Raw genomic sequence first — 101,634 nt, forward strand, 5'->3', positions numbered from 1 at the left:
GCCTCGATCGACACGCTCCCCGTGCCGGCGCCGACATCCCACACGGTGTCGGTCGCGGTAAGGCGCAGCTTCGCGAGCGCGACGGCGCGCACCTCCTGCTTGGTCATGGGAACGTCGCCGCGGATGAAGAGCTCGTCGGGAATGCCCGAGGAAGCGTACGGCCAGCGGGAGCTCGCGGCGCGGGATGCGCCCGCAGAGTCCGCCGCGAAAGAAGCCGCCGCGGGCGCAGACGCGCCGGCCGGCGCCTCGGAGGCTGCGCTAGAGCCCGCAGGCGACCCGGCGCAGCCTGCGAACTCGATAAGCATCACGTTCAAGTCGTCGAACGTCTGACCTGCGATTTCACTTGCGGTCGCGCAGGTGATGCGCTCGTCGGGGTACGACAGGCGCTCGGCCACCGTCACGCGCGCGTCCGCGAAGCCCGCCTGCACAAGCTCGCCCGAAAGCCGCGAGGGGTCTTCCCCGCCCGACGTGGCGAGGAAGAGCTCACCTGCGCGCTCGGCCTCGGCCACGATGTCGCACGCCACGCCGTGAGCGCTCGCGAAGCGCCAATCCTGCCATGGACGCGCGAGGCGCGCGGCGAGATACGACGCTGAGCTTATGCCGGGAATGACGCGCACGTCCACCCGCGCGTCGCCGGAGAGCGCCTCCACCAGGCGGCGCGCGCCGCTGAACAGCCCCACATCGCCCGTCATCACGACCACGGCGCGCTGCCACGACGCCGCATCAGTGAGCGCGGCGACGATGTCCGCCGTCTTCACGAGCTCGCATCTCACCACGTCGGGCGGCACGTCGATGCCGACAAGCGCGCGATGAGCGCCGATGACCACGTCGGCGATGTCGATCGCGTCGAGCGCCGCACGCGAGAGCAAGTCGGGGTTTCCGGGCCCCGCCCCGATGATCGTTACCTTTCGCATGGAATCTCCCGATACCCGCGCGGCGTGACCATACGGCCGCCTACGCGCTTCGTGTCCGCGTTGCCGACGAACACGGTGGTGAACATGTCGGCGTCGAACTCCCCCAGCTCGGAGAGCCTGCACATGCCCGACCGCTGCCCCTCGCGCCCGATGTTGCGTACCCAGCCGCAGAGCGTGTCGGGGGCCTTCCATTCGAGCATAATCTTCGCCGCGCGCGAGAGCCTGTCGGCGCGCTTTCTGCTGCGCGGGTTGTACAAACAGATGCAGAAGTCGGCGCTCGCCACGGCAGCGAGCCTGCGCTCGATGACCTCCCACGGCGTGAGCAGGTCGGAGAGCGACACGACCGCGAAGTCGTGGGCAAGCGGGGCGCCGAGCACCGCCGACCCGCTCTGAGCCGCGGTGGCCCCGGCGATAACTTCCACGTCTACATCGGGGTAGTCCTCCGCAAGCTCCAGCACGGGGCTCGCCATGCCGTACACGCCCGCGTCACCGCTGCACACGAGCGCCACGGCTTCTCCGCTCTGCGCGCGCGAAAGCGCCAGGCGGCACCGTTCGACCTCGTGCATCATCGGCGTCGCGAGATGCGCCGCGTCGGGCACGGCGGCGAGCGCGAGCTCCACGTATTTCGTGTACCCCACAACGATGTCGGCCGCCTCGAGCGCGCGCCGAGCCGCAATCGTCATGCCGTCGGGGCCGCCCGGGCCAATCCCCACCACGAAGAGCTTTCCCATCACCGCTCCTTAAACGAAAGTTCGATAGTTACCTTGGAAAACGCGACGGTCACGCCGCCGTGAGCGAGCTTCGGGAAGAAAAGTTTGCCCCCGCCCGCGAGCGCCGCGCGCTCGCACACGTTGTCGACCCCCACCGTCGCGCGCACGAAATCAGATGGCGAAACGCTGCCTTCGACCTGCGACAACTCCTCTGCGGAATACGTCGCGAGCGGGATACTGCGCGCGTGGCAGAAGGCGAGCAGACCCTCCTCGCGCGCCTTAACGTCGATCGTCGCCGCCTCGCGCACGGCCGAAGGCGAGATGCCCGCCTGCCCGCACGCGAGAAGAAACGCCTCCCCGATCGCTTCGGTGCACGCACCGCGACGGCACCCTATGCCCGCAACGATGCAGGGTAAGACAAGGTGAAGCGGCTCGGGCGCAGGCGCCTGCGCCCGCACGCCCGCCGGCTTCCCCGTCACACCGGCGGGCACGACCTCGCCCGTTGTCTCCGCCGCGCGAACGGACGCACCTGCATTCGCGCCAGCGAACGGCGACACGACGATATCGGCCCGAGCGCGGTCGGACGCAATGTCAACCCCCTCAGGCGGCTGTCCCGAAATCGGCATGTCGGAATAGAGCGCCACGCGCCCGCCCGAAAGCAGCCGCGCCGACACTCGCTTGATAGCCTCGGGATTCGAAACGGCGAGCCCAGCACAGCGCGCCCACGTATCCACCGCCCACACGCCGCGGACGTCGGTCGCCGTGGTGATGACGGGGATGGCCCCTGCCGCGCGTGCCACAGTTTGCGCAAGCTCGTTCGCACCGCCCAAATGCCCCGACAAAAGCGAGACGGCAAAGCGCCCCGCCTCGTCGATCACCACAACCGCGGAATCGTTTGCCTTCGAGGCGACATGCGGCGCGATCGCCCGCACGGCGATGCCCGCCGCGCCCACGAACAGAAGCGCGTCCGACGCTTCCCACGCGAGCGCCGTCCATGCGCGCAGGTCGGCCTTCCCCTCGCCGAACCCGCGCGAAACGGAAACGTTCCAGCCAGAGTCATCTTCACCTGTCTGCGCGCAATCGGAAAGCGCGCGTGCGGTGCGCTCCGCCAACGCATACCCCCTCTCAGTGAACGCTATGCAGGAAACCCTCATCTAGCGCACCACCATCGTCGAGAAGTAGCTGCCCCGATCGGGCACATCGTCGAGCGAGCGGTACACGCGCTCGCCCGGAAGCCCACAGTCCTCTACGAGCTCGGCACCGTCGAAGGCACCCTCCTCGCGAAGGATGCGCTTCGTGTCCGCAAGCGAGCGGCGCGCCTTCATGACCACCTTCGTCCCCGGCCAGCCGATTGCGCGGCGAACGTCATCGTAGCCGCCGGGCACGATGTGCAGAGGCGACGACATCTCGGGCGTGAGGTCGCGCTCGAGCGCCGCGGCGACCGCGCAGAAGCTCGGCACGCCGGGAATGGCGCGCGCCTCGAACCCGCGGGCGCGCACGTCGGGCGCTATGCGCTGGAAGGTGGCGTAGATGCTTGGGTCCCCCAGGTTCAGCAGCGCGACGTCGCGGGCCGCATCCAGGTGCGCGACAAGCTCGCGAACAAGCGAGGCATGCTCGGCCGCGCGGCGCTCGGCGTCGCGCGTCATCGAGAATCGCACGGGGATCACCGTCTTGCCTGTAAGGTCGACGGCGCCGCGCACAATGTCAAGCGCGACCATGACCCCGTCCGCCGTTTGCGGTGCGGCGATGACCGGACACGATTCGATTGTGCGGACGGCCTTGATCGTGAGCAGCTCGGGGTCGCCAGGCCCCGTGCCCACCCCGTACAGCACGCCTTTACTCATACGTCGCCCCCAATTCCCCGATAACAGCATCGGCGCCCGACGTGCGGAAAAGCTCGCGGCGCCCGGCGTCGAACACGACCGCGGCGATGTCGCATGCGCCCGCCGCGCGGCGGCGCAACCTGTCCTCGATTGCCGCAGCGAGCGAGGCGCGCACAGCATCCCCCACGCCGGCGGCCTCGATTACCTCAAGCGCCGTCGTGGTCGTGACCGACGACATGATCTCGTGCACGGTCTTCGCGCCCGCGCCGGCCAAGGCCGCGTGGGCGGCCAGAATCTCCGCGCGGCAGTCGGCGGTACGCGAATGGGTGTCCATGATGCCGCCCGCGACCTTCACTAGCTTGCCGATGTGTCCCACAAGAAGGACATTGGTAAATCCCTCGCGAACGCAGCAATCAATCGCATCGCCCACAAAGTTGGAGATGAAGACCACCGGCGCACCGTTTAGGTGGAAATGCCCCGAGATGAACTGCCCGCCGTAGTTGCCGGGCGTGAGCACGACTCCGCGCCGCCCCATAGCCGCATGCTGCCGGATCTCGAGCTCGATGCTGTCGCGCAAGGCAGCGAGGCTGCGCGGCTCGACGATGCCCGTCGTACCCAGGATGGAGATGCCGTCCTCTATCCCCAGGTGCGGGTTGAAGGTCTTTTCGGCAAGGGCAACACCCTCGGGTACCGAAATCGTCACAGCAATATTTCCAGAAAAGCCGTGCGCGGCGCACACCTCGCGCACCGCCGAAGTGATCATCGCGCGCGGCGTCGCGTTGATGGCGGCCGCCCCCACCGGCTGCTCAAGCCCGGGCAACGTCACGCGCCCCACGCCCACGCCGCCATCGACGGAAACTTCCGATTCGCGCGCGGGCACGCCCTTGCTGCCCGCAGCGCCCGTGCCCGGCCCCGCATGTTCCACGAGCGCGTACACGAGCACGCCGTCGGTCACATCGGCATCGTCGCCTGCGTCCTTTCGCACGGCGCACTGGGCGCACCCCTCGCCGATGCATACGTCGACCACGTCCGTCTCGACGGGCAGCCCGCCGGGGGTGACGATCGACACGCGGCCCACGGTCTTTCGTGACAAGAGCATCTCGCAGGCCGCCTTCGCCGCGAGAGCGGCGCAGCTCCCCGTGGTGTAGCCGCAGCGCAGGCGGGTCGTCCCGGTATATATGTAGTGCTCGAAGGCCACGCTAGCTGCTCGCCTTCCGATACCCCGTGGCAAACGAAGGGTCGTAAAGCTTGCTGCGCTCGTACGACTCCGCTTGCGCGCCGTCGTGCGCAAGCCCGCCGCGAGCTCCGAGCACGCGGCCCACCACCACGAGCGCCGTGCGGTCGATGCCCTCTCGCGCGCCCGCATCGGCGAGCGTGCCCACTGTGCATCGCACCACGCGCTCCTCAGGCCAGGTCGCCTTATACACGAGCGCCGCCGGCTCGTCGGAGCTGCGGCCCGCGGCCAAAAGCTCGGCGGAAAGCTCGGCGAGCATACCCGAGCTCAGGAAGATGACCATAGTCGAGCCGCTTTCCGCCATGGTGCGCATGCCCTCGCCCGCAGGCATGGGGGTGCGCCCGGAAAGCCGCGTGATCACGACCGACTGGCTGATTCCCGGCAGCGTGTATTCCTGGCGAAGCGCCGCCGCGGCACCGCAAAAGCTCGACACGCCGGGCACCACCTCGTAGTCCACGCCGCGCGCGTCGAGCGCGTCCATCTGCTCCTGGATGGCGCCGTACAGGCACGGGTCGCCCGTGTGCAGGCGCACCACTTCCTCGCCCCGCGCATCTGCCGCGCACATCACGTCGAGCACTTCCTCCAAGGTCATGTGCGCGCTGTCGTAGACGATGCAGGATTCCTTGCACTCAGCGAGCAGCTCGGGGTTCACAAGGCTCCCCGCCCAAACGACCACGTCGGCCGCGTGCAGAAGGCGCGCCCCGCGCAGCGTGATAAGGTCGGCGGCGCCAGAGCCTGCGCCAACGATATGAATCATCCGAGCCTTCCCTTCCCGTTTCTCATCGCAACCGTTTACGCCGCCATTCGCGCAGCGGGCAAAACACGGCGCCTGCGGCAGCAATCGGCGCAAATACGCAGGCAGGAGGCGCAATGCCGCCCGCGCTGGCTTTGACACGTTCACAAGTGCCCACTATCATAGTAAAAGTTTCGGCAACGAGCATATGACAATCGGATAAAAGGAAATGACCGGCGCGGCGCCTGCACAGCCCGCGCTGGCTTGCGGAGGGAACCAGGTGGGAATCCTGGGCAAGGGACATTACTGTATAGGACGCGCGGGCGAACCGCCTCGCGCCCCAAGCCAGACTGCTTCGCCTTTTCCTCACGGCATCGCCGTGGCGTTAGCTCCTTGTGAACCCCGAGGGGTGCGCTTTTCTTTCGCTTGTGCCGACAAGCAACTGTCGCCGGGGGACCGGCAAACCGAGGAAAGGAAAAACCATGTCCGACCAGATGTCACGCCGCGGCTTCATGGGCGCCGCAGCAACCGGAGCCGTCGCGCTCGCCGGAGTCGCGCTCGCGGGCTGCTCCAACACCTCCGCGAGTTCCGAGAAATCTAGTGAAAAGGAGAAGGCCGCGAAGCCGGTCATCCTCGTCACGAGCTTCGGCACGAGCTACAACGACTCGCGCCACATCACCATCGGCGCCATCGAAGACGCTATCCGCGAGAAGTACTGGCAGGACTACGACATCCGCCGCGCCTTCACCGCGCAGATCATCATCGACAAGCTGAAGAAGCGCGACGGCATCACGATCGACAACATGACCGAGGCGCTTGACCGCTGCGTGGAAGACGGCGTGAAGGAAATCGTCGTGCAGCCGACGCATCTCATGGCTGGCCTGGAATACGCCGACGTGAAAGACGAGCTCGACAAGTACGCCGACAAGTTCGACAAGATCTCGCTCGGCGACCCGCTGCTCACCTCCGACGACGACTACAAAAAGGTGGCCGCAGCCATTAAGGAGAACATGGCGTCCTTCGACGACGGCGAGACGGCGCTGTGCCTCATGGGCCACGGCACCGAAGCCGATTCCAACGCCGACTATGCCAAGATGCAGGAAGTGTTCAAGAACGAGGGTTTGACGCAGTTCTTCGTCGGCACCGTCGAGGCTGAACCGACCTGCGAGGATGTTATCGCCGCCGCGAGCGCCGCAGGCTACAAGAAGGCCGTGCTCGCGCCGTTCATGGTGGTCGCGGGCGACCACGCGAACAACGACATGGCAGACGAGACCGACCCCGACAGCTGGGCTGCGAAGTTCGTGGCCGCCGGCTTCGAAGTGACGTGCCTGCTCCAGGGTCTGGGACAGAACGTCGCGGTCGACGACATCTACGTCTCGCACGTGGACGACGCCATCGCCAAGCTGTAAACTCGCCGCGCACGGGGGCGCCGGTCGCGTCCCCGTGCAACGGGCATGCGCCTTTCCCCGACTGACGACGCATGCCCGTTGCATTCGCATCCCGACCGCCCACCGCACGGCGCGGACGGTCGAAGCGATTGAAAGGAACCCCCTCCATGTTGAAGAAAACCCTCGTCTTCGCCCTGTCGGCGGCGCTTTGCGCGTTCTCGCTCGCCGGCTGCGCCGGAAATTCAATCGACAGCGCAAAGGCAAGCGATGCCGATTCCCAGGAAAAGACCGAACAGGCGGCCGATGCGCCCGCGGGCGCAAGCGCTGCCCCCATCACCGCCGACAAGGTGGCCGACGGCACCTATCCAATCACCGTAGATTCCAGCTCGAACATGTTCAGGATCGTGGACGCCCAGCTCATCGTGGAAAACGGCTCCATGCACTGCGTGATGACGCTTTCCGGCACGGGCTACGGCAAGCTCTTCATGGGCACGGGCGACGAGGCTGCCGCCGCGAGCGAGGCCGACTTCATCCCCTATGTGGAAAACGCGGAAGGCAAGTACACCTACGACGTGCCCGTTGATGCGCTCGACGAGGACACCGCCTGTGCCGCGTGGAGTATTAGAAAAGAGCAGTGGTACGACCGCACACTTGTGTTCGAATCCGCCGGCGTCGATCTGCGCGCCGACGCACTGAAGTAACGCCATGCGGTCGATTCTTCCCAAGGGGGAAAACAGGAAGCTCCACAGCATCGCGGCGCGCGCGATCGCCTGCGTTCTCGTCGCCCTGCTCGCGCTTCCCTTCGCGGGGTGCAGTGCGAGCCCGAACGCGACCGGTGGCACGGCGGGCTCTCAGGAATACACGGTGAGCGTCTCGCTTTCCGGCGGGTCAGGGCGCGCAAGCATCGCCTCACCCACCACAATTGTGAAGGATGGCGACACCTACACCGCGACCATCACCTGGTCGAGTTCGAACTACGACAAGATGACCGTCGACGGCGTGGACTACGCGCCCGTAAACGACGGCGGCAACTCCACGTTCGAGATACCCGTCACGCTCGACGAGGACATCGCCGTGTCGGCCGAGACCGTCGCCATGTCGACGCCGCACACCATCGACTACACGCTCCACTTCGACTCATCCACCATGAAGGAGAAATCGGGCGACGATGCAAGCGGCGGCTCCCCTGCGGGAACGGCTTCAAGCGCCGCGGCCGACTTCCACAACGCCGATTTGGGCTGCGGCTGGGAGCCGACGGGAGCGCTTCAGCTTGAATACGCCGAGCACTTCACTGTCGACGAGTTCGAAGGCGGCCTGCGGCTTATCTGCATTTCGAACGGGGAGCGCTTCCTCGTGGTGCCGCAAGATGCGAAGGTACCTGATGGGTTAAGCTCCGACATCGCGGTCATAAGGCGCCCCGCCGACAAGGTGTACCTCGTGTCGTCGGCGACGATGTGCCTGGTCGACGCGCTCGATGCGAACGACAATATCTTAATGTCGGGCACGAAAGCCGACGATTGCTCGGTCGCGGGCTTCAAAAGCGCGCTCGGAAGTGGGGCGATCGCCTACGGCGGCAAGTACAGCGCGCCCGACTACGAGCGAATATCGGCCTCGGGCTGCACGCTCGCCATCGAGAACACCATGATCAACCACACGCCCGATGTGAAGGAAAAGCTGCAGAAGCTCGGGCTCGTCGTGCTCACCGAACAGTCGTCGAGCGAGCCCAAAGCACTCGGGCGCGTCGAGTGGATTAAGCTTTTCGGCGTCCTGTTCGACAAGGAAGACGAGGCCACGCACCTGTTCAACGAGCAGAAGGCCCGCGTCGAGCAAACGTCGGGGCTCGCGTCGTCAGGTAAAACCGTGGCGTATTTCTACATTAACTCGAACGGGGCCGCCGTCACGCGGCGGGCGGGCGACTACGTGGCGCAGATGATCGAGCTTGCAGGCGGCAGCTACGCGCTCGATGACGCGCAGACGGCGTCGACGTCAGGTTCGTCAGTAACGCTCGAAATGGAGCGCTTCTACGCGACAGCGAAGGATGCCGACATCATCGTCTACAACGGCACCATCGACGAATCGGTTGCCACCTTGAACGACTTCGTAGGCAAAAACGCGCTATTGTCGCAGTTCAAAGCCGTGAAGAACGGCAACGTCTGGGTCACAAGCGCCGACATGTACCAGCAGATGACTTCTACCGCCGACATTATCGACGAGCTGCACGGGGCGTTCACCGGCGATGACGCGAGCGACTTCCATTATCTGAGGAAGCTCGGTTAGCGCCATGAGAAGCCGGCTTTCCATGGCATACGACGAATCGGGGCGCGCCGCGCGGTGTCACGTCGTGACGGCGCTGCTCGCTGTTGCCCTCATCGTGCTCGTCGGGGCCAACCTGTGCATCGGGAGCGTGCTCGTGCCCGCAGACCACATCCCCGGCATCCTTTCGGGCGGCGCGGCCAATTCCATGGAAAGCCAGGTCATCTGGGAGATTCGCCTGCCGCGCGTGCTTTCAGCCGTGCTTCTCGGCGGGGCACTTTCGCTTTCCGGGTTCCTGCTGCAGACGTTTTTCAACAACCCCATCGCCGACCCGTTCATCTTGGGCGTCTCCTCGGGCGCAAAGTTCGTCGTCGCGCTTACGATGATCGTACTTCTAGGCGCGAACCAGGCCATGTCCTCGCCGGCCATGGTGGCCGCAGCGTTTCTGGGCTCGCTTATCACCATCGGCTTCGTGCTCCTCATCGCACGGCGCATAAGTTCCATGGCCATGCTCATCGTGGCGGGCGTCATGGTGGGATACATCTGCTCGGCGGCGACGAACTTCCTCATCGCCTTCGCCGACGACCAGTCCATCGTGAACCTGCACAACTGGTCTTTGGGTAGCTTCTCGGGTTCGAGCTGGGACGACATCGCGGTCATCGCGGTCGTGGTGATCACCGTGAGCGCATGCGTATTCGCGATATCGAAGCCCCTTTCCGCCTTCCAGCTGGGAGAAGCCTACGCGAAAAGCGTCGGCGTGAACGTCGAACGCTTCCGCGTGGTGCTCGTCCTTCTAGCGAGCATGCTCTCCGCCTGCGTGACCGCGTTCGCTGGTCCGGTGTCGTTCGTAGGCATCGCGGTTCCGCATCTCGTGAAGTCGGCGCTAAAGTCGTCGAAGCCCATCCGCGTGATTCCTGCGTGCTTCTTGGGAGGCGCCATCTTCTGCGCGGGCTGCGATTTGATCGCGCGCACGCTGTTCTCTCCCGTCGAGCTTTCCATCAGCGCCGTCACCGCCATCTTCGGCGCTCCGGTGGTTATCGCGCTCATGTTGAAGAAGCGGGTGAGGTAGATGCGGGAATTCGTGCCGCGGCCCAAAACGCTCGGAGGGGACATTCCATGCTTAGACAGTCCTGAGCTCGCACGAAAGCGCCAGAAGGCACTTTCGGCTCGTGCGGAACTGCGCGCGGAACGCCTCTTCCGAGCGGAGCCGAACCTCGAAACTACGGTCGAAACGCAGGCTGACGGAGCGCCGCTTTTCCACATAAGCGACCTGTCGGCGGGCTACGACAAGAAGGTCGTAGTCGGAGGCGTCGATCTGGAGGTTCGCGCGGGCGACGTCGTGGCGCTCATCGGGCCGAACGGCTCGGGCAAGTCGACCATCTTAAAAACCATCACACGCCATCTGGCACCGCTTGCCGGCGCGGTCGAGCTCGACGGGCGGGAGATTTCCCGATGGAAGACGGCGGAGTTTGCAAAGAACCTTGCCGTTATGCTGACAGATCGCCCCCGGACCGAGCTCCTCACCTGCCGCGATGTCGTAGAGGCGGGAAGGCACCCCTACACCGGGCGAATGGGCACACTCTCGCCCGACGACCATAGTCGGGTCGACGAGGCCATGAAAACCGCACGTGTGGAAGAGCTCGCCGAGCGCGACTTCATGCAGATAAGCGACGGGCAACGCCAGCGCGTCATACTCGCACGCGCCATCGCGCAGGATCCGCGTGTGCTCGTGCTCGACGAGCCCACGTCGTATCTCGATATCCGCTACCAGATCGACCTGCTGCGAATACTTCGCCACCTTGCGAAATCGCGGAATGTGGCTGTCATCATGTCCATCCACGAACTCGAGCTCGCGCAGAAAAGCGCCGACAAGGTGATTTGCGTGAAGGACGGCCGGGTCTTCCGCGCCGGCGTACCCGAGGACATATTCACGCGCGAGACGATTGGCGAGCTCTACGGCCTTCAACATGGCACCTTCAACGAGCGCTTCGGCAGCGTGGAAATTGGACGCCCGCACGGCGATGCGCACACGTTCGTCATCGCCGGCGCAGGTACGGGGTCGGCTGTGTTTCGCCAGCTCATCCGGCAGGGCAAGGCGTTCTACACGGGCGTTCTGCACGAAGGGGACATCGACTGCGAGCTAGCGCGCGACCTGGCGGCGGAATGCGTGGCCGAGCGCGCCTTCGAGCCGATCGGGGATAAAACCATAGCCCGCGCCAAAGAGCTCCTCGTCCACTGCGCGCGCCTTATCGTGTGCCCCGCCGCCTTCGGCACCATTAACGCCCGCAACGCAGAGCTCGTCGAGTTCGCACGCTCGCACGGTATCGAGGTCATGCGAGCGTGCGAAGGCGCATCGGAGGATTCCCAATTGGGGTGGAAAGGATAAACTGGACTTTCTTTTAAGGATCCTCAGGCTACAGCTCCTACGCCGGCGAGGTCTACAAGGCGCCGGAGAACCTCGTAAACAGGAATTTCCACGCCGACGAGCCCAACCTGCTGTGGCTCACCGACATCACCGAGTTCAGGCTCCCGGGCGGCGAGAAGGTCTACCTGAGCCCGGTCATCGACTGCTTCGGCGGGATGCTCGTCGCCTGGTCGATCGGGCTGCACCCCGACAAGCGCCTCGCGAACTCGAGCCTGCGCCTAATCCAAGCGAGATTCCAGACTCGACAGGCCATTGAGAGTCAGGTCGTTGGCGACCTCCGAGACGCGCTCGATAGGAACCGAGCCGTCAGACAGCGCCCATGTGCGATAGATTCCGATAATACCCGACAGCAAAAACGCCAGATAGTAGTCGAACATCTCGTCCTTGAGACCGTGGGGCAGCAGATCGCGCTCGGCAATCTCGTGCTCGAGCGGCGCACGAAGACGAGCCATAAAATCATCGAGCGGAATGTTCTCGATCAGCTGACGATTGAGCACCAGGTTGTTGCACAGCGCCTCGTTAACGGTTTTAAAGAAGGTCGCCGCCGCGCCCAGGGCGCGCTCGTTGGTGTCACCGTCCATGGAAGCAAGCGTTTTCTCGACCGAGTCGACAATCATCTCCACCACATCGACGGCAATGGCATCGAGCAAGCCATCAACCGTACCAAAGTGCACGTAGAAGGTTTTACGGTCGACATTGGCCTCGCGCGCGATGGCACTCACCGTAATGTCTGCCAGCGGCTTTTCCATGAGCAAGCGCTCAAAAGCGGAAAGGATGGCATTGCGGCTGCGAACGATACGGCGATCAATACGCGGTTTACTGGTGGCCATGGGTGTGTCCCTTCGATATGCGAGCATTCATCAACAGATGAGAGATAATCTACGTAAGAGGATTATCCCCCATACAGCTCAAATATGCCCCGCATCATGAAGAACGCACGACTGCCCTACCGCGACTTAGGGTGCTTCTTCTTATTGAGCGCCGACGGAGATACGCGGATACCGTCGCCCGTCTGGCGCACATAGGCTTTATGAGCCGGCTTAGCGGTCCCAGAAGCCTTCTGAGCGTGCTTCCTGGGATCAACGGTAACAGCATTCGTGGGGTGCGGCTTAGTGGGCGCAGAGGGCGTCTGAGGCTCGCGGCCGATTTTGCGCATCACGCGATCCCAGCGCGCATGGATGCTCTCGTTGTGGGCGCTCTTAAGTCCCAGCAGGGGCGCAGCCAAAATGGTCGGCGCAATAAACGTAATGAGGCGCCACAGCAGATAGCCGGCGGTCGAAGCCGACCCAAAGAAATGACCCAAGAACAAAGCAAAGCCGCCCTCAGCGCCACCAGTTCCACCGGGCAAGGGAACCGCAGAGCTCAGCAGCTGGACAAAGGCGCTCGCGGCCATGACCGAGAAAAAGTCGACCTCGTGATGGCCAAAGGCAAGCATCAGGAAATACGGAACCAGATAGAAAAACGCGAGCTGCAGCATGGTGATAAACACGGTGAGCAGCATGGACGAAAAATGTCCGGCCGAAAGCTTGAACTTCTCGGAGAAGGAGTAGATCTCGCCGTCGACAAACGTGCGCCATCCCTCGATCTTAGTGGCCGAGACACCTATGCGCTCGAGCCAATTGATGATGCAATGGGCAACGCGCGTGACGGTCTTAGGCATGAGCGCGACGGCGAAGATGCCCAGCAAGATGCAGCAATGCCCACCAAAGCTAAAGACGCACAGCAGCGTCATGTCGCCATAGCGCTCGGCAAAAAACGGCATGCGAGCAAGCAGTAGGATAGCCCCCCAGGCAACGAGGCCAAACTGGTACACGATAAAGCGCGTGAACTGCGTGGCTCCGGCCTCGCCGACATTTTGGCCCGCCTTGGTCAGGCGGTAGATCTGGGCGGGAGTCGAGCCCATCATCATAGGCGTGAGGTTGCCAAAGAAGATGCCACTCGCCTCGACCGAGATCAGGTCGCGAATGCCGACGGGTGAATTGGGGTCAAGCCATACGGCGATCGCATAGGCCACAATGCCAAAGAACAGATACATGAACATGCAAAGACACGCGACAAAGAGCCATGACGCCTGCACGCTCGACATAGCGGCCCAGAACTGCCCCATCTGCCCGGTTACCACCAGATAGACGATATAACCCACCAGCACGACGCCGATAAAGATGGCGCCGCGGCGTGCGCTCTTATTGTCATCTCCGCCCGAGGCCTCAACCTCGACCTGGGGCTTAGACGTATGCTGAGAGGACTCCGTCATGAGACTCCTTCTAACAGTCAAAATATCTTGGTTATTGTACCCGTAAGGGCCATAGGAAGAACGCAAAGCTCTGGTTCAAACGGGAATTGCAGACGGTTGTTTGGAAATAAAAAACCCGGGCTTCCATGGGAAGACCGGGTATCAGATGCGTGGTAGCCCGTACCAGATTCGAACTGGTGATCTCCGCCTTGAGAGGGCGGCGTCCTAAACCGCTAGACGAACGGGCCATAGACCTCAGCAGAAAAGAAGTGGTAGCCCGTACCAGATTCGAACTGGTGATCTCCGCCTTGAGAGGGCGGCGTCCTAAACCGCTAGACGAACGGGCCACATGACATCTGCACTGCCGTGCTGCGAGGAAATATATTACGGGACAAAAAACGTCAGCGCAAGAAGAAATTCCAAATTGCCGAAAAATTGTCGGCAGGTTATGGAACACGCAGGTAAACTGGGTAGCTAATTCAAGTTGAGATGGACCAAAAGAGCTTCGCGCTCGTTGGAAATGTTGTCTTCGATCACGGCGTCGAGGGCGGAGTTGAGTAGCTGGCCTAGCTCGGGCCCCGGCTTCACACCGGCGCGGATCAGGTCGCCGCCGTTAATGGCGAGCATCTTGAGCGTATAGGGTTCCCCCGCCTTCAGCAGCTCGTGCGCCATTGCGCGCATCTCCTCAATCGTCTCGACGTAATAGAAGCACGACGGGGCCTTGCCCAGCGTGTCGGCACGCTTGAGGTCCATAAGCTCGTCGATTAAGCGCGCTGTATCGACGCCCTCGCCCGAAAGCGCGCGCATCATATTGAGCAGGCAGGAGCGCTCGGGGCGCAGCGGCTTATCGTGATATTTGATGAGCAGGCACACGTCGCGCACCAGGTCGTGCGAGAGCGCCAGGCGATCCATAATGACGCGCGCTTTCTTGGCGCCGAGCTCGGGATGACCGTAGAAGTGTCCGCTGCCGGCGTGATCGACCGAAAAGCACTCGGGCTTGGACACATCGTGCAAAAACGCCGCCCACATAAGGCTCGACGAGGGCGCGACGCCGTCGCACAGCGCCAGCTCCCCTGCCACCGTCAGCACGCGGGCGATATGCTCGTAGACGTTAAACGCATGATAGACACTGCTTTGATCAAACCCGCGAGCGGGCGCAAGCTCGGGCACGGCGGCACAGATGAGCTCGGGATAGCGAAGCATCGCGTCTCCCCCATGACCGGTCGAAAGAATGCCCTCGAGCTCAATACCCACACGCTCGCGCGCCACGGCATCGAGCAGCGGTGCGCACTCGGCAAGCGCGCGCTTGGTCTCGGGCTCAATCATAAAGTCAAGGCGGCAGGCAAAGCGTACCGCACGCAGCATGCGCAGGGCGTCCTCGTTAAAGCGGCGCTTGGGATCGCCGACAGCGCGAATCAGCTTGCGCTCCAGATCACCCTGGCCGTCATAGCGGTCGACAAGCCCGCGCTCGGGATGCCAGGCCATGGCGTTGACGGTAAAGTCGCGGCGCGCCAGATCGTCCTCGAGCGAGGCGGCACGCTCCACACTCTGGGGATGGCGACCATCGGTGTAAAAGCCATCCAGACGGTACGTGGTGACCTCGATACGCTCGCCATCGGAAATAGCCGTGATTCCGCCAAATTTAATGCCGGACTCCACAACCGCGATGCCGGCGGCCTCGAGCGCCGCTTTGGACTCCTGCCACAGGCCGCTACAGCACATATCAACATCGTGGCTGGGGCACCCCATCAGGGCGTCGCGCACCCAACCGCCCACGTACCAAGCCTCAAGACCAGCCGCCTCAAGCGCGCGCAGGACGCACAGGGACGCATCGGACGGTTGAGTACCGTTGAGCGAAACATTGCACATGCCTATGGCCTCCTGCACTTGTGAGCATAAATCGATGGTTCTCAAGAAGTCTAACAAGAAACGAGAAAACACGCACACGCAATCGCGTCGTCGATTAGATAAATCGAGACAGCAGACGCCACATACGTTCAGCGCGCAAAAAACACCCGCCTTGGTAATCCAAAGCGGGTGTTCGGCAACGACGCATCGATGCTGCTAGCAGACCTGGCGAATCTCAATGTGCTTCTTGTATTCGTCCACCTTGGCAAAATCGCCCAGACCCGGGCACTCGACCACGTTGGCGCCGGTAGCCATCGAAAGGCGCAGGGCGTCCTCGACTCGCTCGGGAGCGTCGTGCCATACGGACAGGAAGGCAGCGAGCGAGGAATCGCCGGCGCACACCGTCGACAGCAGCTTGACGTCGAAGGTGCGATTGGCAAACCAGATGTGCTCGCCGTTGGAGAAGTACGCACCGGCGCCACCGAGGGTCAGCAGCACGTTCTTAGCGCCCTTGGCGTGCAGCTCGGCCATGGCGCCCTTGACGGACTCGTCGTCGCCACCGCTCACCTTAATGCCAAAGATGTCGAGCAGCTCGTCGTCGTTAGGCTTAATGAGCAACGGCTCCATAGCAATGAGGTCGGCCAGCTGATGGCTCGAGATGTCAAGGACGAACTCGGCCCCCTTGGCCTTGACGCGGTGCAGGACCTCTGCCAGGAAGCTCTCGGAGGTGTTGGGGGGCAGCGAGCCGCTGATAACCAGGCAGGTCATGTCATCGAGCGAATCGATAAGCTCAAACATCTCCTGCTCGTTGGCTTCGTTGATGGCGGCACCGGCGTTGACCATGTTGTACTCGGTGTCGGGACCGGCGTTGAGGAACACGTTAACACGCGTGATGCCGTCAGTCCACACGGGCTTGACGGGCACGCCCAGGGCCTCGGCGCCCTTAACGATATACTCACCCGAGAAGCCGGCGAAGAAGCCCAGGATCGTGGTGTCGACGCCGTAGTGGTCGAGCGTAAACGAAACGTTGAGACCCTTGCCGTTGGGGGTGTAGACAGCGTTACGGGTGCGGGTAACGGTGTTGGCGGACAAGCCATCGCAGGAGATGTTGTAGTCAATAGCGGGATTTGCAGTAAGCGTGTAAATCATGAATGTTCCTTTCACGAAGCAACGAGTTAATGAAAGTATATTCCACGCTTCGGCAAAAGGCTACAACAACTCGGTGAACGGTGTGGAACGCGTGAAGCGCGGCTCCGAGGTTCGAGTGGGACAAAAAACGGCGCCCCGGTCGAAACCGGGACGCCGTATGCGCACGAGTTTGTCGTGTTTCGCTTACTTGCGATCGAGCTTGCGAACGGCAACGCGCTTGCTGTACTCGTCGACGTGACCAAAGTCGCCGATGCCGACGGACTCAGCAACGTTGGCGCCGGTGGCCATAGCGAGCTTCATGGCCTCCTCGACGTTGTCGCGATCCCTGTACCACTTGTGCAGGAACGCAGCGAGGGTGCAGTCGCCGGCGCAGACGGAAGAGACAAGCTTGATGTTGAACTCACGCTTGGCATACCAGATGTCCTCGCCGTTGGAGAAGTAAGCGTCACCGCGGCTACCACGGGTGAGCAGCACGTTCTGGACGCCGGCCTCGTGAGCCAGCTTCATGGCAACGCGGACCTCGTCGTCGGTGTCGACCGGCACGCCGAAGATAGCCTTCATCTCGTGATGGTTCGGCTTAATGAGCAGCGGCTTCTTGTGAGCGAGCTCCTTGAGCTTGTCGGAGGACAGGTCCAGGACGACGTCGGCGCCACGGGCCTGAGCGTGCTCCATGACCTGAGCCAGGAAGTCGGGCGTAGCTTTGGGAGGCACGGAGCCGGAGACGATCAGGCACTCAAGGTCGCCCGCGGTGTCCAGGATGTTGTAGAGCTCCTCCTGATGCTGCGGCGTGATCGGAGCACCGGGGTTCAGGATGCCGTACTCGTGCTGGCCATCGTTGACGTAGGTGTTGATGCGCGTGATACCGTCGGTCCAGACCGGGCGGCAGAGGCAACCCAGGTTCATGACCTCCTCGACGATGAACTTGCCCGTGAAGCCGGCGAAGAAACCGAGCGCGACGGTGTCGACGCCCATCTTCTTAAAGGCGAAGGACACGTCGAGGCCCTTGCCGTTAGCCGTGTAGCTGGCCGAGCCGGTGCGGACGTTCTCGTCGGGCTCGAGCGGAGAGCTCGAAACCGTCATGTCGACAGCCGGGTTAGCGGTTAGCGTGTAGAACATTTACAGTACCCCCTGTATATGTGAGGGCCGCGTGGCCGGCCCATTCCAACCACGCGGTTACCTCTGATACCAAATTAGCGAGCTGCGGACTCGAGCAGTGCCTTGACCTCGGCAGCGGTGTTGCAGGCGAGCGCCTTCTCGGCGAGCTCGTCGCACTCGGCCTTGGTCCACTGGCTGATGGTCTTGCGGGCGCGCAGGATGGACGGAGCGCTCATCGAGAACTCCTCCAGGCCCCAGCTGATCAGCAGCGGCTCGAGCAACGGATCGGCAGCGGCCTCGCCGCACATACCGACCATGATGCCGGCCTTCACGCCGCTCTCGATGATGTTCTTGAGCGAGCGGAGCACGGCGGGATAGTAAACCTGGTACAGGTTGGAGATGGTGTCGTTGCCACGGTCGGCGCACATGGTGTAGCCGATCAGGTCGTTGGTGCCGATGGAGAAGAAGTCGGCGACCTCGGCCAGGCGGTCAGTGAGCAGCGAGGCGGCAGGCGTCTCGACCATGATGCCAACCTCGATGTTCTCGTTGAACTTGCGACCCTCTTCGGTCAGCTCGGCCTTGCACTGCTCGACGAGCTCCTTGACAGCCAAGACTTCCTCGACGCAGGTGACGAGCGGGATCATGATCTTGACGTCACCGAAGGCGCTGGCGCGCAGCAGGGCGCGGAGCTGGACCTTGTACTGGTCGGGGTTGGCCAGGCAGTAACGCACGGCGCGGAAGCCCATGAAGGGGTTCTCTTCCTTGACCATGTGCAGGTACGGAATCTCCTTGTCGCCACCCACATCGAGCGTGCGGATGATGACCGGAGCACCCTTGAGCGCGCTGGCGACCTTACGGTAGGCGTTGAACTGCTCCTCCTCGGAAGGAAGCTCAGCAGAGTCCATGAACAGGAACTCGGAACGGAACAGGCCGATAGCCTCGGCGTCGTGATCGAGCGCGTTGGGCACGTCATCGGGGTTGCCGATGTTGCAGGCAATGATCTTCTTGATGCCGTCGGCAGTCACGGACGGCTTGCCGCGGAAGGCCTCGAGAGCCGCCTTCTCGGCAGCGAAAGCCTCGGCCTTGGCAGTGTAAGCGGCGAGCGTCTCCTCATCGGGATCGGCCTCGACGATACCCTTGCCACCGTCGACGACAACGGTCATGCCGTTGCGCAGTGCGGTGCAGCTGTTGGAAACCGAAAGGACAGCCGGGATCTCGAGGGCGCGCGCAATGATTGCGGAGTGCGACGTGCGGCCACCAGTCTCGGTGACGATACCGGCAACGTGCGCCTTATCGATCGTGGCGGTCATGGACGGCGTGAGGTCGTGCACGACAACGACGGTGTTCTCGGGCAGGACGGAGAGGTCGACGACCTCCTTACCCAGCAACTCGGCCAGAATGCCGGTACGGATGTCGGCGATGTCGGCCGCGCGCAGACGGAACATCTCGTCGTCCATGGACAGGAACATGTTCTCGAACATGGTCGAGGTGTCCATGAGCGCCTGCTCGGCGCAGGTGCCGCCGTCAATGGCGGCGTTGATGGCGTCGGTCATGCCCGGATCCTGAGCCAGGACAATGTGTCCGCTCATGATCTCGGCCTCGGCCTCGCCCACCGTCTCCTTCATGTGGTCGGCCTGAGCCTGAGTCTTCTCGCAGAAGACCGAAAGAGCGGTCTGATAGCGTTCCTTCTCTGCTGCCGAATCAGCAACCTCGTGCGGCTCAAACGTCAAGTCGGGATCGACGGCGACCATAACGGTGCCGATACCGATGCCCTCGGAAGCGTTGACTCCCTGATACATTCCCATTCCTCTCTCCGTGTCATGTGATAAAGCGTTTTGCCATATCCATGACAAAAGAGCGCAGCTACCTTACAACAGGTCACTGCGCCCCCAAATATGAACTTAGTTGTTCAACATGCGACCCGTTTGAGTTCTACTCGCCAAGACCGCTCTTGATGAGCTCGATGGCAGCAGCCAGAGCCTCGGCCTCGTCGGCGCCGTCGCACTTGACCTCGACCTCGGTACCGCAGGGGATACCAGCAGCCATGAGGGCCATCGGGGACTTGCCGTTGACCTCCTTCTCGGGGGTGACGACCGTCACGTCACAGGCATACTTGCCCATGGTGGAGGCGAACAGACCAGCCGGACGCATGTGCAGACCCTGAGGATTAACGAGGGTAGCCTTCTCAGAAACCATAATTGTCTCCTTTTTGTGTTTAACCCCTGTCATGCATGTGGCAGGAGTCAGATTCACGACGTTGTTTATATTAACTCACATCAAACGGTTTTTCATTGTGTTTCGCACGAATTGTTGGACAGATGTCGTTCCTGTACGTTCGTCTGCCGGGCGGGGCGGTTAAGTTTGCTGCTCTACAGTCCTGCGCAAGACGGAAAGCACATTAAGTGCTTTCCTTTGCGTGCGGAACTCGCGACAAACTGAACCGCCCCGCCCGGCAGGCAAGCTGCGGAAACTCGGTCGGTCCAGAGCAATATCGTGCAAACAGAATTCTGGCTAATTTTTTGTTCGCCTGGTTGATCTAGTTGATGGAGCCTATCTATACCCTCTTGTGGACTGAGGACTGTCCCAAACTGCCGGCAGAAAAGGAACGTCCCTAAGTGCCGAGTAGGGATGAAAAAGGCGGAGGCCCTGGTGAGGGTCTCCGCCTTTTTACAGGGGGCGATATTAATCGCTGACTGCTGGATTAGACCAGGCGGGCGTTGATCGTCTTGGCGATCTCGGCGGCGTCGGTGGAACCCTTGACGGTGCCACGGAAGTCCTCGTCCATGAGCGCCTCGGCGACCTTGGACAGGATCCTGAGGTGCGTGGTGCCAGCCTGTGCACCGGGGATGAGCAGGGCGATAGCCACGTTGACGGGAGCGCCGTCCATGGTGTCCCAACCGGTCACGCCGGATTCGTCCTTAACGACGATGACGGCGGCCTCGGTAATGGCGTCGGACTTGGCATGCGGGATGGCGAAGCCCTCCATCATGCCCGTGGTGCCCTCGGCCTCGCGGGCCAGGAAGGCGTTCATCACGGCGTCGGCGTCGCTTGCGATACCGGCCTTGACGGCCTGGTTGGAAACGAAGCTCAGAGCCTCGTCACGAGAAGCGAAGTCCTCGGCGACAAAGACATTCTCGACCTTCACGAAGTCGGCAGCCTCGGCCTTGGGGGCCTCGACGGCAGCGGCCTTGGGGGCCTCAACGGGCTTGGCTGCAGGAGCGGCCTTCTGGTTCTTCTCAAAGTCGTACTTCTTGAAGGCCACGAACAGGATGCCACCGACCACAGCGCCGATGAGGATAGCGAGGACCCAAAGCGGACCGTTCTCGACAACGGGCAGGACCAGGAAGCCACCGTGAGGCGCCGGATCGTGAACGTTGAACATAATGGTCAGGATCGAAGCGATAGAGGAACCGAGCATCATGATGGGCATGACGGGCCAGATGTTCTTGGTCATGAACGGAATGGCGCCCTCGGTGATGTGGGTGCAACCAAGGATGAGGTTGACGACACCGGCGTCGTGATCCTCCTGGCTGAAGTACTTCTTGCCGACAACGACGGCGAAGGTAGTGATCAGCGGCGGAACGATGCAGGCGGCGGAGACGGCAGCCATGAAGTTAGTGCCGAAGTTGTAGGTATCGGTGCCAACGCCGGCAGCCAGTGCCTCGGTGAGCATAGCAGTACCAGTGACGTAAGCAGCCTTGTTGACCGGGCCACCCATGTCAAAGGCGCACATGCAGCCGATGGCAAGACCCAGGACAACGGCGCCAGAGGCGGACAGGCCCTTGAGGAAGTCCATCATGGCGGTGTTGATGGCAGCCATGGGGCCGGAAATGCCGAGCATGACCAGGCCGACGATAGCCGTCGAGAACAGCGGGTACAGGAAGATGGCCTTGAGGCCGTCCAGGTTCTTGGGCAGACCGGCAAAGACCTTCTCGAGCAGCAGGATGACATAGCCAGCGAGGAAGCCGCCGACGATGCCGCCCAGGAAGCCGAAGCCCACGCCGGCGCCACCGGCGTCGATCATGCCGGTCTCGGCGTTAACAGGCAGGCCCTGAATGGCGATCATACCGGCAACAAAACCAGGGACGAGCGCCGGGCGCTTACCGATGGACTCGGCGATGTAGGCGGAAAGCACCGGAACCATGAGGTTCATGGCGATGCCGCCGATGATCTTGAGCATCGCAGCAAAGCTGTTGTAGTCAGACGCCGTCGAATCGAAGGACGTAATGCCCCACAGGAACGAGACGGCGGTCAGGACACCACCGGCAACGACGAAGACCAGCATATGGCTGACGCCGTTCATAAGGTGCTTGTAGATGACGTGACCGATGGACTCCTTCTCCTCGGCCTCGTCCTCGACATCGGCAGCGGCTGCAACCGTGTTGTCGCCCTTGGCGGCGAGCGCGCGGTCAATCAGCTTACCGGCGGCCTCAACGGACAGGGCCTTGGAAACACCAACGGAAACCATGGGCTTGCCGGCGAAACGCTCAGCCTGGACATCCTTATCGGCTGCGACGACGACGGCCTTGGCACCAGCGATCTCACTCTTGGTGAGCTCGTTCTCGACACCGACCTGGCCATGAGTCTCGACCTTAATGGTCAGACCGCGCTCGGCAGCTGCCTTCTCCAGCGCCTCCTTCGCCATGAAGGTGTGCGCGATGCCGGTCGGGCAACCGGTGGCGGCGATGATGTCAAACTTAGCCATGTGTCCCTCCTTTTTAAGTTTTGCGCCCGCAGGCGCTCCCCTACACGCGCGTCCTTGCGCGCTTTTCCACAACTGAAAGATACCAACCTACCGTCCGCGTGAGAAGAGACACGGCGCAATTCTCCGGTGAAAGGTTCTTTCATAACCGTAAACGGTAGGTGAAAGTTTACCATCAACACTTGAAACGGCAAGGTGTATCTTGTAATTGAAAATCCCCCTATACTATGACATTACAAAACGAGTCCGATTATCATGCCAACCAGGAGCCATCCATGACCGATAGTAGCAAGAGCGCACTTTCCCTCATTAGTACCCATCAGGGATACAGCGAGTCAGAGCAGCGCATTGTCGACTATATATTGGAGCACCAGTCCGAGGCGCCACGCCTCACGGCAGCTCAGCTCTCGCGCGCCGCCGCCACGTCCGAGGCGACCGTTTCGCGCTTCTGCCGCAAGCTTGGCTTTGGCAGCTTCCGCAGCTTTCAGTTTTCCCTGGCGAGGGATTTGGAAAGCCAGCGCAACGAGGGCCTGACTGACGAAGTCTCACTCGACAACATGGAGCAGAGCCTTAAGAACATCCTGGCTGCCAAGGTGAGCGAGCTTAATGCGACCATCGACGGGATCGACCACGATACGCTGGCGGCTGTTGTACATGCCCTTAAGCATGCAGGGGTTATTGAGTTTGCGGCTGTGGGCAATACGAACGCGGTCGCGCTCGATGCGACATTTAAGTTTTCGCAGCTGGGCCTTCGCTGCATGGCGAGCACCATCAGCGAGACCTCGATCGGGTTTGCGCTCACACTACGCCCCGGCGACGTCATCGTGCTAATCTCAAACTCCGGCAAATCGCGCCGACTGAATCGCATGGCAAAAGCGGCTCGCGACTGCGGCGCAACCGTAGTCGTCATCAGCAGCGACAGCAAATCCCCGCTCGCGCGCCTGGCAGACTACACTTTTAATACCGTCAACCACGAAGCGCTGCTGACGACGGGCGACTTTGCGTTCTCTAAGATAAGCGCCACAATGATCATAGAGGTCATCTACAACTTCCTGCTGCCCGAAATCGAGGACGCCCGAGAGCACATCAGCTACTACGAGGAGCTCATCCAGCCGGATAAGGTCGTTGAGTAGGTAAATTGGGGAGCCGATAGACGCCTCTCGTCACGAAACACGCCCATCTACTACGTTTTAACCGCAACCGCCAACCATACACCCAAAATAGAGAAAACCGCAGGCGTTCTACCTGCGGTTTTCTTTTTGCAATTCTTGGCGTGGTTGCCGATGCCCTACCAAACGTAGTAGATGGACCCATTTCGTGGCGGCCGGGTTGGACATGCATGTGGCGGCTCGGCCTAGGCACGCGCCTCCGCAAGCATCTGCCTGGCGTGCGCCAGGCTTGCCTCGGACTGATCGCCGCTGAGCATGCGGGCGATCTCGGCGGTACGCGCTTCGCCAGTTACCTCGTCCAAATGCGTCTGGGGAACATCGCCCGGTTCCTTGCTGACGACATAATGCTTGTCAGCCATGACGGCGACTTGCGCCAAGTGGGTTACGACAATCACCTGATGCGTTGCGGCGAGATCTGCCAGCACGCCCGCGAGTGCACGCGCCGTGGAGCCACCGACACCAGCATCGACCTCGTCAAATACCAGAGTGTCGACACCATCAGCATTACCCAAGACCACCTTGCTCGCCAACATGACGCGGCTAAGCTCGCCGCCCGACGCAATTCGGCGCAGGGGACGCGGCGTCAAGCCGGCACCGCTGCGATACAAAAGCTCATAGCTCGAAGGACCCGCCGGCGTCCACTCGGCGCGCGGAAGATCACGCGACTCCCAAACGAGCTCGGCGCCGCCCATCTCCAAGCGTGCCATCTGACGACCAACCTCGTGGCAGAAGCGCGGGGCCGCCGTATTGCGAGCGCGCTTAAGCGCCTTGGCAGCGGCAAACAACTCGCGCTCAGCAGCACCAAGTGATTCGCGCGCCTTTTTGATCTGTTCATCGCCATCATCGACCAGGGACAGCAGCTCTTGCGAGCGATCGCGCATGGCAAAAACATCGTACATGGTGGGACCCCACTGACGCAACAGGCCCTTGAGGTCGGAATACCGCTCACGCATGCGAGCGAGCTCGCGCGGGTCGAAGGCGACGCCATCGCGATAAGCACGCAGCTCGTTGGCGCAATCCTCGAGTAAGATGCAGGCATTCGAAAGTGCGTCGGCGATGTCACCCAGTTTGCGATCGACGGTAGCCATTCGAGAAAGCTCTGCCACGGCACTGTTCACGGCATCGAGCGCTCCCCCTTCGGCGGCAAGCGATGCATGGGCATCGTTAGCCGTCGCCACCAAGACCTCGGCGTGCTCCGAGCGCGGCAGCAGCTCCTCGAGCTCCTCATACTCGCCCGGCTTGGGGTCGACCTCGCCGATGCGCTCCAGGGCAAAGCGCGCCTCCTCGACGCGGCTCCCCTGCGCACGTGAGGCCTCTTCGACGCGTCGAACCTCCTTGGCGGCAGCGCGCGATGCCTTAAAGCAGGCGCGATACGCATCCAGCGCCTCGAGCGCAGAGCGCCCTGCCCACGCATCGACCATCGCAACGTGATGCGCCGGGTCGAGCAAGCGCTGGTGCTCGTGCTGGCCGCACAGATCCATCATCACGCCGACGCGCTCCGAAAGCTCGCGCACACTGGCGATGCGGCCGTCAATCTTCACGCGGCTGCGGCCCTCGGCAGAAAGGCTGCGCTGGACCGTGAAGCCTTCCGTGTCGTGCGGGCCGTCGAACAAGCGCGCCTCGACACTCGCCAGCGCCTCGCCCTCGCGCACCGTCGACGAATCCGCGCGCTCACCCAAAATAAGCTTGAGGGCCGAGAGCAGCGCGGTCTTGCCGGCACCGGTCTCGCCGGTCAGGACAGTCAGGCCGGTACTCGGCACCAGCGTCGCCTCGCGAATGAGTGCAATGTTAGAAACCTGCAGCTCATCGATCATGACGCACTCCGTAGAACACGCGGCTCACGGAGTTATAAAAGCTCTCGGGACCGTAATCGAGAAGCAGCACATCTCCGGGACCGCGACGCACGGCCACGCTCTCGACCGTGCCATCGCAGGTAATAAACTGTCCGTCGATGGCAATCGCCGGCACGCTCGGGCGATCGTCGGACATAAAGATCTCGACTACATCGCTCGGCGAGGTCAAAAAGGCGCGAGCCTGAATGGTATGCGGGGCGATGGGCACACAGACCATACCCGTGTAATCGGGGCTGACAATGGGACCGCCGGCGGAAAGCGCATAGCCGGTGGAGCCGGTCGCCGTCGAAACGACGACACCGTCGCCGCGCAGGCGATCGATATGATGGCCGGACACCGTGATGTCAAACTCAACCATATCGGACAGGGGGCCGCGCGTAAGTGCCATATCGTTGAGGGCAAACGTGCGCACGACATCCTTCGTGCCATCGTCGCGCACGGACACGATATCCGCGGCGATGGTGGCGCGGCGGCTCACGTGCAGCTCACCGGACAGAGCATCGCTCACGACCTGCAGAATGTCGCGCTCCTCGGGGCTCGCAGCAGTTAAAAAGCCCAGGTGACCATAGGAAAGACCAAGGATAGGAATCTCGCGATGGTTGAGGATGCGGGCAGCGCGCAGCAACGTACCGTCGCCGCCGAGCGTAATGACCAGATCTGAGCCATCAATATCAGGCGTGCTTTGAATCTTCGATCGCTGGTCGGCAGCCCATGCGACCTCGTAGCCCTGGCGCGAAAGCCAAAGCTCGAGCATCAGACCGCTCTCGACGGCCTCTTGCTTGTAGTAATTGGGAACCAGAAAGACCTTCATAGCGTTGCAGCTTTCTCGCTCAAAACCGATACCTGGGATTGCAGCTCATCGTCGGTACGTCCGCCGGGGGCAAACCTCATGCCGTACAGGAAAAACTCAACGTTTCCCTTGGCACCATGAATGGGCGACACGCACACATCGACCGGGAACAGCCCCTTGGCAGCAAAGAGTTCAACTGCCGCAACGAGTGTATCGCGGCGCACGGCGGGGTCGGTCACAATTCCGCCCTCGCCCACCAGCGCCGCCGGAGCCTCAAACTGCGGCTTTACGAGCGTGCAGAATGCACCCGTAGGCGCCAGGCACGCCAGCACCGCATCGATAATGTTCGCGATGCTGGTAAACGAGACGTCACACACAGCCAGGTCGATAGCGCCGGCATAGCCAAGCTCGGGCAGCTGCGTCACGTTTGTGCGCTCATGCAGCGTCACGCGATCGTCCTGACGCAACGACCAATCGAACTGGGCGCGACCCACGTCCACCGAGACAACTGTCGCAGCTCCGCGCTTAAGCAGGCAATCGGTAAAGCCGCCGGTAGAGCAGCCCACATCCAGACAGGCAAGGCCCGTCGGATTGATACCAAACGCATCAAGCGCGCCTTCGAGCTTAAGACCGCCGCGGCCAACATAGGGAATGCGCCCCTTCACGTGCAACGGCAGGCCCGGGGTCACCTTAAGGCCCGGCGAAGTCAAGCGCTCGCCGCCACTCGAGACCAAGCCGGCCATAAGAGTGCGAAGGGCATCCGCGCGATCGGCGCAGATGCCCTGTGAAATCAGTTCGTCATCAAGACGCACGCGTTTCATGAATGCCATCAACCATTCGTATCCAGAGATGCGGCCTAGCTATCCTGGGATTCATTTGCCGCATCCTCATCGTATTCCTGCTCGAGCTTGTCGGCCTCACGCGGCGTCAGCTCAAACTTGTCGACCATATCGACCGCGCGGGAGCCCAGCTCAATCGCTTCGTCAAACAGATCGAGTGAACGCTCCAAGGAGGTATCTTTGGAGCGAACGGTAGCGATGATCTGGTCCAGACGGTCCGAGATCTCGTCAAAGTTGCGTACAGAACCCTCTGGCATGGCTACTCCTCGACGGAGTCGGCCTCGACGGCCTCAGCAGCGTCCACACCCTCGGCCAGCACACCAGCCTCAGCCTGGGCAACCGCAACTTTAGCGGCAGCCTCGGCAGCCTGGGCCTCCTCGCGAGCGCGATCCTCGGCGAGCAGCTCTTGGTACAGGTCCTCGCCCGGCAGCTCCTCGCTGCGAGCGATCTTGCCCAGCACGCCGTTGACGAACGACGCGGACTGGTCGGTGCCGTAGGCCTTGGCAAGCTCGACGGCCTCGTTGATCACGATGGCGTCCGAGACCTCCTCGTCGGTGAGGAAACGCATCTCATAGACGGCGATACGCAGCAGATTGCGGTCGGCGCCGGGCATGCGCATAAGATCCCAGTTCTTGGCAACGGAGCGCAGAGCGCAGTCGATGCGGTCGATATGCTCGTAAGCACCGCGGCACAGCTCCAGCGCATAGGGGTCGAGGGGACCCTTCGAGATCAGGAAATCGCCCTCGAGGACGCGCTCGAGCGGGCTGTCCGTGGCCTCGGCCTGGAACAGCAGCTGCAGCGCCTGACTGCGGGCAAGCGTACGCCCGCGATAAACCTTAAGGCTCAAAGGTTACTCCTTGGGGAAAACGAGGCCGTCGATGCAAACGTCAACGCGCTCGACCTCGACGCCCACCTGGGCATCGATGGCGGTGACCACGGCGGCGCGAACGGCCTCGGCGAGTTTCTTGAACGGATAGCCAAAGAACACCACGACGCGCACGGTGAGTGCAAGCTTGTCGCCGATGACCTCGGCCTCGACCGCCGGCTCGGAAGCCGGGGCCTTAGACGAAAGCATCATGGAGACAAGGTTGGTGGCAAGGTCCTTGACGCCAACGGAGGCGATGCCCTCGACATCGGACACGGCGCGCGAGACGATGGCGGTCAGAACATCGGGCGAAATGCCGATGCCGTCAATCTTGATTTCCTGGGGCATGAGTCCTCCTAGAAGAGTTGGTTGCTAGACGCGGGAGACGAACTTGCCGTCGCGGGTGTCAACCTTGATGACCTCGCCCTCGTTGAGGTACATGGGGACCTGGATGACAGCGCCGGTGTCGATCGTGGCCGGCTTGGTGGAACCCTGGACGGTGTCGCCCTTAAAGCCCGGGTCGGTCTGGACGATGGTGGTCTCGATGAACATCGGCGGAGTCACGCCCATGAGCTCATCGTCGGCGAAGAGCAGCTGGCAGATGTCGTTCTCGCGCAGCCACTTGGAGTTCTCGCCCACCATGTCCTCGGGAACGGGAACCTGCTCATAGGATTCGTTGTCCATGAAGATGTAGTCGGTGCCATCGTTGTAGAGGTACTGGAACTCACGGGTGGTGAGCATGACGCTCTCGAACTTGGTGCCGGCGTTGCAGGTGTTCTCGACGACGCGGCCGCTCTTGATGTCGCGGGTCTTGTAGCGCACAAACGCGCCGCCCTTACCCGGCTTGACATGCTGGAACTCGACGATGGTGTAGACCTTGTCCTTAATGCGGAGACCGAGGCCGTTCTTGAAGTCGGCGGTAGAAATGGTAGGCATAGCGACCTTTCTTGTTATGGGCAGAACGCACAAGCGTCCAAATTACATACGAGCGAAATTATACACTTGCAGACGGCGCCTGCAGCGAGCGCATAAAAAGAGAACGCGGGGCGTCCGAATTGCTCCGGAGGCCCCGCCCCAAACTATCTACCGAAGTAGACTAGCAATCGATGACGTGAAGGTCATGCGGCGTCTTGGTGAAGGGCTCGTAGCCGTTCTCGGTGACCACGCCGTAGTCCTCCAGGCGCACGCCGCCCACGCCGGGCAGGTAGACGCCGGGCTCCATGGTGATAACCGAGCCGACCTCGATGATATTCTTGCTGCGGTTGAAGTTGGGCAGCTCGTGGATGTCAATGCCCACGCCGTGGCCCAGACCATGGTTGTAGTAATCGCCATAGCCGGCATCACCGATGATCTTCTTGGAAAGCTTGAAAATGTCGTTGCCCTCGACGCCCGGATGGATGGCGGCGACGCACTCCTCGTGCGCACGGCGCACGAGCGCGTACAAGTCGAGCTGCTCCTGCGTGGGCTCGCCCATCACGACGGTACGAGTCATGTCGGAGCGGTAGTCGCAATAGCCCGCGCCATAATCCATGAGAACGAAGTCGCCCTTCTCGATCACGCGGTCGCTCGGGACGGCATGCGGGTTGGCGGTGTTGGGGCCGCTCGCCACGATGGAGCCGAAGGCCAGGCTGTCGGCGCCGTTGGCGAACATAAAGTTCTCGAGCTCGTTGCGAACCTGCTTCTCGGTCATACCGGGCTTAATATAGCCGAGCATGTGCTGGAAGGCGGCGTCGGTAATCGACTGCGCATGGCGCATGAGCTCGATCTCCTCGGCGTCCTTGATGGCGCGCATCTTGCGAATGTCGTCATGCATCAGCGGCAGCATGCAGGCGACGGAACGATCCTCAAGGCCACGCTGGATACCCTGGTAGAAGTTGATCTGCATGTCGTCCTCGACAGCGCAGACGCGGCACTTGTTGGCCGCGATCTTGCCGGCGACCCAACCGGAGATGGTGCCCTCGTCCATGTCGTAAACCCAGGGGCTGCCGGCGGGCGTGTTCTCCTCAAAGCTGTTGAGATAGCGCGAGTCGGTATGGAACAGGCACTGGTCGGCCGTAATAAACGCAGCATGCGGGAACTCGAAGGTGTAATCGAAGACGCCCTTGACGCCCGTAAGCCAACGAAGGTTGGCCTCGTCGCGCACCACGATAGCGTCGTAGCCACGCTCAACCATCAGGGCACGGACACGCTCGATACGACCGGTGGGACCGGCAGCAAACTCTGACATGCAGATTCCTTTCTTGTTGTCTCTATAAAGACGGAACGGGTCTCAACCGAACGACGGAATCGCGCGCGATTCGCAACCGATTGGAAACCCGCCCCTCAACATGATACGAAAGACGATGTATGTCAATAAATCCTAGAGAAGTTCTTTGCGAGAAGCCAAGTATGCGCGAGCATGGCGGTCGAGAACCTCGTCCTCAACGCTCGTTAGACGAATAGCGCCGAGCGCCGCGGGCAGCGGCAACATGCTGCGGTTCGAGCGGACAAACTGCTGCCTGCGGAACTCCTCGATATATGAGGCAGGCTCCAGATCGAAGGCAAGCTCCTCGATACCAAAGTCCTCCAAGCAGTCATCGACCTCAAAGACGTAATCGATATCGAAGTCGCAGGCATCATGTGCTAGGCGCGCCTCAAAGCGCATGCCCTCGGACAACAGCTGGTAGGCAGGGACCTGCGAAGCGGCATCGCCCAAGCAGAGGCGCAGGGTACGCTCCCCCGTCTTGCCAAAATCGAGCGCATGGCGTGCGCTCGGGTTCGTGGCCATCAGTACGTCCTTGTGGGCAGTCTGAGACCACTGAACGGCATTGACGAGCGCGACCTCCTCGCCCCCGAGAATCTCGGGGACGGTCTCAGTAAACTGATTCCAGCGGGACTTGCTGCTCGAAAGCATGGTGCCAACGAGTACCGCATAGCCGAGCTTGAGGTCCTCGGGGTCCGCCTCGCGAACAAGGTCGAGGTCACACACGACCAAGCCCGGCTCGGGACGGAACGCGATAGCGGGAAGCGCATGCGCCGGCGAGGCGACGAGTGGCTTCATGGTCGTCGCGACAGTGAGCATGGCATCGAAGGTCGTCGGCAGCAGCGCGCACTCGGTTCGGCCACACCACTGGTTGGCGCACCAGCCAACGACCGAGCAGGTCGCCGTGTCGCCGACGGCGACAACGAGATCGTCACAGGTAATGCCGTTAGCCGACAGTGCCCCAAAGACGGTATCGGCATCGGCCAGCGTAGCGCCGGCAGGCGAAACCTCGAGGACGAGCAGCGACACGGCAAAGCCGGCGTCGACCAGCGCATGCTCAACGACCTCGCCAAAACGCTCGGATGTGGCGTCGTTCCAAACCACCATCGCGCGCTTAGGCTTGCCCACAGCCGAGGCAAACATGCGCGACAGTTCCTCGAACGCGCCCAATCCGACGCGGACATCGACACTGCGGTTTTGGAAATTGATAAGTTGGCGGCGAATCATAGCAGTCCACGCTCCAAAAGCATCTCGGCACAAAGGTAGGAAACGTCCTCGAAGGACTTGTTGCGAATATCAAGGGTAATATCGGCGGCTTGGCGATACAGCGGACGGCGATGCTCAAACAGGCGCGCAGCATGCTCGGGCGAGCGGAAATCGGGCCGGGTATCAGAACGGCGAATCTGGCGCAACGAGTCCTCAAAGTCGCCTTCGAGGTACACGCATGTACCCATCTCGTGCATCAGTTCAATGTTCACCGGCGTCTCGACGATGCCACCCCCGCACGACACCAGCAGGCTGCGCTCGCTTTGAAGCGAACGGAGTGCCGAGGTCTCGAGCTCGCGAAAACGATCCTCGCCCTCGGTCTCAAATATCTCGGTCACCGACTTGCCGCATCGACGCACAACCAAGCGATCGGTATCGATGAATCGACGCTTGAACATAGTGCCCACATTGCGCGCAAGCGTCGACTTGCCCGCGCCCAAAAAGCCGATAAAGAAGATATGGTCGCAGCCGTGTTTGATGTGCTGAGACATGGCGAAACCTATTCCTCGCAGGGAAGGTCGCGCAGGGCCCGGCGCTCAAAGATACGGAAGATCTGCGTGTACCACAGGTCCCGGGTTGCCTGCGGCTTGACCAGAATAGTGTCAACGCCGGCAAAGTTACCGCTCCACACGTCCGTGTACAGCTGATCGCCGACCAGCACCGCCTCGTCTGCCGTGGCGCCGAGGCGCTTAAGACCCGCCTTCAAGGCAAACGGCGCCGGCTTCATGGCGTGGCTGATGGCCTCGAATCCCAGCTCGCGTGCAGAGCTCATGACCTGATCGCGATGCCAGTTGTTGGACACCATGCACAGCTTAAAGCCTTTGGCGCGGGCGGCGTCGAGCCAAGCGGAAACCGCAGCGGGAACCTGCTCGGTGTCGCGCGGCACCAGAGTGTTATCGCGATCGAGCAGAATGGCGCGTTTGCCGTCGGCCCACAGGGTATCAAGGTCGATGCGATCGACCGAGGCAACGTATCGTTTGGGGCTAAAAATCCTCATGCTAATTCCAAGACAGTTGATGCTCTTCGTAGGTTTGCGAGAAGTACTCCTCGTCCTGCGTAATGTAGAAATACAGGTCATCGGAGTCGGTCGGCTCAAGCGTGGCCTTGAGTGCCTCGAGCGACGGAGAGCAGATGGGCGTGGGTGGCAGGCCCTCGTGCTTATAGGTGTTATACGGGCTATCGCTCTGCAGGTCGTCGGCGGTAACCTCGCCACCGGTGACATACATCATGGTCGCATCGCTGTTGAGATAGCGCAGACCGTCGAGCTTGCCGGCAAGGCGGTTGTAGAAAACCGAGGCCACGTGCGCACGTTGATCGGCGTTGAGGCCCTCGCGCTCAACGATAGAGGCCAAGTTGACGATGTCGTAGTCGGACATCTCCACACCGTAGCGCTCCTTGATCTTGGCTTCGCAGCTCGCAAAGTCAAGCGACTTGTACTCGGTCTTAAACTGATCGAGCATGGCGCGAATCACGTCATCGGCCGTCGGCGAATCACCCAACGAATAGGTCTTGGGGAACAAGAAACCCTCGAGCGAGTCGTTGGCGGCGCCCTTAAGGAAGCTATAGTCGTCCACGTAGTTGGAGGCCTTGGCCTGGTTGAGGAAGTCTTCCTTAGAGATGCTGTCGTAGGCCTGGGCCACGCGGTCGGCGACTTGATCGACTGTCAGACCCTCAGGGATAGTCAGCGCATTGGAGCCCGCGTTGGGGCCTTCCATGAGCTGCTGAACAACCTTGGTCGCATCCATGAGTGTGGTGAACGAGTAGGTGCCAGGCTTAAGCGACATATCGGCGTTAAGCTTTTTCACCGCCGCGTAGTAATCCTTGGGATTTTCGACGATATGGTTCTCGGAGAGAATCGAGGCGATCGTATCGCCCGAAGCACCGTCGGGAATGGTCACCGTAACCTGCTGACCAGCCGCGACCTTCGTATCCTCACCGGTAAAGAAGCCCTTGACGGCAGGCACGACAAAGAAAGCGATAGTAGCAAGCGCGATTACGGCCACCACGACGCCGACAATCATGGGCACCGGGGAGCTTTTCTTTTGGGCACCGCGACGAGCATGCGTGTTGTAGCTCGAGCGGGCCGCCGGAGCAACGCCATGCGAACCGCGAGCGTGATGCGAATGCGATTGGGGGGCCTGCGTTCGCTGAGTAGGTGCCTGATGCTTAAAGCGAGCACCGCCTGCAGGCTGAGCCGAACGAGCAGCGGGCTGCTGAGCCGCGTGAGAAGCCGGATACTGAACCGAACGAGCAGAAGGCTGCTGACCCGTCCGTTGAACAGGTTGGGCTGAACGAGAGGAGGACTGCACCGGGCGCGCGGCAGATTGAGCTGCGCGCTGGGTCGGCTGTGCCGGACGCTGGCCAGGCTGGGCAGGGCGCGACGACGGCTGACGTGTACGATTCGGCTGGCGCGGATCGGGAGCGCTAGGCATGCGAAACCTCCTCGTTTTTACGATCAAGCCACGTCTGCAAAAACAGGCTGGCGGCAATCATGTCAATCTTGCCCCTCATCTGCTTTTCGTTGAGGCCCTGCTCGCGCAGGATACGCTTTGCCTCTTGCGAGGACAGGCGCTCGTCCTCAAACTCCAACGGAAGATCGAGCTCGTCGGCAATCTTTTGCGCAACAGCGGCAACGCGCTCGGCCTGGGGACCGGGCTCACCGGCCATGGTCAGGGGACGCCCACTTACCAGGATATCGGGCTCATAGTCCTCAACCAGGTAGCGGAACGTCTTGGCCATACCGGTGACCTCTGCAGCCGGGAGCACCTTGACAGGCATCGCCATCTTGCCATCACGGCTCGAGACGGCGATGCCGATCCTGGTCTCCCCTATGTCCAGCGCAAGCGCGACCACAGCGACTACCTAGATTCTTAGGCGCCGAGCGCGGTCTTAGCGGCCGCGAGGGCATCGGCGATGCCGGCGGCGTTCTTGCCACCGGCCTGGGCCATGTTGGGACGGCCGCCACCGCGACCGTCGACCAGGCCCGCGATCTGCTTGATCACGTTACCGGCGTGGAAACCGGCCTTGACGGCGTCATCGGAGCCGGCGGCGAGCAGGGCCGGGGTGCCCTTCTCGGTCACGCTGGCGACGACGCAGGCGACAGGACCGGCGACCTTCTGGTGCACGGTATCCCAGACGTTGCGCAGGTCGGCAGCCTCAAGGCCCTGGAGCTCAGCGACGACGAGCTTGTAGCCGTCGAGCTCGATGGCGCCCTCGATGGCGCTGGAGATAGCGTCGGAGGAACCACCGGTCAGTGCCTTCTTGAGCTTGTTGGAAGTCTCGCGCAGCTCGGCCTGCAGGTTCTCCACGCGGGCGGGAACCTCATCCACGCGGCACTTGAGCGCAGCAGCGGCGGCGTCGACGAGCGCCAGACGGTCGGCCATGTAGTCGAGAGCACCCTTAGAGGTCACGGCCTCAATACGGCGGACGTTGGAGCCCGTAGAGGACTCGGAAATGATCTTGAACAGGCCGATCTCGGCGGTGTTGGCGGCATGGGTGCCACCGCAGAGCTCACGGGAGAACGGCTGGTCCTCGGCGCCCACGGAGACAACGCGGACGACGTCGCCATACTTCTCGCCAAACAGGGCGACAGCACCGGCGGCCTTGGCCTCGTCGATGCCCATGACGCGGGTCACGACCGGCTTGGAGGCGAAGATCTGCTGGTTAACCAGGTCCTCGACAGCCTTGAGCTGCTCGGAGGACAGGGCCTCGAAGTGCGTGAAGTCAAAGCGCAGGTGCTCGGGCGTCACCAGCGAGCCAGCCTGGGAGACATGCTCGCCCAGGACCTGCTTAAGCGCAGCGTCGAGCAGGTGGGTGGCGGTGTGGTTGCGGCGCAGGAAACCACGGCGCTCGGCGTCGAGCGCGGCGGTCACGGTAGCACCGACGGTCAATGTGCCCTCGGCAACGTGGGCGACGTGAGCATACAGGCCATTGTGGTTCTTGGTATCGGAAACGGTCAGCGCAACGCCCTCGGCGAAAAGCTCGCCGGCATCGCCCTGCTGGCCACCCATCTCGGCGTAGAACGGGGTGCGGTCGAGCACGACCTCGACGTCCTCGCCGGCAGCAGCGGACTCGACGGACTCGACGTTGCGCACGATGGCAACAACCTTGGCGCCTACGATCGCATCGTTGTCATAGCCGTCGAACTCAGTCGCGGCGACCTTGTCGGAAAGTTCGACCCACACGTCGTTGAAGCTGCCCCAGGCGTCGCCCTTGGCATTGGCGCGGGCGCGGGCCTTCTGGTCCTCCATGCAGGCGGTGAAGCCGTCCATGTCGACGTCGTGGCCAGCGGTGCCGGCGATCTCGACGGTCAGGTCGATGGGGAAACCAAAGGTGTCGTGCAGCTTAAAGGCAACATCGCCCGGAAGCACAGCGCCCTCGGCAAGCGCTGCCAGGGCCTCATCCAGGTAGACGCGACCGTTGTCGAGCGTCGTGGAGAAGCGCTCCTCCTCGGAGGCGACGATACCCTTGACGAGCGCGACGTTCTTGAGCAGCTCGGGATAGGCCTCGCCCATCTGAGCGTTGACCTCGTCGATAAACTTGGTCAGGAAGGCGCCCTCGATACCCAGCAGGCGACCGTGGAACACGGCACGGCGGAGCAGGCGTCGAAGGACGTACTCGCGACCCTCGTTACCGGGCAGGATGCCGTCCGAGATCATAAAGTCGACGGCACGAGAGTGATCCGCGATGATACGCAGCGAGCGGCTGGCACCGGAGTAATCGTCGGCGTCATAGGTCTTGCCGCTGATCTCCTCGCCCAGCTTGATGAGGTGCTGCATCAGATCGCCGTCGTAATTGGCGGTCTTGTGCTGCATGATGGCGGCCATGCGCTCTAGGCCCATGCCCGTATCGAGGTTGCGGTGCGGCAGCTCTGGCATGGAGCCGTCCTCCTGGCGGTCGTACTGGGTAAAGACGAGATTCCAGAACTCCAGGAAGCGGTCGCAGTCGCAGCCGGGCTTGCAGTCGGGGCTGCCGCAGCCAACCTCCTCGCCCATGTCAAAGTAAATCTCAGAGCACGGACCGCAGGGGCCGGTGGGGCCAGCGGCCCAGAAGTTGTCGTCCTCGCCCAGGCGGGAGATATGATCCTCGGCAACGCCCAGGGAGCGCCACACATCGTGGGTCTCGTCGTCCTCGGTAAAGACAGTAAAGTACAGGCGGTCGAGAGGCAGCTTGAACTCCTTGGTAATGAGCTCAAAGGCCCAAGCGCAGGCCTGCTGCTTGGAGACGCCACCAAAGGAGAAGTCGCCGAGCATCTCAAAGAAGGACAGGTGACGGCCGTCCTCGCCGATGCAATCGATGTCGTTGGTGCGGACGCACTTCTGGCAGGAGATTGCGCCGATCTCCTTCATGGTCTTCTTGCCCTGGTAATACTCCTTAAACTGGTTCATGCCGGCGTTGGCAAGCAGCAGCGAAGGATCGTCGGGGACGAGGGACGAAGAAGGATAGAGCTTAAGACCGCGCTCCTCAAAGAAGTTGAGGAACTTAGAGCGAATCTCGGCCGTAGTCATTGACGGGTAGTCAGCACTCATAGAGGGAATCTCCTCGGTTTCACATCGAAACAGTTCAAACGTAACGATATTACCATCCCACCGCGCCTGTGCAAAAAAGAGGGCCGCCAAACAGCGACCCTCCAGCGAAAGTGCACGTTATTTAGTACTGTGCGATCCTTTGAAAAAAGACTGCTGTAGAATTACATATAAGAGTCACCCGGAAGGAGCGATCGATGAAAAGCAAACGATTTTTCCTCAATGCACTTCTGTTAGCGGCACTTTTAACGCTATTGGCTTTCTCCTGCTGGTACGCAAACCAACCAGCATTTGGCTACGTGTTGTATGCAGTAATGTCCGGCGATAAGGCTTATTACACTTTACGCGCAATTGACATTCTCTTTTTCTATGTTGCCGGTCCCTTATCAATCGCTTTGCTCGCGTTTCTTGTCATTTACAACTTCAAGAAACGTTAATGGGGCCTATTTAGAATCCGAATCGTCCATGGACCCGTCGATGCCGGTTTTGGTATCGTCATCAGAGTTGGAATCGTCATCCTTGGCGAAGGGATTCTTGAAGAAACCCGTGGCATCGGGCTGAAGACCCGAGAGCTTGATCCAGGGATTATCGAGCTCGGGCTTGGGCATAGCCTTGGCCTCGGGCGCGGTCTCGTTGCCGATGAGCTCGGACTCATAGATGAACGTATCGTCCCCGAGCGCGTCATAGGCGGCGACCGGGTTGCCATCGGCATCGCGGTACGGCGTGCCCTTAAACACGGCGCCGTCATAGGCCACAAGCTGGCGGCCGGTCTCGTTCTCAAAGTAGTAGACGAAAATGCCCTTGAGGGCTGCGCACAGCGGAATGGCAATGATCATGCCAATAGGACCCATGAGTGCCGAGCCAATAACGAGCGCCGTGAGGCTCATGATGGGATGCACCTGCACCGAGCTCTGCATGACCTTAGGCGAAATTACGTTATCGGTGACGTTTTGAGCGACCATCGTCACGATGAGCGTCCATAACGCCAACATGGGGCTGAACATGAAACCGAGCACTGTGGCGATTGCTGCGCTCACCCAGGGACCGACGACAGGAACCAAATGCATGATGCCGGTAAAGATGGCCATGAGCGCCGCATACGGATGGCCGATGATCATAAAACCGATAAAGGCGAGGAAACCACCGCAGATGGACGTCACGACCATACCGCGCATGTAGCCGCCGACAGAGCGAGAAAGGATGGCGACCATAAAGCGGTACGAGGTCTCCTTCTCCTGACCGATGATGGTGCAAATCTCGTGGTGCATGCGAGGGTAGTCGCAGGCCATCCAGTACGCAAGCACCAGACCAAGGAAGATCACGAACAACTGCGAGGCTGTATTGGTGATGAGCGGGAACACACCGCGGCCAAGCTCGGCAGCGATCTGAGACACATACTTCGATGCCACGGCAACCAGCGACGAAAGATTATCGTCCAGATACTCCTTGAGCGGCGTGTTGTTGAGCGTCTTGGCATGCGAGATCATCTCGTTGAGGTCGCCACCCGCAACACGAAGCTGCTCGGGCAGGCGGCTCAGGACTTCCATGATCTGACCAAAGAGAATCGGCGACAAGATGCAAACGACACCGACGAGCACAGCAACGACCACAATAAGCGCGATAAGCGAACCGATGCCGCGATTCACGCCATGGTGCTCGAGCCAGTTGGTGATCGGGGACATCACAAAAGCAATGATGGAGCCGACGGCAAGAAACTCAATAACCGGTGCCAGGATGCCCATAAGGTTAAAGATGACGGCGGCGATGACGATGCAACCGACGACAGCCCAAATGCGAAGCGTCAGAATGCGGGTATCGCGCAGCGTGCGGTCGGTTTGTTGGGGGTGCTCACTCATGAACGAACCATTACTCCGTCAGGGTCAATCTTGTCTTGAATCTTCTTGAGGGTGCGGCGCAGTAGGCGCGAGACCTGCACCTGCGAAATGCCCAGCTTCTTGGCGATCTCGATCTGGGTCATGCCCTTCACAAAGCGTAGCTCGATCACCTCACGCTCGCGCGGCGAGAAATCGCGGATGGCTTCCTCGATTACCAGGCGGTCATCGGTAAAGTCGAGCTCGTTGTCGTCGTCGGCATAGCGATCGAGAATCGAGGGAGCATCGTCGGAGTCGGACGCGCCGGGAGCCTCGATGGGCACCGAGGTGTAGGCCGAGGACGATTCCATGGCTTCGAGCACCTCGTCGACGGTCACGCCAAGGTAATCGGCGATTTCCTCAACCTTGGGCGAGCGCTGCAACTCGTTGGTAAGCTTGTCGGTAGCCTGGTTAACCTTGGCAGAAAGCTCCTGCAGGCGACGAGGCACGCGCACGCTCCAGCCCTTGTCACGGAAGTGACGCTTGATCTCGCCCAAGATGGTGGGCGTGGCAAACGTCGTGAACTCGAGTCCGCGCTCGGGATCAAAGCGATCGATAGCCTTGAGCAAGCCCAAGTACCCGACCTGCAAAAGGTCATCGAGCGGCTCGCCGCGGTTCTTGAATTTGTTGGCAAGAAACCTTACCAGGTTCATATGGGACATGACGAGCTGCTCGCGAGCATCCGGATCACCGGTCTCCTTATAACGACGAAACAGCTCGCGGGTTTTCTCCTTGTCCCAAGCGGTCTTGCCGCTCCGGGAGCGTTCGGTCATATTAGATATCCGCCTTGAGGTCGAGGGAAAGCGTTAGGGGCGCTGTAGTCTTTTCGTAAGAGTCACACACGCTCGCCAAAATGAGCTCGGCATACACGGCAGCCTGGTCATCCTCATCGACAGTCGCCTGGTCGCCAAAGGTAAAGGTCATGCCCACATGCGATTCGTCGACATCGAATTTGATCGAGATATCGTCGGAATCAACAGCCGTGCAGCCAAAGATGAAGGCTTCTTCGGCAGCCATACGAATGTCCTCGATGCGATCAACGGACATAGAGCACAGGGCGCCGACGTTGGCGGCCGTCATGCGCACCAAGCGCGCGAGACGCGGATCACCGGCAACGCTCAGCGTAATGGGGCAGGTTGCTTCGCTACTCATCGCAGGACTCCTCGGAGGTCTCGGCAGGCGTATAAGTGTAATACTGAGCAGGCTTAGCAGCGGGCTTCTGAACATCATCGTCGTCAGCAGCGGCATCGTCATCGCCAATCAGAACGCGCTCAGTAGGCTGCTCGGCCTCGGCGGCGGCAGCGGCGAGCTTGCGATCGGCGTCGGCTGCAGGAGCCTTCACCTTATTGAAGAGCTTCTGCACGGCGCCAGCAGCAGAATCAGTCACGCTCGATACGGCATTGCTGGCCTCGGCCACGCTGCCCGTGACCTCGGAGATGTCGCGAACGACCGCCTCAACCTCAACGAGGTTAGACGTCAGAGCATCAACGGCAGTCTTGCTCGACTTGAGGAGCGGCTCAACCTGTGCCAGCGCGGGGGTGAGCTCATCGACAGCGCCGTCGAGCTTTGCCACCACAGGCTGTGCCTCGGCGAGCGTATTGTTAAGGTCACTCACCGTCTTGTCGAGCGAATCAACGACGGTGCGGGTCTTGCGCAGCGTGAGCGCGAGCTCGACAACAGCCCACACGCCGGCAACGGCGAGCAACAGCAGGGCGATTTGAATGGGACTCATACAAGCCTCCCAAAGGAATCGAAATACAGACGCTGTTCATGGTACCCCAAAGGGGACCGAACATGCCAAGCGTGAGATCCTGGGACAAAATAATCAGCAGTTACTTCGGAGCATTACCGCTACGGTCGCGTTCGCTTTGCTCAACACGCCACTCTTCCCAACCGCGGCCGGCAGGCTGCCAGAACGCGCCGCGCTCCAACCCCTCGGGCAAATAGCGCTGATCGACCCAGCCTTCGGGATAATCGTGCGGATACTTATACACGCCATATTCATCGCTGCCTGGGCGATGACGATCGCGCAGGTAGCTGGGCACCTCGCGAAGACCACTGCTGTGGATATCGGCCAGCGCCGCATCGATCGAGGCCTCGCACGCGTTGGACTTAGGCGCCAGGCACACATAGAGCGCAGCCTGAGCCAGGTTGATGCGACACTCGGGATAGCCAATGACCTCGGCAGATTTAAATGCGGCATGTGCCACCAAAAGCGCCTGCGGGTCGGCGTTGCCAACATCCTCGGAAGCCTGAATCATAATGCGGCGAGCGATAAACTTGGGATCCTCCCCTGCATCGATCATGCGCGCGAGCCAATAGATCGTGGCATCGGGATCGCTGCCGCGCATAGATTTAATAAACGCACTGATAATGTCGTAGTGCATGTCACCGTTTTTGTCATACGAAAACCCACGACGTGGATTGGCGATCTTCACGTCATCCACGGTAATGGGATAGCGTTCCCCCGCCGCCGGCGCTGACGTTCCCTCGGTATCGGGACGCGTGACGGCAATCTCGCTCGCAAGCTCGAGCGTCGTGAGCGCCGAGCGAGCGTCGCCCGCAGCCAGCGTGCAGATGGTCTTAACCGTATCCTCATCGGCGTAGAATTTGCCGTTCAAACCCTGCGGCGCCTCGAGCGCACGCTCAATGAGTGTGGCGATATCCTCGTCTTTAAGATGTTCAAGCTCCACCACGCGACCGCGCGAGAGCAACGCCGAGTTGACCTCGAAGTACGGATTCTCCGTCGTAGCACCAATCATAATGACGGTACGGTTCTCAACTGCATGCAGCAGGGCATCCTGCTGTGACTTGGAGAAGCGGTGAATCTCATCGATGAATAGAATGGTGCGGCGGTCGTAGGTATTCAGGCGCGTCTTGGCCTCGTCAATCACGCGGCGCAAGTCCTTTACGGTGCCCGTCACGGCACTGACCTCGACAAACTCGCTCTTGGTATGGTTGGCGATAATATGGGCCAGCGTCGTTTTGCCCGTACCGGCCGGCCCGTACAGGATCACACTCGACAGCACGTCGTGCTCAATCGCGGCACGCAACCACGAGCCCTTACCGACGGCCTTTTGCTGGCCCACATACTCGTCGAGCGAATTGGGCCGCATGCGCACCGCAAGCGGCGCATTCTGAAAGGAACGCTCGCGCGTCGAAGCAGAAAAAAGGTCGTCCATAGCCATCCCGTGCGTCAATCAAAAACGTTTTCCACGAACAGTATACCGAATATATACGAACTACCGTTCGTTAATATAGGTACGGTGCGGAAACTTCAATCCCGGAAACAACTTGCTCGTAAGCTCGCAGAAATAGCCATCCGTCATGCTTGCAATGTAATCCACGACCGCCTGGTCCTTATCGTCCTGCCAGGCATAGGTGCGATCGTAGTAGGAAAGCTGCTGCTCAATGCGCAAAATGTGGTGTTTAAAGATATACGAAGACTCGTTGCCTTCGTTTATATCCCGCAGGCAACGGTCGTAGAGCTTTTCGAAGGCCTCACGCAGCTCCGATTCGGAGTCGCCCTCGATGCCGCCCTTGCTATAAATCTTCTCGTAGTTCTCGCGCTTGGCTCGGCGGATTTCCTCAAACAGGTCCTCGCTCATCTCGATGCGTGGCTTGCCATAGCTGTGCTCGACGATATCGATGGAGGCATGCGTAAGAATCCAACTGTTGTATGCTCCGCCCAGGTCATCGTCAAAGGCGTCGGTTGACAGCAGACCCGCCGCAATGGCGTCTTGGCGATCGCGCCCCACGTAGGCAAGGATATCCGAGATGCGAACCACACAGCCCTCGAGCGTCATGGGGCGCAGGTGCTCGATTGCGCTATAACCCGTGGCAATGCAATCCTCAACCGTCTGATCGAACTGGTCAAAAGAGCCCATGTCCGAAAGCTCAAACACACGTCGCTCGTACTCGCCGTTGTGACACAGAACGCCGTCGAGCGTCTGGAGCGACACGTTGCGGCCGTACAGCGCGTCGAGCACGCGGACCGACTGCACGTTATGGAAAAAATAACGACCCGTGCGCTTGTGATAGATATCGTTGAGGAATCGCTCACCGGCATGGCCAAAAGGCGTGTGGCCCAAGTCGTGGCCTAAGCCAATCGCCTCGATCAGATCGCAATTGAGCCCCAGGGCGCGACCGATATCGCGCGCAATGCGCGAGACGAGCTGCACGTGCAGACCGCGGCGCGACAGGTCATCATTGCTACGGAAGCTAAAGACCTGCGTTTTGCCTGCATAACGGGAGTATGCGGGCAGATGCAGAATCTTTTCGGTATCGCGCATGAAGGCCGGACGCATGAGCGTGCCCTCGTCTGCAGCCCGATCGACACGTCGGATGACCTGGCCGTCACCGCATCGGTAGGGATTAACGACACCCGAGGCGCGGTCGACGGCGATACGCTCGACCAGCTCGGGCGACAACGCCGCGGGAATGCGATCCATACGAGCCTTGATGGCGGCTGTCTGTTGATTGATTGCCATGGCATGCTCCTTAAAAAGGGCGCGCAAACGGTTACAACGTACTACCAACAACCTCGATTATGGCAAATATCGGCACCAAAAACGGCAGCAATGGCAAGGAGCGCGATTTTGCGATGAGACAGGTGACAGCAAGGGCAAGGAGCGAGGCAGCAAACGCAACGATGCCACCCAGGGGATCGAAGGTACAAAGGGCATAGAGCGCCTTGGCGTCCCCCATGCCAATGCCGGGAGCGTGACGAGCACGACGCGAGAGCGACTCAGTAAGCACAAGGGCAAGGTAGACGATGACCGCAAGACCGGCGTGGTCAAGCGCCGTGTTAATGCCCCTGTCGAGCCAAACGCCTGCAAACGCCGCCACGGCACACGCGCCAGCAAGCTCATTGGGAAAACGCCGCTCACGGGCATCAATCGCCGCGCCGGCAAAGATGCAAATCCAAAACGGGATATAGACCATCGAACACCTCCTTGGGCAGCAGCTCAAACGCAAAAACCACCACAAAGGCGCTGTTCCTTTGTGGTGGTTTAGATCGTGGTTATTTGGCGCCTTGCATGACCTCGTCGAGGGTAACGCTTACGGCGTGCTGCGTCGGCACCCAGTCGACCTTCAGGAACAGAGCAGCCACCGTAATGGGGATATAGCTGAACATAAAGATCGGGAAGGTAAACAGGTTGGTCACCAGACGCCACTTTTGCGCGCAGTGAATATGCTTGTACTCAAAGATGGTCGTGAGTAGCGCCAGGATAAAGAAGGTCTGGTACATCATCGCGAAGGTCATAATGAGCGAGGCGGCACAAGCCTGCATCTCGACCTCGGTGGCCAAGAAGCCGTGCGAAAGCCCGCCCACGATGAGGAAGGTAGCATTGGCGAGCATCGAGATCAGCGATAGCAGCATACCCGGAGCGATCGTCATAAACATGTCGTAGGCGGCAAAGCGATGATAGCGGAAGGTCGATTTGACGAGATGCTTACCGTAGGTAAAGAACACCTGGTAGAAGCCCTTGGTCCAACGCATACGCTGTTTCCAGGACGCCTTAAACGTCACGGGCTGTTCGTCAAAGAACTCCGCCGGCGCATAGCCAATACGAATGCCGTGAATGGCGCAGAACGTGGTGAACTGAATATCCTCGGTCAGCGTGTGGAACTGCCAACCGTGCATGCCCTCGATAACACTGGCGGAAATGAGGTAGCCCGAACCCGAGACGGCGCAAGACGTCTTGCAGATGTTGCGTGCGTTGTTGAGAAAGCGCGCCTCTCGCAGATACCAGGTGGCATTAGCCGCCGAGATCCACGAGCTGCCGAAGTTCTTGGAGTTGCGATAGCTCGTGACCACATGGAAGCCCTGGTCAAAGGCATCGTTCATCTTGGACACGTAATCGCGGGCGATGACGTTATCGGCATCGAAGATAAAGTAACCTTCAAACGTATCGGGATACTCGTTAAGGATGCGGTCGAAACCAAAGTCCATGACCCAGCTCTTACCCTTGCGGGCTAGATCGTTACGCTCATAAACGATGGCGCCCGCCTCGCGCGCGAGCTGCGCCGTGTTGTCGGTGCAGGCGTCGGCGACCACGAAGACCTCGATAAGCTCGGACGGATAGTCCTGATCCTTGATGGAGCGAACGAGGTTAGCGATCACGGCCTCCTCGTTATGCGCTGCAATAAAGAAGGCATACCGGTGGAGTTTTTTGGCCTTAGGAGGCGCGACCTCACCACGAAGAGCGCCAATGACAAAGAAAACCACCTGGTACAGAAAGCAGGCCGTGAGCAGCGTGACGACAATCTGGTTGAAGATCACGATGGGTGTGTTGGTTTGTAAAAAGGCGAGCATGCAGGCTCCCAGCAACGCGTTACGTAAACAACCGTATATCTTACCGCAGGCTTACCGAGTTCAAGAAACCACCTAATACGGGCTAGGCTTCGAGCAGACCGAGCTGCGGGACGATGTCATCGCCAGCGTCAGTGCGACCGAGCGAACGCGGGGCCAGATCATCCAGAACCGCGGAAAGGTCCCACGGCAGCTCGTCACGGCACTCGATGCGCTCCCCCGTCACGGGATGGTCGAATGCCACGCGCCAGGAATGAAGGAACTGCCTGGTCAGACGCTGATCGGCACGCGCATCGCACTTACCGTAGAGCGGATCGCCCACGCAGGCGTGGTTGATATGACGCATGTGCACGCGAATCTGATGCGTGCGGCCGGTAAACAGGTGACACTCGACAAGCGTGTAGCCGTCGTCAAAACGCGTGGAATCAAAGCGCTCGAGCACCTTGAAAGTCGTGATGGCCTGGCGCGCAAAGGGGTCATCAGAAACCGCCATCTTCACGCGGTCGCGCGTCGATCGGGCAATACCGGTGTTGATAGTGCCCTCGTCCATGGCAATGTGCCCGTGAACGAGCGTAATGTAGCGGCGGTCGAGCGTACGCGTACGGATGAGATTTTGAAGCGCGCGCTGGGTGTCGTCGTCTTTTGCCGCGAGCATAAGGCCCGAGGTATCGCGATCCAGGCGATGCACGATGCCGGGGCGGTCCTCACCCTGCACGGTGCCCAGATGGTCGATACCGCAGTGATAGACCAGAGCATTCGCAAGGGTTCCGCTCTCGTGGCCGTGGGCGGGATGGCACACCAAGCCGCGCTGCTTGGAGAGCACGATGAGGTAGTCGTCCTCATAGCGGATATCAAGGGGAATGGCCTCGGGAATCACGTCGGTCGGATCGTGCGGCTCGGGTAAGTCGACCGAGATACGGTCGCCGGAGCGCACAGCATATTTTTTTGATAGGCAGGTCTCGCCGTTGACGGCAACGGCACCGCCCTCGATCAAGTGCGCACAGGCAGAGCGCGTGGGGCAGCCATCGTTGGCGCCCAGATAGGCATCGAGACGCTGACCAGTAGCATCGTCGGCAACAAGAATATGGATGTCGGCCATTAACGCTCATTCCTTTCGCGAATCTTGCGGGCACGCTCCCCACGCTGCTTGGCTTTGCGCTTGGCGCGGGCCTCGTCACGGGCGTTGAGCTCGGCGGTCGCATCGACCTCACGGGCGGCAGGGCTCAAGAACATATAACCGATGAGCGCCAGCACGACGCCGAGCGTAATGCTGATATCGGCCACGTTAAAGACGGGGAAGTCGATGAAGGTGGTGGCAATAAAATCGGTCACGAAGCCAAAAGCCAGACGGTCGATCGCGTTGCCGATGGCGCCGCCCGCAACCATAGACATGCCCACAACCTCAAGACGAGCGAGCTGAGGCGCACGAACCAGGTACACCGCGATGGCAATGATGACGACAAGTGCCAGCACGGCAAACGCAATGCCATGGCCCTCGCCCAAGCTAAAGGCAGCTCCGATATTGCGGACAAACAGAAAGTCAATCACACCGGGGATAACAGTCATATGCAGAGCGTCGCCCACGGCACGAACCGCAAGCTTGGTCAGCTGGTCAACAAACAGCACGACCAACGCCACGCAACCAGCAACACCCAACCGCCAACGCAAAGTCGGCGTCATATCCCCAACACGACCCAAATCAATCCCCTACCCTCAAGAACATCGAATTCCGTTTAACGCAATTAACCATCTTATATTGCCACACGCAGAGCGCACGACATATTCGCTAACGCCAGATAAATAACCAGCATAAAAAGAAAGCGGCATTCCGAAAAACAGAATGCCGCTTTTATTCAGCGGAGCAAATGGGCCGAAGGCGTCCAAATTCTCCCTATAACTAAAATGCCGAGTTACCGTGCCTTAAAGGGCATTCGCGCAGCGCTTGCAGATATGCGCGTGGCCGTTGTACTCGCCGACGGTGGTGCGGTAGTTCCAGCAACGGTCGCAGCACTCGCCCTCGGCTGCCTCGATGGCAACGGAGAGCTCCTCGCCCTGAGTCAGCTCAACATCGGAGACGATGTAGAACTCGGCCAGGTCGACGGCCTTATCACCGGTCAGCAGCGCGTACATCTCGGCGGGAACGACCGCCTTGACGCGGACCTGCTGGCTCTTGGTGAAGGTACCGGCGGAGCGGGCATCCTCAAGTGCCTTGGTCACGACGCTACGGAGCTCGAGAGAAGCCTCGAGCACGCCCTCAAACTCGTTGGCCTCGTCGACCGTGATGGGCGACTTGTACCAATCGAGCAGCGCGGCGTACTTCTGGTGATCGACGCAGCCGGCAGGTGCATAGGCCATGGCCTCATCGACGGTGTAGGACAGGATCGGCTGCAGGTCGCGCATGAGCATCGAGAAGAGCTCGGCCAGCACGGTCTGGGCGCTGCGGCGCTCGAGCGAGCCGGGCTTGTCGCAGTACAGACGGTCCTTCAGGGCGTCGAGGTACACATTGGAGAGCTCGGTAACCACGAAGTCGTAGAGCGCACGGTAAGCACGCGGGAACTCGTAGCTGGCGTAGGCATCATCGACCTCGGCCTGGACCTGGGTCAGGCGGGCAACCATGAGCTTGTCGAGCGGCAGCAGGTCGGCGAAGGCGACGCCGTCGGTCTCGGGCTCAAACTGACCCTCGAGCTCGGAGAGCAGGAAGCGCAGCGTGTTGCGGAAACGACGGTAGGCATCGGACGTACGAGCAAGAATCTCGTGATCGATGGAGACGTCAGAGCTGGTATCGACGGAAGCAACCCACAGGCGAATGATGTCGGCGCCCATCTCGTCACAGACCTTATTGGGGTCGATGACGTTGCCGAGTGACTTGGACATCTTGCGGCCCTGGCCGTCGAGGGTAAAGCCCTGCGAGACGACCGCCTTGTACGGAGCGTGGCCGTTGGCGCCCACCGAGGTGAGCAGCGAGCTCTGGAACCAACCGCGGTGCTGGTCAGAACCCTCGAGGTAGACATCCGCCGGGTACTCCAGCTCGGGGCGGTACTCGCAGACGGCCTTCCAGGAGACGCCGGAATCCCACCACACGTCGAGGATGTCCTTATCGGCCTTGAGGTGATGGCCACCGCACTTGGGGCAGACGCAGGCCTCGTCCAGGTAGCTCTCGGGAGCAACGGTGAACCAGGCGTCGGAGCCCTTCTCGTGGAAGAGCTTGATGACGGCGTCGAGCGTGGCGTCGTTCATGACCTTCTCGCCGCAGTCGGCGCAGGTGTAGCTGGGGATAGGCACGCCCCAGTTGCGCTGGCGGCTGATGCACCAGTCGGGACGCTGCTCGACCATGGCACCGATGCGGTTGGCCGCGTGGGCCGGATACCACTTGACGTTCTCACGGACCTCCTTGCCAGCCTGCTCACGCAGACCCGTCTTGTCCATCGAGACAAACCACTGGTCGGTAGCACGGAAGAGCACCGGGTGCTTACAGCGCCAGCAGTGCGGGTAGCTGTGCGTGATTTTCTTCTCGAGGACCAGGGTGCCGCGCTCGCGCAGGAACTCGATGATGTGCGGGTTGGCCTCGTCGGTATCCATGCCGCTGAAGGGGCCACCGGTGCCAAACTCCTCACCGGTGTAGAACTTGCCGTCGTCATCGACCGGCATGCAGATGTCGGTGATGCCCTCCTTGAGGCAGGCAAAGTAGTCGTCAACGCCGTGGCCGGGCGAGTTGTGGACGATACCGGTACCGTCGTCGACACCGACGTAATCGGCCAGCAGCGCCACGCCCTCGACGCCGTCAAAGATCGGCTGCTTGTAGCGGATGTGGTGGAAGGTCTCGGCGGGAACCACATAGGGCTTGCCGTCGACCATGACCGGGGTGTACTCCCAGCCAAACTCCTCGCAGCACTTGGGAGCCAGGTCCTCGAGCATGACCTCGGCACGACCATCGTGCTCAACGGCGACGTAGGCGGCGCCGGGCTTAAGGGAAACGGCCTGGTCGGAGGGAATGGTCCACGGCGTGGTCGTCCAGATGATAAAGTCGACCGGGCCGTCGAAGTCCTCGAGGCCGGCGGGCTTGGAGGTCATCTCAAAGCGCACGAAGATGGACGGGCTCGTCTCGTCGGAGTACTCGATCTCGGCCTCGGCCAGCGCAGTGTGGCAGTGCTTGCACCAGTGAACCGGCTTGTGGCCGCGATAGATCATGCCCTTATCGAACATCGCCTTGAAAACCTCGATGTCGGCGGCGTCATGCTGGTGATAGAGCGTCAGGTAGGGGTTGTCCCAGTCGCCGAGCACGCCCAAGCGACGGAAACCGGCCTTCTGAAGCTCAATGTTCTCGACAGCGAACTCGTTGCAGAGCTCACGAATCTTGGCCGTGGGGGTCTGGTTGAACTTCTCGGTGCCGAGCTTCTCCTCGACCTTGTGCTCGATCGGCTGGCCGTGGCAGTCCCAACCGGGGACATAAGGGACCTCATAGCCCTGCATCATCCAGTAGCGGTTGATCATGTCCTTGGAGATCTTATTCATGGCGTGGCCGATGTGGATCGGACCGTTGGCGTACGGAGGGCCGTCGTGCAGCACGAACTTCTTGTGACCCTCGTTCTTCTTCAGAACCTGCTCGTAGACCTTGTTGTCCTGCCAGTCCTTGAGTCGCTTGGGCTCGGACTTGGAAAGACCGGCACGCATGGGAAAACCGGTTTTGGGCAGATTCATCGTCTGCTTGTACTCGTTTGCCACGGTACCCCTTTCATGTCGTGGGCGCGCACGCCCGTTGGGCACCAAAAAAGCGCCCGTCCCTGCAAGCTGGGACGAAGCGCCACAAAACGGGCCGTGTGCCCGCAAAAGCTCTTCGCTTAACCACCCAGCTTAGATGCCCTCGCCCGCATTACAGCGCGCTCGCATCCGTTACTCGGCTGGCCTGTATCGACGACCATCTCGGCGATGTCTACTAAGACGAACCTGCGCGGCACGTCCGTTGGGACCGCAGCTCCGGGGTGATTTTCATCGGTCGCATGCACGGGCTCTCAGCGCTCCCCGTTCTCTGTAGCACACGGACGGCCGACTACTCGTCCCCATCAACGCTTATGCGCTGTATGGTAGCACGGTCAACGCCGGCGAAAAACCCTCAACATCGGTTTCATACTTTAGAAATTTCTCACGGTCGCAAGCACTCACTTGGAGCAAAATACCTGAAAGCACTTTATCGAAGGAAAGAAGGTACCTATGCGCACAATTGGAATGAGCGACTATACCGTCGGCGAAGACTGCTTTGACGAGCTACCCGGCGCGCTGGCCGAGTACGGAGCGACCAAGGTCGCGATCATCGGTGGCAAGCGGGCACTGGCCGCAGCACTTCCAGGTATCGAAGCTGCGCTGGCAGGTACCGACGTCGAGATTCTGGAGACGCGCGTCTATGGCACCAACAGTACGCGTGCCAATATCGCCAAGGTCGTGAACTCCCCTGCCTGCCAGGAAGCTGACGTGCTTATCGCATGCGGCGGCGGCAAAGCGCTCGACACCGTCAAGACGGCGGCCATCGAGCTCAAGAAGATCGTCTTTACGGTACCGACGATCTGCTCCAACTGCTCGGCCGCGACCGCCATTGCCGTTGTCTACAACGACGACGGCTCTCTCGAGGGCTATTCGTACCCCAACCGCCCCGCGCACATCTTCATCAACCCCAAGATCATCGCCGAGGCTCCGGCGGAGTACTTCTGGGCGGGCGTGGGCGATGCCCTGTCCAAGCAGCCCGAGGTCGAGTACGCCACGAGCGCCGGCAACCTGGAGCACACCGCAGGTCTTGGCCTGGCGCTCGCACACACCTGCTCCGAGCCGCTGTTTACCTATGGTGTGCAGGGTCTTGAGGACGTTCGCCAGAACCTGTCGACCGAAGCCGTCAAGCAGATCGCGCTCGATATCGTGGTCAACACGGGCTATGTCTCGAACCTGACCAACCAAAACGATTACTACTACAACTCGAGCGTGGCGCATGCGTTCTACAACGCCACCTGCAGCATTCCGCGCGAGGGCACCTACCTGCATGGCGAGGTCGTGAGCCTGGGCGTGCTGGTGCTGTTTGCCTACACGGGCGATACCGAGAACCTTGAGCGCTACGCAGCCTTTAACAAGGAGATGGGGCTGCCCGTGACGCTTGAGCAGGTCGGGCTTTCCGAGTCCGATATCCCCGCCCTGTGCGAGTATGCGCACGCCACCAACGAGTGGAAGCAGGGAAACCCCGAGCCCTTCACCGACGAGAAATTCGCCGCCGCCATCAAGGCCGCCAACGCCTACGGCCACACGCTCTAGGACTGGCCCAAAACCACCACAAAGGGGACAGGCACCTTTCTGGTGGTTTTTTATTGCTCCAGCATTCAGTTCGTACTCGAACCCGATTCTTTACGAGAAAGGGTTCGGGTACGTTTTTTGTTTATCGGAAATTCTGCGGAAGGACTACTCGGAACGGTAAACAGAAACGAACAGAGGCAGGGTATCATCGTGGTGATGGTATCCTGCCTTTTGTTTTGCGGGATCAAGGTCGCTTTATGCGAACTTGATCGCCACTTATATGGCGCATTGATGGCAATTGCTTCGTACGTGCATACCGGGAGCCTGTACACCTCTGACAAGGCGTAACACACTAGACTTTGTTCCAAAGTCCGTGTGCTAAGGGGGCAGGCCCCTTAGAATTCCTGTGGAGTGTGTACGCACGTACGCAGGAAAACGGCAAAATTTCGCTATATCAGGGCGTTCTTTCATTGGAGAGTATGGTATACACGGCTTAGTTCAACAAATAAGAATTTATATATAAAGGAGAATATTGATGAAACTGTTTTTATGTTCTCACTTTTCAAGTGTAGGAAGTCTGATAAAGGAAGAAATTGAAAATAAAAAAGTCGCATTTATTCCAACAGCTTCGCTGCGTGAAGGCTACACCGGTTATGTCGGCTCGGCTCGAAAATTATTCAAAAAGTTGGGAGCAATCGTAACTGAAATTGATATTTCAACGGAGGCTTATTCAACGATACAGTCTCTTTTTGAAGATGCGGATGTGATCTATTTTACCGGCGGAAATTCTTTTTTCCTTATAGACCAGCTCCGTAAAACGGGAACGGATGAGCTGTTGAAGAAAGAATTGGAAAAGGGAAAACTGATGATTGGTGAATCGGCAGGTGCGATTGTATGCGCTCCAAGCATCCAATATATCGAGCAAATGGATGAAAAGCCGGAGGACTACTCACAAGAAGATGATTCAGGGCTTAATTTGATTGTTTTCTATGTTCTTCCGCATTTTCTTACAGCACCATTTAAGAAAGTTACCGAGAAAATAATGACTGAGTTTTCGGATTTGAATCTATGCCCAATTAACAACCGTCAGGGAATTGTAATTGATGGTGAAGGTTCAAAGGTAATTTGCAAAGACTAATTTGAAAATTCCAGTTTGCTGTACTCGTTCCTAGCAGGGCTAGGGGCAGGCACGCCCCAACAAGAAGCTGTCCCAAAGGGGCAAGAATGGGGACTGCGGACGATTTCTTGGACCGTTACGCGGCCCTTCCCAGCGCGGAGCGGAACTCGGCCGGCGTGCGGCCACCGAGCGCATCGCTGCGCCTCTCCGTATTGTATCGACCGATCCAGCCCCCGAGCTCCTCGATGAAGCGGGCGGGGGTCCAGTCCGACCAGTCCCTGCCGTGCCAGAACTCCTTCTTGAGCAGGCCGAAGAAGCCCTCCATCGCCGCGTTGTCCGGGCTTCAGCCCTTGGCGGACTGAATTGGCTACACTGATGTGGACAGTTCCAGGAGGGGCGCAAGAGACGGGAAGGCCGTGTGCGCGTTCCTGCGCGAGGGCCGCGGGGAGGGGCTGCCTGGGTACAGCGCCTGTCAACTCGGTCTACGTCTTTGATGACCGGGTCGTACTCAATATCAACTTCACGGATGATGCCAAAACGGTCACCCGTGAGGAAGTGTTGGGTTCGAGTGCTATGGACAATGTTCCAGCATGCTGGGATCGAATTCGCTTGCCGGGATCACGCGGTAGCCGTGGCGCAGGAGCAGGTCAACGAAGACACCGTTACCCGTTGTGAGCGTGCCGCTGAAGGATCCGTCGTAGATATGGCCCACGCCGCACGACGGACTGCGATCCTGCAAAATGCACGCAGCAATCTCGGACGGGCCGCCCGCCTGTTCGCACATATCGAGCGCACGTTGGGCACCCAGGCGAAACTCGCGATCGACCGAAATGCCCTCGCAGGTACGGACCTCGCCGTTCACAATCTCGGACGGCTTGCGCGGCGTGGGCAGGCCGCCAAAGACCTCAGGGCACACCAAGAGTACCTCGGTCCCCGTGCATTCGCACGCTTCGACCAGCTCGCGATGGTAGTTATCGAGCCCGTTATACTTGCAGCTCTCGCCCATCAAGCAGGCACTTACCACGATTTTCATATTCAACTCTCCCCACGCAAAACACCCCATTTGAGATGGACACTCAAATGGGGCGATAGACACTGCGCAACCAGTATTACTGCTGCTTTGGCATCAGCGGATTCTCGCGCGTGAGGAGATTCATGAACTCCTCGCCCGTGATCGTCTCCTTCTTGTACAGATAACGAGCCAGCTCATGGAGCTTAAACTTGTTCTCCTTGAGGATCTGCAGAGCGCGGTCGTGCGCATCCTCGATCAGCTTGGCGACGATCGCGTCCACGCGTTCGGCCGTACCGGGGGCGCAGGTGAGCGACGTATCCTGGTTGAGGTACGCATTCTGAACGGTACCAAGCGCCATCATGCCAAACTCATCGGACATGCCAAAGCGCGTCACCATGTTGCGGGCGAGCTTGGTGGCCTGCTCGATATCGTTGGCGGCACCGGTCGTCATCTCGCCAAAGATAAGCTCCTCGGCTGCACGGCCACCGCAATAGACAGCGAGCTTGTCCAGGACTTCCTGGCGCGTGGTCAGGAAGCGCTCATCCTCCTCGACCTGCATGGTGTAGCCCAGAGCACCGCTCGTACGCGGCACGATGGTGATCTTGGTAACCGGCGCAGAACCCTTCTGGCGGGCGGCAACGATGGCATGGCCGATCTCGTGATAGGACACGACCTGTTTCTCGTGGTCGGACAGAACCGTGGACTTACGCTGCTGGCCGGCGATGACGACCTCCACCGACTCCTCAAAGTCATCCTGAGTCGCGCGCTTGCGACCCTCGCGGACGGCACGCAGCGCGCCCTCGTTGATGATGTTGGCCAGGTCGGCGCCCGAGGCACCGGGCGTGGCGCGGGCAATCGCGGTCAGGTCGATCGGCGGCTCCGTCTTCACGCTCTTTGCATGCAGCTCGAGGATGTTCTTACGTCCGGTCAGGTCGGGCAGCTCAACGGGGATGCGACGGTCAAAACGACCGGGGCGCAGCAGGGCCGGGTCAAGGCTGTCGGGACGGTTGGTAGCAGCAAGAACGACGATACCCTTGTGGTTATCGAAGCCGTCCATCTCGGTCAACAGCTGGTTGAGCGTCTGTTCGCGCTCGTCGTTGCCACTAAAGCCGCCGCCATCGCGCTTCTTACCGATGGTATCGATCTCGTCGATAAACACGATGCACGGGGCCTTTTCCTTGGCCTGCTTAAACAGATCGCGAACCTTAGCGGCGCCGCGGCCAACGAACATCTCAACAAACTCAGAACCAGAAATACTAAAGAACGGCACGCCCGCCTCGCCGGCCACAGCCTTGGCGAGCAGGGTTTTACCGGTACCCGGAGGGCCGACAAGGAGAGCGCCGCGTGGCAGTTTGGCGCCGATCTCCTCGTAGCGCTGCGGCTTCTCCAGAAAGTCGACGACCTCCTTGAGGGACTCCTTGGCCTCTTCCTGGCCGGCGACATCCTTAAAGGTCACGCCCACGTCCTTGGAGGCGATCACGCGCGCGCCGGACTTGCCCAGTCCACCGCCGCCAAAACCACCGCCGCCAAAGTTCATCGACGGACCGTCATCACCCATGGCCTTCTTCATGCGTCGGTTGAGCCACCAGCCAATCAGGAAGAAAATCGCCATGGGAAGAATGAGGGTGAGCAGGTAGTAGGTCATCAAACCCGAGTTCTTGTCGGGAACGACCGATTCCAGGGACGCACCGGATTCAAGCACGCGATCGGTAAAACCCGCATCATTCGGCAAACCGGTCGTCTTGTAGGCGATGTTCTCGTCCTCGCCCTTCTTGGTGTAATAAATCGTGTAATCGTCCGTGTTGTACTCGACCTTGTTGACGCTCTTCTTATCGAGCGCTTTGACAAACGTCGAGTAATCGGTCTTCGTAATCTGCTGCGTGTGACCGATGTTGGGGAACAGAACGGTCGAGAGCACGAGGTAGACGACGAAGGCGATGAGCACGTAGAGGATCATATTCCGTCTACGTTTGTTGTCATCCATCTCCATCTGCTTGAACTCCATCTACTGGGGTTGATAATGGTTTCTAGAATACCCAACCCGAGCGACGATAAACCGACGCCGGGCACGAAAGGACAGAGATGGCATCACTGGAAGTCGGCAAGGTTCAAATCTATACGGGCGACGGCAAGGGCAAGACGACGGCTGCGCTGGGGCTCGCGCTGCGCGCCACGGGCTATGGACTTAACGTACTCATGCTTCAGTTTGCCAAGAAGCTGCACTGCGCCGAACATGACGCAGCGCCTCGATTGGGGCTACGCATCGTACAAGCCGACCGCGACACGCCCGAGGCTTGCGCCGCGCAGATCATGGAGCTCGCACGCGAGCAGATATCACAGGTCGACGTTCTGATTTTGGACGAACTCGGCGAGGCCATGCGCCGAGGCTTTGTGACGCGCGATGATGTCGAGGCGCTCATTGCGACAAAGCCCGCCACCACAGAGCTCGTACTCACCGGCCGCGATCTTCTCCCGCTCGCCGATCTAGCGGACCTGGTCACCGAAATGCGCCCCGTAAAACACTACTTCGACGAAGGCCTCCTAGCCCGCCAAGGCATCGAATACTAAATGATCCGAAGGGGACGGAGGAAAACGGATCATTTTGCCTTATCGCCAGGTCAATGATCCGTTTTCCTCCGTCCCCTACGGATCATTAGGCGGTGGCGCGGCCGAGCCAGTTGCCGCTGTGGTGGTAGATGGTAAACATCGTGGCCGTGATGAGCCAGGTTACGGGGTAAACCAGCAGCAGATGCTCAAGCGACGGATCGAACGGCATAATCGCAAACACCCAGATCACCCTGAGCACGACGGTGCCAAAAATCGTGAGCATCATAGGCTGGAAGCTCACGCCAGCGCCGCGGATGGAGCCGGACGCGTTTTCGATAATCGAGAAGATCGCGTAGAACGGCGCGATGAAATGAAGAATCGTCGTGGTGTAGGCCGAAATCGAAGCATCGTCGACAAACAGACGCGACAACGGACCCGAGAACACCAGTAGCACGGCAGACAGGCCACCAATGAGCATAAACGACAGCACAAGCGACGTATGGTAGCCCTTGCGCATGCGCTCGTAGTTGCGCGCGCCAAAGTTCTGTGCCGAGAACGTGGTGATCGAAACGCCAAGCGCCTCGGTAACCATCCAGACAATGCCATCCAAACGGCCCGAAAGACCCCACGCCGTGGTGACATCGGCACCAAACGAGTTGACCGACACCTGAATCAAAACGTTGGAAATCGAATACGCAGCAGACTGAAAGCCAAGCGGCAGACCACACGAGATCATGCTCTTACAAATGCCAGGATCAATGCAGAGTTTGGACAGTGAAAGCCGCCACGCACCCGGAGCGTGCATCATACGAATCACGATCATCGTGGCGTTGGAGCAAATGGTCAGCGCCACCGCGATGCCGCAGCCCAGAGCCTCCATATGAAGCACGGCAACGAAGATGACATCCAGCACCGCATTAACAAGGCAGCCGGAAGCAATGATCACAGCAGGACCGCGTGTGTCGCCCACGGCGCGCAGCAGCGCCGTTCCCATATTGAGCAGCAGCGCCGCAACCATGGCGGCAAAATAGCAACGAGCATAGGCCACGCCCTCGGCCAATAGTTCATGCGGCGTGTTCATAAGTACCAGCATGGGCTCAACGAACACTATGCCAAGAATCGAGAAAACGATACCGCCCACCAGCGCGAGCGTCATGGCCGTATGGACCGAACGACTCAATCGCTCATCATCGTGCTGACCAAAATACTGACCGGTAATGACCGCGCAGCCAGCGCCAACGCCAACGCAAAAGCCGATGCAGAGCTCGGTGAGCACCATCGTGGCCTGAATGCCACCCAGCGCGAGCTTGCCGCCAAACTGACCGACGATATAGGTACCGATAAGCGTGTAAGCCTGCTGAAAAAACGAGCTAAAGAAGATAGGGACGCACAGCGAAAGCAGTTGCTGCCAAATGACACCCTGCGTCACATCGATAGCCGTAGATTTCTTAGCCACACGCCCTCCCCAACAGCGTACATCAAACAACAAAACGGCAATTTAAGACCAAAGCCAATACCAGCTTAGCACCGACCGGTATCGGCCGAAACGCCCCGAACCAGAGCCCAGTGCGAAATAATTGCCTAGTGATACAGCCCCGGCTGGTAGTGGTACTCGTTGCTCACATGCGGGCACAGCTGCCAAAAGGCGACAGCACTTGCCGCGGCCACGTTAAGCGAATCGACCCCGTGCGCCATCGGAATACGCACGGCGCGGTCGCAGCCCGCAATGGTCTTGGCGCCCAAGCCAGCACCCTCGGTGCCCATAAAGATTGCCAGGCGGTCAATCTCCTGCAGCGCGGGATCGTCCAGCGACACCGAATCATCCGTCAACGCCATAGCGGCACACGAAAAGCCGGCATCGTGTAGCGCCGCCAGCCCATCATGCGGCCATACGCGCGCTTCGCTGCCAATGCGTGTCCAGGGCACCTGGAACACCGTGCCCATGCTCACGCGGGCAGAACGACGATACAGCGGATCACAACACGTAGGACTGACCAAAATGCCGTCGACGTTGAGCGCGGCCGCCGAGCGGAATATTGCGCCCACATTGGTATGGTCGACAATGCCCTCGAGCACGCACACGCGCACCGGGCGCTCCCCCGCCGCCTCGACGACGCCGCCCAAGAACTCATCAACCGGAATCTGTCGCGGGCGACGAAATGCCGCGAGCGCACCGCGCGTCACGTTAAAACCCGTCAGCCGCTCCATAAGCTCCATCGAGGCAACGAACACGGGAACCGGACCCGCGCCCTCGCGTACCGCCAGGCGCTCAAACAGCGGCATCATCTGGTCGAGCCAGCGCTCGCCCAAAAGAAAGCTCACCGGCTCGTATCCGGCGCGAACCGCACGTTCGATGACCTTGGCACTCTCGGCGATAAAAATGCCCTTCTGCGGCTCCAGCACGCAGCGCAGCTCACGCTCGGTCAGTCGCACGTAGGCATCAAGCCGCTCGTCCTCGAGCGAATCGATTCGCAGCAACTCAACGGCATCAGTCATAGCAGCCAGCCCGCACCTTTCTTTACAGCGCATCTATACCAAACGAGGCGACGCTAAGCGCCGCCCCATGCATTCAAACAATCCGATGATACCGTTCACGCCGGACGATTTACGCCTCAACGCGACGATACGTTACGAACTCATAATCGACACCCTCGTCGTCCTCGCCCGAGGCAATCGTGGCAACACCGCCACGCCGCGCAATCTCCCACGCGGGATCGGCATCCAGATCGGGAAAATACGTATCCACGTCATGCACGCAATGGTTATGCGTAACCTCGGCCTCGGCGCAATACGGCAAAAACTGCCGATACACCTCGCCGCCACCGATCACCCACGCAACGGGCTCATCGGCTACCGCGGCGAGCGCTTCGTCGATGCTATGCACCACGTCGACGCCCATGGGAGCAAAGTCCCCATCGCGCGTGAGCACGATATTGCGTCGATTCTTAAGCGGGCGCCCGCCGGGAAAACTCAGCAGCGTCTTGCGTCCCATAATGACCGGACAGCCTTTGGTGCACGCCACAAAATGGCGCATATCGGAGCGATTGGACACCACCATGTCGCCCTCGCAACCAATGCCCCAGTCGTCACACACGGCGACAATGGCAGAAAGCTTACACGTCATGCGCGTCACCTACACCGCAATGGGGATGTTCTTGACCTGAGGGCCGTGCTCATAGCCCTCGACGATCAGATCATCGGTCGTAAACGCATAGAAGTCATGCACATCGGGGTTGAGCGTTACCTTGGGCGCAGCAAACTGCGGACGCTCAATAAGCTCGCGAACGATATCGACATGACGGTCGTAAATGTGGGCATCGGCAATCACATGCAGCAGCTCGCCGGGAATCATATCGACCGACTGCGCGACCATCATCAGCAAAATGGCGTACTGGCACACATTCCAGTTGTTCGCAGCCAAAATATCCTGGCTGCGCTGGTTGAGAATCATGTTGAGCGTCGGTTTGTCATCCTGCGGGCGCTGCGTGACGTTATAGGTCACGCTGTAGGCGCACGGATACAGGTGCATCTCGGACAGGTCGCTAAACACGTAGGTATTCGTCATAATGCGACGGCTATACGGCGTGTGTTTGAGGTCGTACAGCACGCGGTCCATCTGGTCGAAATCGCCCTCGGCGTAATGGCTCTTCTGACCAATCTGGTACCCGTAGGCCTTGCCGATGGAGCCGGTCTCGTCGGCCCACTCATCCCAAATATGGCTGTTGAGGTCATGCACGTTATTGGACTTCTTTTGATAAATCCACAGGATCTCATCCATGGCAGATTTGAGGGCCGTACGACGCAGGGTGAGCGCCGGGAACTCCTCGCGCAGGTCGTAGCGTGCCGTAACGCCAAAGTTTTTAATCGTATAGGCAGGGGTGCCGTCCTCCCACACCGGGCGGACCTTTTGGCCCTCGGTCGTGGTGCCATGGTACAAGATATCGCGGCACATGGTTACAAACTGTTGATCAGCTTTGCTCATTGACCCTCCTGTCAGTCGCCTATAGGCTATTTTTTATTCTAGCCCAGGCGCGCGAGTGTCGGATTGGACACTTGGGCCGGCACACGCAATGCACGGCAGCACCGCACCGCACCGCCTACGCCAACGAAACACCTTTGCTTTTTCTGACATATGCCAATAGTTCCTTGCTCTGCGGCGCACACGCGTTATTCTATTGTTGACATATGTCAGATATGGAGAGTGTATGGCAGGAAGACGTGAAAAATTGCGCCGCGTCGGGATCATCCCCGAATATCGCGGTTTTACCCCCGATGGCCTTGCCAGCGGAGAGGCCATCGACATGACGGTCGACGAACTCGAGGTCCTGCGGCTATGCGACCTGGAAGGCCTCAATCAGGAGGCCGTCGCAAAGCACATGGGCATCGCGCGCGCCACGGTGGCGGCAATTTGCAGCCGAGCGCATCGCAAGGTGGCAAATGCGCTGGTCAATGGTCGGGCGCTCATCATCGAGGGCGGCAATATCGCGTACTCCCCCATCACCACAACGACGGCCGTATGGCCAGCAAAGGAGATCGGCACCATGAGAGTGGCAACCACGTATGACAACGGCAACATCTTTATGCACTTTGGCCGCAGCGAGCAGTTCAAGATCTACGACATTCAGGACGGCAAGGTGCTCAGCGAGCAGGTCGTGGGCACCGGCGGCACCGGCCACGGTGCCCTTGCGGGCCTGCTCGCCAACGGCGGCGTGGACACGCTCATCTGCGGCGGCATCGGCGGTGGCGCTATCAACGCGCTTGCCCAAGCCGGCATCACGGTATACGCGGGTGCCCAAGGCAGCTGCGACGCTTGCGTCGAGGCCCTTATCGCCGGCACGCTCGCACAGAACGGCGAGGCCACGTGCGGCTGCCACGGCCACGACCACGAGCACACTCACGAGCATGGCGATTCCTGCGGCTGCCACGGCCATCACGAGCACGAGGGCCACGAGGGCTGCGGCTGCCACTAACGGCACGGCACCGCGAGCTCGGGGCGCGACGCCAAACGCAACCCAACAAACAAAGCCAACAGCAAAGGCCACCCGGTAGCTTCCGAGCGGCCTTTGCCATATCAAGATGGAATTACAGCTCTATTTCTTATTGCGCATCTGCGCTTCCATCTGGCGCAGCAGCTCCATATCGGACTTGGGACCGCCCATTCCCAAGCCGCCCATGCCGCCCAGACCCATAGCATCCAGGCCGGGGATATTGGGCATGCGCATCTTCTTGCCCTTCTTACCCTTTTTGCCCTTTTTGCCGCCGGCCTGTGCCTGATTGGCCATCGTGCGCATGCGGCCCATCATCTTATTCATCTCGCCCCACTGCTTCATAAGGCCGTTGACCTCGGTGGGGGTTACGCCGGCTCCCTTAGCAATGCGGGCGCGGCGCTGGCCGTTGATGATGGAGGGGCGCAGGCGTTCCTCCTTGGTCATCGACATAATGATGGCCTCGTTCTTGTCGAAGATGCCCTCGTCCAGGTTGCCGCCCATCTGGTTGAGCGCGCGCTGGCCACCGGGGAGCATGCCGAGAATGCCCTTCATGCCGCCCATCTTCTTAACGGCTTTCATCTGGTCGAGCATGTCGTTCATGGTAAAGCCCTCGCGCAGCATGCGCTCGGCGGCCTCGAGCTGCTCGGCATCGGCGGCCTCCTGGGCCTTCTCGATGATGCCGACGACGTCGCCCATGCCCAAGATTCGCTTGGCCATACGGTCGGGGTAGAACGGCTCCAGCGAATCGGGCTTCTCGCCCATGCTCACGAACTTGATGGGCTTGCCGGTCACCTGGCGCACGGAAAGCGCGCCGCCACCACGGGCATCGCCGTCGAGCTTGGAGATGATCACGCCGTCAAAGTCGGTGCGCTCGGCGAAGGTCGAGACGACGTTGACGATATCCTGGCCGGTCATGGCATCGACGACCATCAGCACCTGATCGGGCTTGACGGCCTTCTTGATGTCCACGGCTTCCTGCATCATCTGCTCGTCGATCTGCAAACGACCGGCGGTATCGACGATGACCACGTCACGCAGGTGATCGACGGCCTCCTGAATAGCGCCCTTGGCGATGTCGACCGGGTGTGCACCGTCGCCACGGAAGACCGGCACGCCGATCTCTCCGCCAAGCGTGGCTAGCTGGTCGGCTGCAGCGGGACGGTAGACGTCGCACGCGGCGAGCAGCGGCGAGCGGCCCTGCTTCTTGAGCAGGTAGGCCAGCTTTACGGCCGCCGTGGTCTTACCGGAGCCCTGCAGGCCCACGAGCATGATGACGTTGGGGATACGGTTGCTAAAGACGAGCTTACTCTCGGTGGAGCCGAGCATCTCGGTGAGCTCGTCGAGCACGATCTTGACGACGTTTTGCGCCGGCGACAGCGACTCCATGACCTCTGCGGTCATGCAGCGCTCCTTGGTCTTGGCGACGAACTCCTTGACAACCTTAAAGTTGACGTCGGCTTCGAGCAGCGCCATGCGAATATCGCGCATGGCCGAGGTGATGTCGGCCTCGGTCAGCTTACCCTTGCCGCGCAGGCGGTCAAATGTGTCGTTGAGGCGATCGCTCAGAGAATCAAACACTAGTCACTCCTTAATTGGACTCGCCCACCAGGGCGCGGCAGAAATCTTTGGCGTTAAACTCCTGCAGGTCATCGACCTGCTCGCCCACGCCGATGCGAAGGATCGGGAGCTTGAGCTTCTCGGCCACGGCCATGGCGATGCCGCCCTTAGCCGTGCCGTCGAGCTTTGTCATGATAATACCGTCCAGGCCAAGCGCCTCATTAAACTCGAGCGCCTGGTTCAGGCCGTTTTGGCCCGTTGCGGCATCGATCACGAGGACGACCGAGACGGGCATGGGGCCGGCGGCCATATTGGTGGCGCGCTTACGCGTCACGTTGACCACCTTGGCAAGCTCGCGCATGAGCTCGGGGCTCGTGTGCAGACGGCCAGCAGTATCGATAAGCACCAGGTCGCTGCCGCGCTTGTCGGCCTCGTCGAGCACGTCGTAGCAAACGCTTGCCGGGTCGGAGCCGCGGTCGCGCTTGATGACGGGGACGCCGGCGCGCTGGCCCCACACATCGAGCTGCTCGATGGCGGCGGCGCGGAAGGTATCGGCCGAGCCGATCATGACATTCTTGCCGCGGGCAGCCATGGCGCTCGCGATCTTGCCGACCGTCGTAGTTTTGCCGGCACCATTAATGCCCACAAACAGCACGCAGCTCGGCGTGTCGGCGAACGGATCGCGCTCGGCGGGCACAAAATGCTGCTCGAGCTGCTCAGCCAGGGCGCGACGGAGCTGCGGGGCGGTCTTGAGGTTCTTCTTGGCTGCGGCATCGCGCAGGTCATCGGAGACCTGAATGGCGACCTCGGCACCCATGTCACCCATAACGAGGGTGTCCTCAAGGTCCTCCCAAAAGTCCTCGTCGACCTCGCCGCCAAAGTAGAAGACCTCGTTGAGGGCCTCGCGGCTGCGCTCAAGTCCGCGCGAGAGAGCGTCAAAGAATCCCATTATGCATTCACGACCTTTCCGGTTTCGCGATCGAGTTTTTGCGAGACGACGCGGCTGACGCCGTCGGCTTGCATCGAGACGCCATAGAGAACGTCAGCGTCCTCCATAGTACGGCGCTGATGCGAAATGACCAAGAGCTGCGTATCGGAACGCAACACGTCGAGCGCGCCGATGAGCTTGGACAGGTTGGCGTCGTCGAGCGCGGCCTCGACCTCGTCCAGCACATAGAACGGCACCGTGCGCGTGCGATACACGGCAAAGAGCAGGGCGAGCGCCGTCAGGCTCTTCTCGCCACCCGACATGAGCATCATCTTGGTGATGCGCTTGCCGCGCGGCTGCGCCACGACCTCGATACCCGTCTCGGCCGGATGCTCGGGATCGGTCATCTCCAGATGAGCCTGGCCACCCGGGAACAGCATAGCGAAGATCTCGCGGAAGTTCGCGTCGACCTTCTCAAACGTCACAAGGAACGCCTTGCGCATCTTGCGATCAATAGCCACCGTGATCTTGGTGAGCGCCTTACGCGCGCTCTCCAGATCGGCCAGCTGCTCCTCGATGTAGTCAGCGCGGCGCTTGAGCTGCTCGTATTCCTCCATGGCAACTTGGTTCACGGGACCAAGGTTGTTGATCTGGCGCACAAGCTGGTTGAGCTCGCGCTCGGCGGCATCGCGGTCCGTGGGCGCAGGAAGCATAAGCGCTTCCTCGAGTACCGTGTTGCCATCGGCGGTAATGGCCTTAATGGCGGCCTCTACCTGCACCTCGAGCTTGCCACGCGCGACCTTAAACTCGTTTTGCGTGGCGGTGGCGGTATCGACCTTCTCCTTAGCGCGGGCAACCTCTGCCTTGGCATCCTCGATGGTCTTCTTGAGCGAAGCGGAGTCCGCCTCCTCCAGAGAGGCCTGGTCACGCAGACGCGCTGCCCAATCCGACGCGCGCTCCAGCAGGGCCGAATAGCGCTCGTGCATGGGATCGACGCGCAGGCGCAGCAGCTCGAGTGAGCGCGAGGCCTGGCGTGTTCCGCGGATACGGCGGTCGATGCCCTCCAGGCGATGCTCCAGATCGGGTACTCGGCCTTTCAGAGAACGAAGGCGCTCGCTCGTCTGGGCCAGGCGGACCTTGGCATCGGCGAGCTTGCCGGCGGCCTCGGAATCGTCACGGCGAACGCGGTCGAGTTCGTCGTTGGCTTCGGCAATCTGAAGGCCAAGATCGCTTGCCTGCGCTCGGGCCTCGTCACGCGAGCGGGTGAGCTCGTCCACGCGCGGGCGCGCAGCGCGAACGGCCTCGGCGGCCTGCTCGCGGCGCTTGGAGATGCGCACGCGCTCGACCTCGGCGTTGTTGGCGCTTTGCTCCAGGCGGCCAATCTCGGAGAGCAGCGAGCGGCGCTCGCCCTCAAGACGGGCGATCTCGCCGGCGGCATCGCCCTCAGCGGCACGCGCCTCTTCGACGGCCGCATTGGCCTCGACGACCTGATCCGACACATGCTCAAACACAGCAGCCAGATCGGGTTCCAGGCCCTCGAGCTCACGGATGCGACGCTTGCGCTCCAAAGCACCCGAAGCCTCGCCGGCGTCGAGCCCCACACGCACCAGGCCGCCGCAGGCGACGCGGGCGCCATCGGGGGTCACGTAAGTCACGCCGTCAACGACAGGCGCGGCCAGCGCAGCCGCCAAGTCGTCGACAACGTAATAGCCGCCGAGAAGGGCCTCGACAACCGGGCCATAGCCGGCGCGTACGGACAGGCGATCGACCAGGCGGGAACCGGCAGCGGCCTTAGCGGCAGCAGAGGCGCTCACACCGCGCGCGACCAGCAGCGCCTCGCCCGAGGCCTTCTTCTGGTCCAGAGCGGCACGACCGGCACGCTCAAGCGCGGACGCATCGTCGAACAGCAGCGCATCGATATCGCCGGCGAGCAATTGCTCAACCAGGCCCTCAAGCTCACGCGGGGCCTCGAGCACGTCGCCCAGACGACCCGAGACATCGTCGCCCAGCGCACCCATCAGACGGCTCACCAGCGGCGAGCTGTCAGCCATGCGGGCATCGAGCTTCTTTTGGCTGGCAAGCTCCGAGCGCACCTCGGACAGTTTGTTGCGCGCCTCGCTCTCGCGGGCACGCAGGTCCTTAAGGGCTGCACGGGCGACCTCGGTAGCCTCGCGAGCATCAATCTGGGCTTGACGGGCCTGATCAAGTGCACTGTCGAGCTCCTCGGCGCGGTCGCGACGGCTCTCGAGTGAGGCCGTGACTTCCTCGAGCTGCTCGTCGATCTGCTCCAGGCGTGAGGCGTACATGTTGTCCTCGACCTCGGCGTTGCTCAGCGAGTCCTTCACCTTGGCGAGTTCGAGCGCCGCGTTATCGGCCACACGCTGCACATCGCGTTGCTCACGCGCAAGCTGCGAAATCTGATTGTCGAGCGCCACGCGCCGCTCGTGGAGCTGAGCGGCGGCAGGACCAGCGGCGTCAACGTCCTCCTGGGCCTGCATGTGCGCGCCGGTCACTTCCTCAAGCTGCGCACGCGCGTCCTCGAGCTCCTCTACCACGCGACGACGCTGATGCTCGGAGCTCGAGATCTGGCCGCGCATGTCGGACAGGCGCGACACCATGTTGTGGCCCTTTTCCTCGAGCAGGCGCATATCGGAGTTAATGCGGCCGACCACGTCTTGCATATGGCGGCGCTGCTCGCCCAGATCGCCCACAAACAGGCCCTTTTCCTCGAGCATGACCTGGAGCTTCTCGAGCTCGCGTTCCTTTTCGCCCAAGCGGTACTGCGCAAGCTCCAGCTCGGCGGCACCTTCCTTGGAGCGGCTCTCCAAGTCGTTCCACTGCGACTGCAGCGAACGCAGCTCGTCGACGGCTAGCATCTGCGTAAGCTCGTTCGCGCGCGAGGACAGCTCTTTGTACTTGCGCGCACGATCGACCTGACGCTCCAGCGGTCGCAGCTGACGGGCGATTTCCTTATTGATGTCGCGGGCACGCGTCAGGTGCTCGTCCATCGACTTAATCTTTTTGAGCGCACGCTCCTTGCGGCGTTTGTGCTTGGAAATGCCGGCGGCCTCCTCGATGAGGGCGCGGCGCTCCTCGGGGCGGCTCTGCAAAATGGCGTCGAGCTTGCCCTGGCTGATGATGGAATGCGTATCCTTGCCCAAGCCCGAATCGTGCAGGATGTCCTGAATGTCCATCAGGCGGCACGGACTCGAGTTGATGAGGTACTCGCTTTCGCCCGAGCGATACATACGACGGGTGATGGCGACCTCGTCAAAGTCGACGGGCAGCATATGGTCCGAGTTATCGAGCACCAGCGTGACCTCGGCGACACCCACCGGCTTGCGCGCTGACGAGCCCGAGAAGATGACATCCTCCATGGCCTGGCCGCGCAGCTGCTTGGCGCTCTGCTCGCCCAGGACCCACAGAATCGAGTCAGAGATGTTCGATTTTCCCGAGCCGTTGGGACCGACGATGACGGTCAGGCCCGGCTCAAACGTCATATGGGCGCGGTCGGCAAACGACTTGAACCCTTTGAGCGTGAGGGACTTGAGATACACGGTTCCTCGCTTAAACAGGCTTCTTGTTGAGAATCACGCCGTTGGTGGTGTAGCCCATGCGGTCAAGTGCCTCGAGTGCAGCGGCTCCCTCGGCTTCCTTCTTTGAGGAGCCGGAGCCGCGACCCTGGCGAATACCATCGATCAACACCACGGCGGTAAAGGTGGGCGCATGCGCAGGGCCCTCGGAGCCGACCAGCTTGTACGCGGGAGGCTCGTGGCCGTCGGCCTGCACGCACTCCTGCAAATACGACTTGGGGTTCGCAGGGTGCTCGGCACGCTCGGATGCCAAATGTGGCTTAAGCGTACGGTGGATAAACTCCGCCGCGGCATCCCAGCCGGCGTCCAGATACAGCGCGCCCACGAGCGACTCGTAGACGTTCTCGAGCGCCGAGTGCAGGCCGCGCGCGCCGGTACCGGTCTCGGAGGCACCAAAGATGATGATGTCATCGATACCCAGCTCGTGCGACACCTCGGACAGCGTGGCGCCCGAGACAAGGGACACCTTCAGGCGCGTGAGCTTGCCCTCGTCAAACTCCGGATAGGACACAAACAGGGAGCGTGCAACAACGGCGCCCAAAATGGAATCACCCAAGAACTCAAGGCGCTCGTAGCTTGCCGAGACTGGCTGGCCTTCGACGGCCGAAGGATGCGTAAGGGCCGCGCGCAGCAGCACCTTGTCATTGAACTCGTGGCCCAGAATCTCCTGGGCGCGCGTAAGTCGTTCGGATAAAGCCAAGACCTAAGCCTCCCTGGCGTTTTCGATCGCGTCGACGGCGTCGGCGACAGAGTTGAGCGAGAGCAGGGTCTCGTCATCGATCTCGAGATTGAACTCGTCCTCGATAGCCGTAACCAGTTGCAGGCGCTCGAGCGAGTTGGCATCGAGGTCGTCAAAGGTGGTCTCATCGCTAATTTCGGCAACATCGACGCCCAGAACGTCAGCAGCGACCTCGGCGATCTTGTCGAAGATTTCGGAGCGGTCCATAGCGCTTCCTCTCATAGTGCATGAATACCAAAAGAATGGTACCGCCCGGGCGGTACCAAGACACGGTTCTGATTCTACCCCACGAAGCAGGCCGCGAGGCACATAACAGCGCTCTAACTCGCTCTTACAAAACGATGCCGTCCATGGAGTTGGCGACGTTCTCGACCAGCCCCGCGCGCACGGCTTCGGCCGCCGCAAGCGTACCGTTTTTAACAGCCTCGACCGAGGTGGCGCCATGGCCGATCAGGACCACGCCACGCAGGCCCAAAAGAATCGCGCCGCCCTTGGCATCACCAGAGAGCTTGGCCTTAATCTCGCGCATCTGCTTTTTGATGAGCAGCGCGGCGATCTTGGTGCCGAGCGAGGCCATAAAGGCGCCCTTGAGCTCCTGCAGCAAAAACTTGGCAGCGCCCTCGGTAGCCTTGAGAGCGATATTGCCCGACATGCCGTCGGCAACAACGACATCGAAATTGCCCGAGGTGAGGTCGGTGCCTTCGCAGTTGCCCACAAAGCCCGGAACTGCGGCCTTCATAGCAGGGAAGCAGGCCTTGGTAAAGTTAGAACCCTTCTCGTCCTCGGTGCCGTTACCAAGCAGGCCCACGCGAGGATGTTCGATGCCCAGGACGACGCGGGCATAGGCGCTACCCATCTGGGCAAAACGCACCATGTCATCGACCTCGACATCGGGGTTGGCGCCCATATCGCACAGCACCGTCAGACCGCCGGCGCGATTGGGCAACGCATTGGTCAGACAGGGGCGCACCGGCTGCTTCTTGCCTTCGGCCTGATACCTAAACGGCGTCACGTATGCGGTAGCAGCGGCGGTCATGGCGCCGGTGGAGCCGGCGGAGAAGAACGCGTCCGCGTTGCCCTTTTTGATGGCGCGGCAGGCAAGCACGATCGAGGACTTGCGCTTGGTCATCACGGCGCGAATAGGATCGTCATCCATGGCGATAACGTCGGGTGCCTCAAGGGCCTCAACACGTGCATGGGAAGCAGCAAAGGGATTGACGATTTCAGAGGGGCCAGCTGCCAAGACCTCGATATCGGGATCGGCGGCAAGCGCAGCCTCGATACCATCGAGAACAACCTGAGGTTTCTCGTCTCCGCCCACAACGTCTACACAAACGCGAACGTTACTCATATACATGCTCCTTATACAAAAATGGCCGACTCATTGAGCCGGCCATTGTGGTTCCATTTGGAACGGCATCGCATCCAGAGTATACCGTTACTCGGTAACGATAACCTCGCGGTCCTTGTAGAAACCGCAGCTGGGGCACACGTGGTGCGGAAGCTTGACAGCGCCGCAACGGGGGCACGTGGACTGAGCCGCAGCCGAGATCTTCATGTTGGCGGAACGACGGGTGTGAGTGCGGATACGACCCTGCTTTTGTTTAGGTACGGGCATAGTGACCTTCCTTATGAACTATCCAGTGTGGCGATTACGCGCAAGTAGCGATACTACCACAGTTTTACTCATCGAGCTTGAGATTCTTCAATGCTGCAAATGGATTTTCCGTGGCAGCAGCCCATTCTGCCTCTGCCTGGGCGGCGCAATCGCATTGCTCGACGTTGAGATTGCAACCGCAAGTGGGACACAGACCGCGGCAATCGGGCTTGCAGAGCACCACAAACGGCGTGTCCATAACGACCGCGTCATTGATGGGCTCACCCAGATCGACGATGCGGTCCTCACCCAGGAGCTCGTAGCCGTCCTCGTAGGCCTCGGGATCCTCGGGCTCCTCAAAGAGGTAGAACTCCTCGATCTCGCCGGCGATATCAAACGAGGCGGGCTCCAGGCAACGGTCGCACTCGCCGGTGGCGTGCGCGCGGACCATGCCCGTGAGCAAGACACCGGTACCGGCATTGGTAAAGACAACGTCGTAGTCGATGCCGTCCTGTAGCTGGTACTCCTTCTCGCCCACCGTGTAGGTGGCGACATCGACCTTACCGGTCAGCGGATACGAATCTCCAGGAAACTCGAGCTGCTCAGAAAGATCGACGGTAACGCTCGGGAACTCAGCCATTACCACTGACCATTCTGCTGGGCGGCACCCTCGTTGAGCTGCTGACGGCAACGGGTAACGGTGCCGGTCAGGCTCTTGAGGTTCTCCTCCAGGTGCGTAAAGACCTGCTCTGCGTAGTCCTCGGCAGCATAACGCGTCTCGCGCTCGTACTGCTGGGCACGATCACGGATGTCGTCGGCCTGCTGCTGCGCTAAGCGGACGATCTCCTGCTCACCGGCAATGGTGAGGGCCTGCTGCTGAGCGTCGGCGATGATGGAATCGGCCTGGGCGGCGGCGGAAGCCATAAGCTCCTCGCGCTCCTTAAGGATACGGCGGGACTTCTGCCACTCCTCGGGATAGCTCATGCGGATCTCGTCGAGGATGTTGAAGAACACGTCGGCGTCGATGACCTTGAACTGAGCGTTCTTGCCGAAAGGCGGCTTGGCTTCCTCGATCAGCCCTTCGAGCTCATCGACCAAGCTGACGATCCTATCGCCAGGAAAATTCTCGCCCGGCATCCGGTCTCCTTTCATAGGTAACATATCATCGTGCTAGTTTACCACATGCCACCAGGCAATAAAAAACGTCACGAAAAGCGGTGTCTGAGCGCTTCGACCACGTTGGGCGGGACAAACGTCGATACATCGCTGCCGAGCGAGGCGATCTGGCGAACGACCGAACTCGAGATATAGCCGTACTGCGGCGCACTCATGACAAAGATGGACTCCAGCTCGTTATCCAAGCGATAGTTGAGGTCTGCCTGCTGCAGCTCGTACTCAAAGTCGGTCATGGCGCGCAGGCCCTTGACCACGGCCCCCGCCCCCTGCTCGCGAGCGAAGTCGACCAAGAGGCCGGTAAAGGGCAGGACCTCGACGCCGTCGATATCACCGAGCGCCTCGCGAGCCAGCGCCACGCGCTCATCGAGCATAAACGTGGTGCCCACGCCGTTTTTACCCTGCGACTCGGCAACAGCGACGATCACGCTGGGAAAGATGCGACGGGCGCGGCGGATCACATCGATATGGCCAAACGTGATGGGATCGAAGGTGCCCGGGACGATCACGCGGTTGATGGTGTCATTCATGGGCGTCCTCCCAAGGCGCTTCCTCGTTATTTTCGTTCTTGTCAGCAAGGTCGTTCTCGTCCTCGGCCACCCAGCGCAGCAAGTCAACCGAGGTTATGCCGTAGCGCTTCTCTCGCACGGTCTCAAAACCGGTCGGGTGAGCGCCCGCGTCGGCGGCAGCGTGCTCAAACAGCGCATAGGCACCCTGTGCCAGCAAGCCTTGCTGAGCTAGGTTTTGCAGCAGCTCCTCGACCGGCTCGGCGCCAAAGGCATAGGGCGGATCGAGCAGGACCAGATCAAAGGGGCCACCCGGCACACGGCCGCGCGAGGCGCTCGCCAACACATCGCCGGTAACGACGCGCCAACGCGAGCGGTCGCCGCACAGCGACTCGATATTCTTGGTGATCAGACGGGCGGCATTGCGATCGATCTCGAACGTGGTGAGCGAGCGGGCGCCACGCGAGAGCATCTCGATTCCCAGGGCACCGGAGCCGCCAAAGGCATCCAGCACGCGGACCTCGTCCAAATCGAAATCGAACGCCGACATGACCATGGATGCACATGCCTCGCGCACGCGATCGGTCGTAGGACGGGTGACATCGCGTCCACGCGGCTCTTCGATCTTGCGGCCGCGCCATTCACCGCCGATGATTCTCATCCTCCGCTGACCTCCTTAAAGATATGTCGATAACGCATGGCGACCGCGTCGCGCAAGGGGCGCGTCGCCACGGAGTCAAGGTTGCAAGCATACCGCAAGAGCTCGACCGCGTCCAAATGGGCCCATTCGATAAGATCCTCGTCGGCGTCCAGGTCCACAAAGCGCAAGGTAATGCCGCCGTGTTGACGATAACCCAGAATCTCGCCCTCGTGGCGCAGACGCAGGTCCATCTGGGCGAGCGTAAAGCCGTCCGAGGTCTTTTCGAGCGACTGGAGGCGGTCTTGTGCCGCCGAGGCGCCGCCATTGCCCTTGGAGTGCGTCATGACCAGGCAGGTGCCCGACACGCTGCCGCGGCCCACGCGACCGCGCAGCTGGTGCAGGGCCGCCAAGCCAAAGCGCTCACCGTTCTCGATGACCATGACGGTGGCGTTGGGCACGTCGACGCCCACCTCGACCACCGTAGTCGAGACGAGCACGTCGATCTCGCCACGCTTAAAGGCATCGATAACCTGGTCCTTCTCCCCCGCTGGCATGCGGCCGTGAAGGCGCTCGATGGCAAGACCCGGCAACGCCAGACGCAGGCGATCGAGCTCGGTCGCCGTATCGTGCAGCGGCACGGGGACCGTCACGCGGCCCTCGTCGTCGCGGGCGATACCGGGCACGTCCTCCAGATCATCGGCCGAGTCACTCGGCTCCACGAGCGGGCAAATCACGTAGGCCTGCTGACCCTTTTCATGCGCCTCGCGGATGGCGCCATAGGCAAGGTCGCGGCTCGACTCGGTAAGCACGCGTGTCGTCACGCCAGCGCCAGGGACGGGCCGATGGCGGATGATGCTCGTGTCCAGATCGCCGTAGACCGAAAGCGCCAGCGTACGTGGGATGGGCGTTGCCGTCATAACGAGCAGATCGGCACCAGGGCCCTTCGCACGCAGGGCGTTGCGTTGGCCGACGCCAAACCGGTGCTGCTCATCGATGACCACGAGCGACAGATGCTTGAACGCCACGTTATCCGAAAGCACCGCGTGGGTGCCAAAGAGGACATCGAGCTCGCCCGATTCCAGCTGGGCATGGATCCGCTCGCGCTCGGCCGCTGGCGTGGCGCCCGTCAGGAGCGCCCAGGTCATGCCAGCCTGCGAGAGCAAGGGGCCGGTCTTATCGGCATATTGACGCGCCAGCACGCCCGTGGGCGCCATAACGCAGGCCTGCGTGCCGCTATCGGTAGCCACAGCCAGCGCGCAGGCGGCAACGGCGGTCTTACCGGTACCGACATCGCCCAGCAGCAGGCGGTTCATCACGCGCCCGCCATCGCACATATCGCGCAGGATATCTTGGAACGCGGCCTCCTGCTCGTCGCTCAGCGAAAATGGCAGGGCCTGCTTGAGCGCGGCCAGGTGCTCGCCCGCGGCGTGGGCGTAGGGCACCACATCGACCAGGCTGCCGTCGTTGCGCAGGCGCAGCGCCAGCTGCAGGTAAAGGCACTCCTCGTAGGCAAGCCGTGCGCGCGCGATATCGCGCTCAGCCATGCTCGAGGGAAAGTGAATTGATCGAAGCGCACGAGCATTGCTCATCAGGCGACGCTTAACGCGCAAGCGTGCGGGAATCGGGTCGAAGGGATTGCCGACGACCTCGAGCGCGCCACTTACGATGCGGCGCATCCATGCCTGGCTCACGCCGTCACTCACATAATGGACCGGCAAAATGGTGCCCGCAGCACGCCCGTCATCGAGCTTTTCAAAGTGCGGCGAGGCCATCTGCTTAAAACCGTAGGCAAACTCGACCTTGCCCATCACGGCCAGGCGGTCGCCCTGCTTAAGCTGCTGGGCAATCCAAGGCTGACGGAAAAAGGCGACCTGCAGCACGCCCGTCTCGTCAACGAGTGAGACCTCGGTCACCTGCATGCGCGGACGCGGCTTCTTTTGAACGATACGGTCGACCGTGGCGATGATGGTGCACACGGTACCGATGGGCGCCATCTCGATGGACCAGGAGCGCGTAAAGTCCAGGTATCGATGAGGGATATGCAGAAGGAGGTCCCCCACCGTCCGAATTCCCAGACGGCGAAGGGCCTCCTCACGTTTACCCGAAACATATTTGAGTCGCGCGATATCCTCGTCGAGCGCATTGCTCTGGGCAAAGCGATCCGAGACGCGCGGCACGGAGCAGAGCTCAGACATGGGCAGATGCCTACTCGATCGAGAAGATCACGGGATAGAGCGGCTGCTCGCCACGATGGGCGTCGATCTCCAGGTCGGGCTGAGCCTCCTCGATAGCGTCGACGATCTCCTGGAAGGCTTCATCGGACAGCTCCTCGCCGGCCAGAATCGTCAGCGCGTCGCCCTCCTCTTCCTCCTGCATACGGTTGATACAATCGAGCGTGACCTGTTTCACATCGGAGCCGACCACATCGATGGAACCGGCAATGATACCCATGACGTCACCGGAGTGAATCGGGGAGCCGTCCGAGGCGCTGGAGTCGCGCACGGCGCGGGTGACCTCGCCATCGCGGACCTCGCTGATGGCGTCAACCATAGCGGCGACGGCGTCCTCGAGATCGGAATCGGGCAGGACCGCGAACAGCGCGGAGAAGGCCTGCGGAACGGTCTTGGTGGGAACGACGGCGACCTTCTTGTCGGTGCAGGCAGAGGCGGCGGCCTCGGCAGCCATGCGGATGTTACCGTTGTTGGGCAGGATGATAACCGAGGTCGCGTTGACCTGGTCGACAGCGCCCAGCAGGTCTGCAGTCGAGGGGTTCATGGTCTGACCACCCGACACGATCACGTCGACGCCGAGGGACTTGAGGATGTCGGCCTCGCCCGAACCGGCGGCAACGGCGACAAAGCCCAGCGCCTTGGCGGGCTCGGCAGCCTTCTCCTGGTCCTCATGAATCTTGGCGGTACGGTCGTGGGCCTCCATCTCCATGTTGTGGATAAAGACCTCGTAGATCTGACCGAGCTGCAGCATGTGCTCGAGCACCAGGTTGGGGGTGTTGGAGTGCACGTGGATCTTGTAGTCGGGGTAGGCGCCCACGAGCAACTCACAGTCACCCATGGAGCCCAGGAACTTGAGGCACTCGTCCTCGTCAAAAGGAGCGTCGGCCTTAAAGAGGAACTCGTTGCAGTAGCGGAACTCCGAGCCCTCCCAGTCGTCGTTGGCCTCGATCTCAACACGACCAAGGGCCGCGTCGCGGGCAGAGCCAGCGGAATCAAACGTGGCAGAGAAATCCTCGACAACGGTGCTGCGGCCAAGCGCAGCGGCAACAAAGTTCTCAAGGAAAATAGCAAAGCCGAAGGCGCCGGAGTCGACCACGCCGTTCTCCTTCAGAACGGGCAGCAGGTCGGGCGTGCGGGCGACGGACTGGTAGGCCTCGACGACGATAGCGTCGAGCGCATCCTCGGCCGAGAACTTCTTCTTTTCGCACTCGTCGGCCTTGGTCGAGACATCGCGCAGCACCGTGAGGATCGTGCCCTCGATGGGCTTACGGACGGCCTGGAAGGCGACCTTGACGGCTCGGCGGAACGCATAGGCAATGTTGGCGGACGTAATGGGCTCGTCGGCAGAGACAAGACCCTCGGCCACGCCGCGCAGGATCTGCGAAGTGATGACGCCGGAGTTGCCGCGGGCGCCCATCAGGGAGCCGTGGGTGATGGCGCCGGCAATGGCCTCCATGTCGGCATCGGCGGGAAGGGCAGAAAGCTCCTTGGTCACCGAGGCGAGCGTGAGCGACATGTTGGTGCCGGTGTCGCCGTCGGGCACGGGAAAGACGTTGAGCTTGTTGATCTCCTCGGCCTTGTCGGAAACGGCAGCCGCAGCGATCGGAAAACAGGTGCGAATGGTCTTTGCAATCATGGGTATTTGAATCTCCGTTTTCGGATGCTAGTTCAGACGGCTCTTGAGCGCGTCGATATGGATGCCGATCTTAAGGCTGGCGGGATCGATCTGGGCGATCTCCTGCAGGGTGAAGGCAACGGAGCTCGAAAGATTGTGGCAGACGGACTTCATGTTGACGCCGTTCTCGAGCACGACGTGAAGATCGACCGTAAGGCCGTTCTCGTCGGCGGAGACAAGCACGCCCTTGCGGAGGCGCTGGCCGGCAAGCAGGCGCACGCTCTCGGCGCCCTGGAGCTGCTCAGCCATACCGACGACGCCATAGCACGTCATCGCGGCATAACCGGCAATATCGGCAATAACGTCGTTCGAGACGCTCAGGCTGCCGTTAATGGTCTCAGACACAAGAATCTCCTTATCTGGTGCTCGCGGCACCATGTCGTGGGAGCAATCATTGCAATATTTTACAACGACCGCGCCATGTTGAGGTGGTGGGTCGCGGGATTACATCCTCGACACGAAATGTTGATATGGCAACGTTCGAGTCAAGTGGTCGCGGCATGAAAAAACCCGCCGCTTAAGCGACGGGTTTTACAACCTGGCTCCCCGGGTAGGACTCGAACCTACAACAGCGCGGTTAACAGCCGCGTGCTCTACCATTGAGCTACCGAGGAATTAAAAAGCCCAGCGAAATGGGCTGAGAAATTCTGGCTCCCCGGGTAGGACTCGAACCTACAACAGCGCGGTTAACAGCCGCGTGCTCTACCATTGAGCTACCGAGGAATAGGTGCGTGCTCTCAAGCAACGAAGTTTATTATACGGACGAATCAGCTTAGGGCAAGAACTTTTTTGAGAATTTTTCCGACCTAGTCATTGGGGACGTTCTTGAATGACTAGTCATTCAAGAACGTCCCCAATGACTACATGAAAGCGCCCCCAGGCGGATGTGCTTGAGGGCGCTTCTTGCTTGACTAGCTTTCGATATAGTCCTTCAGCTTGCTCGAACGGCTGGGGTGGCGGAGCTTGGCCAAGGTCTTGGACTCGATCTGGCGGATACGCTCGCGCGTGACGCCAAACTCGCGGCCGACTTCCTCGAGCGTACGGGGATGTCCGTCGACAAGGCCAAAGCGCAGCTCGATAACCTTGCGCTCACGATCGGCAAGCGAGTCGAGCACCTGAGTGAGCTGCTCCTGCAGCATGGAGAAGCTGGCGGCATCGGGCGGAACGATTGCCTGGGAGTCCTCGATGAAGTCGCCCAGCTGGGAATCCTCTTCCTCGCCGATGGGGGTCTCGAGCGACACGGGCTCCTGCGAGATCTTCTGGATCTCGCGGACGCGGTCGGCGCTCATGTCCATCTCGGCACCGATCTCCTCGGGGGTCGGGTCGCGACCCAGGTCCTGAAGGAGCTGGCGCTGCACGCGGACGAGCTTGTTGATAGTCTCGACCATATGCACGGGAATACGGATGGTACGGGCCTGGTCGGCGATAGCGCGCGTAATGGCCTGACGGATCCACCACGTGGCGTACGTGGAGAACTTGAAGCCCTTCTGGTAGTCGAACTTCTCGACGGCGCGAATCAGACCGAGGTTGCCCTCTTGGATCAGGTCCAGGAACAGCATGCCGCGGCCGACATAGCGCTTGGCGATGGAGACAACCAGACGCAGGTTTGCGCTGATGAGTGCCTGCTTGGCTTCGAGGCCCACGTTCTCAATGCGCGTAAGACGACGCATCTCGGCACGCGTGAGCTCGAGCTCGCCGGCATCGGCAGCCTCGAGCTTCTCGGTGGCCTCGAGACCGGCCTCGATCTTCATGGCCAGATCGACCTCTTCGGAGGCGGTCAGCAGGTCGACCTTGCCGATCTCCTTGAGGTACATACGAACCGGGTCGCCGGTCAGCATCACCGTGGAGGCATCGATGCCACGCACGCGGGAGCGTGAACGGGACGTGCGCACGGTGCGCTTCTTCTTGCTCTTGGAAGAACCCATCTCGGCATCGGCCTGACGGGCCATCTTGAGCTCGTGATCGTCAAGCGAGCCGGAATCGTGCTCGTCGTCATCATCGAAATCGTCAGTATCGGTATCGTTATCGTCATCGTCGACGTCCATGGGGGCGTCGTCGTTACCGCTCGCGGAGATAATCTGGATGCCGCTGTTGCGCAGCGCGGAATACACCGCGGTGAGCTGCTCGTCAGAAACATCGATATCCTTCAGGGCGACCTGAATCTCGTCCTCGGTTACCGAAGTCCTGTTTGAGCCGTTGCCCATGAGCTTTGCAACGTAGGATTCCAGCCCAGTACCCGTGCTCTCAGTCTTTTTTGGCACAGATTCTCCCTTCATAGTCCACAGGACTCAATACTTTAGCACACACATTGACGTCTATACCCAAAAAGAGGACTGGATATAGGCAAGAATACGCTGGTTGACCACAACATCTAGGCCTGTTCGGTGCCTGCGGCCTCCAGACCGATCAAACGGAACGGGTCCGCCACGCCGCCGATCGACTTTTGCAGTTCGCGTTGACGCTGCGAATCCTGCGCGGCCTGCACGGTCAGCGCGCGACGGGCCTCATCGTCGAGCGAACGGTCCTGGCGCAGCTTGGCCTGTGCGGCACGCATGCGGCGCTTGATGGTGTAGAGCTCGAGCGTATCGAGCATAAACACGATGTTCGTCTCGGTGGGGTGCTTGCTCGTCGCCGAGATGCGCCCGGCACTCACAAGCGTTGCCGCCTCGGGACACACCGAGCGCGCCGCATCCATGCAGGCTGCAGGATCGGTTCCCGGCGGAGTTGCCAGAACGGCCCATGCGATGGACTCGTGACGTGGGTCAACCCACTCGATAGAGCAGATGCGGTCGGCATACGTGCGGAACAGGTCGGGGTAGCTCGTGAGCATGGTCAGCAGCTCACGCTCCCCTGCCAAGGACTTACGCTCAAGATCAGTAAGAACCATCGGCGCCGCCGCAGCCGGAGCGCCCGAACCATCAGTCACAGGTGCAGCACCCATACCATCAGGCACGTCGATCGGCGGCAGGTCGTCGACGACCTCCACGGGCGCGGCACCGTAGGCATCGAGCGGGACATAGTCGTACGGCTCTTCCTCGACCGGCGCCGCTACTGCCGGCGTCGCGCCCGACGCCCAAGCACCGCGACCGGCATCGCGAGAACCCGACGCCCGACCGCCCGCGCTACCGGACCGCTCAGCCTGCGCCCGCTGGCGCTCATAGTTCTGTTCGCGGCGGCGCTCGGCATCCTCGCGCTTGGCGACATCGCGAAACACACGGCCCGAGCTCGCACGAACTGTCTCCAGATCCAAACCCAACAGGTCGGCAATTTGAATAAAGTACGTGTCGATCATATAGCTGTCGCGCAGCGGATAGATAAGCGTCAGCGCATCCTCCAGCGCCTTGGCGCGACCGCCCGGCGTGGAGATGTCGCTCGACTCCTGAAGCGAACGGTACACGAAGTCCATGAGCGGCTCCGCGGCGTCAATGCGTTTCTGCAGCTCCCCTCCGCCGTGCGCCGTGATGAACTCCATGGGATCGTTACCGTCGGGCAGTACCACGCAGCGCAGGTCCATAGAATCCTGCTCGATAAACTGAATCGCACGGCGAGCGGCCTTTTGACCGGCAGCATCGCCGTCAAACATATACACGATGCGCTTGGCAAAGCGGGTGAGCGTCTTGACGTGATGCTCCGTGAGCGCGGTGCCCAGCGTGGCGACAACGTTTTTAATCCCCGCTTCCCAACAGGCGATGCAGTCGGTATAGCCCTCCACCACGATGGCGGTATCCTGCGCGACGATAAACTCCTTGGCCCAATTAAAGCCGTAGAGGTTTCGCTTTTTATGAAACACGCTCGTTTCGGCGGTATTGAGGTACTTGGGTTGGCCGTCACCCATGATGCGACCACCAAAGGCAATGTTGTGACCCTGCTCGTCAAAGATGGGGAACATCACGCGGTCGTAGAAGCGGTCAGCAAGCTGCCCGCGCCCGCGGCTCACGGCAACGTTGGCATCGATCATCTCCTGCGGGGTAAAACCCGCCTGGGACAGGTGCGACACCAGCGCGTTGCGGCCAGGCGCAAAGCCCAGGCAGTAGCGGCGGCAGACGTCGCCACCCATGCCGCGGCTGGCAAAGTACTCGCGCGGACGGCCGTCCTTACCGCGCATAAGCATGGTGTGGTAGAACTGGGCGGCCTCGGCGCACAGATCGTAGATTCGGGCACGCTTGGTACCGCGCTCGCGGCGATCTCCGGTGTCATGCAGCTCAATACCCGCGCGATCGGCCAAATATCGGATTGACTCGGGAAAGCTCAGGTTCTCGCGCTTCATGATATAGGTGAAGACATCGCCGCCTTCGCCGCAGCCAAAGCAATGCCACACCTGCGTGGCAGGGATTATGTGGAAGGACGGCGTCTTTTCGCCATGAAAGGGGCAGCAGCCCCAAAACTCATGGCCGCGGGGCTTGAGCTCAACCGTTTCCTGCACGATGGCAACTAGGTCGGACGCAGCGCGGACCTGGTCTTTTTCCTCATCGCTAATCACGGACGCTCACCCCCTGCTCGCCCAAGTTGTGACGAATATCTTCGATATTACCCTCGACGGTCGCGATCAACTCATCCAGCGAATCGAACACGCGCGACGGACGCAGCCAGCGCGTAAACGCCAGCGAAACGGAAGCGCCATACAGGTCGCCCGTATAACCAATTAAATTGGCCTCGAGATGCGCAGATGCCGCATCGTCAGCATACGTCGGCGGCAGTCCGACGTTAACGGCAGCGGGCCACACGATGTCGTTGACCAGCACCAGGCCCTCATACACGCCATCGGCAGGCACCTGAATGCCGTCGGGAACATGTAGGTTTGCCGTGGGAAAGCCCATGCCAGAACCCTCGTGACGGCCGCGAATAACACCGCCGCGCACCATATACGGGCGGCCGAGCAACTCAGCAGCAAGCTCCACATGGCCCTGTCCCAGCTCATGACGAATGCGGGTGGCGCAAATGGCCTCACCGCCCTCGCAAAGCAAGTCGTGCCCGTATACGTCAACGCCGCGCTCGACACCCCAGGCGCGCATCTCGGCAACACCAGAAGCACCGCCACAACCCAGCCTAAAGTCGCTGCCAACGCGAATCGATCGAATGTCGACCAGACGCGACACCAGCGAGAGAAAATCAACATGGTCAAGCGCCGCAACCTCAGGCGTAAAGGGAACGGCCACCACCGCATCGACCCCGGTTTGAGCCAGGGCATGTAGACGGTCGGCCGTCGTCATCAATTTTTGAGCGGGCGAAGGACTCACCACAACGTCCGGATCGGGATCGAAAGTGACCACGACAGCCTTGCAGTCATGGGCACGGGCATCACGGACAAGCGCTTCGATGAGTTCCCGGTGTCCACGGTGAACGCCATCGAACACGCCGATGGCAATCGATGCAGCACCCAAGTGCTCGCACTCATCAAACGCATCGGCAGTGACGATGCGGGCCTCGTCCGACTCGCCCTCGAAAAAGATACGCGCGAGCTCACGAGCGGACAACATCATCGAACACCGCCGATTGCCTGCGGAAACACGTGCTCCATGACAAAGCGGCCACTCTCAATGCGGGCAAGCGCCTTGAGTCCCCCATCGAGCACCAACGCAAAAGGCGCCTTCGCGGAATCGAAATCGGCAAGCGCACGCTCAACGGGAATGCGTCGGCCGTAGAGCAGGTCGTCGGCAAGATTGCCCGGCAAGTCAACACGCGTGGCGCCCAAGGCCGCAATGGGATCCAGGGCAAAGCCAGCCGCGGACTCGGGAGAAAGCTCCTCGACCGCATGACAAGCGCCAATGGAAACAACACCGGAGGCCGTGCGGCGCAGCGCGGAAATGTGCGCGGCGCTCTCGCAGGCGCGGCCCAAATCGCGAGCGAGCGCACGGATATAGGTACCCTTGCTCACTGAGAACGCCACGGTCCACACACACGTATCACCTTCGCCTCCCACGGCGATCAGGTCGGCGGCATAGACCTCGACGGGGCGCGGAGGTAGGTCCACCGCATTGCCCTCGCGAGCAGACTTGTAGGCGCGAACGCCATTGACCGAGATAGCCGAAAACGCCGGCGGCACCTGCATCTGCGGACCCAGCATAGCGGCCAAGCGCTCACGGGCATAGGCAGGATCGCGGAGCTCGTTGGCAACAGCCACCGTGCGGACCGCCTCGCCCTCCGCATCATCGGTATTGGTCTCGGCGCCAAACGAGATGTCGGCGACATAGCTTTTGGTATCGAGCGTGAGCATGCCCAGCAGACGGGTGGCCTGGCCCACACCCACCACCATGACACCCGATGCCATGGGGTCGAGCGTGCCGGCATGGCCGACGCGTCGCTCATGGAGGGCGCGCCGGCATTGCGAAACCACATCGTGGGACGTGCAGCCCACCGGCTTATCGACGGCGAGCAGCATATTCAGTTGAGAAGGCGTACGACGAGCCATGTACCATCCAAAAAGTTAAAGCTCGACGGTCACCGAAGCGGGATCCTCCCCTACCAGTTCGGCCAGCATGGGAAGTGCCACGGTGAGCGTCTCGAGAATCGTTCCGTTGTTGGAGAAACCGGCGGCAGCAGGATGTCCGCCTCCGCCAAAGGCAGCAGCGATCTCGGACACGTTGAGGTCACCCTTGGAGCGCAGGTTGCCGCGCACCTTGGTATCGCCCTCAATGCCCTTCAGGAACAGGCAGACCTCGACGCCCATCACCGAGCGCACCACGTCAACCAGACCGTCGCACTCATCCGAGGTGACACCGCACGCCTCAAGGTCACTCTGGTACGCGTAGCTATACGCGACGCGCCCGTGGGCCACCGTCTTAATGCGGCCCATAACGATGGACTTGAGGTGCAAAAACTCAACGCGCATGCTCTGGTAGACCTCGAGTGCCACACGCGCCGGATCGGCACCGTGGGCAACCAGACGCGAGGCTGCATGGAACGCGGCTGCATCGGCGTTTTGGTACTGAAAACGGCCGGTATCGGTAACCAAACCACACAGCAGGCAGGTCGCAACGCCATCACGTGCGACAATGCCGCAATTGTCCAAGAAGCGGTCGATGATCATGGCGCAGGCTGCAGCTTCGACGCGCCTCAGGCTGAGCTCGGCAAACTCCTCGCGCGCCGGATGGTGATCGAAGCACACCACATGCTTGGAGCGACGAAGCACCTCGGCGGAATTATTGAGACGCTCGACGACCGGCACGTCCACCGAGATGAACAGGTCCGGATTGCCGGTATACGCAGATGCCGGAACCAGGCGATCGGAGCCTTCCATAAAGCGGTAGATGCGCGGAACCGGATCATCGTCTGCCAGCAGCAGGGCAATGTCCTTGTTAGGGAAAAACTTCATAAGCGAGAGGCCCAGACCCAACACGGAGCCCAGGGCGTCGCCATCGGGAGAAGTGTGTCCCGAAATCGCAATGGAGGACGCACCCTCGATGAGCTCGAGGATGCGTCGCTGAATATCTGCAGACTCGCACGAGGCGAGGTCGGCGGAATTAGTCATCTAAAGCTGCCTCCTGGGCGGCATCCGCTATCGGATAGCCGTCCTCGTCCTTTTCGATCGCAAGCGTGGCGGGAACGTTTTCCAGCGCACGCGTGATGCGCTCGGCCTCATCGGTCGAGCGATCGATGCGAAAATCGAGCTCGGGCGTAACACGCCAATCGAGCGAGCGAGCCAACAAGCTGCGAATACGGCCCTTAGCGCTTGCGAGCGCCTCCATGACCTCGTCGTAGCGGCTCGCATCGCACGACACGAACACACGCGCGAACGAACGGTCCACCGCGACCTCGACCGCGGTCAAAGTAACCAGGTCAAGACGCGGATCGGAAACCTCAAAGAGCAGGATATAACCGAGCTTCTCGCGAAGCTGCTCGCCCAGACGACGGGTTGCCTGCGTTTGCTTCATAGCGCCACCCCCTACTCGGTACGGGCAACCTGGTCGATGCGGTAACCCTCGATCTGGTCGCCGGGCTTGATGTCCTGGAAGTTCTCCAGGCCAATGCCGCCCTCGGAACCGCTCTTGAGGCTCTTGGCCTCGTCCTTGTAGTGGCGCATCGAGGCGATCTTGCCGTTGAAGACCACGATGCCGTCGCGCACCAGACGCACGGAATCGGTCGCGGCGATCTCGCCCTCTTCGACACGGACACCGGCGGCGATACCGACTTTGGGCACCTTGAAGGTGTCCAGGACGGTCGCGGTACCCGTGGAGACCTCGACCTCGGTGGGCTTAAGCATGCCGATACGGGCAGCGTCGAGTTCCTCGAGGCACTTGTAGATGACGTCGTAGCAACGGATCTCGACGCCCTCGCGCTCGGCAGCGGAGCGGGCCTTACCGTCGGGACGGACACCAAAGCCGATGATGATGGCGTTGGAGGCGTCGGCCAGGACGACGTCGGTCTCGTTGATGGCACCAACGGCGGAGTGGATCGTGTTGATACGAACCTCGGACTGATCCATCTTGTCGAGCGAATCCTGAAGGGCCTCGATGGAACCCTGGACGTCGGCCTTGATGATCAGGTTGAGCTCCTTGACCTCGGCGTCTGCAATGGTCTCGAAGAGGTTCTCGAGCGTGACGTGCTTGACGCGGCTCTGCTCCTCGATACGGGCCTTGAGCGAACGCTCGTCGGCAAGGGCGCGAGCCTCGCGCTCGTCCTCGAACACGCGGAACTCGTCACCGGCGTTGGGCACGGACTGCAGGCCCAGGATCTCGACGGCGTCGGAGGGACCGGCCTCGGTGACGGTGCGGCCCTTGGGGTCGAGCATGGCGCGGACGCGGCCGTAGGTGAGGCCGGCGACCAGCGTATCGCCCACGTGCAGGGTACCGCGGGTCACGAGCACGGTAGCGACCGAGCCGCGGCCCTTGTCGAGCTTGGCCTCGAGGACGTTGCCGGAGGCAAAGGTGTCCGGGTTGGCCTTGAGCTCGAGTACATCGGCCTGGAGCAGCACGGTCTCGAGAAGATCGTCGATACCGATCTTCTGCTTCGCCGAGATGTTGACGAACATGTTCTGTCCGCCCCACTCCTCGGGGATGACACCGTACTCGGTGAGCTCCTGGCGCACGCGGTCGGGGTTGGCACCCGGCTTATCGATCTTGTTGACGGCGACGACGATGGGTACGCCGGCAGCCTTGGCGTGGTTGATCGACTCGACCGTCTGGGGCATGACGCCGTCGTCGGCGGCGACGATCAGAATGACGATGTCGGTCACCTTGGCACCACGGGCACGCATAGCCGTAAAGGTGGCGTGACCCGGGGTATCGATGAAGGTGATCTTGCGGTCGTTGATCATAACCTGCGAAGCGCCGATTGCCTGGGTAATGCCGCCCGCCTCGCCGGCAGCGACGCCGGTGTGACGGATGGCGTCGAGGAGGCTCGTCTTGCCGTGGTCGACGTGGCCCATGACGGTGACGACCGGGGCGCGCGGCTTAAGGTCGGCGGGATCGTCGTAGAACGAGAAGGTGTTCTCCTCCTCGGGGGTGATGATCTTGATCTGACGGCCCAGGTCGTCGGCAACGAGCTCGACGAGGTCGTCGGACATGGACTGCGTCATGGTGAGCGGCGTACCCAGCAGGAACAGGCGCTTGATGATGTCGTTGGCCGGAACGTCGAGCGCCTCGGCAAGCTCCTGGACGGTAACGCCCTGGGAGACCTTGATGGCGTCGAGCTCCTCGGGGTTCACGCCCTGGGCCAACGCCTCCTCTATCTTGCGCTCCTCCTGAGCCTTGGCAGCCTCGCGCTCGCGCTTCTCCTTGCGCTTCTTGCGGCGACCGGTGGACTCACGAGAGGCCTCCTCGACGGCAGCACGAGCCTCCTCGAGCACCTTCTCGCGGCTGTACTCCTCGGCCTCGCGAGCCATGCGGCTATAGCGGTCCTCTTCGTTGTTGTGACCGCCCTTGCGCTTCTTGCCCTTGCCCTGCTTATCGGGGTTGGGGAAGTCCATGCCGCCAGCAACGTTGTTGCTGGCGTTGGTGCGATGGCTGTGCGGATGACTCTCGGAGGCGTTGCGCTCGGAGTTGTTGTCGGAGGCGTTACGATCGTTACGACGGCCACCGCGGCGGTCGTTGTTGCCGCCACGACGGTTACCGCGCTCGGCGGCGCGCTCGGCCTTGGCCTTCTGCTCGGCGTCCTTCTTCTCCTTGAGCACAGTCTCCTGTGCGGCGATCTGGTCAAGCAGAGAGCGGAAACGCGAACCGGAGTCGGAAGCGGGAACGGCGCGGCGCTGGGCCTCGCGGGCGGCCTCCTCCTTCTCGCGAGCAAGACGCTCCTGCTCGGCCTTCTTCTTGGCCTCGGCCTCGGCACGGGCGGCCTCCTCGGCAGCCTGGGCGGCGGCGAACTGACGGCGCTCCTCCTCGCGTGCCTTCTCGGCGGCGATGCGCTCGCGCTCGGCCTCGGCAGCGCGTGCTGCCTCCTCGGCGGCAGCGGCCTGCTCCTCGGCCTGCTTGGCGGCCTCGACTTCCTGGGCGCGGGCCTCGATCACCGAGGCGAGCTGCTTGCGGACCATGGCGACGTAGGCGTCCTCCAGAGCGGAGGAAGCGGACTTAGCGGGAATCTTCATTTCGGCGAGATGACCCATCAGTTCCTTAGAGGTCATGCCGAACTCTTTGGCCAGGGTGGACACACGGACTTTTGCCATATGACTTCACCTACCCTTTCTGGCACCTTGGGTGCCTAGAGACTGAACGAGCGTGGGGTATGCGCTGGGACCTGCCCGGCGCGACCGCGCGCTAGATCAGGTCCTCCGCATCATCGAAGGCGTCGGTGTCGTGGACACCGCAGAAACGGGAGCCGGGACGGGCCTGGTTGCGGCACTGGATGCCGTCCTCGGACACGAACTCGCAGCGACGGACGTCCTCGTCCTCCTCGTCACCGATCAGGTCGGCGGCGGGCTCCTCGTGAACGGGAACGTTCTTGAGGATGTCGGCGGCAAGGGTCTCGGACTTGATGTCGATGTGCCAGCCGGTCAGGCGCGCGGCGAGGCGGGCGTTCTGGCCCTCCTTGCCGATGGCGAGGGACAGCTGGTCGTCGGGCACGATAACGCCGGCGTAGGCCTTCTCCTCGTCGATAAGGACGCGGGTGACCTTGGCGGGCGACAGGGCGTTGGCGACGTAGACGGCCGGATCGGCATCCCACAGGATGACGTCGACGCGCTCGCCACGGAGCTCGCCCACGACGGCGCGAACACGGCTGCCCTTGGGGCCGACGCAGGCGCCAACGGGATCCAGGCGATCGTCGAGCGAGTGGACGGCGACCTTGGAGCGCTGGCCGGGCTCGCGGGCGATCGACTTGATCTGAACGGTGCCCTCATAGATCTCGGGCACCTCCTGCTCAAACAGACGACGCATAAGCTCGGGGTGGGTACGGGAGATGACAATCGGCGGACGGCTGTGCTCGCCACGAACCGGCTGCAGGTTGGAGTTGGGGTCGCGAACGTCGATGATCACGGCCTTGATGTGCTGATTGTGCAGATAACGCTCGCCCATCGGACGCTCGTTGCGCTCGTTCTCGTAACGGCGCTGGTCGAAGTGCGGAAGCTCGGCCTCGACGCCCTCGCGGATCTTGACGATCGTGAAGTCGGGCGTGGACTGCAGCACGGTACCGCTGATGAGGTCACCGATGCGGCCGGCGAACTCCTCGTAGATCTGCTCGCGGGCGGAGTTGCGCACGATGGCGTTGATCTCGGCCTTGGCGTGCTGGGCGGCGATGCGGCTCGTGTTCTTGGGGGTGACGTCGATCTCCTCGAACTCGGTGAAGTTGCCTTCCTCGTCCATGGAATCGTCGATCGGCTCCAGGCGGTAGACGTAGATCTTGCCGGTGGTGCGGTCGATGGTCACCTTGGCGCCCCACTCAAGATGCAGGATCTCGGCATAGCTCTTGGCGAGCGACTGCTCCAGGCGGTCGATCAGGTAGAGCTGGTCGATGTGCCTTTCCTGGCAAAGCTCCATCAGGGCGGTCATCATGTCGGATGCTGCCATCTTACTTTCCTTCCTTCGCGGGCTTGAAGTCGTAGGTGGGCTTCAACTTGCACTTTTTAACATCAGAGAAATCGAGGGTGACGGACTCGCCGTCCTCGAGCTCGAGGGTCACGTTCGTCTCGGTGGCGGCGGCAATCTTGCCGGCGTACTTGCGACGGCCCTCGGTGGCGGTGGAGGTGAGCTCGCAGTTCTCGCCCACAAAACGGGCAAAGTCACGCGGGCGGCGCAGCGGGCGCGCCATACCCGGGCTCGACACCTCGAGCGTATAGCTCGAAGAGATGGGGTCGAGCTCCTCAATCACATCGCCGACCCATTTGGTGTTGGCCGTGACGTCATTGAGCGACAGGCTCTGACCCTCGGCACCCTCGATACGCACACGCACGCAGGGGGCCTTGGTGGCACCCACGAGCTCAACGTCGACGATGTCGACATCGTGCTGGGGAGCAACGGCCTCGAGCGCGTCGATGATCGCCTGTTCGGTCTTGGTCTTGACCATTGCGGCACCTCCATCCATACAAAAAAGAAGCGGGGCCGAAACCCCACTTCTTTCAATTACAACTTCATTTGCAAGCAAACTATACCAATACCTGCACAAACGTGCAACCACAACACAAACCCGCAGGTCAGCGTGAGCACAGGTTCTCCACAAGAAATGGATAATTGGGTGTTGTCGCAAGTGTCCATAACCAAACCGAGGGGCGACTCCCTACGGAATCGCCCCTCGGTTTTGATGTCAGCTATGCGCGCAGCGCTTACTTGACCACCAGGTTAACCAGCTTGCCGGGCACGCAGATGGCCTTGACGACCGTCTTGCCCTCAAGCCACTTGGCAACGGCGACCTCGGCGGCAGCCTGCATCTCCTCGTTGGAGGCGTCGCGGGCGACGTCGATGCGGCCACGGACCTTGCCGAGCACCTGTACGACGATTTGCACCGTGTCCTCGATGGACTCGGCCAGGTCAAACTCGGGCCAGGCGGCGGTGTAGGCATTACCCTCGCAGCCGAGTGCCTCATGCCACAGCTCGTCGGCCCAGAACGGGCAGATGGGGGCAAGGACGCTCACGATATCCTTGGCCACGCCGTAGCACAGGGCCTTGTCACGGGAAGCGCCCTCGGTAGCGTTGAGGTAGGCGCTCGCGGCGTTGACGAGTTCCATGACAGCCGAGATCGCGGTGTTGAACTGGCCGCGGTCGAAGTCCTCGGTGCACTTGGCGATGGTGCGGTGACGCTCGCGATAGAGCTTCATCGCGACCTCGTCGAGCGCGGACTTGTCGAAGGACAAGTTGGCGTCACCGGACTGGACGAGCTGCCACACGATACGCCAGGCGCGCTTAATGAAGCGGTTAGCGCCCTCGACGGCCTTGGGATCCCAGTCGAAGTCCTTCTCTGGCGGGGCGATAAACAGGATCGCCAGACGCATGGTGTCGGCACCGTAGGGCTCAATAACCGAGCTCGGGGGCACAACATTGCCCTTGGACTTGGACATGGTGTCGCCGTTCTCGTCCTTGACCATGCCCTGACACAGCAGGTTGGTGAAGGGCTCGTCAACGGTCAGCAGGCCCAGGTCGCGCAGCGCCTTGGTAAAGAAGCGGCTGTAGAGCAGGTGCAGAATGGCGTGCTCGATGCCACCGATGTAGTTATCGACGGGCATCCAACGATCGGCAGCCTCTCGGGAGAAGGGCAGCTCGGTGTTGTGCGGATCGGTATAGCGCAGGTAGTACCAGCTGGAGCAGGTGAAGGTGTCCATGGTATCGGTCTCGCGCTTGGCCGGGCGACCGCAGACCGGGCAGGTGGTCTCGTAGAACTCCTTGCACTCGGCGAGGGTCTCGCCGGCACCTAGGTCCAGGTTCTCGGGCAGCGTCACCGGCAGCTGGTCCTCGGGCACGGGCACGATGCCGCAGTGCTCGCAGTGGATGGCCGGGATGGGGTTTCCCCAATAACGCTGGCGGCTGATGAGCCAGTCGCGCAGACGGAACTCGACCTTGCGGCGGCCGCAGCCCATGGCCTCGAGGTCGGCCACGATTGCAGCCTCGCCCTCGGAGTGCTTGCCACCGCGCATGCCGGTGTACTTGCCGGACTGGACGAGCGTGCCCTCGGCAGCGTGGGCGCAATCCCAGTCGACGGTCTCGGCATGGAAGGTGTCGATGGTCTCGCCGCTAGCCTCGACGGCAGCGCGATCCTCATCGTCCAGGATGATCGGCACAATAGGCAGGTCATACTTACGGGCGAACTCAAAGTCGCGCTGGTCGCCGCAAGGAACAGCCATGACGGCACCGGTGCCGTAGTCGGACACGACGTAGTCGGCAACCCACACGGGGACCTTCTCGCCGTTGACGGGGTTCACCACGTAGCGGCCGGTAAAGGCACCGTGCTTCTCGAGGGTGCCCTGGGCACGCTCGACGGCAGAGATATGCTTGGAGTCCTCGACGATCTTAGTCACGGCCTCCTCGTACTCCGTACCCTCGACGAGCTCGTGCAGGCGCGCGTACTCGGGAGCCAGGACAAAGAAGGAGACACCGAAGAGCGTGTCGGCTCGCGTGGTGAAGACGGTGATCTTACCCTCGTCGCCCTCGATGGGCTCGCCATCCTTGTCGCACAGGGTAAAGTCGACCTCGGCGCCCTCGGAGCGGCCGATCCAGTTGGCCTGCATCTGCTTAACGCGCTCGGGCCAGCCGGGGAGCTTCTCCAGATCGTCGAGCAGCTCCTGGGAGTACTCGGTAATCTTGTAGTACCACTGCTCAAGATCGCGCTTCTCGGGCTCGGTGCCGCAGCGCCAGCATTTACCCTCGGTCACCTGCTCGTTAGCAAGAACGGTCTTGCAGGTGGGGCACCAGTTGACCGGATTCTTCTTGCGGTAGACCAGGCCCTTTTCCCACATCTTCTCAAAGATCCACTGACCCCAGCGGTAGTAGTCGGGGCTGCAGGTCTTAACGGTGCGATCCAGGTCGTAGGAGAAGCCCATGCGCTTCATCGTGGCAAGCGCCTGATCCATATTCTTATACGTCCAGGCGGCAGCCTGCGTGTTGTGCTTGATGGCGGCGTTCTCGGCGGGCAGGCCAAAGGCATCGAAGCCGATGGGATGCAGCACGTCGTAGCCGCGCATGCGGGCCTGACGGGCCATGGCATCGCCGATGGTATAGTTGCGCGCGTGGCCCATGTGCAGGTCGCCCGACGGATACGGGAACATCTCGAGCACATACTTCTTGGGCTTGCTGTCGTCGGTGTCGACGGCAAAGAGGTTGGAGTCCTCCCAGGCCTTCATCCACCGGGACTCAATGGCCTGCGCGTCGTAGGCAGGGATCTCGTCCTTATGATCTGTGCAATCGCACATATCAGCTCCTTTGTTAGCTGGGTTGGGGCGGGGCGCTCTTACCTTTACTCGCTGCTGCGGACAGTCCTGCTCGCACGAAGAGCACATTAAGTGCTCTTCGGCTCGTGCGGAACTTGCAGCGAGCAAAGGTAAGAGCGCCCCGCCACATCGTTAACTCGCATGATGATAGCAAATACGACAAGCGAGATGTCTGCGACTTGCAGGCATCTCGCTTTATCTAAATAACGTGGTTGAGGCTCAACCTTTATGTGCAGGTCTTATCTTATCGATACGTTACGCTCTGTTGGGAGTCCTTGACTACGACGTCGTGGGCTCCGCCTTCGACGATCGAGGTCGAGGAGACCAGGGTCAGACGTGCCTTTTCCTGGAGCTCGGGGATCGAGAGGGCGCCGCAGTTGCACATCGTGGACTTAACCTTGTAAAGCGTGCCGCCCACGCCGTCCTTGAGGGAGCCGGCGTACGGGACGTAGGAGTCGACACCCTCGACGAAGCTGAGCTTCGCGGCACCGCCCAGGTCGTAGCGCTGCCAGTTGCGGGCGCGCGCGGAACCCTCGCCCCAGTACTCCTTCATGTACTGGCCATTAACGTTAACGCGCTCGGTCGGGCTCTCGTCGAAGCGGGCGAAGTAGCGGCCCAGCATCATAAAGTCGGCACCCATGGCAAGAGCAAGCGTCATGTGGTAGTCGTAGACGATACCGCCGTCGGAGCACACGGGCACGTAGACGCCGGTCTCCTCGTAGTACTCGTCGCGAGCGCGGCAGACATCGATCAGCGCGGTGGCCTGACCACGGCCGATACCCTTGGTCTCACGGGTGATGCAGATGGAACCGCCGCCGATACCGACCTTGATGAAGTCGGCACCGCAGTCTGCCAAAAAGCGGAAGCCCTCGGCGTCGACGACGTTACCGGCACCGACCTTGACATCCTCGCCGTAGTTGGCGCGGATCCACTCGATGGTGCGCTTCTGCCACTCGCTGAAGCCCTCGGAAGAGTCGATGCACAGGACATCGGCGCCGGCCTCGATGAGCAGCGGCACGCGCTCGGCATAGTCGCGGGTGTTGATACCGGCGCCGACCATGTAGCGCTTATCGCCGTCGAGCAGCTCGTTGGGGTTGGTCTTATGGCTGTCGTAGTCCTTGCGGAAGACGATGCCCATGAGGTGATCGTTGTCGTCGACGATCGGCAGGGCGTTGAGCTTGTTGTCCCAGATCACGTCGTTGGCAACCTTGAGGCTGATGTTCTTGTCGCCCACGATGAGCTGCTCACGCGGGGTCATGAACTCGGAGACCTTCTTCTGGTGATCATCGCGGCTGGGGCGATAGTCACGGCTGGTGACGATACCCACGAGCTTGCCCTTGGGGGTGCCATCGTCGGTAACCGGCATGGTGGAGTGACCGGTCTTCTCCTTGAGGGCGATAACCTGCTCCATGGTCATGTCGGGGGTCAGCGTGGAATCGGACTGCACAAAACCGGCCTTGTGATCCTTAACGGCCTTGACCATAGCGGCCTCGGACTCGGGGGTCTGGGAACCGTAAATGAAGGACAGGCCACCCTCGGTAGCGAGCGCGACACCCATGTCGACGCCCGAGACGGACTGCATGATGGCGGAAACCATGGGGATGTTCAGGGTGATTGCCGGCTTCTCACCGCGCTTAAAGCGGGTCAGCGGCGTCTTAAGAGAGACGTTGTTGGGGATGCACTGCGAGGACGAGTAGCCAGGGACCAGCAGATACTCCGAAAACGTGTGGGACTCACCGGGAAAGAACGTAGCCATGTTTCTCCTTTTTCCATGCGACCGGTCGGCTGCAGGCCTCGTAGGACCCAGCCCAACCTTGGGCGCCCAATACTGGGGAAGTATCTTAACGCACTTTGACTGCTACAATGCATGATTTAAGAAGAGCACACGAGGGTTTGACGCAGGCTTTGCGTTTGCCCAGCAAACACTTTAGCGGGGAGACGTGGGGCGTATGAAGTACAGGACGACGGCAAAGTTGGTCATTCAAGCGTGCGACAAGGATCTGCCGGGCGTGTTTGGTCACGGCTGCGTCTTGCTGCTGCAGGGTATTGCCCACGAACACTCGCTCAACCGTGCCGCCAAGAGCATGGGCATGGCGTATTCCAAGGCCTGGCGCATCGTAAACGAGGCCGAAGGCCAGCTGGGCTGCAAGCTCATCGAGCGCGACGGAGCCCGCGGATCATCGCTCACCCCCGCCGGCGAGCGCGCCATAGCGGCCTACGAGGAGCTGCAGGCCGACATCAACAACGTCATCGCCACCAAAGCCAACGACCTCATCGCCAGCATCAATGCAGAGTAGTCCTTTTGGGACTGAATTGTTGTCCACCGTGCCCTCGGATTGAGGCTCGTGCCACAAAACGGGCCCATCTACTACGTTTAGCTGAATACCCTCGACCATACCGGACATTATGAAAATAAAACCGCTGGTAGACAGCTTGGCATTTTTCGAAATAGGCGGGTATGGTCGACCCCTATGGCTTAAACGTAGAAAATAGGCCGTTTTCGTGACACACACCCCGATTAGTTACTTTCGGAGCGCGTTGTCCAGGGTGGACGCTACAACCAGGGGGTCGTCGGTACCGGCGAAGAGGCGAATGGTGCTCCCCTGCTTGCCGCGCGGAGCAGAGAGTCGCGTCGTTGCGCCGCCGGCGGGCGATGTGCGAAACTCCCCCGGCAAAGCATCGAACAAATCGCCCGCACTGCGCTCGATAAGGTCAAACTCAACTGCCGGACCAAAGCCGTGCTCGAGGATTCCAGTTGCAACCGCATGGTCGGGATGCGAGCTCAGTCCAGGATAGCGCACGGCGTGCACCATCTCATTGGCAGCCAAGTACTCGGCCAGCGCACGTGCGCGGTCGAAATGTGCCTGCATGCGGGCATCGAGCGAGTCCAGCCCGCGCTCCAGCACACCGGCCTCATCAGCAGGCAAATCAAGTTTGACCAAGCCACAGCCCTCAAGCAGAGCATGCGCGCACTCGGCAGCAGCATCCACACGATGGCGCTTGAGCTGCGAGCGCGCGACCGATATGGCAACCAACTTGTGCGGAGCCTCACCGGCGCACACGCGGTCAAGTGCCTCGAGCGACAGCACGGCACCCAAGCGCAACGGATCGCACCCAAAGACACCAGCCACGGTGTTATCCACCACGAGCAGCGCATGAGCCTCACGCGCGGCACGTCCTAACGCGCGCAGATCGGGCACGCGCAATCCAAACCCACCAATAGAGTTGACGAACCACCACAGGTGCGGCCCCTCGACCTCAAACGAAGCATCAAAGCCCTCGGACGCAGCAGTAAACGCCGCAACCGACGGCTCCTCCACCATAGCCACGTCGCAGCACTCAAAGCCGCGCGCAAACGCATCGGCAAAGTCATCGGCAAACGCAACCAGGCGATCGCCGGGACGTACAATCCCCAACAGAGACAGCGCCGCCGGCACATGCGGCGCTGCAGCAAGACGCGCCTCACGCGCGCCGGCCCTTGCAGCCCAGGCCTCTTCTAGCTGCTGTACGTCCACGCGGCACCGTCCCTTCATAAGCAAAAAACCCACGATGCGGGTGTTCCCCGCATCGTGGGCAACGGCTGCAGTATAGCGCCGATAGGCGACGAAACGCCTAGATGCTGAGCGTGTGATAGGTCACGCTCGCACCCGGAGCGTCAACGGTCACGCCATAGGCCTCGGGTGGCCAAAAGCGTCTGCAACGTCGAGCATCTCAAAGTTGGCATCCCAGCTGTCAAAGATACGATGCACCAACACCGCGAGTTCCTCGGCACACAGCAGGGGAAACGGCGCATCTGCCGCACTCTGAAGCGCGACCGACCCGCCCGAGCATGCCTCGAACAACGGCATCAAAAATGGGTCGGTTAATGCCGGCGATGCGGTATACAGATACGGCACGCGCAGGACTTTGGCTTGGATGCCGTCGCGCGATGCATAGTAACGGCACAGGTCGTTGGCAGCGCGGGCGATAATGCCCTTGCCCGTCTGGGCCCCACTGGCGGCCGTGGCGTCGTCGTCACATCCGCCAGTGGTGCCCTCTGCACCCGCGGGCCCCGCAATAAACAGCAGCTGCACATTGCGTCCCATACAGGCACGAAACACCGAGCGCAGCAGCCCAATGTCGCCAAAAGTCACGGTATGCGGGGTGAGGTAGGTAGAAAGGTAGACCACGCGCTCAAACTCGTAGGCCTGGTCCAGGTGCTGGAGGAGCTCTTTCCACGAAGCATGGGGCGACGACTCATCGCGGCGCGCGTCCTGCGCGGCTACGACCTACACATGGTCGCCGGGGAACGCCTTGGAGCAAAAGTCATCGTCAACATATGCGGTGTTGCCAACAACCAGCACTTCCACGGCGTTCCCCCTCCCCAAAAATCTACTTTTGCCATAGTCAAACATGCGTATTGTACGCTGTAAAAGCGAGCCAAGGCGCCTTTAAGGCTGTTTTAAGAACTTTTAGAGGATGTGAGAGCGGCAACTCATTCGACTTAGATTCATCGAGGAAATGCTATTCGCTCTGAAAAGGCACATCGCAATCTGCTGACAGCTCTGCAGGGAGAATGGCAGGCAATGTAAGCGCTCCCATGGGTGAAAGTCCAGTAACAACCATCAAATAGCTCTTTGCATGGGCATATGCCATCGAAATAGCATTTTAAAGAAGGTAGTGACGCGCCTCGTCATCGGGAGAGTTCATTGGCATTTGCGCTGAAACCGAGATGGATACTGTAACGCCAGCGTGCATCTTCTCCTGTGCACCTTCGTCTCTGTCAAGGAGGCTGCCAATTACGCACATCTTTAGACTTGCGCGTGCATCATTACCTTTTTTCGAAAGATGGACATCTTGGTAGCTAACGTCAACTTTTAATTCCATGTTATCCGAGGGCGAATCCTCGATATGGAAATCGGAGTCAACGACGAACAAATGAACGACTTGAATCGGAGCAATAAAATCCCCACTCATGCTGCCAAACCTCCGGAAATCATCTCGAGATTCACATGCGAGGACGGACGCTCGTTCCTAAAAGACCATTGCTCTCGCACGAAATTGTTGGATGAAAGAAACGGTAGCTCTTTAGAATAGCTAACGGTAACCTTAGGAACGATATTGATACCCAAAGCAAGCTCGAACCTAGCGATCGTCTTCAGCGTCATATTGGGCTGAGAATTCAACAGCTTCGAAAGCGACTGAAGGCTCACGCCCATACGCTTTGCCAAATCGCTTTTGCTTAAACCCAGACGCTTCATCTCGCGATGAACAATAAACTCGATATCTAGCGCGTGTTCATAAGCGCGTGTTTCGCTGGTTTCTGTATCGGCGTAAAAATCAGATAAATCTACTTTATTCATTGTGTTCTCCGTTTCGAAAGCCAAGTATAAAAGTCAAGGCTCAGATTCCAGAAGTTGACGTGCTATTCTGGCCGATCATTGTTCGAGCGGTTAATTTCCGCTTAGGGTCTGACAACATTTTCTGGAATTGAGAGTTGTCGGGAGAAGCCGTCAATTCCCAAAACGGTCGACCCTTGAGGTCTCTATATTCGACAAGATCATATCCTTCTGCCAAAGGGCACCTCCCATTTCTAGATGAACTTAACTTATAGGTTAAGTTCATCCATTTAAATACATATAACGAGGTCCAGACAAGATTCCTCTGCCCCAATCGATAAACAAACCAGTCGAGCTTATGCAAAATCCGGAAGTGTGCGGCATATTCTAGACACGTCAACCACACTGGATAGTGGCAACGCTTCTACCTGCGGGTTCCTTTCATGAAAAGGACGATGTGCTCGAGGGTTCCAAAATTTGCCGCATGCTTCCGTCGGGCGTTTCCGGAAGTGCGGTGAAAAACCGAGATCGACAGACCAGACCCCTGTTTTAGCCTTCCGCGACCTGCGGTTTTGTTGCCGAAATTCGGTTTATGCTCGGAGGTTTCCGATTTTTCCCCGCACTTCCGAAAAGCACCCTTAAACCGCGCGTCCCGAAGCGGAAAACCGCCGGATATTTGTTCTCCCCAAATGAGATCCTTGTTTTGCCTGGCCGAATCTTACATCCAAACAAAAAAAGAGGACCGACGCATCAACCCTCTTCAGGTGTCGCCCGAAGGCTTCCAGCGCAATTGATTTAATTCTAATCGATATCACTTGTTTGACCACGATCACGTCAACCAGTAGAAGCCGCCCATGCTCGATCATTCCATTGCCGGGATGGTGCTTGGCTAGTACGTCACACATTGCATACATGAAAAAAGGGCAACACTCTCAATTTGAAAGCGTCACCCTTAAAGCTCCCAAAGAGCTTTTGTATTGCAGGAAGATACTCTACACTATCTTCCCTTGATTGGCGGGTCGAAACAGACACCATTGTGATTTCAAGCAGAAAGCGTTATATTAAGTATGCATTTGCACGTGGTGTTCGCACTATACGCTCAGATGCCATAGTTTACAAAGATGGCCTTCTTCATAGACGCTAGGTGGGATTACTCACTAGTAGCCGATATGTCGAAGGCCTTCTTGTACTTAAGGAAATCATACATTCTAATAAGCCGTTTCAGCTCGCTATTACCGTGGATTATCTTGCGATCGTCCGTGATGAGCGCCCTCAGATATTCAAGCAACTTATTTAGATCGATCTCATCTTCTTCAAGTAGCACAAGCTTTTTAAATGCTTCCTCAAAGCATTCGTTAGCTATAACAGACTGAACCGAGTGTCTAATTCCCGAATGATGATAGCTACCTTTTGCCTTTCGTAGGCTGTTGTTTAGAAAAGCATCTAAATCCTTCTTCTCATCTATTTCCTTTAGCATCCTTGGATTAAGAACTTCCCCTGAATACGCGCTTAAATACTTATACATGGGCAAACCACCCGAGTTAGAAGCAAGCAGCGAAGGAAGGTATTCCTCGACGGCAAGCTTAGGAGCAACATGTTCGTCATCAAACACAACATCACGATATAGAAGTTCGGCTTTGACCATATGCCCGTGCCCTAAAGAAGCATTCGCAACACCGATACCCAGCACAAGATGCTGTCCCTCCGGAAGTCTCTCGAGGTCGCTAAAACTCGCTTCAACTACCAGAGAGTCATTCGGATCGCCCTCATCAGCCAAGGCGTAGATGCTCCTGCGAAGCTCACGAATGATCCTGGGCGAGAAGGAGCATTTGGATTGTCCAATTGCTTCATACACTGCACCAAAATCGTTCGTCCTAATCTCGGTCATGCTTATCTCGCCAATACCTGGAAAGGTAAACGAATGAGTTGAGGTTGCGTTTTCTCCCCTAGTAAGGAAGATAAAGCGCTTTCTAAGCAACGCAAGATTGTTAGAACCGAGGCAGCGCGAAATCGACATGAGGATAGCTTGGATATCGGGGTCGTTAAGGGAATAACCGATAAAAATAATTGGGTATTCCATAAAAATAGTTAACAACTTGGCAGCCAAGTAATCCTGTGTTTCGGCGAGTTTTGCGTAATCTGCCTCCTCAAGAACCATAGATTCAGGATTATCCATAGAACCGTGGATCTTATAGATTTCACCCATTTCAAAAGTTCTGTGAAAGACGAGATCGTCTTGGCCAACAAAAACTTTAAACTCGGGAAATAGCGACTCCAGGAGACAGTCATAGTTGGTTGTTATAACTCCAGAGATACGCCGCCTGCCAACCTCTCTCAAGATATCAAGCTCATGCGTCATATATTCAGGTTTGAACGAGGATAACCTCTCGGCCGCCATGATCTTTAAAATAGATTTACGCTGACGAATGTCCTCTACATGATCGTTTCTAAAAGAAGCGAAGCGAGGGTCCTCAAGAACAGCTATGCGCATATCCTTATCAAGCATCGTCGCGGCAGAGGGCAATGCGCTATTGTCAGACTCATCTGGACAACGTGCCAGGTACGAGTCAAGCCGAAAGGGATCATCGGAAAGACGGGAACAGAGGTGCCTTAACAAACCAACCCAATCGTCGGTACCCATGTATCTACGGGAAAAGCCCGAGCCGACGAATAAATATGGGCTACGCCCCACCCCATTTATCAAACGTACAACGCTTTCTACAATGTCATCTCTTCCGACTTCCATCTAGCGCCTCCAAACAAGCTACTTCCATAAGTATAGAACATATGTTTGGATTTTACTAGAATTGCAAGACTTCATCGGAGACAAAGCTGCTCGACAATTGAAAATTCGAACCGCACAGGTGACCCAATATTCAGCAGTGTTCCGACGAGCAAATATTCATTTCGCGCCTCAGGCAATCTAGCGCAGCGGCATCAGTTAGAACGCCATGACTCTCTAGGAGTTCGATAAGTTGAGCGAAAGTCTAAAATTCCATCGCCAAAGTAACTCCTAAAATCAAAGGGCCGTTGCCGATAACAACCAAACAACGACCCTCCTTTGTCATCGCCTCACGTAGAGCCCACGACAACTGCATCACTAACTGGATGTTAACCTAGATGCGCAGTAATTGCGCATCCAAAAAAGTTAATCATGTAGCAAATACTCTTCGCGTTGAAACTAATGCGAAGCATTTTCGCGTCCGTGCACGAGAATGCGCAATCAATATGCGGAAAGGCAAAGATGATTCACCTAGCTAACAACCATCCAGTCACTACCGACAGTACTCGAAATCTTCGAGGAATCGCCGATGCACACGATGGTCGCCGAAGCGCCGGGCACATACTTGGCCTCAAGAACGGAAACACCTTGCTCCTTAAGCCTTAAGGTCGTCTCGGTTATCTGGGTTTTATTCACATCATTTTTGCTGACCAGTTTAACGCCATTGCCATCATTTTCATTCAGGCAGGATACAACCGTATTGTAATCGGCCCAATAACAGTACTCCCCAGAAAGCCATCCAAGCTCAGTGGCGCATATCGATCCAGTCGCAGAAACCGTCTTTGGAAGCAATCCGTAGCGCTGCCTTTCCTCAAATTCAAGAACATCGCAAAATACGCGATTAGCATTAAGTAATCTCGTTCCACAATAGTCCCCGTAAAACGGCGCAAAATGATTGCGGATAGTCCGCGACAACATACAGTAATCGTAGGTGTAGTAACACTTGAAGATTCGTAGGGCGTCTCCCCCTGCCCCTTCGGCAGAACGGGCGAATTCAACAAGAAACTGGTCCCACATGCGCTCAATATAGGGAATTGCGAGTTTAACGCTATCCATATCAGACAAAGGAGCATCGCTCGTCTGCTGCATTATTCCAGTGGTTTTTGCCAAATGGAAATGAGCTGCCATGCGCTCGATCGTTCGGATAAACTCGGGCCGATTCCCGTCCTCAATCGCCATAATTGCAAAGAAAACACTTCTCAACAGAAGATCACTTGAAAATCGCTGAGGTAAGAGATCGCCATATTCGCGCTCGTATGAGAAGAGCCTGGCCTCACCCGTATCGATTGAAGAGTAACCAAATACGGAGTCCGAAGGAACGACATATGATGGAGCGGCATTTGAGTACACACGGCTAAACTTAATTTGATATCGCTTAAAAAAGGTTGAAATCCAAAAGGTCACAACACCAAATAATGCCAGCTCAAACTCAAAGGCAATACTCGAAGTATCAAGCACATCTAGCCCCTGGCCTCCGAGATAGCCATCGATAACAAAGTGATCGAATGCGACGGACAGCAAAAGGGACATGAACGCCTCAAATGAGAAAGGAAGAGTCCGGTACCGCAATTTACCCCTTGCATGCTTGATTACCCCAAGAAACAACCAATAGAAAAGGGTAGGCATGTATCGCAGCGAAGGACCTGGAACTGAAAACGCATCGCAAATCGCAGCCATAATAAACACCGGGAGCTGGCAACAAATTGTTGGAGCGAGAATTCGGTAGGCAACGTTCAGCCTGCCCGACTCATCGGAGGGATACAGTTCTTCGACGGTGTATTGCCCTCCGATCGCCGAGGGCCCAGCAAAGCGGACAAGCTGAACGCTCGACAAACCGATAAAGACATAAAAGACAATCCAATGAATAGTGACCGATTCCACCTGTAAACAATCTCCTCAGGTCATACGCTTGCGATTAATTGTAGATAGACAGAATTGAACAGGAAGCAACAATATTTGAAACTGTTGTTTTGCGCACCCCGGATCAACCAACATACCCCAGAAAGGTCGCTGATGTTGACTGGGGTTCCCGTAAAACCCCAACAAAAAATGTGCGGAGTGCCGGCCTGAAACTGCCTTCGGACCCTATTGGCTGCACACCGAGAGGCTCCGCTATGAAACGCCCCCTTTACCACCCGCTCTGTGCGACCGCGTGCACGTCCATGGTCAACGCGACGATGCCTATGGCAGCCATTGCAGAGGGGGTTCAGCCTCAGAAGGCCGCCGAGCAGCAGGCGCAAGCCGTGAGGTCGAGCTCAGCGTTGCTTTTGAATGCAGAAAAACGAGTCCGAACGCAGCGGCGTCCGGTCCTCTTGGCAGGTCCCATCTTGGGTTGATGTCCACAAAACTAGCCCTTGCGGTCGGTTAAACAAGTTTCAGCAGCCTTTGATACTCTCCGGGATGGTTGATTTTCAATCTCAGCGCAACAGCCTGAA

The 101,634-nt window shown here is 60.2% G+C and carries 89 protein-coding genes, 4 tRNA genes and 1 pseudogene; 13 read left to right on the forward strand and 81 right to left on the reverse strand.

Annotated elements, in window-relative coordinates; translation table 11 throughout:
- The 6 genes from cbiE to cobM all read right to left on the reverse strand — a co-directional run.
- Nucleotides 1-914, reverse strand: a 914-nt coding sequence (gene cbiE / locus DWX39_RS00485; protein ID WP_199411422.1) for a precorrin-6y C5,15-methyltransferase (decarboxylating) subunit CbiE, incomplete at its 3' end; no start/stop codon positions are given.
- Nucleotides 902-1,645 carry a precorrin-3B C(17)-methyltransferase gene (gene cobJ / locus DWX39_RS00490; RefSeq protein ID WP_117758122.1) on the reverse strand — a complete coding sequence of 248 codons (744 nt, stop codon included), beginning with the start codon at nt 1,643-1,645 and terminating at the stop codon, nt 902-904. The genes cbiE and cobJ, both read right to left, overlap by 13 nt.
- Complete coding sequence (locus DWX39_RS00495; protein ID WP_117758123.1) at nt 1,645-2,778, reverse strand: cobalt-precorrin 5A hydrolase; 1,134 nt, start codon at nt 2,776-2,778, stop codon at nt 1,645-1,647. The genes cobJ and DWX39_RS00495 overlap by 1 nt, the downstream gene beginning before the upstream one ends.
- Nucleotides 2,779-3,468 carry a precorrin-2 C(20)-methyltransferase gene (gene cobI, locus DWX39_RS00500; RefSeq protein WP_117758124.1) on the reverse strand — a complete coding sequence of 230 codons (690 nt, stop codon included), beginning with the start codon at nt 3,466-3,468 and terminating at the stop codon, nt 2,779-2,781.
- Nucleotides 3,461-4,645 carry a cobalt-precorrin-5B (C(1))-methyltransferase CbiD gene (gene cbiD, locus DWX39_RS00505; protein WP_233508818.1) on the reverse strand — a complete coding sequence of 395 codons (1,185 nt, stop codon included), beginning with the start codon at nt 4,643-4,645 and terminating at the stop codon, nt 3,461-3,463. Before cbiD ends, cobI begins: the two co-directional genes overlap by 8 nt.
- A gap of 1 nt (nt 4,646) precedes the next feature.
- Nucleotides 4,647-5,438 (reverse strand): precorrin-4 C(11)-methyltransferase, encoded by a 792-nt coding sequence (gene cobM / locus DWX39_RS00510; RefSeq protein WP_117758125.1) that lies wholly within the window; start codon nt 5,436-5,438, stop codon nt 4,647-4,649.
- A gap of 458 nt (nt 5,439-5,896) precedes the next feature.
- Between cobM and DWX39_RS00515 the strand changes: the two genes are divergently transcribed.
- The 6 genes and pseudogenes from DWX39_RS00515 to DWX39_RS00540 all read left to right on the forward strand — a co-directional run.
- Entirely contained in the window at nt 5,897-6,823 is a 927-nt protein-coding gene (locus tag DWX39_RS00515; protein ID WP_117583469.1) for a sirohydrochlorin cobaltochelatase, read from the forward strand.
- A 146-nt stretch (nt 6,824-6,969) separates the two neighbouring features.
- Complete coding sequence (locus DWX39_RS00520) at nt 6,970-7,503, forward strand: hypothetical protein (protein WP_117716075.1); 534 nt, start codon at nt 6,970-6,972, stop codon at nt 7,501-7,503.
- 4 nt (nt 7,504-7,507) lie between these two features.
- Nucleotides 7,508-9,079, forward strand: a complete 1,572-nt coding sequence (locus tag DWX39_RS00525) for an ABC transporter substrate-binding protein (protein ID WP_118071983.1) — start codon at nt 7,508-7,510, stop codon at nt 9,077-9,079.
- Nucleotides 9,080-9,101: 22 nt separating this feature from the next.
- Nucleotides 9,102-10,124, forward strand: a complete 1,023-nt coding sequence (locus DWX39_RS00530; RefSeq protein ID WP_117758127.1) for an iron ABC transporter permease — start codon at nt 9,102-9,104, stop codon at nt 10,122-10,124.
- Nucleotides 10,125-11,441, forward strand: a complete 1,317-nt coding sequence (locus DWX39_RS00535; RefSeq protein WP_117758128.1) for an ABC transporter ATP-binding protein — start codon at nt 10,125-10,127, stop codon at nt 11,439-11,441.
- A gap of 29 nt (nt 11,442-11,470) precedes the next feature.
- Nucleotides 11,471-11,695 (forward strand): annotated as a pseudogene (locus tag DWX39_RS00540) (DDE-type integrase/transposase/recombinase); the annotation flags it as partial.
- 3 nt (nt 11,696-11,698) lie between these two features.
- On the opposite strand, the gene DWX39_RS00545 reads toward DWX39_RS00540, so the two are convergent.
- The 10 genes from DWX39_RS00545 to DWX39_RS00590 form a co-directional block, all read right to left on the reverse strand.
- Nucleotides 11,699-12,310 (reverse strand): TetR/AcrR family transcriptional regulator, encoded by a 612-nt coding sequence (locus DWX39_RS00545; protein WP_055250431.1) that lies wholly within the window; start codon nt 12,308-12,310, stop codon nt 11,699-11,701.
- Nucleotides 12,311-12,426: 116 nt separating this feature from the next.
- Nucleotides 12,427-13,734, reverse strand: a complete 1,308-nt coding sequence (locus DWX39_RS00550) for a lysylphosphatidylglycerol synthase transmembrane domain-containing protein (protein ID WP_117758129.1) — start codon at nt 13,732-13,734, stop codon at nt 12,427-12,429.
- 150 nt (nt 13,735-13,884) lie between these two features.
- A tRNA-Glu gene (locus DWX39_RS00555) sits at nt 13,885-13,961 on the reverse strand.
- A gap of 22 nt (nt 13,962-13,983) precedes the next feature.
- Nucleotides 13,984-14,060: transfer RNA gene (locus tag DWX39_RS00560), tRNA-Glu, on the reverse strand.
- Nucleotides 14,061-14,187: 127 nt separating this feature from the next.
- Nucleotides 14,188-15,582 carry a CCA tRNA nucleotidyltransferase gene (locus DWX39_RS00565; RefSeq protein ID WP_117758130.1) on the reverse strand — a complete coding sequence of 465 codons (1,395 nt, stop codon included), beginning with the start codon at nt 15,580-15,582 and terminating at the stop codon, nt 14,188-14,190.
- A 195-nt stretch (nt 15,583-15,777) separates the two neighbouring features.
- A complete protein-coding gene (locus DWX39_RS00570; RefSeq protein WP_117758131.1) occupies nt 15,778-16,710 on the reverse strand; it encodes a 1-phosphofructokinase family hexose kinase in 933 nt (310 codons plus the stop codon).
- A 183-nt stretch (nt 16,711-16,893) separates the two neighbouring features.
- Nucleotides 16,894-17,826, reverse strand: coding sequence for a 1-phosphofructokinase family hexose kinase (locus DWX39_RS00575; RefSeq protein WP_055250439.1), 933 nt, complete (start codon nt 17,824-17,826; stop codon nt 16,894-16,896).
- A 74-nt stretch (nt 17,827-17,900) separates the two neighbouring features.
- The gene (gene ptsP, locus DWX39_RS00580) at nt 17,901-19,604 is read right to left on the reverse strand and encodes a phosphoenolpyruvate--protein phosphotransferase (RefSeq protein WP_117758132.1); all 1,704 of its coding nucleotides are present in this window, start codon (nt 19,602-19,604) and stop codon (nt 17,901-17,903) included.
- Between the two features lie 133 nt (nt 19,605-19,737).
- Nucleotides 19,738-20,001: an HPr family phosphocarrier protein gene (locus DWX39_RS00585; protein ID WP_022094575.1), complete on the reverse strand. Its 264-nt coding sequence runs from the start codon at nt 19,999-20,001 to the stop codon at nt 19,738-19,740.
- A 505-nt stretch (nt 20,002-20,506) separates the two neighbouring features.
- Nucleotides 20,507-22,510: a fructose-specific PTS transporter subunit EIIC gene (locus DWX39_RS00590; RefSeq protein ID WP_117758133.1), complete on the reverse strand. Its 2,004-nt coding sequence runs from the start codon at nt 22,508-22,510 to the stop codon at nt 20,507-20,509.
- Between the two features lie 272 nt (nt 22,511-22,782).
- On the opposite strand from DWX39_RS00590, the gene DWX39_RS00595 reads away from it, so the two are divergent.
- Nucleotides 22,783-23,640 (forward strand): MurR/RpiR family transcriptional regulator, encoded by an 858-nt coding sequence (locus DWX39_RS00595; protein ID WP_117806188.1) that lies wholly within the window; start codon nt 22,783-22,785, stop codon nt 23,638-23,640.
- 221 nt (nt 23,641-23,861) lie between these two features.
- Here DWX39_RS00595 and DWX39_RS00600 read toward each other — a convergent pair whose 3' ends face one another.
- The 14 genes from DWX39_RS00600 to alaS form a co-directional block, all read right to left on the reverse strand.
- Nucleotides 23,862-25,490, reverse strand: a complete 1,629-nt coding sequence (locus tag DWX39_RS00600) for a DNA repair protein RecN (RefSeq protein ID WP_117758135.1) — start codon at nt 25,488-25,490, stop codon at nt 23,862-23,864.
- On the reverse strand, nt 25,480-26,340 hold the full coding sequence (locus DWX39_RS00605; protein WP_117758136.1) for an NAD(+)/NADH kinase: 861 nt from the start codon (nt 26,338-26,340) through the stop codon (nt 25,480-25,482). The genes DWX39_RS00600 and DWX39_RS00605 overlap by 11 nt, the downstream gene beginning before the upstream one ends.
- Entirely contained in the window at nt 26,337-27,140 is an 804-nt protein-coding gene (locus DWX39_RS00610) for a TlyA family RNA methyltransferase (protein ID WP_117758184.1), read from the reverse strand. The genes DWX39_RS00605 and DWX39_RS00610 overlap by 4 nt, the downstream gene beginning before the upstream one ends.
- A 35-nt stretch (nt 27,141-27,175) precedes the next feature.
- Complete coding sequence (locus DWX39_RS00615) at nt 27,176-27,415, reverse strand: exodeoxyribonuclease VII small subunit (RefSeq protein ID WP_006233978.1); 240 nt, start codon at nt 27,413-27,415, stop codon at nt 27,176-27,178.
- A 2-nt stretch (nt 27,416-27,417) separates the two neighbouring features.
- The gene (gene nusB, locus DWX39_RS00620; RefSeq protein ID WP_117758137.1) at nt 27,418-28,005 is read right to left on the reverse strand and encodes a transcription antitermination factor NusB; all 588 of its coding nucleotides are present in this window, start codon (nt 28,003-28,005) and stop codon (nt 27,418-27,420) included.
- 3 nt (nt 28,006-28,008) lie between these two features.
- Nucleotides 28,009-28,371 carry an Asp23/Gls24 family envelope stress response protein gene (locus DWX39_RS00625; protein WP_117758138.1) on the reverse strand — a complete coding sequence of 121 codons (363 nt, stop codon included), beginning with the start codon at nt 28,369-28,371 and terminating at the stop codon, nt 28,009-28,011.
- A 24-nt stretch (nt 28,372-28,395) separates the two neighbouring features.
- Nucleotides 28,396-28,959, reverse strand: coding sequence for an elongation factor P (efp, locus tag DWX39_RS00630; protein ID WP_006233983.1), 564 nt, complete (start codon nt 28,957-28,959; stop codon nt 28,396-28,398).
- Between the two features lie 160 nt (nt 28,960-29,119).
- Nucleotides 29,120-30,250, reverse strand: a complete 1,131-nt coding sequence (locus tag DWX39_RS00635; protein ID WP_117758139.1) for a Xaa-Pro peptidase family protein — start codon at nt 30,248-30,250, stop codon at nt 29,120-29,122.
- A 132-nt stretch (nt 30,251-30,382) separates the two neighbouring features.
- A complete protein-coding gene (locus tag DWX39_RS00640) occupies nt 30,383-31,492 on the reverse strand; it encodes a hypothetical protein (RefSeq protein WP_117758140.1) in 1,110 nt (369 codons plus the stop codon).
- Complete coding sequence (locus DWX39_RS00645) at nt 31,489-32,022, reverse strand: shikimate kinase (RefSeq protein ID WP_099431675.1); 534 nt, start codon at nt 32,020-32,022, stop codon at nt 31,489-31,491. The genes DWX39_RS00640 and DWX39_RS00645 overlap by 4 nt, the downstream gene beginning before the upstream one ends.
- A gap of 8 nt (nt 32,023-32,030) precedes the next feature.
- Nucleotides 32,031-32,528 (reverse strand): YqeG family HAD IIIA-type phosphatase, encoded by a 498-nt coding sequence (locus DWX39_RS00650; protein ID WP_117758141.1) that lies wholly within the window; start codon nt 32,526-32,528, stop codon nt 32,031-32,033.
- Nucleotide 32,529: 1 nt separating this feature from the next.
- The gene (gene mltG, locus DWX39_RS00655; protein ID WP_233508817.1) at nt 32,530-33,963 is read right to left on the reverse strand and encodes an endolytic transglycosylase MltG; all 1,434 of its coding nucleotides are present in this window, start codon (nt 33,961-33,963) and stop codon (nt 32,530-32,532) included.
- Complete coding sequence (gene ruvX / locus DWX39_RS00660) at nt 33,956-34,384, reverse strand: Holliday junction resolvase RuvX (RefSeq protein WP_035138185.1); 429 nt, start codon at nt 34,382-34,384, stop codon at nt 33,956-33,958. The genes mltG and ruvX overlap by 8 nt, the downstream gene beginning before the upstream one ends.
- 17 nt (nt 34,385-34,401) lie before the next feature.
- Nucleotides 34,402-37,059, reverse strand: a complete 2,658-nt coding sequence (gene alaS, locus DWX39_RS00665; protein WP_117758143.1) for an alanine--tRNA ligase — start codon at nt 37,057-37,059, stop codon at nt 34,402-34,404.
- A 194-nt stretch (nt 37,060-37,253) separates the two neighbouring features.
- On the opposite strand from alaS, the gene DWX39_RS00670 reads away from it, so the two are divergent.
- Nucleotides 37,254-37,493 (forward strand): hypothetical protein, encoded by a 240-nt coding sequence (locus DWX39_RS00670; protein ID WP_117736302.1) that lies wholly within the window; start codon nt 37,254-37,256, stop codon nt 37,491-37,493.
- A gap of 6 nt (nt 37,494-37,499) precedes the next feature.
- Here the strand turns inward: DWX39_RS00670 and DWX39_RS00675 are convergent, their stop codons facing one another.
- From DWX39_RS00675 to ileS, 11 genes are all read right to left on the reverse strand, one after another.
- Entirely contained in the window at nt 37,500-38,912 is a 1,413-nt protein-coding gene (locus DWX39_RS00675) for an AI-2E family transporter (RefSeq protein WP_117736301.1), read from the reverse strand.
- Complete coding sequence (locus DWX39_RS00680) at nt 38,909-39,700, reverse strand: RNA polymerase sigma factor SigF (RefSeq protein WP_117635146.1); 792 nt, start codon at nt 39,698-39,700, stop codon at nt 38,909-38,911. Before DWX39_RS00680 ends, DWX39_RS00675 begins: the two co-directional genes overlap by 4 nt.
- A gap of 1 nt (nt 39,701) precedes the next feature.
- Nucleotides 39,702-40,079 (reverse strand): ATP-binding protein, encoded by a 378-nt coding sequence (locus DWX39_RS00685; protein WP_117736300.1) that lies wholly within the window; start codon nt 40,077-40,079, stop codon nt 39,702-39,704.
- Nucleotides 40,072-40,659 carry a hypothetical protein gene (locus tag DWX39_RS00690; protein WP_117758144.1) on the reverse strand — a complete coding sequence of 196 codons (588 nt, stop codon included), beginning with the start codon at nt 40,657-40,659 and terminating at the stop codon, nt 40,072-40,074. Before DWX39_RS00690 ends, DWX39_RS00685 begins: the two co-directional genes overlap by 8 nt.
- A 100-nt stretch (nt 40,660-40,759) precedes the next feature.
- A complete protein-coding gene (locus DWX39_RS00695; RefSeq protein WP_117758145.1) occupies nt 40,760-42,109 on the reverse strand; it encodes a replication-associated recombination protein A in 1,350 nt (449 codons plus the stop codon).
- Nucleotides 42,110-42,169: 60 nt separating this feature from the next.
- On the reverse strand, nt 42,170-43,417 hold the full coding sequence (locus tag DWX39_RS00700) for a deoxyguanosinetriphosphate triphosphohydrolase family protein (RefSeq protein WP_117758146.1): 1,248 nt from the start codon (nt 43,415-43,417) through the stop codon (nt 42,170-42,172).
- A gap of 31 nt (nt 43,418-43,448) precedes the next feature.
- Complete coding sequence (locus DWX39_RS00705; RefSeq protein WP_117758147.1) at nt 43,449-43,871, reverse strand: prepilin peptidase; 423 nt, start codon at nt 43,869-43,871, stop codon at nt 43,449-43,451.
- A gap of 79 nt (nt 43,872-43,950) precedes the next feature.
- The gene (locus tag DWX39_RS00710) at nt 43,951-45,246 is read right to left on the reverse strand and encodes a glycosyltransferase family 2 protein (RefSeq protein ID WP_117758148.1); all 1,296 of its coding nucleotides are present in this window, start codon (nt 45,244-45,246) and stop codon (nt 43,951-43,953) included.
- A gap of 82 nt (nt 45,247-45,328) precedes the next feature.
- Nucleotides 45,329-46,342, reverse strand: a complete 1,014-nt coding sequence (locus DWX39_RS00715) for an RluA family pseudouridine synthase (protein WP_117758149.1) — start codon at nt 46,340-46,342, stop codon at nt 45,329-45,331.
- The gene (gene lspA / locus DWX39_RS00720) at nt 46,342-46,941 is read right to left on the reverse strand and encodes a signal peptidase II (RefSeq protein WP_233508816.1); all 600 of its coding nucleotides are present in this window, start codon (nt 46,939-46,941) and stop codon (nt 46,342-46,344) included. The genes DWX39_RS00715 and lspA overlap by 1 nt, the downstream gene beginning before the upstream one ends.
- A gap of 222 nt (nt 46,942-47,163) precedes the next feature.
- On the reverse strand, nt 47,164-49,941 hold the full coding sequence (gene ileS, locus DWX39_RS00725; RefSeq protein ID WP_369832156.1) for an isoleucine--tRNA ligase: 2,778 nt from the start codon (nt 49,939-49,941) through the stop codon (nt 47,164-47,166).
- Nucleotides 49,942-50,451: 510 nt separating this feature from the next.
- Between ileS and DWX39_RS00730 the strand changes: the two genes are divergently transcribed.
- The gene (locus tag DWX39_RS00730; RefSeq protein WP_117758152.1) at nt 50,452-51,534 is read left to right on the forward strand and encodes an iron-containing alcohol dehydrogenase family protein; all 1,083 of its coding nucleotides are present in this window, start codon (nt 50,452-50,454) and stop codon (nt 51,532-51,534) included.
- A 514-nt stretch (nt 51,535-52,048) separates the two neighbouring features.
- Nucleotides 52,049-52,651, forward strand: a complete 603-nt coding sequence (locus DWX39_RS00735) for a Type 1 glutamine amidotransferase-like domain-containing protein (protein WP_117758153.1) — start codon at nt 52,049-52,051, stop codon at nt 52,649-52,651.
- Between the two features lie 115 nt (nt 52,652-52,766).
- Here the strand turns inward: DWX39_RS00735 and DWX39_RS00740 are convergent, their stop codons facing one another.
- The 3 genes from DWX39_RS00740 to ftsH all read right to left on the reverse strand — a co-directional run bounded on the left by DWX39_RS00740 (nt 52,767) and on the right by ftsH (nt 55,632).
- Complete coding sequence (locus DWX39_RS00740) at nt 52,767-52,955, reverse strand: IS3 family transposase (RefSeq protein WP_099431656.1); 189 nt, start codon at nt 52,953-52,955, stop codon at nt 52,767-52,769.
- A gap of 246 nt (nt 52,956-53,201) precedes the next feature.
- Entirely contained in the window at nt 53,202-53,663 is a 462-nt protein-coding gene (locus DWX39_RS00750) for a DUF523 domain-containing protein (RefSeq protein ID WP_117758155.1), read from the reverse strand.
- A 76-nt stretch (nt 53,664-53,739) separates the two neighbouring features.
- Complete coding sequence (ftsH, locus tag DWX39_RS00755) at nt 53,740-55,632, reverse strand: ATP-dependent zinc metalloprotease FtsH (protein WP_199411423.1); 1,893 nt, start codon at nt 55,630-55,632, stop codon at nt 53,740-53,742.
- Between the two features lie 92 nt (nt 55,633-55,724).
- Between ftsH and DWX39_RS00760 the strand changes: the two genes are divergently transcribed.
- A complete protein-coding gene (locus DWX39_RS00760) occupies nt 55,725-56,210 on the forward strand; it encodes a cob(I)yrinic acid a,c-diamide adenosyltransferase (RefSeq protein WP_117758157.1) in 486 nt (161 codons plus the stop codon).
- Between the two features lie 85 nt (nt 56,211-56,295).
- Here DWX39_RS00760 and DWX39_RS00765 read toward each other — a convergent pair whose 3' ends face one another.
- From DWX39_RS00765 to thyA, 4 genes are all read right to left on the reverse strand, one after another.
- Nucleotides 56,296-57,645: an MATE family efflux transporter gene (locus tag DWX39_RS00765; RefSeq protein ID WP_117564142.1), complete on the reverse strand. Its 1,350-nt coding sequence runs from the start codon at nt 57,643-57,645 to the stop codon at nt 56,296-56,298.
- Nucleotides 57,646-57,770: 125 nt separating this feature from the next.
- Complete coding sequence (locus DWX39_RS00770; RefSeq protein ID WP_117758158.1) at nt 57,771-58,685, reverse strand: RNA methyltransferase; 915 nt, start codon at nt 58,683-58,685, stop codon at nt 57,771-57,773.
- Between the two features lie 109 nt (nt 58,686-58,794).
- Complete coding sequence (locus DWX39_RS00775) at nt 58,795-59,313, reverse strand: dihydrofolate reductase (protein WP_117758159.1); 519 nt, start codon at nt 59,311-59,313, stop codon at nt 58,795-58,797.
- Between the two features lie 9 nt (nt 59,314-59,322).
- Nucleotides 59,323-60,171, reverse strand: coding sequence for a thymidylate synthase (thyA, locus tag DWX39_RS00780; RefSeq protein WP_117758160.1), 849 nt, complete (start codon nt 60,169-60,171; stop codon nt 59,323-59,325).
- 223 nt (nt 60,172-60,394) lie between these two features.
- On the opposite strand from thyA, the gene DWX39_RS00785 reads away from it, so the two are divergent.
- Complete coding sequence (locus DWX39_RS00785) at nt 60,395-61,159, forward strand: DUF134 domain-containing protein (RefSeq protein WP_117655406.1); 765 nt, start codon at nt 60,395-60,397, stop codon at nt 61,157-61,159.
- Between the two features lie 120 nt (nt 61,160-61,279).
- Here DWX39_RS00785 and ffh read toward each other — a convergent pair whose 3' ends face one another.
- The 27 genes from ffh to DWX39_RS00920 form a co-directional block, all read right to left on the reverse strand.
- Nucleotides 61,280-62,755, reverse strand: coding sequence for a signal recognition particle protein (gene ffh, locus DWX39_RS00790; RefSeq protein ID WP_117655405.1), 1,476 nt, complete (start codon nt 62,753-62,755; stop codon nt 61,280-61,282).
- 10 nt (nt 62,756-62,765) lie between these two features.
- A complete protein-coding gene (ftsY, locus tag DWX39_RS00795; protein WP_117758161.1) occupies nt 62,766-63,683 on the reverse strand; it encodes a signal recognition particle-docking protein FtsY in 918 nt (305 codons plus the stop codon).
- Nucleotides 63,683-67,219 carry a chromosome segregation protein SMC gene (gene smc, locus DWX39_RS00800; protein WP_117758162.1) on the reverse strand — a complete coding sequence of 1,179 codons (3,537 nt, stop codon included), beginning with the start codon at nt 67,217-67,219 and terminating at the stop codon, nt 63,683-63,685. Before smc ends, ftsY begins: the two co-directional genes overlap by 1 nt.
- Before the next feature lie 10 nt (nt 67,220-67,229).
- Nucleotides 67,230-67,955, reverse strand: coding sequence for a ribonuclease III (gene rnc / locus DWX39_RS00805; protein ID WP_089571704.1), 726 nt, complete (start codon nt 67,953-67,955; stop codon nt 67,230-67,232).
- Between the two features lie 3 nt (nt 67,956-67,958).
- The gene (locus tag DWX39_RS00810; RefSeq protein WP_055309519.1) at nt 67,959-68,201 is read right to left on the reverse strand and encodes an acyl carrier protein; all 243 of its coding nucleotides are present in this window, start codon (nt 68,199-68,201) and stop codon (nt 67,959-67,961) included.
- Between the two features lie 124 nt (nt 68,202-68,325).
- The gene (gene plsX, locus DWX39_RS00815) at nt 68,326-69,345 is read right to left on the reverse strand and encodes a phosphate acyltransferase PlsX (RefSeq protein ID WP_117758163.1); all 1,020 of its coding nucleotides are present in this window, start codon (nt 69,343-69,345) and stop codon (nt 68,326-68,328) included.
- An 87-nt stretch (nt 69,346-69,432) separates the two neighbouring features.
- Entirely contained in the window at nt 69,433-69,612 is a 180-nt protein-coding gene (gene rpmF, locus DWX39_RS00820) for a 50S ribosomal protein L32 (protein WP_022094017.1), read from the reverse strand.
- A gap of 64 nt (nt 69,613-69,676) precedes the next feature.
- On the reverse strand, nt 69,677-70,231 hold the full coding sequence (locus tag DWX39_RS00825; RefSeq protein ID WP_055309521.1) for a DUF177 domain-containing protein: 555 nt from the start codon (nt 70,229-70,231) through the stop codon (nt 69,677-69,679).
- Nucleotides 70,231-70,728, reverse strand: coding sequence for an ATPase (locus DWX39_RS00830; protein WP_040358176.1), 498 nt, complete (start codon nt 70,726-70,728; stop codon nt 70,231-70,233). Before DWX39_RS00830 ends, DWX39_RS00825 begins: the two co-directional genes overlap by 1 nt.
- 68 nt (nt 70,729-70,796) lie before the next feature.
- Entirely contained in the window at nt 70,797-71,294 is a 498-nt protein-coding gene (coaD, locus tag DWX39_RS00835; RefSeq protein ID WP_117564151.1) for a pantetheine-phosphate adenylyltransferase, read from the reverse strand.
- Nucleotides 71,287-71,931: a 16S rRNA (guanine(966)-N(2))-methyltransferase RsmD gene (rsmD, locus tag DWX39_RS00840; RefSeq protein WP_117583420.1), complete on the reverse strand. Its 645-nt coding sequence runs from the start codon at nt 71,929-71,931 to the stop codon at nt 71,287-71,289. The genes coaD and rsmD overlap by 8 nt, the downstream gene beginning before the upstream one ends.
- Nucleotides 71,928-74,105: an ATP-dependent DNA helicase RecG gene (gene recG / locus DWX39_RS00845; protein ID WP_117583419.1), complete on the reverse strand. Its 2,178-nt coding sequence runs from the start codon at nt 74,103-74,105 to the stop codon at nt 71,928-71,930. The genes rsmD and recG overlap by 4 nt, the downstream gene beginning before the upstream one ends.
- A gap of 10 nt (nt 74,106-74,115) precedes the next feature.
- Nucleotides 74,116-75,777 (reverse strand): DAK2 domain-containing protein, encoded by a 1,662-nt coding sequence (locus tag DWX39_RS00850; protein WP_117583418.1) that lies wholly within the window; start codon nt 75,775-75,777, stop codon nt 74,116-74,118.
- 27 nt (nt 75,778-75,804) lie between these two features.
- Nucleotides 75,805-76,194: an Asp23/Gls24 family envelope stress response protein gene (locus tag DWX39_RS00855; RefSeq protein ID WP_187361832.1), complete on the reverse strand. Its 390-nt coding sequence runs from the start codon at nt 76,192-76,194 to the stop codon at nt 75,805-75,807.
- Nucleotides 76,195-76,355: 161 nt separating this feature from the next.
- Nucleotides 76,356-76,430 (reverse strand) — tRNA-Asn (locus DWX39_RS00860).
- A 34-nt stretch (nt 76,431-76,464) separates the two neighbouring features.
- Nucleotides 76,465-76,539 (reverse strand) — tRNA-Asn (locus DWX39_RS00865).
- A 188-nt stretch (nt 76,540-76,727) separates the two neighbouring features.
- The gene (gene rpoD / locus DWX39_RS00870; RefSeq protein ID WP_055286388.1) at nt 76,728-78,077 is read right to left on the reverse strand and encodes an RNA polymerase sigma factor RpoD; all 1,350 of its coding nucleotides are present in this window, start codon (nt 78,075-78,077) and stop codon (nt 76,728-76,730) included.
- A 110-nt stretch (nt 78,078-78,187) separates the two neighbouring features.
- Nucleotides 78,188-80,296 carry a DNA primase gene (gene dnaG / locus DWX39_RS00875; RefSeq protein ID WP_117583417.1) on the reverse strand — a complete coding sequence of 703 codons (2,109 nt, stop codon included), beginning with the start codon at nt 80,294-80,296 and terminating at the stop codon, nt 78,188-78,190.
- Nucleotides 80,289-81,296, reverse strand: a complete 1,008-nt coding sequence (ribF, locus tag DWX39_RS00880) for a riboflavin biosynthesis protein RibF (protein WP_233508815.1) — start codon at nt 81,294-81,296, stop codon at nt 80,289-80,291. Before ribF ends, dnaG begins: the two co-directional genes overlap by 8 nt.
- On the reverse strand, nt 81,293-82,225 hold the full coding sequence (gene truB / locus DWX39_RS00885) for a tRNA pseudouridine(55) synthase TruB (protein WP_117583416.1): 933 nt from the start codon (nt 82,223-82,225) through the stop codon (nt 81,293-81,295). The genes ribF and truB overlap by 4 nt, the downstream gene beginning before the upstream one ends.
- A 15-nt stretch (nt 82,226-82,240) precedes the next feature.
- Nucleotides 82,241-83,284 (reverse strand): bifunctional oligoribonuclease/PAP phosphatase NrnA, encoded by a 1,044-nt coding sequence (locus tag DWX39_RS00890; RefSeq protein WP_099431635.1) that lies wholly within the window; start codon nt 83,282-83,284, stop codon nt 82,241-82,243.
- Nucleotides 83,277-83,687: a 30S ribosome-binding factor RbfA gene (gene rbfA, locus DWX39_RS00895; RefSeq protein WP_117629486.1), complete on the reverse strand. Its 411-nt coding sequence runs from the start codon at nt 83,685-83,687 to the stop codon at nt 83,277-83,279. Before rbfA ends, DWX39_RS00890 begins: the two co-directional genes overlap by 8 nt.
- 11 nt (nt 83,688-83,698) lie before the next feature.
- Nucleotides 83,699-86,413: a translation initiation factor IF-2 gene (infB, locus tag DWX39_RS00900; RefSeq protein WP_117758164.1), complete on the reverse strand. Its 2,715-nt coding sequence runs from the start codon at nt 86,411-86,413 to the stop codon at nt 83,699-83,701.
- Nucleotides 86,414-86,504: 91 nt separating this feature from the next.
- Nucleotides 86,505-87,752 carry a transcription termination factor NusA gene (gene nusA, locus DWX39_RS00905; protein ID WP_117758165.1) on the reverse strand — a complete coding sequence of 416 codons (1,248 nt, stop codon included), beginning with the start codon at nt 87,750-87,752 and terminating at the stop codon, nt 86,505-86,507.
- A 1-nt stretch (nt 87,753) separates the two neighbouring features.
- Complete coding sequence (gene rimP / locus DWX39_RS00910) at nt 87,754-88,248, reverse strand: ribosome maturation factor RimP (RefSeq protein ID WP_022094168.1); 495 nt, start codon at nt 88,246-88,248, stop codon at nt 87,754-87,756.
- 256 nt (nt 88,249-88,504) lie between these two features.
- Nucleotides 88,505-91,081 (reverse strand): leucine--tRNA ligase, encoded by a 2,577-nt coding sequence (gene leuS / locus DWX39_RS00915; protein WP_117758166.1) that lies wholly within the window; start codon nt 91,079-91,081, stop codon nt 88,505-88,507.
- 262 nt (nt 91,082-91,343) lie between these two features.
- Nucleotides 91,344-92,855, reverse strand: coding sequence for an IMP dehydrogenase (locus DWX39_RS00920; RefSeq protein WP_117758167.1), 1,512 nt, complete (start codon nt 92,853-92,855; stop codon nt 91,344-91,346).
- Nucleotides 92,856-93,048: 193 nt separating this feature from the next.
- Here DWX39_RS00920 and DWX39_RS00925 point away from each other — a divergent pair, with 193 nt between their 5' ends.
- Nucleotides 93,049-93,396, forward strand: coding sequence for a winged helix-turn-helix domain-containing protein (locus tag DWX39_RS00925; protein WP_117758168.1), 348 nt, complete (start codon nt 93,049-93,051; stop codon nt 93,394-93,396).
- Nucleotides 93,397-93,621: 225 nt separating this feature from the next.
- Here the strand turns inward: DWX39_RS00925 and DWX39_RS00930 are convergent, their stop codons facing one another.
- The 6 genes from DWX39_RS00930 to DWX39_RS00955 all read right to left on the reverse strand — a co-directional run bounded on the left by DWX39_RS00930 (nt 93,622) and on the right by DWX39_RS00955 (nt 101,080).
- Nucleotides 93,622-94,614 carry a PLP-dependent transferase gene (locus tag DWX39_RS00930; RefSeq protein ID WP_158561595.1) on the reverse strand — a complete coding sequence of 331 codons (993 nt, stop codon included), beginning with the start codon at nt 94,612-94,614 and terminating at the stop codon, nt 93,622-93,624.
- A 147-nt stretch (nt 94,615-94,761) separates the two neighbouring features.
- Nucleotides 94,762-95,268 (reverse strand): hypothetical protein, encoded by a 507-nt coding sequence (locus DWX39_RS00935; RefSeq protein WP_117758170.1) that lies wholly within the window; start codon nt 95,266-95,268, stop codon nt 94,762-94,764.
- Nucleotides 95,269-95,746: 478 nt separating this feature from the next.
- The gene (locus DWX39_RS00940) at nt 95,747-96,055 is read right to left on the reverse strand and encodes a hypothetical protein (protein ID WP_117758171.1); all 309 of its coding nucleotides are present in this window, start codon (nt 96,053-96,055) and stop codon (nt 95,747-95,749) included.
- Nucleotides 96,052-96,441 carry a helix-turn-helix transcriptional regulator gene (locus DWX39_RS00945; RefSeq protein WP_117758172.1) on the reverse strand — a complete coding sequence of 130 codons (390 nt, stop codon included), beginning with the start codon at nt 96,439-96,441 and terminating at the stop codon, nt 96,052-96,054. Before DWX39_RS00945 ends, DWX39_RS00940 begins: the two co-directional genes overlap by 4 nt.
- Before the next feature lie 1,126 nt (nt 96,442-97,567).
- On the reverse strand, nt 97,568-99,163 hold the full coding sequence (locus DWX39_RS00950; protein ID WP_117758173.1) for an SIR2 family protein: 1,596 nt from the start codon (nt 99,161-99,163) through the stop codon (nt 97,568-97,570).
- A 507-nt stretch (nt 99,164-99,670) separates the two neighbouring features.
- Nucleotides 99,671-101,080 carry a hypothetical protein gene (locus tag DWX39_RS00955; RefSeq protein WP_117758174.1) on the reverse strand — a complete coding sequence of 470 codons (1,410 nt, stop codon included), beginning with the start codon at nt 101,078-101,080 and terminating at the stop codon, nt 99,671-99,673.
- Between the last annotated feature and the right edge of the window lie 554 nt (nt 101,081-101,634).

The organism is Collinsella sp. AF19-1LB (assembly GCF_003459655.1).
Taxonomy (GTDB): Bacteria; Actinomycetota; Coriobacteriia; order Coriobacteriales; family Coriobacteriaceae; genus Collinsella.

What these genes read in the sequence shown, in the direction of transcription:
- cobJ (WP_117758122.1), bottom strand. Translation starts at nt 1,645, where the DNA reads ATGGGAAAGCTCTTCGTGGTGGGGATTGGCCCGGGCGGCCCCGACGGC.
- DWX39_RS00495 (WP_117758123.1), bottom strand. Translation starts at nt 2,778, where the DNA reads ATGAGGGTTTCCTGCATAGCGTTCACTGAGAGGGGGTATGCGTTGGCG.
- cobI (WP_117758124.1), bottom strand. Translation starts at nt 3,468, where the DNA reads ATGAGTAAAGGCGTGCTGTACGGGGTGGGCACGGGGCCTGGCGACCCC.
- cobM (WP_117758125.1), bottom strand. Translation starts at nt 5,438, where the DNA reads ATGATTCATATCGTTGGCGCAGGCTCTGGCGCCGCCGACCTTATCACG.
- DWX39_RS00515 (WP_117583469.1), top strand. Translation starts at nt 5,897, where the DNA reads ATGTCCGACCAGATGTCACGCCGCGGCTTCATGGGCGCCGCAGCAACC.
- DWX39_RS00520 (WP_117716075.1), top strand. Translation starts at nt 6,970, where the DNA reads ATGTTGAAGAAAACCCTCGTCTTCGCCCTGTCGGCGGCGCTTTGCGCG.
- DWX39_RS00525 (WP_118071983.1), top strand. Translation starts at nt 7,508, where the DNA reads ATGCGGTCGATTCTTCCCAAGGGGGAAAACAGGAAGCTCCACAGCATC.
- DWX39_RS00530 (WP_117758127.1), top strand. Translation starts at nt 9,102, where the DNA reads ATGGCATACGACGAATCGGGGCGCGCCGCGCGGTGTCACGTCGTGACG.
- DWX39_RS00535 (WP_117758128.1), top strand. Translation starts at nt 10,125, where the DNA reads ATGCGGGAATTCGTGCCGCGGCCCAAAACGCTCGGAGGGGACATTCCA.
- DWX39_RS00545 (WP_055250431.1), bottom strand. Translation starts at nt 12,310, where the DNA reads ATGGCCACCAGTAAACCGCGTATTGATCGCCGTATCGTTCGCAGCCGC.
- DWX39_RS00550 (WP_117758129.1), bottom strand. Translation starts at nt 13,734, where the DNA reads ATGACGGAGTCCTCTCAGCATACGTCTAAGCCCCAGGTCGAGGTTGAG.
- DWX39_RS00565 (WP_117758130.1), bottom strand. Translation starts at nt 15,582, where the DNA reads ATGTGCAATGTTTCGCTCAACGGTACTCAACCGTCCGATGCGTCCCTG.
- DWX39_RS00570 (WP_117758131.1), bottom strand. Translation starts at nt 16,710, where the DNA reads ATGATTTACACGCTTACTGCAAATCCCGCTATTGACTACAACATCTCC.
- DWX39_RS00575 (WP_055250439.1), bottom strand. Translation starts at nt 17,826, where the DNA reads ATGTTCTACACGCTAACCGCTAACCCGGCTGTCGACATGACGGTTTCG.
- ptsP (WP_117758132.1), bottom strand. Translation starts at nt 19,604, where the DNA reads ATGTATCAGGGAGTCAACGCTTCCGAGGGCATCGGTATCGGCACCGTT.
- DWX39_RS00585 (WP_022094575.1), bottom strand. Translation starts at nt 20,001, where the DNA reads ATGGTTTCTGAGAAGGCTACCCTCGTTAATCCTCAGGGTCTGCACATG.
- DWX39_RS00590 (WP_117758133.1), bottom strand. Translation starts at nt 22,510, where the DNA reads ATGGCTAAGTTTGACATCATCGCCGCCACCGGTTGCCCGACCGGCATC.
- DWX39_RS00595 (WP_117806188.1), top strand. Translation starts at nt 22,783, where the DNA reads ATGACCGATAGTAGCAAGAGCGCACTTTCCCTCATTAGTACCCATCAG.
- DWX39_RS00600 (WP_117758135.1), bottom strand. Translation starts at nt 25,490, where the DNA reads ATGATCGATGAGCTGCAGGTTTCTAACATTGCACTCATTCGCGAGGCG.
- DWX39_RS00605 (WP_117758136.1), bottom strand. Translation starts at nt 26,340, where the DNA reads ATGAAGGTCTTTCTGGTTCCCAATTACTACAAGCAAGAGGCCGTCGAG.
- DWX39_RS00610 (WP_117758184.1), bottom strand. Translation starts at nt 27,140, where the DNA reads ATGAAACGCGTGCGTCTTGATGACGAACTGATTTCACAGGGCATCTGC.
- DWX39_RS00615 (WP_006233978.1), bottom strand. Translation starts at nt 27,415, where the DNA reads ATGCCAGAGGGTTCTGTACGCAACTTTGACGAGATCTCGGACCGTCTG.
- DWX39_RS00625 (WP_117758138.1), bottom strand. Translation starts at nt 28,371, where the DNA reads ATGCCCCAGGAAATCAAGATTGACGGCATCGGCATTTCGCCCGATGTT.
- efp (WP_006233983.1), bottom strand. Translation starts at nt 28,959, where the DNA reads ATGCCTACCATTTCTACCGCCGACTTCAAGAACGGCCTCGGTCTCCGC.
- DWX39_RS00635 (WP_117758139.1), bottom strand. Translation starts at nt 30,250, where the DNA reads ATGTCAGAGTTTGCTGCCGGTCCCACCGGTCGTATCGAGCGTGTCCGT.
- DWX39_RS00640 (WP_117758140.1), bottom strand. Translation starts at nt 31,492, where the DNA reads ATGATTCGCCGCCAACTTATCAATTTCCAAAACCGCAGTGTCGATGTC.
- DWX39_RS00645 (WP_099431675.1), bottom strand. Translation starts at nt 32,022, where the DNA reads ATGTCTCAGCACATCAAACACGGCTGCGACCATATCTTCTTTATCGGC.
- DWX39_RS00650 (WP_117758141.1), bottom strand. Translation starts at nt 32,528, where the DNA reads ATGAGGATTTTTAGCCCCAAACGATACGTTGCCTCGGTCGATCGCATC.
- mltG (WP_233508817.1), bottom strand. Translation starts at nt 33,963, where the DNA reads ATGCCTAGCGCTCCCGATCCGCGCCAGCCGAATCGTACACGTCAGCCG.
- alaS (WP_117758143.1), bottom strand. Translation starts at nt 37,059, where the DNA reads ATGAGTGCTGACTACCCGTCAATGACTACGGCCGAGATTCGCTCTAAG.
- DWX39_RS00670 (WP_117736302.1), top strand. Translation starts at nt 37,254, where the DNA reads ATGAAAAGCAAACGATTTTTCCTCAATGCACTTCTGTTAGCGGCACTT.
- DWX39_RS00675 (WP_117736301.1), bottom strand. Translation starts at nt 38,912, where the DNA reads ATGAGTGAGCACCCCCAACAAACCGACCGCACGCTGCGCGATACCCGC.
- DWX39_RS00680 (WP_117635146.1), bottom strand. Translation starts at nt 39,700, where the DNA reads ATGACCGAACGCTCCCGGAGCGGCAAGACCGCTTGGGACAAGGAGAAA.
- DWX39_RS00685 (WP_117736300.1), bottom strand. Translation starts at nt 40,079, where the DNA reads ATGAGTAGCGAAGCAACCTGCCCCATTACGCTGAGCGTTGCCGGTGAT.
- DWX39_RS00690 (WP_117758144.1), bottom strand. Translation starts at nt 40,659, where the DNA reads ATGAGTCCCATTCAAATCGCCCTGCTGTTGCTCGCCGTTGCCGGCGTG.
- DWX39_RS00695 (WP_117758145.1), bottom strand. Translation starts at nt 42,109, where the DNA reads ATGGACGACCTTTTTTCTGCTTCGACGCGCGAGCGTTCCTTTCAGAAT.
- DWX39_RS00700 (WP_117758146.1), bottom strand. Translation starts at nt 43,417, where the DNA reads ATGGCAATCAATCAACAGACAGCCGCCATCAAGGCTCGTATGGATCGC.
- DWX39_RS00705 (WP_117758147.1), bottom strand. Translation starts at nt 43,871, where the DNA reads ATGGTCTATATCCCGTTTTGGATTTGCATCTTTGCCGGCGCGGCGATT.
- DWX39_RS00710 (WP_117758148.1), bottom strand. Translation starts at nt 45,246, where the DNA reads ATGCTCGCCTTTTTACAAACCAACACACCCATCGTGATCTTCAACCAG.
- DWX39_RS00715 (WP_117758149.1), bottom strand. Translation starts at nt 46,342, where the DNA reads ATGGCCGACATCCATATTCTTGTTGCCGACGATGCTACTGGTCAGCGT.
- ileS (WP_369832156.1), bottom strand. Translation starts at nt 49,941, where the DNA reads ATGAATCTGCCCAAAACCGGTTTTCCCATGCGTGCCGGTCTTTCCAAG.
- DWX39_RS00730 (WP_117758152.1), top strand. Translation starts at nt 50,452, where the DNA reads ATGCGCACAATTGGAATGAGCGACTATACCGTCGGCGAAGACTGCTTT.
- DWX39_RS00735 (WP_117758153.1), top strand. Translation starts at nt 52,049, where the DNA reads ATGAAACTGTTTTTATGTTCTCACTTTTCAAGTGTAGGAAGTCTGATA.
- DWX39_RS00740 (WP_099431656.1), bottom strand. Translation starts at nt 52,955, where the DNA reads ATGGAGGGCTTCTTCGGCCTGCTCAAGAAGGAGTTCTGGCACGGCAGG.
- DWX39_RS00750 (WP_117758155.1), bottom strand. Translation starts at nt 53,663, where the DNA reads ATGAAAATCGTGGTAAGTGCCTGCTTGATGGGCGAGAGCTGCAAGTAT.
- ftsH (WP_199411423.1), bottom strand. Translation starts at nt 55,632, where the DNA reads ATGGAGATGGATGACAACAAACGTAGACGGAATATGATCCTCTACGTG.
- DWX39_RS00760 (WP_117758157.1), top strand. Translation starts at nt 55,725, where the DNA reads ATGGCATCACTGGAAGTCGGCAAGGTTCAAATCTATACGGGCGACGGC.
- DWX39_RS00770 (WP_117758158.1), bottom strand. Translation starts at nt 58,685, where the DNA reads ATGACTGATGCCGTTGAGTTGCTGCGAATCGATTCGCTCGAGGACGAG.
- DWX39_RS00775 (WP_117758159.1), bottom strand. Translation starts at nt 59,313, where the DNA reads ATGACGTGTAAGCTTTCTGCCATTGTCGCCGTGTGTGACGACTGGGGC.
- thyA (WP_117758160.1), bottom strand. Translation starts at nt 60,171, where the DNA reads ATGAGCAAAGCTGATCAACAGTTTGTAACCATGTGCCGCGATATCTTG.
- DWX39_RS00785 (WP_117655406.1), top strand. Translation starts at nt 60,395, where the DNA reads ATGGCAGGAAGACGTGAAAAATTGCGCCGCGTCGGGATCATCCCCGAA.
- ftsY (WP_117758161.1), bottom strand. Translation starts at nt 63,683, where the DNA reads ATGGGATTCTTTGACGCTCTCTCGCGCGGACTTGAGCGCAGCCGCGAG.
- DWX39_RS00810 (WP_055309519.1), bottom strand. Translation starts at nt 68,201, where the DNA reads ATGGACCGCTCCGAAATCTTCGACAAGATCGCCGAGGTCGCTGCTGAC.
- plsX (WP_117758163.1), bottom strand. Translation starts at nt 69,345, where the DNA reads ATGAGTAACGTTCGCGTTTGTGTAGACGTTGTGGGCGGAGACGAGAAA.
- rpmF (WP_022094017.1), bottom strand. Translation starts at nt 69,612, where the DNA reads ATGCCCGTACCTAAACAAAAGCAGGGTCGTATCCGCACTCACACCCGT.
- DWX39_RS00825 (WP_055309521.1), bottom strand. Translation starts at nt 70,231, where the DNA reads ATGGCTGAGTTCCCGAGCGTTACCGTCGATCTTTCTGAGCAGCTCGAG.
- DWX39_RS00830 (WP_040358176.1), bottom strand. Translation starts at nt 70,728, where the DNA reads ATGCCGGGCGAGAATTTTCCTGGCGATAGGATCGTCAGCTTGGTCGAT.
- coaD (WP_117564151.1), bottom strand. Translation starts at nt 71,294, where the DNA reads ATGAATGACACCATCAACCGCGTGATCGTCCCGGGCACCTTCGATCCC.
- rsmD (WP_117583420.1), bottom strand. Translation starts at nt 71,931, where the DNA reads ATGAGAATCATCGGCGGTGAATGGCGCGGCCGCAAGATCGAAGAGCCG.
- recG (WP_117583419.1), bottom strand. Translation starts at nt 74,105, where the DNA reads ATGTCTGAGCTCTGCTCCGTGCCGCGCGTCTCGGATCGCTTTGCCCAG.
- DWX39_RS00850 (WP_117583418.1), bottom strand. Translation starts at nt 75,777, where the DNA reads ATGATTGCAAAGACCATTCGCACCTGTTTTCCGATCGCTGCGGCTGCC.
- DWX39_RS00855 (WP_187361832.1), bottom strand. Translation starts at nt 76,194, where the DNA reads ATGGTGCCGCGAGCACCAGATAAGGAGATTCTTGTGTCTGAGACCATT.
- ribF (WP_233508815.1), bottom strand. Translation starts at nt 81,296, where the DNA reads ATGATGTTGTCCGCTCGTGAGCTCGCGCGTATCTTTTTCGAGGGCGAG.
- truB (WP_117583416.1), bottom strand. Translation starts at nt 82,225, where the DNA reads ATGGCTCGTCGTACGCCTTCTCAACTGAATATGCTGCTCGCCGTCGAT.
- DWX39_RS00890 (WP_099431635.1), bottom strand. Translation starts at nt 83,284, where the DNA reads ATGACTAATTCCGCCGACCTCGCCTCGTGCGAGTCTGCAGATATTCAG.
- rbfA (WP_117629486.1), bottom strand. Translation starts at nt 83,687, where the DNA reads ATGAAGCAAACGCAGGCAACCCGTCGTCTGGGCGAGCAGCTTCGCGAG.
- infB (WP_117758164.1), bottom strand. Translation starts at nt 86,413, where the DNA reads ATGGCAAAAGTCCGTGTGTCCACCCTGGCCAAAGAGTTCGGCATGACC.
- nusA (WP_117758165.1), bottom strand. Translation starts at nt 87,752, where the DNA reads ATGGCAGCATCCGACATGATGACCGCCCTGATGGAGCTTTGCCAGGAA.
- rimP (WP_022094168.1), bottom strand. Translation starts at nt 88,248, where the DNA reads ATGGTCAAGACCAAGACCGAACAGGCGATCATCGACGCGCTCGAGGCC.
- leuS (WP_117758166.1), bottom strand. Translation starts at nt 91,081, where the DNA reads ATGTGCGATTGCACAGATCATAAGGACGAGATCCCTGCCTACGACGCG.
- DWX39_RS00920 (WP_117758167.1), bottom strand. Translation starts at nt 92,855, where the DNA reads ATGGCTACGTTCTTTCCCGGTGAGTCCCACACGTTTTCGGAGTATCTG.
- DWX39_RS00925 (WP_117758168.1), top strand. Translation starts at nt 93,049, where the DNA reads ATGAAGTACAGGACGACGGCAAAGTTGGTCATTCAAGCGTGCGACAAG.
- DWX39_RS00940 (WP_117758171.1), bottom strand. Translation starts at nt 96,055, where the DNA reads ATGAGTGGGGATTTTATTGCTCCGATTCAAGTCGTTCATTTGTTCGTC.
- DWX39_RS00945 (WP_117758172.1), bottom strand. Translation starts at nt 96,441, where the DNA reads ATGAATAAAGTAGATTTATCTGATTTTTACGCCGATACAGAAACCAGC.
- DWX39_RS00950 (WP_117758173.1), bottom strand. Translation starts at nt 99,163, where the DNA reads ATGGAAGTCGGAAGAGATGACATTGTAGAAAGCGTTGTACGTTTGATA.